The organism is Deinococcus sp. LM3 (genome assembly GCF_002017875.1).
Taxonomy (GTDB): Bacteria; Deinococcota; Deinococci; order Deinococcales; family Deinococcaceae; genus Deinococcus.
This window is the reverse complement of record NZ_MUFV01000001.1, coordinates 2,431,508-2,542,128: the sequence shown is the minus strand read 5'-3', so window position 1 is coordinate 2,542,128 and position 110,621 is coordinate 2,431,508. Positions and strand designations below refer to the sequence as shown.

Annotated in this window: 113 protein-coding genes and 1 tRNA gene (2 of these 114 running past the window's edge); 51 read left to right on the top strand and 63 right to left on the bottom strand. The window is 69.6% G+C overall.

Features of this window, described 5'->3' with window-relative positions; all coding sequences use genetic code 11:
* From BXU09_RS11980 to BXU09_RS11945, 8 genes are all read right to left on the bottom strand, one after another.
* Positions 1-236 carry the 5' end (the start) of a polymorphic toxin-type HINT domain-containing protein gene (locus BXU09_RS11980; RefSeq protein ID WP_240501203.1) on the bottom strand. It extends 262 nt beyond the left edge of the window, so 236 of the gene's 498 nt are visible here — the first part of the coding sequence; its start codon is at positions 234-236; the stop codon falls past the left edge of the window.
* A 237-nt stretch (positions 237-473) separates the two neighbouring features.
* A complete protein-coding gene (locus tag BXU09_RS11975) occupies positions 474-3,401 on the bottom strand; it encodes a transglutaminaseTgpA domain-containing protein (RefSeq protein WP_078303090.1) in 2,928 nt (975 codons plus the stop codon).
* A gap of 1 nt (position 3,402) precedes the next feature.
* Positions 3,403-4,353 (bottom strand): AAA family ATPase, encoded by a 951-nt coding sequence (locus BXU09_RS11970; RefSeq protein WP_078303086.1) that lies wholly within the window; start codon positions 4,351-4,353, stop codon positions 3,403-3,405.
* A gap of 68 nt (positions 4,354-4,421) precedes the next feature.
* Positions 4,422-4,808, bottom strand: coding sequence for a VanZ family protein (locus BXU09_RS11965; RefSeq protein WP_078303082.1), 387 nt, complete (start codon positions 4,806-4,808; stop codon positions 4,422-4,424).
* Positions 4,809-4,941: 133 nt separating this feature from the next.
* On the bottom strand, positions 4,942-5,391 hold the full coding sequence (mce, locus tag BXU09_RS11960) for a methylmalonyl-CoA epimerase (protein WP_078303079.1): 450 nt from the start codon (positions 5,389-5,391) through the stop codon (positions 4,942-4,944).
* A gap of 121 nt (positions 5,392-5,512) precedes the next feature.
* The gene (locus BXU09_RS11955) at positions 5,513-5,998 is read right to left on the bottom strand and encodes a DUF4442 domain-containing protein (protein WP_078303075.1); all 486 of its coding nucleotides are present in this window, start codon (positions 5,996-5,998) and stop codon (positions 5,513-5,515) included.
* Between the two features lie 184 nt (positions 5,999-6,182).
* Positions 6,183-6,758 carry a phosphoribosylglycinamide formyltransferase gene (locus tag BXU09_RS11950; protein WP_078303070.1) on the bottom strand — a complete coding sequence of 192 codons (576 nt, stop codon included), beginning with the start codon at positions 6,756-6,758 and terminating at the stop codon, positions 6,183-6,185.
* A complete protein-coding gene (locus BXU09_RS11945; protein WP_078303066.1) occupies positions 6,755-8,134 on the bottom strand; it encodes a dipeptidase in 1,380 nt (459 codons plus the stop codon). Before BXU09_RS11945 ends, BXU09_RS11950 begins: the two co-directional genes overlap by 4 nt.
* Before the next feature lie 154 nt (positions 8,135-8,288).
* On the opposite strand from BXU09_RS11945, the gene BXU09_RS11940 reads away from it, so the two are divergent.
* From BXU09_RS11940 to BXU09_RS11920, 5 genes are all read left to right on the top strand, one after another.
* Positions 8,289-9,002, top strand: a complete 714-nt coding sequence (locus tag BXU09_RS11940; protein WP_078303063.1) for a helix-turn-helix transcriptional regulator — start codon at positions 8,289-8,291, stop codon at positions 9,000-9,002.
* 163 nt (positions 9,003-9,165) lie between these two features.
* Positions 9,166-10,005, top strand: coding sequence for a metallophosphoesterase (locus tag BXU09_RS11935; protein WP_055363759.1), 840 nt, complete (start codon positions 9,166-9,168; stop codon positions 10,003-10,005).
* Between the two features lie 382 nt (positions 10,006-10,387).
* Positions 10,388-11,884: an ABC transporter ATP-binding protein gene (locus BXU09_RS11930; protein ID WP_078303059.1), complete on the top strand. Its 1,497-nt coding sequence runs from the start codon at positions 10,388-10,390 to the stop codon at positions 11,882-11,884.
* Positions 11,881-12,936: an ABC transporter permease gene (locus BXU09_RS11925; protein WP_078303055.1), complete on the top strand. Its 1,056-nt coding sequence runs from the start codon at positions 11,881-11,883 to the stop codon at positions 12,934-12,936. Before BXU09_RS11930 ends, BXU09_RS11925 begins: the two co-directional genes overlap by 4 nt.
* A gap of 60 nt (positions 12,937-12,996) precedes the next feature.
* Entirely contained in the window at positions 12,997-13,890 is an 894-nt protein-coding gene (locus BXU09_RS11920) for an ABC transporter permease (RefSeq protein ID WP_078303051.1), read from the top strand.
* A gap of 85 nt (positions 13,891-13,975) precedes the next feature.
* On the opposite strand, the gene BXU09_RS11915 is transcribed toward BXU09_RS11920, so the two are convergent.
* From BXU09_RS11915 to msrP, 4 genes are all read right to left on the bottom strand, one after another.
* A complete protein-coding gene (locus BXU09_RS11915) occupies positions 13,976-14,356 on the bottom strand; it encodes a hypothetical protein (protein WP_078303046.1) in 381 nt (126 codons plus the stop codon).
* Between the two features lie 154 nt (positions 14,357-14,510).
* On the bottom strand, positions 14,511-15,074 hold the full coding sequence (locus BXU09_RS11910; RefSeq protein WP_078303044.1) for a redoxin family protein: 564 nt from the start codon (positions 15,072-15,074) through the stop codon (positions 14,511-14,513).
* Between the two features lie 101 nt (positions 15,075-15,175).
* Positions 15,176-15,784, bottom strand: coding sequence for a protein-methionine-sulfoxide reductase heme-binding subunit MsrQ (locus BXU09_RS11905; protein WP_240501346.1), 609 nt, complete (start codon positions 15,782-15,784; stop codon positions 15,176-15,178).
* Between the two features lie 53 nt (positions 15,785-15,837).
* On the bottom strand, positions 15,838-16,857 hold the full coding sequence (gene msrP / locus BXU09_RS11900; protein WP_078303035.1) for a protein-methionine-sulfoxide reductase catalytic subunit MsrP: 1,020 nt from the start codon (positions 16,855-16,857) through the stop codon (positions 15,838-15,840).
* 225 nt (positions 16,858-17,082) lie between these two features.
* On the opposite strand from msrP, the gene BXU09_RS11895 reads away from it, so the two are divergent.
* Positions 17,083-18,252, top strand: a complete 1,170-nt coding sequence (locus BXU09_RS11895; RefSeq protein WP_078303018.1) for a BMP family ABC transporter substrate-binding protein — start codon at positions 17,083-17,085, stop codon at positions 18,250-18,252.
* Positions 18,253-18,324: 72 nt separating this feature from the next.
* On the opposite strand, the gene BXU09_RS11890 is transcribed toward BXU09_RS11895, so the two are convergent.
* Positions 18,325-18,969, bottom strand: coding sequence for an MBL fold metallo-hydrolase (locus BXU09_RS11890; protein WP_346417567.1), 645 nt, complete (start codon positions 18,967-18,969; stop codon positions 18,325-18,327).
* Between the two features lie 53 nt (positions 18,970-19,022).
* On the opposite strand from BXU09_RS11890, the gene BXU09_RS11885 reads away from it, so the two are divergent.
* Positions 19,023-19,586 (top strand): peroxidase-related enzyme, encoded by a 564-nt coding sequence (locus BXU09_RS11885; protein ID WP_078303007.1) that lies wholly within the window; start codon positions 19,023-19,025, stop codon positions 19,584-19,586.
* Positions 19,587-19,760: 174 nt separating this feature from the next.
* On the opposite strand, the gene BXU09_RS11880 is transcribed toward BXU09_RS11885, so the two are convergent.
* From BXU09_RS11880 to BXU09_RS11855, 6 genes are all read right to left on the bottom strand, one after another.
* The gene (locus BXU09_RS11880; protein WP_078303003.1) at positions 19,761-20,606 is read right to left on the bottom strand and encodes a hypothetical protein; all 846 of its coding nucleotides are present in this window, start codon (positions 20,604-20,606) and stop codon (positions 19,761-19,763) included.
* A 154-nt stretch (positions 20,607-20,760) separates the two neighbouring features.
* Positions 20,761-21,597, bottom strand: a complete 837-nt coding sequence (locus BXU09_RS11875) for a 3-hydroxybutyryl-CoA dehydrogenase (protein WP_078302999.1) — start codon at positions 21,595-21,597, stop codon at positions 20,761-20,763.
* Positions 21,594-21,893 (bottom strand): hypothetical protein, encoded by a 300-nt coding sequence (locus BXU09_RS11870; protein WP_078302994.1) that lies wholly within the window; start codon positions 21,891-21,893, stop codon positions 21,594-21,596. The genes BXU09_RS11875 and BXU09_RS11870 overlap by 4 nt, the downstream gene beginning before the upstream one ends.
* On the bottom strand, positions 21,893-22,201 hold the full coding sequence (locus tag BXU09_RS11865; RefSeq protein WP_144012093.1) for a YciI family protein: 309 nt from the start codon (positions 22,199-22,201) through the stop codon (positions 21,893-21,895). Before BXU09_RS11865 ends, BXU09_RS11870 begins: the two co-directional genes overlap by 1 nt.
* Positions 22,202-22,206: 5 nt before the next feature.
* A complete protein-coding gene (locus tag BXU09_RS11860) occupies positions 22,207-23,388 on the bottom strand; it encodes an acetyl-CoA C-acetyltransferase (protein WP_078302989.1) in 1,182 nt (393 codons plus the stop codon).
* Between the two features lie 33 nt (positions 23,389-23,421).
* The gene (locus BXU09_RS11855) at positions 23,422-23,703 is read right to left on the bottom strand and encodes a nucleoside triphosphate pyrophosphohydrolase (RefSeq protein WP_078302984.1); all 282 of its coding nucleotides are present in this window, start codon (positions 23,701-23,703) and stop codon (positions 23,422-23,424) included.
* An 80-nt stretch (positions 23,704-23,783) separates the two neighbouring features.
* Between BXU09_RS11855 and ffh the strand changes: the two genes are divergently transcribed.
* Both ffh and BXU09_RS11845 read left to right on the top strand, forming a co-directional pair.
* Positions 23,784-25,124: a signal recognition particle protein gene (gene ffh / locus BXU09_RS11850; RefSeq protein ID WP_078302979.1), complete on the top strand. Its 1,341-nt coding sequence runs from the start codon at positions 23,784-23,786 to the stop codon at positions 25,122-25,124.
* Between the two features lie 172 nt (positions 25,125-25,296).
* Positions 25,297-25,372: transfer RNA gene (locus BXU09_RS11845), tRNA-Lys, on the top strand.
* Between the two features lie 546 nt (positions 25,373-25,918).
* On the opposite strand, the gene BXU09_RS11840 is transcribed toward BXU09_RS11845, so the two are convergent.
* The 3 genes from BXU09_RS11840 to BXU09_RS20950 all read right to left on the bottom strand — a co-directional run bounded on the left by BXU09_RS11840 (position 25,919) and on the right by BXU09_RS20950 (position 27,905).
* On the bottom strand, positions 25,919-27,286 hold the full coding sequence (locus BXU09_RS11840; protein ID WP_078302975.1) for a site-specific integrase: 1,368 nt from the start codon (positions 27,284-27,286) through the stop codon (positions 25,919-25,921).
* 275 nt (positions 27,287-27,561) lie between these two features.
* Positions 27,562-27,771 (bottom strand): hypothetical protein, encoded by a 210-nt coding sequence (locus BXU09_RS11835; protein WP_078302969.1) that lies wholly within the window; start codon positions 27,769-27,771, stop codon positions 27,562-27,564.
* A complete protein-coding gene (locus BXU09_RS20950) occupies positions 27,768-27,905 on the bottom strand; it encodes a hypothetical protein (protein WP_168174590.1) in 138 nt (45 codons plus the stop codon). Before BXU09_RS20950 ends, BXU09_RS11835 begins: the two co-directional genes overlap by 4 nt.
* Positions 27,906-28,290: 385 nt before the next feature.
* On the opposite strand from BXU09_RS20950, the gene BXU09_RS11830 reads away from it, so the two are divergent.
* From BXU09_RS11830 to BXU09_RS11810, 6 genes are all read left to right on the top strand, one after another.
* Entirely contained in the window at positions 28,291-28,716 is a 426-nt protein-coding gene (locus BXU09_RS11830; RefSeq protein WP_078302965.1) for a hypothetical protein, read from the top strand.
* Positions 28,717-28,875: 159 nt separating this feature from the next.
* Positions 28,876-29,034, top strand: a complete 159-nt coding sequence (locus BXU09_RS20945) for a hypothetical protein (protein WP_168174589.1) — start codon at positions 28,876-28,878, stop codon at positions 29,032-29,034.
* Positions 29,031-29,234, top strand: coding sequence for a hypothetical protein (locus BXU09_RS11825; protein ID WP_078302959.1), 204 nt, complete (start codon positions 29,031-29,033; stop codon positions 29,232-29,234). The genes BXU09_RS20945 and BXU09_RS11825 overlap by 4 nt, the downstream gene beginning before the upstream one ends.
* Positions 29,231-29,896: a hypothetical protein gene (locus BXU09_RS11820; protein ID WP_078302955.1), complete on the top strand. Its 666-nt coding sequence runs from the start codon at positions 29,231-29,233 to the stop codon at positions 29,894-29,896. Before BXU09_RS11825 ends, BXU09_RS11820 begins: the two co-directional genes overlap by 4 nt.
* Positions 29,893-30,339, top strand: a complete 447-nt coding sequence (locus tag BXU09_RS11815; RefSeq protein ID WP_144012092.1) for a hypothetical protein — start codon at positions 29,893-29,895, stop codon at positions 30,337-30,339. The genes BXU09_RS11820 and BXU09_RS11815 overlap by 4 nt, the downstream gene beginning before the upstream one ends.
* 1,451 nt (positions 30,340-31,790) lie before the next feature.
* Positions 31,791-32,051 (top strand): hypothetical protein, encoded by a 261-nt coding sequence (locus tag BXU09_RS11810; protein WP_078302948.1) that lies wholly within the window; start codon positions 31,791-31,793, stop codon positions 32,049-32,051.
* 690 nt (positions 32,052-32,741) lie between these two features.
* Here the strand turns inward: BXU09_RS11810 and BXU09_RS20280 are convergent.
* The 15 genes from BXU09_RS20280 to BXU09_RS11745 form a co-directional block, all read right to left on the bottom strand.
* Positions 32,742-32,942, bottom strand: coding sequence for a hypothetical protein (locus tag BXU09_RS20280; RefSeq protein WP_144012091.1), 201 nt, complete (start codon positions 32,940-32,942; stop codon positions 32,742-32,744).
* A 64-nt stretch (positions 32,943-33,006) separates the two neighbouring features.
* Positions 33,007-33,351, bottom strand: coding sequence for a helix-turn-helix transcriptional regulator (locus tag BXU09_RS11805; RefSeq protein ID WP_078302944.1), 345 nt, complete (start codon positions 33,349-33,351; stop codon positions 33,007-33,009).
* Positions 33,348-33,755, bottom strand: coding sequence for a hypothetical protein (locus BXU09_RS11800; protein WP_078302939.1), 408 nt, complete (start codon positions 33,753-33,755; stop codon positions 33,348-33,350). Before BXU09_RS11800 ends, BXU09_RS11805 begins: the two co-directional genes overlap by 4 nt.
* Positions 33,752-34,261 (bottom strand): hypothetical protein, encoded by a 510-nt coding sequence (locus BXU09_RS11795; protein WP_078302935.1) that lies wholly within the window; start codon positions 34,259-34,261, stop codon positions 33,752-33,754. The genes BXU09_RS11800 and BXU09_RS11795 overlap by 4 nt, the downstream gene beginning before the upstream one ends.
* The gene (locus tag BXU09_RS11790) at positions 34,258-34,470 is read right to left on the bottom strand and encodes a hypothetical protein (protein WP_078302931.1); all 213 of its coding nucleotides are present in this window, start codon (positions 34,468-34,470) and stop codon (positions 34,258-34,260) included. Before BXU09_RS11790 ends, BXU09_RS11795 begins: the two co-directional genes overlap by 4 nt.
* Positions 34,467-34,775 carry a hypothetical protein gene (locus BXU09_RS11785; protein ID WP_144012090.1) on the bottom strand — a complete coding sequence of 103 codons (309 nt, stop codon included), beginning with the start codon at positions 34,773-34,775 and terminating at the stop codon, positions 34,467-34,469. The genes BXU09_RS11790 and BXU09_RS11785 overlap by 4 nt, the downstream gene beginning before the upstream one ends.
* Before the next feature lie 292 nt (positions 34,776-35,067).
* Entirely contained in the window at positions 35,068-35,313 is a 246-nt protein-coding gene (locus BXU09_RS20275) for a hypothetical protein (RefSeq protein WP_144012089.1), read from the bottom strand.
* Complete coding sequence (locus BXU09_RS11775; RefSeq protein ID WP_144012088.1) at positions 35,310-35,951, bottom strand: hypothetical protein; 642 nt, start codon at positions 35,949-35,951, stop codon at positions 35,310-35,312. Before BXU09_RS11775 ends, BXU09_RS20275 begins: the two co-directional genes overlap by 4 nt.
* The gene (locus tag BXU09_RS11770) at positions 35,948-39,367 is read right to left on the bottom strand and encodes a toprim domain-containing protein (RefSeq protein WP_078302915.1); all 3,420 of its coding nucleotides are present in this window, start codon (positions 39,365-39,367) and stop codon (positions 35,948-35,950) included. The genes BXU09_RS11775 and BXU09_RS11770 overlap by 4 nt, the downstream gene beginning before the upstream one ends.
* A 103-nt stretch (positions 39,368-39,470) precedes the next feature.
* The gene (locus BXU09_RS11765) at positions 39,471-39,698 is read right to left on the bottom strand and encodes a hypothetical protein (protein WP_230284468.1); all 228 of its coding nucleotides are present in this window, start codon (positions 39,696-39,698) and stop codon (positions 39,471-39,473) included.
* Between the two features lie 1,106 nt (positions 39,699-40,804).
* The gene (locus BXU09_RS20940) at positions 40,805-40,969 is read right to left on the bottom strand and encodes a hypothetical protein (protein WP_168174588.1); all 165 of its coding nucleotides are present in this window, start codon (positions 40,967-40,969) and stop codon (positions 40,805-40,807) included.
* A 208-nt stretch (positions 40,970-41,177) separates the two neighbouring features.
* Positions 41,178-41,576 carry a barstar family protein gene (locus tag BXU09_RS11760; RefSeq protein WP_078302911.1) on the bottom strand — a complete coding sequence of 133 codons (399 nt, stop codon included), beginning with the start codon at positions 41,574-41,576 and terminating at the stop codon, positions 41,178-41,180.
* Positions 41,573-42,025: a ribonuclease domain-containing protein gene (locus tag BXU09_RS11755; protein WP_078302904.1), complete on the bottom strand. Its 453-nt coding sequence runs from the start codon at positions 42,023-42,025 to the stop codon at positions 41,573-41,575. Before BXU09_RS11755 ends, BXU09_RS11760 begins: the two co-directional genes overlap by 4 nt.
* Complete coding sequence (locus tag BXU09_RS11750; protein WP_078302900.1) at positions 42,022-43,029, bottom strand: heme-dependent oxidative N-demethylase subunit alpha family protein; 1,008 nt, start codon at positions 43,027-43,029, stop codon at positions 42,022-42,024. Before BXU09_RS11750 ends, BXU09_RS11755 begins: the two co-directional genes overlap by 4 nt.
* Positions 43,030-43,125: 96 nt before the next feature.
* Complete coding sequence (locus BXU09_RS11745) at positions 43,126-43,953, bottom strand: undecaprenyl-diphosphate phosphatase (RefSeq protein WP_055363946.1); 828 nt, start codon at positions 43,951-43,953, stop codon at positions 43,126-43,128.
* A gap of 64 nt (positions 43,954-44,017) precedes the next feature.
* Between BXU09_RS11745 and BXU09_RS11740 the strand changes: the two genes are divergently transcribed.
* The 8 genes from BXU09_RS11740 to BXU09_RS11705 all read left to right on the top strand — a co-directional run bounded on the left by BXU09_RS11740 (position 44,018) and on the right by BXU09_RS11705 (position 51,761).
* The gene (locus tag BXU09_RS11740; protein WP_078302896.1) at positions 44,018-44,812 is read left to right on the top strand and encodes an aminoglycoside phosphotransferase family protein; all 795 of its coding nucleotides are present in this window, start codon (positions 44,018-44,020) and stop codon (positions 44,810-44,812) included.
* Positions 44,813-45,034: 222 nt separating this feature from the next.
* Positions 45,035-45,787, top strand: coding sequence for a 30S ribosomal protein S2 (gene rpsB / locus BXU09_RS11735; protein ID WP_055363947.1), 753 nt, complete (start codon positions 45,035-45,037; stop codon positions 45,785-45,787).
* Positions 45,788-45,922: 135 nt separating this feature from the next.
* Positions 45,923-46,720, top strand: a complete 798-nt coding sequence (tsf, locus tag BXU09_RS11730; protein ID WP_078302892.1) for a translation elongation factor Ts — start codon at positions 45,923-45,925, stop codon at positions 46,718-46,720.
* A gap of 188 nt (positions 46,721-46,908) precedes the next feature.
* Positions 46,909-47,619, top strand: a complete 711-nt coding sequence (pyrH, locus tag BXU09_RS11725; protein WP_078302888.1) for a UMP kinase — start codon at positions 46,909-46,911, stop codon at positions 47,617-47,619.
* A 139-nt stretch (positions 47,620-47,758) separates the two neighbouring features.
* Positions 47,759-48,310: a ribosome recycling factor gene (frr, locus tag BXU09_RS11720; protein WP_078302885.1), complete on the top strand. Its 552-nt coding sequence runs from the start codon at positions 47,759-47,761 to the stop codon at positions 48,308-48,310.
* A gap of 109 nt (positions 48,311-48,419) precedes the next feature.
* Positions 48,420-49,250, top strand: coding sequence for a phosphatidate cytidylyltransferase (locus BXU09_RS11715; protein WP_055363951.1), 831 nt, complete (start codon positions 48,420-48,422; stop codon positions 49,248-49,250).
* A gap of 106 nt (positions 49,251-49,356) precedes the next feature.
* Positions 49,357-50,646 (top strand): 1-deoxy-D-xylulose-5-phosphate reductoisomerase, encoded by a 1,290-nt coding sequence (gene dxr, locus BXU09_RS11710; RefSeq protein WP_078302881.1) that lies wholly within the window; start codon positions 49,357-49,359, stop codon positions 50,644-50,646.
* A complete protein-coding gene (locus BXU09_RS11705; RefSeq protein ID WP_078304988.1) occupies positions 50,643-51,761 on the top strand; it encodes a M50 family metallopeptidase in 1,119 nt (372 codons plus the stop codon). The genes dxr and BXU09_RS11705 overlap by 4 nt, the downstream gene beginning before the upstream one ends.
* Before the next feature lie 178 nt (positions 51,762-51,939).
* Here BXU09_RS11705 and alr read toward each other — a convergent pair whose 3' ends face one another.
* Positions 51,940-53,025, bottom strand: coding sequence for an alanine racemase (gene alr, locus BXU09_RS11700; RefSeq protein ID WP_078302878.1), 1,086 nt, complete (start codon positions 53,023-53,025; stop codon positions 51,940-51,942).
* Positions 53,026-53,108: 83 nt separating this feature from the next.
* On the opposite strand from alr, the gene BXU09_RS11695 reads away from it, so the two are divergent.
* Together BXU09_RS11695 and BXU09_RS11690 are read left to right on the top strand one after the other, a co-directional pair.
* Entirely contained in the window at positions 53,109-55,067 is a 1,959-nt protein-coding gene (locus BXU09_RS11695) for a hypothetical protein (protein ID WP_078302874.1), read from the top strand.
* Between the two features lie 100 nt (positions 55,068-55,167).
* Positions 55,168-55,638, top strand: coding sequence for a hypothetical protein (locus BXU09_RS11690; protein ID WP_078302871.1), 471 nt, complete (start codon positions 55,168-55,170; stop codon positions 55,636-55,638).
* Between the two features lie 237 nt (positions 55,639-55,875).
* Here BXU09_RS11690 and BXU09_RS11685 read toward each other — a convergent pair whose 3' ends face one another.
* Both BXU09_RS11685 and BXU09_RS11680 read right to left on the bottom strand, forming a co-directional pair.
* Positions 55,876-56,592: an ABC transporter ATP-binding protein gene (locus tag BXU09_RS11685; protein ID WP_078302867.1), complete on the bottom strand. Its 717-nt coding sequence runs from the start codon at positions 56,590-56,592 to the stop codon at positions 55,876-55,878.
* Position 56,593: 1 nt separating this feature from the next.
* Complete coding sequence (locus BXU09_RS11680; protein ID WP_078302863.1) at positions 56,594-57,769, bottom strand: ABC transporter permease; 1,176 nt, start codon at positions 57,767-57,769, stop codon at positions 56,594-56,596.
* Between the two features lie 130 nt (positions 57,770-57,899).
* On the opposite strand from BXU09_RS11680, the gene BXU09_RS11675 reads away from it, so the two are divergent.
* Positions 57,900-59,198 carry a DUF4127 family protein gene (locus BXU09_RS11675; protein WP_078302859.1) on the top strand — a complete coding sequence of 433 codons (1,299 nt, stop codon included), beginning with the start codon at positions 57,900-57,902 and terminating at the stop codon, positions 59,196-59,198.
* Between the two features lie 61 nt (positions 59,199-59,259).
* On the opposite strand, the gene BXU09_RS11670 is transcribed toward BXU09_RS11675, so the two are convergent.
* Both BXU09_RS11670 and BXU09_RS11665 read right to left on the bottom strand, forming a co-directional pair.
* A complete protein-coding gene (locus tag BXU09_RS11670) occupies positions 59,260-60,480 on the bottom strand; it encodes a cysteine desulfurase-like protein (RefSeq protein ID WP_078304987.1) in 1,221 nt (406 codons plus the stop codon).
* Positions 60,481-60,551: 71 nt separating this feature from the next.
* A complete protein-coding gene (locus BXU09_RS11665; RefSeq protein WP_078302856.1) occupies positions 60,552-62,402 on the bottom strand; it encodes a glycoside hydrolase family 3 protein in 1,851 nt (616 codons plus the stop codon).
* Between the two features lie 231 nt (positions 62,403-62,633).
* Between BXU09_RS11665 and BXU09_RS11660 the strand changes: the two genes are divergently transcribed.
* From BXU09_RS11660 to BXU09_RS11640, 5 genes are all read left to right on the top strand, one after another.
* On the top strand, positions 62,634-63,317 hold the full coding sequence (locus BXU09_RS11660) for a peptidoglycan-binding domain-containing protein (RefSeq protein WP_078302853.1): 684 nt from the start codon (positions 62,634-62,636) through the stop codon (positions 63,315-63,317).
* Between the two features lie 297 nt (positions 63,318-63,614).
* Positions 63,615-63,899 (top strand): hypothetical protein, encoded by a 285-nt coding sequence (locus tag BXU09_RS11655; RefSeq protein ID WP_078302849.1) that lies wholly within the window; start codon positions 63,615-63,617, stop codon positions 63,897-63,899.
* 31 nt (positions 63,900-63,930) lie between these two features.
* On the top strand, positions 63,931-66,072 hold the full coding sequence (locus BXU09_RS11650; protein WP_240501202.1) for a transglycosylase domain-containing protein: 2,142 nt from the start codon (positions 63,931-63,933) through the stop codon (positions 66,070-66,072).
* Positions 66,073-66,154: 82 nt separating this feature from the next.
* Entirely contained in the window at positions 66,155-66,868 is a 714-nt protein-coding gene (locus tag BXU09_RS11645; RefSeq protein ID WP_078302846.1) for a VWA domain-containing protein, read from the top strand.
* Positions 66,865-68,436: a hypothetical protein gene (locus tag BXU09_RS11640; protein ID WP_240501200.1), complete on the top strand. Its 1,572-nt coding sequence runs from the start codon at positions 66,865-66,867 to the stop codon at positions 68,434-68,436. Before BXU09_RS11645 ends, BXU09_RS11640 begins: the two co-directional genes overlap by 4 nt.
* Positions 68,437-68,591: 155 nt before the next feature.
* Here BXU09_RS11640 and BXU09_RS11635 read toward each other — a convergent pair whose 3' ends face one another.
* The 4 genes from BXU09_RS11635 to BXU09_RS11620 all read right to left on the bottom strand — a co-directional run bounded on the left by BXU09_RS11635 (position 68,592) and on the right by BXU09_RS11620 (position 71,306).
* Entirely contained in the window at positions 68,592-69,017 is a 426-nt protein-coding gene (locus BXU09_RS11635; protein ID WP_078302843.1) for a hypothetical protein, read from the bottom strand.
* 80 nt (positions 69,018-69,097) lie between these two features.
* Positions 69,098-69,463 carry a hypothetical protein gene (locus BXU09_RS11630; RefSeq protein WP_055362274.1) on the bottom strand — a complete coding sequence of 122 codons (366 nt, stop codon included), beginning with the start codon at positions 69,461-69,463 and terminating at the stop codon, positions 69,098-69,100.
* On the bottom strand, positions 69,427-71,022 hold the full coding sequence (locus tag BXU09_RS11625; protein ID WP_240501198.1) for a PLP-dependent aminotransferase family protein: 1,596 nt from the start codon (positions 71,020-71,022) through the stop codon (positions 69,427-69,429). Before BXU09_RS11625 ends, BXU09_RS11630 begins: the two co-directional genes overlap by 37 nt.
* Positions 70,998-71,306, bottom strand: coding sequence for a hypothetical protein (locus BXU09_RS11620; protein WP_078302839.1), 309 nt, complete (start codon positions 71,304-71,306; stop codon positions 70,998-71,000). Before BXU09_RS11620 ends, BXU09_RS11625 begins: the two co-directional genes overlap by 25 nt.
* Positions 71,307-71,398: 92 nt before the next feature.
* Here BXU09_RS11620 and BXU09_RS11615 point away from each other — a divergent pair, with 92 nt between their 5' ends.
* Positions 71,399-71,575: a lipopolysaccharide assembly protein LapA domain-containing protein gene (locus BXU09_RS11615; RefSeq protein ID WP_078302836.1), complete on the top strand. Its 177-nt coding sequence runs from the start codon at positions 71,399-71,401 to the stop codon at positions 71,573-71,575.
* A gap of 84 nt (positions 71,576-71,659) precedes the next feature.
* On the opposite strand, the gene leuB is transcribed toward BXU09_RS11615, so the two are convergent.
* The 5 genes from leuB to BXU09_RS11590 form a co-directional block, all read right to left on the bottom strand.
* On the bottom strand, positions 71,660-72,718 hold the full coding sequence (gene leuB, locus BXU09_RS11610) for a 3-isopropylmalate dehydrogenase (RefSeq protein WP_078302833.1): 1,059 nt from the start codon (positions 72,716-72,718) through the stop codon (positions 71,660-71,662).
* Positions 72,711-73,277 (bottom strand): 3-isopropylmalate dehydratase small subunit, encoded by a 567-nt coding sequence (locus BXU09_RS11605; RefSeq protein WP_078302829.1) that lies wholly within the window; start codon positions 73,275-73,277, stop codon positions 72,711-72,713. Before BXU09_RS11605 ends, leuB begins: the two co-directional genes overlap by 8 nt.
* Before the next feature lie 84 nt (positions 73,278-73,361).
* Positions 73,362-74,612 carry a hypothetical protein gene (locus tag BXU09_RS11600; RefSeq protein WP_078302819.1) on the bottom strand — a complete coding sequence of 417 codons (1,251 nt, stop codon included), beginning with the start codon at positions 74,610-74,612 and terminating at the stop codon, positions 73,362-73,364.
* A gap of 70 nt (positions 74,613-74,682) precedes the next feature.
* On the bottom strand, positions 74,683-75,303 hold the full coding sequence (locus BXU09_RS11595) for a LysE family transporter (RefSeq protein ID WP_240501196.1): 621 nt from the start codon (positions 75,301-75,303) through the stop codon (positions 74,683-74,685).
* Positions 75,304-75,342: 39 nt separating this feature from the next.
* On the bottom strand, positions 75,343-76,629 hold the full coding sequence (locus BXU09_RS11590; protein WP_078302812.1) for a homoaconitate hydratase family protein: 1,287 nt from the start codon (positions 76,627-76,629) through the stop codon (positions 75,343-75,345).
* 335 nt (positions 76,630-76,964) lie between these two features.
* On the opposite strand from BXU09_RS11590, the gene BXU09_RS11585 reads away from it, so the two are divergent.
* Positions 76,965-79,505 carry a hypothetical protein gene (locus BXU09_RS11585; protein ID WP_078302800.1) on the top strand — a complete coding sequence of 847 codons (2,541 nt, stop codon included), beginning with the start codon at positions 76,965-76,967 and terminating at the stop codon, positions 79,503-79,505.
* A 79-nt stretch (positions 79,506-79,584) separates the two neighbouring features.
* Here BXU09_RS11585 and BXU09_RS21195 read toward each other — a convergent pair whose 3' ends face one another.
* Positions 79,585-79,950: a hypothetical protein gene (locus BXU09_RS21195; protein WP_205684144.1), complete on the bottom strand. Its 366-nt coding sequence runs from the start codon at positions 79,948-79,950 to the stop codon at positions 79,585-79,587.
* Positions 79,951-80,183: 233 nt separating this feature from the next.
* Here BXU09_RS21195 and sdhC point away from each other — a divergent pair, with 233 nt between their 5' ends.
* From sdhC to BXU09_RS11555, 5 genes are all read left to right on the top strand, one after another.
* Entirely contained in the window at positions 80,184-80,540 is a 357-nt protein-coding gene (sdhC, locus tag BXU09_RS11575; protein ID WP_055363019.1) for a succinate dehydrogenase, cytochrome b556 subunit, read from the top strand.
* Positions 80,540-80,917 carry a succinate dehydrogenase hydrophobic membrane anchor subunit gene (locus BXU09_RS11570; RefSeq protein ID WP_055363020.1) on the top strand — a complete coding sequence of 126 codons (378 nt, stop codon included), beginning with the start codon at positions 80,540-80,542 and terminating at the stop codon, positions 80,915-80,917. Before sdhC ends, BXU09_RS11570 begins: the two co-directional genes overlap by 1 nt.
* Positions 80,918-80,951: 34 nt before the next feature.
* The gene (gene sdhA, locus BXU09_RS11565; protein WP_055363021.1) at positions 80,952-82,703 is read left to right on the top strand and encodes a succinate dehydrogenase flavoprotein subunit; all 1,752 of its coding nucleotides are present in this window, start codon (positions 80,952-80,954) and stop codon (positions 82,701-82,703) included.
* 58 nt (positions 82,704-82,761) lie between these two features.
* A complete protein-coding gene (locus tag BXU09_RS11560) occupies positions 82,762-83,526 on the top strand; it encodes a succinate dehydrogenase iron-sulfur subunit (RefSeq protein ID WP_055363022.1) in 765 nt (254 codons plus the stop codon).
* Positions 83,527-83,615: 89 nt separating this feature from the next.
* On the top strand, positions 83,616-84,995 hold the full coding sequence (locus tag BXU09_RS11555) for a cytochrome P450 (RefSeq protein ID WP_078302787.1): 1,380 nt from the start codon (positions 83,616-83,618) through the stop codon (positions 84,993-84,995).
* Positions 84,996-84,999: 4 nt separating this feature from the next.
* Here BXU09_RS11555 and BXU09_RS11550 read toward each other — a convergent pair whose 3' ends face one another.
* The 8 genes from BXU09_RS11550 to BXU09_RS11515 all read right to left on the bottom strand — a co-directional run bounded on the left by BXU09_RS11550 (position 85,000) and on the right by BXU09_RS11515 (position 88,989).
* Positions 85,000-85,350 (bottom strand): hypothetical protein, encoded by a 351-nt coding sequence (locus BXU09_RS11550; RefSeq protein ID WP_240501195.1) that lies wholly within the window; start codon positions 85,348-85,350, stop codon positions 85,000-85,002.
* Positions 85,347-85,841, bottom strand: coding sequence for a hypothetical protein (locus tag BXU09_RS11545; protein ID WP_078302778.1), 495 nt, complete (start codon positions 85,839-85,841; stop codon positions 85,347-85,349). The genes BXU09_RS11550 and BXU09_RS11545 overlap by 4 nt, the downstream gene beginning before the upstream one ends.
* Positions 85,842-86,029: 188 nt before the next feature.
* On the bottom strand, positions 86,030-86,332 hold the full coding sequence (locus BXU09_RS11540; protein WP_078302776.1) for an antibiotic biosynthesis monooxygenase: 303 nt from the start codon (positions 86,330-86,332) through the stop codon (positions 86,030-86,032).
* A 17-nt stretch (positions 86,333-86,349) separates the two neighbouring features.
* On the bottom strand, positions 86,350-86,889 hold the full coding sequence (locus BXU09_RS11535; protein WP_078302773.1) for a cyclin-dependent kinase inhibitor 3 family protein: 540 nt from the start codon (positions 86,887-86,889) through the stop codon (positions 86,350-86,352).
* The gene (gene hemB / locus BXU09_RS11530) at positions 86,886-87,890 is read right to left on the bottom strand and encodes a porphobilinogen synthase (protein ID WP_078302770.1); all 1,005 of its coding nucleotides are present in this window, start codon (positions 87,888-87,890) and stop codon (positions 86,886-86,888) included. Before hemB ends, BXU09_RS11535 begins: the two co-directional genes overlap by 4 nt.
* A gap of 93 nt (positions 87,891-87,983) precedes the next feature.
* A complete protein-coding gene (locus BXU09_RS11525; RefSeq protein WP_078302767.1) occupies positions 87,984-88,304 on the bottom strand; it encodes a roadblock/LC7 domain-containing protein in 321 nt (106 codons plus the stop codon).
* Complete coding sequence (locus BXU09_RS11520) at positions 88,301-88,642, bottom strand: roadblock/LC7 domain-containing protein (RefSeq protein WP_078302764.1); 342 nt, start codon at positions 88,640-88,642, stop codon at positions 88,301-88,303. The genes BXU09_RS11525 and BXU09_RS11520 overlap by 4 nt, the downstream gene beginning before the upstream one ends.
* The gene (locus BXU09_RS11515) at positions 88,639-88,989 is read right to left on the bottom strand and encodes a roadblock/LC7 domain-containing protein (protein WP_078302762.1); all 351 of its coding nucleotides are present in this window, start codon (positions 88,987-88,989) and stop codon (positions 88,639-88,641) included. Before BXU09_RS11515 ends, BXU09_RS11520 begins: the two co-directional genes overlap by 4 nt.
* A gap of 601 nt (positions 88,990-89,590) precedes the next feature.
* On the opposite strand from BXU09_RS11515, the gene gyrA reads away from it, so the two are divergent.
* The 4 genes from gyrA (at position 89,591) to BXU09_RS11495 (ending at position 95,653) form a co-directional block, all read left to right on the top strand.
* Entirely contained in the window at positions 89,591-92,026 is a 2,436-nt protein-coding gene (gene gyrA, locus BXU09_RS11510; protein WP_078302759.1) for a DNA gyrase subunit A, read from the top strand.
* 441 nt (positions 92,027-92,467) lie between these two features.
* Positions 92,468-93,076: a helix-turn-helix domain-containing protein gene (locus BXU09_RS11505; RefSeq protein ID WP_055362815.1), complete on the top strand. Its 609-nt coding sequence runs from the start codon at positions 92,468-92,470 to the stop codon at positions 93,074-93,076.
* 165 nt (positions 93,077-93,241) lie between these two features.
* On the top strand, positions 93,242-94,600 hold the full coding sequence (locus tag BXU09_RS11500) for an FAD-dependent oxidoreductase (protein WP_078302756.1): 1,359 nt from the start codon (positions 93,242-93,244) through the stop codon (positions 94,598-94,600).
* A gap of 48 nt (positions 94,601-94,648) precedes the next feature.
* Positions 94,649-95,653, top strand: a complete 1,005-nt coding sequence (locus tag BXU09_RS11495) for an NAD(P)/FAD-dependent oxidoreductase (RefSeq protein WP_078302753.1) — start codon at positions 94,649-94,651, stop codon at positions 95,651-95,653.
* Positions 95,654-95,703: 50 nt separating this feature from the next.
* Here the strand turns inward: BXU09_RS11495 and BXU09_RS11490 are convergent, their stop codons facing one another.
* Positions 95,704-96,516 (bottom strand): AAC(3) family N-acetyltransferase, encoded by an 813-nt coding sequence (locus BXU09_RS11490; protein ID WP_078302751.1) that lies wholly within the window; start codon positions 96,514-96,516, stop codon positions 95,704-95,706.
* Between the two features lie 328 nt (positions 96,517-96,844).
* Positions 96,845-99,001, bottom strand: a complete 2,157-nt coding sequence (locus BXU09_RS11485) for a glutamine synthetase III (RefSeq protein WP_078302748.1) — start codon at positions 98,999-99,001, stop codon at positions 96,845-96,847.
* Between the two features lie 426 nt (positions 99,002-99,427).
* On the opposite strand from BXU09_RS11485, the gene glnA reads away from it, so the two are divergent.
* The 6 genes from glnA to BXU09_RS11455 all read left to right on the top strand — a co-directional run bounded on the left by glnA (position 99,428) and on the right by BXU09_RS11455 (position 106,945).
* Positions 99,428-100,837: a type I glutamate--ammonia ligase gene (gene glnA, locus BXU09_RS11480; RefSeq protein WP_078302746.1), complete on the top strand. Its 1,410-nt coding sequence runs from the start codon at positions 99,428-99,430 to the stop codon at positions 100,835-100,837.
* A gap of 432 nt (positions 100,838-101,269) precedes the next feature.
* A complete protein-coding gene (locus tag BXU09_RS11475; protein WP_078302744.1) occupies positions 101,270-102,427 on the top strand; it encodes a branched-chain amino acid ABC transporter substrate-binding protein in 1,158 nt (385 codons plus the stop codon).
* Positions 102,428-102,764: 337 nt separating this feature from the next.
* A complete protein-coding gene (locus tag BXU09_RS11470; protein ID WP_078302740.1) occupies positions 102,765-103,778 on the top strand; it encodes a branched-chain amino acid ABC transporter permease in 1,014 nt (337 codons plus the stop codon).
* The gene (locus BXU09_RS11465) at positions 103,775-105,418 is read left to right on the top strand and encodes a branched-chain amino acid ABC transporter permease (RefSeq protein ID WP_078302738.1); all 1,644 of its coding nucleotides are present in this window, start codon (positions 103,775-103,777) and stop codon (positions 105,416-105,418) included. Before BXU09_RS11470 ends, BXU09_RS11465 begins: the two co-directional genes overlap by 4 nt.
* Complete coding sequence (locus BXU09_RS11460; RefSeq protein WP_099748900.1) at positions 105,415-106,224, top strand: ABC transporter ATP-binding protein; 810 nt, start codon at positions 105,415-105,417, stop codon at positions 106,222-106,224. The genes BXU09_RS11465 and BXU09_RS11460 overlap by 4 nt, the downstream gene beginning before the upstream one ends.
* The gene (locus BXU09_RS11455; RefSeq protein ID WP_144012087.1) at positions 106,217-106,945 is read left to right on the top strand and encodes an ABC transporter ATP-binding protein; all 729 of its coding nucleotides are present in this window, start codon (positions 106,217-106,219) and stop codon (positions 106,943-106,945) included. The genes BXU09_RS11460 and BXU09_RS11455 overlap by 8 nt, the downstream gene beginning before the upstream one ends.
* A 330-nt stretch (positions 106,946-107,275) precedes the next feature.
* On the opposite strand, the gene BXU09_RS21930 is transcribed toward BXU09_RS11455, so the two are convergent.
* Positions 107,276-107,455, bottom strand: coding sequence for a hypothetical protein (locus BXU09_RS21930; protein ID WP_276205839.1), 180 nt, complete (start codon positions 107,453-107,455; stop codon positions 107,276-107,278).
* A gap of 160 nt (positions 107,456-107,615) precedes the next feature.
* Here BXU09_RS21930 and BXU09_RS21925 point away from each other — a divergent pair, with 160 nt between their 5' ends.
* The 3 genes from BXU09_RS21925 to clpB form a co-directional block, all read left to right on the top strand.
* The gene (locus BXU09_RS21925; protein ID WP_078302726.1) at positions 107,616-108,218 is read left to right on the top strand and encodes a lipocalin family protein; all 603 of its coding nucleotides are present in this window, start codon (positions 107,616-107,618) and stop codon (positions 108,216-108,218) included.
* Positions 108,219-108,431: 213 nt separating this feature from the next.
* On the top strand, positions 108,432-109,850 hold the full coding sequence (locus tag BXU09_RS11435; protein ID WP_144012086.1) for a hypothetical protein: 1,419 nt from the start codon (positions 108,432-108,434) through the stop codon (positions 109,848-109,850).
* A 526-nt stretch (positions 109,851-110,376) separates the two neighbouring features.
* Positions 110,377-110,621, top strand: partial view of an ATP-dependent chaperone ClpB gene (gene clpB, locus BXU09_RS11430; RefSeq protein WP_078302714.1) — the beginning only. The gene runs 2,314 nt beyond the window's last position; only the first 245 of its 2,559 coding nucleotides appear in the window; it begins with the start codon at positions 110,377-110,379; its stop codon lies beyond the right edge, outside the window.

Genomic DNA, 110,621 nt, shown 5'->3' with positions numbered 1-110,621 from the left:
TGGTTGGAATAAGGCTGCAGACCGTCGAGAGTCTTCGTAACCAAGCTTCCACAGGCCTGCTCGTTGTCATTATGTACCAACCACCCGTCCTGCCCGACGTAGTAGGTGTGGGCTTCACTGACGGTGAGGTTGAACATCTCGCGTGTCTGCTGCACGGTGGTGACGTTGGCGACCAATCCGGTGGTGCCGTCGGCCTGCTTGATCGTATCCCCGATCTTCAGGTGCCCCGCGCCCACCCAGTTCCGGCTCAGGTCGCTGTGGGCTTCCGGCGCGGGCCTGGGCTGGGCATCGGCGGGCTGCGCGACGAAGAAGGGATGCTCCGGGGTGGTCTCGACGAACTCCAGCTTGTTATCCGGGCTCTGACCTGACTGGTGGGCACGATGGACTGCCGTCTATTGCCGCTCGGGGGAACAACGGGATGTTCCTGCCGTTCCCGGTCGTCCGTGTCGGGTGGCGGGAGCCTCTCGTTCCGGTCAGCGGCGGACGTTGCGCACGGCGCGGCGCAGGCGGGTCAGGGTGTCCGGGGTGGGGTGCGGGGCGTAGCGGGCGGCGTGGTAGGCGTTCAGGACGTCCTGAAGGGCGGCGTGCAGGTGCGGGTGTTGCGTGGCGGCGCGGGTCATGTAGGCGGTGGGGGTTTCGCCGGGGGCGCGGGGCAGGTGCAGGCGCACGCTCAGGTCGTGTAGGGCGCGGCTGGCGGGGTCGGTGGGGCGGGCGCGGCGGCGGGCGAGCAGCAGGGCGGGGAGCAGGGTGAGGGCGATCAGGGTGGGGAGCAGCAGCAGGTACGGGGTGCTGCCCACGCCGCCCAGTCCGGCGCGGGTCAGCAGGTCGCTCTGGCGGCCTCCGTCGTAGTCAACGACGAGGTCGTTCCAGCGGTTCTGGATGGCGTCCAGGCGCAGTTGCAGGCGTTTGAGGGTGCCGGGTGGGGTGGGGGCGGCGGCCTGTGGGCGGGTCAGGGCGGTGCTCAGGCCGGCGCTGACGCGGGCGGGCGCGACGACGGCGGTGGGGTCCACGCGGACCCAGCCCTGGCCGGGTAGCCAGATTTCCGTCCAGGCGTGGGCGTCCTGCTGGCGCACGATCAGGTATGAGCCGTTCTGCTCGCCGCCCTGGTAGCCGCCGACCACGCGGGCGCTGAGGCCGGCGGCGCGCATCAGGACCGCGAAGGCGCTGGCGTAGTGTTCGCAGAAGCCCTGGCGGGAGCTGAACAGGAAGGCGTCCACGCGGTCCTGTTCGGGCAGCAGTGGCGGCGAGAGGGTGTACGTGAAGCCCCCGGTGCGCAGCAGGTTCAGGCCCGCCTGCACGCGCGCCTGGGGGTTCAGGCTGCGCCAGCTGGTGGCCAGGGCGACCGCGCGGGGGTTCTGCCCGGCGGGGAGTTGCAGGTCGAAGGCCAGTCGGTCTGCGTCCTCCTGCACGCCCAGTCGCGCGGCGCGGCTCTGGAGTTCCACGCGGCGGCGGGTGGTGACGGGTCGGGGGGTGACGGCCTGGAAGGCGTTGGTCAGGAACGCACCGTCCGGGACGGTCAGTGGCACGTCCAGCGCCAGCAGCCAGGGGTTGCCGCTGGGTTCCAGGGTCAGGGTGTAGTTCAGGGGTGGGCCGGTCACGTCCACGCTGGGCGTCCGGCCGGGCGAGCGGACCTGCCGCCAGGTGCGGCCGTCGTACGCCTCGTAGACGGGGCCGCGCCAGTAACGCTGGTCGGGGGTGGGCAGCGCGCCCTGGAAGTCGGCGCGGAAGGCGACGGCGCTGTTCTGCGCGAGGTTCGAGTACTCGCCGGCGGTGATCTCGTTGCTCAGGCCGGTGGTGGCCTGCCCCTGCACCGGCAGCTGCCACAGCGGCCCGGCCGGGCGGGGGAACAGCACGAACAGCACCAGTGCCAGCGGGGCCGCCAGGGCCAGCAGGCGGCCCGCGCCCAGCAGAGAGTCCCGCAGGTGTGCGCGCCTCCCTTCCGCGCCGGGGGCAGCCGGGGTGGAGGCCGGGCCGGAGGCGACCGGGGCGATCCAGGCGGGCGCGGCGGCCAGCAGGAACGCAGCGCTGATCAGGGTGTGCAGCGCCGCGAGCGGCCCCTGACTGTAGAAGTAATGCGTGCTGGTCATGAACAGGCCCAGCAGGATCAGGATGCGTCCGTCGCGGGACGAGCGGCTCTCGGCGGTTTTCAGGGCGATCAGCAGGCCCAGGAAGGCCGTGCCGGCGTCGCGGCCCAGCAGGGTGCCCTGCGTGGCGATCAGCGCGGCAGCCCCGCCCACGGCCAGCAGCGCCAGCAGCCACACGGGCAGCGGGTCCAGCGTCCGGCCGGGGCGCGGCAGCACGCGGGCCAGGGCGTGCGCCAGCAGCAGGATGATCAGCAGCGTGATCCACACGGGGTGCCGCAGCGCGCCGGGCGCCAGCGTGACCGCCAGGGCCAGCAGGGTGGGTGGCGTGGCCTGCGTGACTAGCGTGGCGGCGTGCGAGACCAGCCGCGCCGCGCCGCGTTGCGGGCCGGGCGCGGTGGGCAGGGGGTCCACGGTCGCCAGGGCGTTCAGCGCAGCGTGCAGGTGCGCCTCGCCCGTAGCGGCCTTCAGGTGCGTGGTGGGCAGCGTCAGCGCGAACGGCGTGCCCAGCGCCGACAGGTGCTGCGCCCAGGCGCTCAGGCGGGAGGCGCGGGCCTCGGGGTCGCCCGGCGCGTCCTGCCAGTGCAGGTCGGTGGCGTGCCCGCGCGCGGCGTCGGTCTCGCGGGTCAGGAGTTGCCCGGTGCGGGCCACGTGCCGCCACGACACCTGCCGGGGCGAGTCGCCCGGCTGGTAGGGACGCAGGCCCGCGAACTCCTCGTCACCGGGGCCGCGCAGGCCCTCGCCGCTCACGCCGGGAGCCGCGCGGACCGGGACCGGCGGGACCGGGCTTTCCGGGGCGGGCCACACCAGCAGTGTCAACGGGGCGGGCTGGGCGGGCAGCACCACGCGCCACAGGCCCAGGCGGTCCTGCGCGTGGGCGCGCACCCGGATGCTCAGCGGGCCGCGCACCGTGGTCGGGAACGCAGCCGTCAGCGCCGCCCCCTCTGGTGGGACGTGCAGCGCCGCACGCAGCTCGCGGCCCTGGGCGTGCAGGCGGACTTCCAGCGCGCCGCCGCTGCCGCCCGCCTGGGCCTGCACGGTCAGCGGGGCGTCCTGCCCGGCGTGAACGGAGCCGGACGGACGGACCGTCAGGGTCAGGCTGCGCGCCGAACGCAACGCCTGCGCCGCCGTGATCACCCACACGCCGCCCAGCAGGAACGTCAGGCCGTACCCGAGGCTCAGCCCGTAGTTCACGCAGCCGATCAGGGTCAGCAGGATCAGGATCAGGAACGCCAGCCCGAACCCCGTGGGCCGCAGGTGCAGCGCGGGGCTCACGCGGTCGGCGCGGGGCGCGGGGGCGGTGGTCGTGGAGCGGGTCATCTCAGGGAATGGGCGTGTCGGCCAGCAGCGCCGTGAGGAGCGCGCCCACATTCACGGACGGGTCGCGGGGCGGCAGGCGGTGCGCGGCCAGCGCCGGGAACACGGCCTGCACGTCCTCGGGCAGCACCATGGGCCGCCCGTGCAGGTACGCCCAGGCGCGCGCGGCGGCCAGCAGCGCCAGCAGTGCGCGTGGGCTCAGGCCCGCCGCCAGTGCGGGGTGTTCGCGGGTGGCGCGGGCCAGCAGTTGCAGGTAATCCAGCAGCGGCGCGGCGGCGTGCACGCGGTCCACCTCGGCCTGCATGGCCAGCAGGGCCGGGGCGCTCAGGACGGCCCCCAGATCCCGGACGCTCTGGCTGCGGCCCCCCGTTTCCAGCAGTTGCCGCTCGGCGCGCACGTCCGGGTACCCCAGCGTGACGGTCATCAGGAAGCGGTCCAGCTGCGCTTCCGGCAGGGGGCTGGTGCCCACGAACGCCGCCGGGTTCTGCGTGGCGATCACGAAGAACGGCTGCGGCAGCGGGCGGGTCACGCCACCTTCCGAGACCTGCCGTTCCTCCATGGCTTCCAGCAGCGCTCCCTGCGTGCGGGGCGTAGCGCGGTTGATCTCGTCGGCCAGCAGCATCTCGCTGAACACCGGCCCCGGCACGAAGCGGAACGCGGCGGCCGGGGCGTCCCAGACGCTCACGCCCGTCAGGTCGGCGGGCAGCAGGTCCGCCGTGAACTGCACGCGCCGGAATTCCAGGCCGCAGGTGCGGGCCAGCGCCTGCGCCAGCGTGGTCTTCCCCACGCCCGGCTGGTCCTCGATCAGCAGGTGCCCGCGCGCCAGCAGGCAGGTCAGCGCCAGCCGCACCTGCCCGCCCTTGCCCAGGATGACGCTGTCCAGCTGCGTCAGGGCCGCCTGAAGGGCCGCCACGTGCCCGTCGGAAGTGGAAACGGAACTCAGGGCGGTCGTCATGCCCGGCAGCGTAGCGGCCCGACTCTGACAGAACTGCAACGGGGGCAGAGATTCACCCCGCCCGGCCCTCAGCTCACTGGACCCGCCGCCCGCTCCGGGGAACCGTCCGGCCGGGCCGACGGGCGGGCCGCGCCGCGTAGCGCCAGCCATGAACCCAGCCACGCGCCCGCCACGTCGAACAGCCAGTCCTGCACGCCCGCCTCACGCGGCGGCACGAACGCCTGATGCACCTCGTCCAGCGCCCCGAACCACGCCGCGATCACCAGCGCCGCGCCGCGCCGCCCGGTCGCGCGGGCCAGCGTGAACGCCAGCGCGAAGTACGCCAGGAAGTGCGCGATCCAGTCCTTCGGGTGCTCCAGCGACGGCCCCGGCGTCTGCGGCGCGCTGCTCAGCGACCAGATGGCCCCCATGATCAGCAGCGCCGGCACCCACCACAGCGGCCTGGGACGCCTCATAAGGACTCCGATTGAATGGGCTGCAAAGCCCATTCAATCCGAGCGGATGTGAGCAGGAGAGAAACGGGTTCCGGACGTGGAGCTGGCAATCCGGTGAAGTTCCGGATTGTCGGCGAAACAAACGGAATCCGTATCAACCGTGCCCACCAGCCGGATGCCCACCAGCCGGATGCCCACCAGCTGGATGCTCGACCAGCTCGATCAGCGTGCCAGCCCCCCACTTCGGATGCAGGAACGCCACGCGCGACCCGGCCCGGCCCGACGTGGGCTCCTCGTTCAGGAAGCGCGCCCCGTCCGCGCGCAGGCGGGTCATCTCGGCGTTCAGGTCCGCCACGCGGTACGCCGTGTGATGCAGCCCCGGCCCCTTGCGCGCCAGGAAAGCCGCGATCGGGCTGTCGTCCCGCGTGGGCATCAGGAGTTCGATCAGGGTCTCCCCCACCTGGAACGCCCGCACCCGCACGCCCTGCGACGCGACCTCCTCGTCCGGCCCTTCCGGGTGCAGGCCCAGTGCCACGTACGGCGCCGAACCCGCCTCCAGGTCCGGGGTGGCGATCGCCACGTGATCCAGCAGCAACACAGTCATGCACGCAGGGTAAAGCAAGGGAGCGGGAAGCGGGAGGCCGGGCGCGGCGCAAACGGCGTGGGCCGATGATCGTTCTGCGCCGACAGCAGCCGACCCACTGCCTACCCCCCACTTCCCCCCGTTACTTCGCCTGGGGGCGGGCGCGCAGGTACCAGTGGGCGACGGCGCGCATCACGTCCTTGCCCTCGCCGTCCTGCACGGTCACGTTCACGATCAGGCGGGCCTTGCCGTCCGCCGCGAACTCGGCGTGGGCCACCGCGATCCCCGCCGGGTCGGCCGCCTCGGCCCGCGCGGTCAGGTCGCCCACGGCGCGGTTCACGTAGTGCGTCTCCAGTTTCTCGATCAGGGGCACGGCGCCCGCCAGTTGCGCTGCGAACGCGCCCGCGAACGCCGCGCCACTCACGGCCTCGGCCAGCAGGAACTGCACGCCCGCGTGAATGGTGCCCAGGTGATTACGGAACGGAGCGGTGTCCGGCGCCTGCCCGGTCGCCCAGCCGACGCCCACGTCGGTGATCTGCACGCCGACCGTGGCGTTCATGGGAATGTCGTGCAGGGCCTTCTTGACGGCCTGGGCAGCGAAAGCGGGCAGGGTGGCAGCTTGAGTCATGGGTGGAACCTCCAGGATCGAACACAGAATTTGAACTGAGTTCAAGTATAAGCGGAGAGCCGGCAGCGGATCACCCCGACACCCCACGCCCCAGCACGAACGCCCGGCAAGCGTTCAGCCGACCGGTTCCCACCCGTGATGGGCGGAATCCGGTCGGCTGAGACGGACGCAGTGAGAGTGAGGATTACCCGCCCAGACTGCGAACAGCCCGCAGCATCAGCTCACCCTCGGTGGCCTGCACGCGGGCCTTGAGGCTGGCGAGGTCGTCGCCGGGCAGGACGGGCACGCGGGCCTGCGCCAGCACGGGTCCCTCGTCGATGCCGGCGGTGACGAGGTGCACGGTCGCGCCGCTCTCGGGGTCGCCGCTGGCCAGGACGGCTTCGTGCACGCGGTCGCCGTACATGCCGCGTCCGCCGTGGCGGGGCAGGAGGCTGGGGTGGATGTTCACGAGGCGGCCCGCGAAGTGCGTCAGGACGCGCGGGCCGATCTCGCGCATGTACCCGCTGAGGACCAGGGTGTCCGCGCCCGCGCCGACCAGCACGTCCAGAATGGCGGCGTCCAGGGCGTCCGGGTCGGGGTACTTCGCGCTGCTGAGGTGCGCGACAGTCAGGCCCGCCTCCTGAGCCCAGGCGAGGGCCGGGGAGCGGCTGTTGTTGCTGACCAGCGCGACCGGGGTGGCGTTCAGCTCACCTGCGCGGCAGGCCTCGACGAGGTGCCGCGCGGCGCTGCCGCCGTGCGAGGCGAGAAAGCCGAGTTTCATTCGGCGGTGTTGGGCGCGCCGAGTTCCTGCAGCAGGTAGGCGCTCGTCAGGATGCCGTTGTGGTAGTCGCTGACGGCGAAGCTCTCGTTGGGGCTGTGGGGGGCGTCCTCGTTCAGGCCGAGGTCCACGAACAGGACCGGGGCGTGCAGCAGGTCGTTGAATGCGGCGACGATGGGGATGCTCCCGCCGGTGCGGGCGAACACGGCTTCACGGCCGAAGACGCGCTTGAGGGCGCGGTTCGCGGCGAGGTTGTAGGGGCTGTTCAGGTCGAATTTGAAGGGACGGCCGCCGTGGTGCGGGTGGACGGTGGCGGTGGTGCCTGCGGGGGCGAGTGTGGGCACGTACTCGGTGATGAGCTGCGTGATGCGGTCGGGGTCCTGTCCGGGCACGAGGCGCATGCTGACCTTCGCTCCGGCCTTGGCGGCGATGACGGTCTTGCTGCCTTCGCCCTGGTAGCCGCCCCAGATGCCGTTCACGTCGAGCGTGGGGCGGCCCCACAGGCGTTCCAGGGTGCTGTATCCGGCCTCGCCGGGCAGGGCGGGCACGCCGATGCTGGCGGCGAATTCGTCGTCGCTGTGGGGCAGATCGGCCCACATCTGGCGTTCCTCGGGGGTCAGTTCGTCGATGCCGTCGTAGAAGCCGGGGATGGTCACGCGGCCCTGGTCGTCCTTGAGGCGCGTGATGATCTCGGCCAGCGCATTGATGGGGTTGGGGGCGGCGCCGCCGTAGCTGCCGCTGTGCAGGTCGCGGTTGGCACCCTGCACGTGAATCTCGACGTAGCTGAGGCCGCGCACGCCGTACGTGATGGTGGGAATCTCGGGCGCGAAGCGGCTGCCGTCGCTGATCACGATCACGTCGGCCTTCAGTTCTTCGGCGTGGTCGCGCAGGTACGGTTCGAGGTTCGGGCTGCCGATCTCCTCCTCGCCCTCCAGCAGGAATTTCACGTTGACGGGCAGTTCGCCCTGCGCGAGCAGCAGTTCCACGCCCTTCACGTGAGCGTAGGCCTGCCCCTTGTCGTCGGTGCTGCCGCGCGCGTAGATGCGCCCGTCGCGGATGGTGGGCTCGAAGGGCGGCGTGACCCACTCTTCCAGGGGCGCCTCGGGCTGCACGTCGTAGTGGCCGTAGATCAGCACGGTGGGTTTACCGGGGGCGTTCAGGCGCTCGGCGTACACGACGGGGTGCCCGGCGGTCGGGTCGATGCGGGCCGTGAATCCCAGCCCACTCAGTTTGGCGCGCAGGAATTCGGCGGTGGCGGCCATGTCGGCCGTGCGGGTCGGGTCGGCGCTGACCGAGGGGAGGCGCAGCAGCGCGAACAGTTCCTCGTTCGCCTGCTCACGGTTCAGGGCGGCACTCAGGTCCGGAGTCTGATGGGTCATACCGGGGATGATACGGGCTGACCCGCGCCGGGCGTCCAGGATCGGGGGGCAGTGGGGTGTGGGCCGCCCCAGATCCACTCCCCGCTGCCTACACCCCACTGCCTGCTGCCTCCCGGTTGCAGAAACAGTGACGCGGGTATACTCAACGGAAGTTATGCCCTCTGACTCCAGACATCGGCCCGTGTACGTCATCTCCGTGGCGGCGGAACTGGTGGACATGCACCCCCAGACGCTGCGGCTGTACGAACGCAAGGGTCTGATCCGCCCCGGTCGCAGCAGCGGCAAGACCCGCCTGTACAGCGAACGGGACATCGAGCACCTGCGCGAGATCCGCCGCCTGACGCAGGAACTCGGCGTGAACCTCGCCGGGGTCGAGGAGGTCATGCGGCTTCAGCATGAACTGGACGACATTCAGGGCGAATTCGAGGCGGAAATCGAGCGCATCGAGGACGAGTTGCGGGCGCAGGCGCAACCGCGCGAACTGCCGGGCGCAGACGGCAAGGTGGACCCGAAGGACCGGCCCGTGTACGTGATCAGCATCGCGGCGGAACTGGTGGACATGCACCCCCAGACCCTGCGGCTGTACGAGCGCAAGCAGCTGATCCGTCCGGGGCGCAGCAGCGGTAAGACCCGCCTGTACAGCGAGCGGGACATCGAGCATCTGCGCGAGATCCGCCGCCTGACGCAGGAACTCGGCGTGAACCTCGCCGGGGTCGAGGAGATCATGCGGCTGCGCCACCAGCTGGATTCCACGCGCGCCGGGCTGGAAAGCAACGTGCGGCGCATTCAGGACGACATCACGGACCGCATGACCAAGTGGCGCACCCTGCCCGAAGGGGACGGCGCGGGCACCGACGACGACGGGTGACAGTGGGCAGCGGGACGCAGCAGAGGGTCGGCGCGGGCCGCTGCGGGGGCGCTACACTTCGGGGCGTGAATTGCGGCCTTCCTGAACACTGCCCCTCCCCTCCGGCCGGAGTCCACCTGTCCTGCCTCCCCTGCCCCGCCGGCCCGCTGTGGGGGGCCCGCGCATGAGGCCGCTGTGGGTGATCGGGGATATTCACGGCGCGTACGACAAGCTGCGCGCCATTCTGCTGCGCGCCGGCCTGATCGACTTCGACGGCAGCTGGACGGCCGGGGACGCGCACGTGGTGTTCCTGGGTGACTACGTGGACCGCGGCCCGAACGGCGTGGGCGTGATCCGCCTGATCCGCAGCCTGGAAGTGCAGGCGCAGGAGGTGGGCGGGCAGGTGACGGCGCTGCTGGGCAACCACGAGGTGATGTTCCTGGCGGCGCTGGTGTTCCGGCACAGCGACCCGCAGGACCGCTACGGGTACCGGGAGTACTGGCTGGAGAACGGCGGTCAGGTGCGGGACGCGGACCTGCTGGAACCCAGCGACCTGGCGTGGCTGTCCGAGCGGCCGGCCATGGCGGCCTCGCACGACTGGCTGCTGGTGCACGCCGACAGCCTGATGTACCTGAAGCTGGGCAGCAGCGTCGAGGGCGTGAACGCCGCCGTGCTGGAACTGATGACGAACCCCGACCCGGACGACTGGGGCGCGTTCCTGAACACCTTCACGGACCGGTTCGCGTTCGTGCTGGGCGCCGGGGACGAGAAGGCCCGGCAGATGCTGAGCACCTTCGGCGGGCAGCGCATCGCGCACGGGCACACGCCGGTGTACGTGCTGCTCGACGAGCACCTGCACGGCCCGACCGTGGGGGCCGGGGCGCCCATTCCGTACGCGGGGCGGCTGTGCGTGGCGATGGACAGCGGCATGGCGTACCGCGAGGACGCCGGGTTCATCGCCCGCCTGAACCGCCACGGCATCGCGGAAGTCGTGACGTTCCCCAGCGGCGGCGACTTCTACTGAACGGACTCCGATTGAATGGCTTGCAAAGCCGTTCAATCCGAGCGGATGCGAGTGGGAGAGAAGCGGGTTCCGGGCGTGGAGTTGGCAACCCGGTGCGTTTCCGGGTTGAGGGCGAAACAGACGGAATCCGTATGAGGGCTGACAGCCCTGGCCCGTACGGCCCGGCGCTGGCTGGGCAGGGGCGGCGGCCCGCGCGGCCGTTTGTCCTAGTCTGTGCGGGTTGTCCCGGTCTGTGCGGGCACATTCGAGGGCAGGCGCGGCGGGCCGCGACTCCAAAGGACTCTTCTGCGTGACACATTCTTCTGATCTTTCCGGTTCGCCCTCCGCTGCGGGGGCGCCGCCTGCGCTGCGGCTGCGCGGCATCACCAAACGGTTTCCTGGCGTGGTCGCCAACGACGCGGTGGACCTGACCGTCCACGCAGGCGAGGTGCTGGCCCTGCTGGGCGAGAACGGCGCGGGGAAAAGTACCCTGATCTCGATCCTGTACGGCCTGTACCAGCCGGACGAGGGCGCGGTGGAACTGGACGGCCGGGCGGTGCGGATCGGCAGTCCGGCGCAGGCGCTGCGGCTCGGGGTGGGGCTGGTGCCGCAGCATCCGCTGCTGGTGTCGCGGCATTCGGTGGCCGAGAATCTGGCGCTGGGCGGCGCGGGCGGCCTGTTCCCGGCGCGGCGCGTGGCGGGCCGGGTGCGGGAACTCTCGGCGCGGTACGGGCTGGAGGTGAACCCGGACTCGCGCGTGTCGGACCTGTCGCCGGGCGAGAAGCAGCGCGTGGAGATCGTGCGGGCGCTGCTGGGCGGCGCGCGGGTCCTGATTCTGGACGAGCCGACGAGCGTGCTGACCCCCCAGGAGGCCGACGGGCTGTTCCGCGTGATGCGCGAGCTGAAGGCGGACGGGCGCAGCCTGATCTTCATCTCTCACAAGCTCGATGAGGTGCTGGCGGTGGCGGACCGCGTGACGGTGCTGCGGCGCGGGAAGGTCGTGGGCGGCGTGCCGACCCTGGGCGCGACCCGTGAGAGCCTCGCGGAGCTGATGGTGGGGCGCAGCGTGGACTTCACCCGCAAACGCGCGGACGGCCCTGGCCCGGAGGCGGGCGCCCTGCTGAGCGTGCAGGACCTGAGTGCGCAGGGATCGCGCGGCCTGCCGGCCCTGCGCGGCGTGAGCTTCGAGCTGCGCCGGGGCGAGGTGCTGGGCGTGGCCGGGATCGCCGGGAACGGGCAGAGCGAACTGGTCGAGGTTCTGGCGGGCCTGCACGAGGCGACGGGCACGGTCACGCTGGACGGTCAGCCGCTGTCCGGGGACGCTGCCGGGCGCTTCCGTTCGGGCGTGGCGCACATTCCCGAGGACCGCATTCACAGCGGCACGGTGCCGACGATGACGGTCGCGGAGAACCTCGCGCTGCGGGACTTCGGGCGGCCGCCGCTGGCGCGCGGGCTGGCGCGGGACCTGGGCGCCACCGACGACCGCGCCCGGCGCGAGGTGGAGGCGTACGCGGTCGCCACGCCGGGCATTCACACGCCCACGCGGCTGCTGTCGGGCGGGAACATCCAGAAGCTGATCCTGGCGCGCGAACTGGCCGGGCAGCCGAAGCTGATCCTGGCGGTGCATCCCACGTACGGGCTGGATATCGGCGCGACCGATCAGGTGCACCGGGTGCTGCTGGACCGCACGGCGCAGGGCGCGGGCGTGCTGCTGGTCAGCGAGGACCTGGACGAGCTGCTGAGTCTGTCGGACCGCGTGGCGGTCATGGTGGGCGGCTCGCTGCTGGGGCCGTTCCCGGCAGGCGAAGTCACGCGTGAGTCGCTGGGGCTGCTGATGGGCGGCGCGCACCCGCACAGCATTCCCGGCGCGGATCAGGGTTCAGCGGGGGTGGGCGCGTGAGGTTCGTGGCCCTGAACGCTCCGTCGGCGGCCCGCGCGGCGCTGGTCACGCTGGCGGCGCTGGTGACGGCCCTGCTGATCTGCGCGCTGATCTTCACGCTGGCCGGGCAGTCCCCGGCCGAGGTGTACGGCACCATGCTGCGCGGCACGCTGGGCGACTCCACCGGCCTGGGCGAGGTGGGGCGGCGCACCATTCCGCTGCTGCTGATCGGGGCGGGGCTGGCCCTGGCGTTCCGCGCGCAGTTCTTCAACATCGGCGCCGAGGGGCAACTGCTGCTGGGCGCGGTGTTCGCGGCCGGGACGGCGCTGTTCGTGCCGCTGCCGGGGCCGCTGCTGCTGCCGGCCGTGTTCGTCGCGGGCTTCGTCGGCGGGGGCCTGTGGGCGCTGATCGCGGCGGCCCTGCGGCGCGTGAACGTGAACGAGATCCTGTCCACGCTGATGCTCAATTACATCGCGGTGGCGCTCGTCACGTACCTGATCGCCGGGCCGTGGAAGGGCAAGGACGTGCGCGGGTACATCTACACCGACACCTTCCCGGCCAGCACGTACCTGCCCACCCTGCCGGGCTCGCAGGTGCACTGGCCCACGCTGCTGCTGGGCGTGGCCGTCGCGCTGGGGTTGCAGTGGGTGCTGTCGCGCTCCACGTTCGGATACGCGCTGCGCGTGGTCGGCGAGAACCCCGGCGCGGCGCGCTACGCGGGCCTCAGCAGTGGCCGCGTGGCGCTGCTGGTCGCGCTGATCACCGGGGGCGCGGCCGGACTGGCCGGCGCGGGCGAGGTCGCCGGGATTCACCACCGCCTGCTGGAGGCGGGGCAGATCAGCCTCGGGTACGGGTTCACGGCCGTGATCGTCGCGTGGCTGGCGCGCGGGAACCCGGCGCTGTGCCTGATCACCGCGCCCGTCATGGGCATCATCCTGGCGGGCGGCGACATCCTGAAGATCGACCTGAACCTGCCGTTCCGTGTGGTGGATATCTTCAGCGGCGTGATCCTGCTGTGCCTGATCGCCAGCGAGGTCTTCGTCCGCCACCGCGTGCAGTGGGGCCGCGCGTGACGGGCCGCCTCTCCCCCACTGCGGCCCGCCGCCCGCGCCCCGCGCACCCCGAGGTCCTTCATGGATAACGTACTCACCGAGGCGCTCGTGCGCGCCCTGGCGGTCGGAACGCCGCTGCTGCTCGCCTGCCTGGGCGCCATCCTGAACGAACGCGCCGGGGTCGTGAACCTGGGAGTCGAGGGCCTGATGGCCGTGGGCGCCCTGGCCGCCTTCGCGGTCGCGGCAGGCAGCCCGGACGCAAACCTGTGGCTGGCGGTCGGCGCGGCCATGCTGGCGGGCGCCGCGCTGGCCCTGCTGCACGCCATAGCGACCGTCACGCTGCGCGCCAACCAGTTCGTGAGTGGACTGGCGCTCGCCCTGATCGGCACGGGCGCCGCCGGTCTGCTCGGCAAGCGCTTCGAGGGCCTGCCGCTGTTCAACAAGGTCGCCGACTGGAACCTGGGCGGCTTCACGATCAGTCCGTTCACGGTCGCGGCCCTGCTGCTGGCGGGCGCGATGGCCTTCTGGCTGGGCGCCACCCGCTCGGGCCTGACCCTGCGCTCGGTCGGCGAGAACCCGGCGGCGGCCGACGTGCTGGGCGTGAACGTCGGCCTGACCCGCGTGCTGGCCGTGCTGGGCGGCGGCGCGCTCGCCGGGATGGCCGGGGCGTTCCTGACGCTGTCGTACCGGTCCTCCTGGGCGGACAACATGACCGCCGGGCTGGGCTGGATCGCCGTGGCCCTGGTGATCTTCGTCGGCTGGCGGCCGCTGCGCGCCATTGCCGGGGCGCTGTTCTTCGGGTTCCTGTACTACCTGCAGTTCCGCCTTCAGGGCAACAGTCCCGTCCCCACCGAGGTCTTCAGCGCCATGCCGTTCGTGCTGGTCCTGGTCGTGCTGGCCCTGGCGGGCATGCGCGGTCAGGCCGGGAACGCGCCCGCCGCGCTGGGCCGCGCGTACGTGCGCGGCGAACGCTGAGAACGGGCAGCAGACAGTAGGCAGCAGGAAGTGGGAGAGGCCCGGCGTACGAATACGCCGGGCCTCTTCCCTGTCCGCCTCAGCGTCACCTTTCGGCTGGCAGGTGAAGCACCACGGGCACGGTCGTTCCGGCCTTCAGGGTCACGCGGCGGGTGTGTTCCTGCACGGTGCAGACGCCGCTGACGCGGTCGCACAGGAACAGGCGGGCGTGCAGGGTCACGGGGCCGCGCACGCGGGCGGGCAGGCGCACGCTCAGGGGCCGCACGGCGCGGAAGGCGTCCGGGTACGTGGGGTCGGGCACGCCGGTCAGCGGGAACTCGCGGCGGTACGTTCCGGCCTGAACGGTGATCAGCGACGGGCCGCGCACATTGAATCCCACGCCGGGCGGCGGGCGCACGCTGACCGTCAGGGCCGGGACAGATGGCGCCGCGCCGAGGGTGGCGGCCAGCAGCAGGGCCGGGATCATATGGACTCCGATTGAATGGTTTGCAATAACCATTCAATCCGAGCGGACGCGACTCGTAGAGCTGCCCCGCAGAGTGGGAGCGGAACGGGTTCCGGGCGTGGAGCTGGCAACCCGGCGATGTTCCGGGTTGTCAGCGAAACAGACGGAATCCGTATCACTTCTCGGCCAGCAGCGCCCGGAGGCGGGCGTCCAGCAGCGGAATGGCCTGCGGGAAGCGGGAGCTGATCTCGCCCCGGTGCGTGTACCGGACCCGGCCATGCCGGTCGATCAGCAGGAACGTCGGCCACGCCCGGATGCCCCAGGCGCGCCAGTTGGTGCGGGCGTTGTCCTGCACGACCGGCCAGGTCACGCCGTCCTCTTTCAGAGCGGCCTGCACGCTGGCGGTGGGTCTGTCGGACTCGAATTCCGGGGTGTGCACGCCGATGATTTCCAGGCCCTGCGTGCGGTACTTCCCGTACCAGCCTTTCAGGGTGGGCAGGCTGTTATGGCAGTTGATGCACGAGTACACCCAGAAGTTCACGAGCACCACCTTGCCTTTCAGTCCGGCCAGGGTGAGCGGGGCGGGGGCGTTCAGCCAGGGGCCGCCGGTCAGTTCGGGCGGGGTCTGCCCGGTCGCCACGGAGGTCACCGTGACGGCCCGCGCAGTCATGGACGGCCCGGTGGCCGACGATGCGGGAGCAGCGAGGATCAGGAGGCTGGCGGCGATCAGTCGGTTCATGGGTCCTCCGGCGGCGTGCAGGGGCGCGCGTCTCCCTGGGTACGCACGGAACGCGCCGGAGGTTCGATGCCCGCCCCCGGGTCGGAGGCGGGCGCGGGGGGTCAGGGCTTCGCGGGGCGGCTTCCGGCCTGACGGCCGGGGCGGGCCGGGCGGCGTTTCAGGAATCGGATCAGGAACAGTGTGGCGATCACGGCGGCGTAGATCAGGGGCGGGGTGTGGTCCTGCTTCACGCCCCAGTAGTAGTGCAGCGCGCCCAGGCTGACGGCCACGTACGAGAGCTGGTGCAGGCGCGTCCAACGCTGGAATCCCAGGCGTTTCACGGCGCGTGGCGTGCTCGTCAGGGCTAGCGGCACCAGCAGCAGCAGCGCGGTGAATCCGGCCGTGATGAACGGGCGTTTCAGGACGTCCTCGGTCATCAGGGCCAGGTCGAAGCCGTGGTCGAACAGGTAGATCAGGAAGTGCAGGGCCGCGTACCCGAAGGCCAGCAGGCCCAGCGTCTTGCGGATGCGGGCGGGCCAGGTCCAGCCGGTCAGGAGGCGCAGGGGCGTGCAGGCCAGCGACAGGATCAGCAGCACCAGCGTCAGCAGGCCGGTCTGTAACGTGGCGCGCTGGATGGGGTTGGCGCCCAGCGCGCCGCTCAGGGCGTCGAGGATCAGCACGGCGACCGGGAGCAGGCCGCCGACCGTGACGGCCGGGACCAGCCACCCCAGGCGGGCGGGGGGACGTCGGGCCGGCCGGGCAGCGGGAACGGGGCGGGTCACGTTCAGAAGTTCTTCCGCAGGTCCATGCCCCGGTATAGCGAGGCGACCTCGTCGGCGTACCCGTTGAACGGCAGGGTCTTGCGGCGGCCCAGTTCACCGATGCGCCGCTCGGTCGCCTGACTCCAGCGGGGGTGCGGGACGGCCGGGTTCACGTTCGCGTAGAAGCCGTACTCCTGCGGGGCGGCCAGCGCCCAGGTCGTCTGGGGTTGCTTCTCGGTCAAGGTGATCCGCACGATGCTCTTGATGTTCTTGAAGCCGTACTTCCAGGGCACGACCAGCCGCAGCGGCGCGCCGTTCTGGCCGGGCAGGGCGCGCCCGTGCAGGCCGACCGCCATGAATGACAGGGGGTGCAACGCCTCGTCCAGGCGCAGGCCTTCCACGTACGGCCATTTCAGCACCGGTTGCCGCTGACCGGGGAACTGCTTGGGGTCCAGCAGCGCCGTGAACTGCACGTACTTGGCCTTGCTGGTGGGCTCCAGACGGCGGATCAGGCCGGCCAGCGGGAACCCCAGCCACGGCATGACCATGCTCCAGCCCTCCACGCAGCGCATGCGGTAGACGCGGTCCTCGAGCGGGAACCAGGACTGCAGGGTGTCGATGTCGACGGTCTGCGGTTTGCGGACCTCGCCGTCAATACGGACCGTCCAGGGGCGGGTTTTGAGGCTGCGGGCGAGGCGGGCCGGGTCGCTCTTGTCGGTGCCGAACTCGTAGAAGTTGTTGTACGTGGTGGCCTGCTGGTACGGCGTGACCTTCTCGTCGGTGTCGTACGGCCCGAGCGGACGGTCGGCGCGGCTGAAGGGATCGGCGGCCTGCGCCTCGGCGCTACCGGCACCGGGGCGGCGGGTCAGGACTTCCAGGCCGCCGCCCAGCGCGGCGACCGTGCCGGTGAACAGCGCGGCGCTGCGCAGGAATTCACGGCGGGGGTTCAGGTCACTGCCGGGTGTCAGGATGCGGCGCTGCCCGTCCGGCGTCTGAAGTTCGCTCGGCTGGGTCTGATCCTCGGGGGTGCGTGGGTCGGTCATGGTGGCCCTCCTGTACAGCTATACGCATTCTGGGCGTAATCGGTTCAGCTGCCGGGTGCGGGGTCACAGTGCCGGCGTTTTTCGGAACAGATTGCAAACCATTGGGGCCGCGCCCGGATGACTCCGTGCCATTCTGGTCAGGCTGTCCCTTTTCTTGAGGACAGAATGAAGGCACAATGAACAGCAGTGGCGGCGCGTCGGCTCCGGCCGCCCGGAGGTCTTTCCATGAAGAAAACAATTCTCGCTGCTCTGCCCGTCACCCTGGCCCTGCTCGGCACGGCCACCAGCCCCGCCGCGCAGGCCCAGCAGACCGCCAAACTGAAAGCCTGCTTCATCTACGTCGGCCCGGTCGGCGACATCGGCTGGAGCTACGCGCACGACGAGGCCCGCAAGAAGACCGAGAAGGCCCTCCCGTGGCTGGAAACCAAGTACGTGGAAAGCGTTCCCGAGGGTCAGGCGACGCCCGTCATCGACCGGCTGGTCAAGGACAACTGCAAGGTCATCTTCACGACCAGCTTCGGCTTCATGGACCAGACCCTCGACGCCGCCAAGAAGTACCCGAACGTGATCTTCGCGCACGCCAGCGGCTTCAAACGCGCCCCGAACATGGCGACGTACATGGCGGACTTCTACCAGATCTACTACCTGAACGGCATGATGGCCGCCGCCGTCAGCAAGACCGACAAGCTCGGGTACGTCGCGGCGTTCCCCGTCCCGGAACTCAAGCGGCACATCAGCGCCTTCGCGCTGGGCGCCCGCGCCGTGAACCCCAAGGCGACCGTCAGCGTCAAGTGGATCAACGCGTGGTTCGACCCGAACAAGGCCCGCGAGGCCGCCGAGAGCCTGATCAGCGAGGGCGCCGGCGCTCTGGCCTTCACCGAGGACACCGCCACCGTCGTGCAGACCGCCGCCGCCCGCAAGATCCCGTCCTTCGCGCACTACTCGCCCATGTACAAGTTCGCGCCCGACTACGTCGTCAGCGGCCAGATCGTCCACTGGGAGAAGATCTACATCGACTTCCTGACCAAGATCCGCACCGGCACGTACAACACCAAGAACCTCCAGAAAGTCGACTACTGGAACCTGCTGCGCGGCGGCAGCGTCGAACTCGGCGCGCAGGACGGCATGGCCATCAACCCCAAATGGGTCCCGGCCCTGAAAGCCAAGAGCATGACCGTGAACGGCAAGAAAACCACCGTGTACGACCGCGTCATGGCCCTGAAAACCGACATGGAGAAGGGCGGCAAGTTCGACCCCTTCACCGGCCCCATCAAGGACCGCAACGGCATCCTGCGCGTCCCCGCCGGCAAGGTCGCCACCGTCGCCGAACTGAACAACATGGCCTGGGTGGTCCCCGGCGTCACCGGCCAGATCGCCGACGAACCCAAGAAGTAAGACACGGTTGAAAGTGAACGGTTGATGGTTGATGGAGGGGGCGCCCTTCCGTCAACCATCAACTTTCATCCATCAACCCTCGTCCCGCGCCGCGCGGGCCTGCACCTGCGCGGGGGTCAGAGGACCGCCGTGGCCGGGCCAGATCTCGCGGAGGTCCATGCCCGCCACAGTCTTCAGGGTGGCCAGCGCCTGCGCGTGGTCGTGGTTGTACGCCGCGCGGGGCAGGTGCGCGCCGTCCACGCTGCCCACCACGGCGTCCGCCGCGATCAGCACGCCCCCGCGCCGCACGCCGATCTGCCCGGCGGTGTGGCCCGGCAGGTGAACGACCTCCCAGCCCAGCAGCTCCTGACCGGGCAGTGCCGCCCGCAACGCCGACCCTGGCACCTTCGGGTGCGCGCGTGAGACCAGTCGCCCCACGCCCGGCCGGCCCGCCGGGTACGGCAGGTCATGCACCTGACCCAGCAGCGCCGGGTGCTCCAGTGGGTGCGCCAGCACGTTCAGGCCCGCCCGCGCCGCCAGGAACGCGCCCCCCGCGTGATCCGGGTGGGCGTGCGTGACCAGCAGCGCGTCCGGCCGGAACGACCGCAGCAGACCCATGAAGCGCGGCGCGTGCACCACCGTGCCGGTATCGACCAGCAGCCGCCCCTGCGGGGTGGTCAGCAGGAACACATTGGCGTACATCGGAACGCTGACCAGCTCGGCACGGAACGCAGGCACCCGCCGATGATGCCACGCACCCGGCCCCCCCGGTGCTCTACCCTGGACGGACCATGAACCGGATCTCCTGGCTGGCCGTTCCCGACGACACCGACGCCCCCGAAGGCGTGCAGAAACTCTGGGCGAAAGCCGAGGCGAACCTGGGCTTCGTTCCGAACGTGTTCCGCGCGCAGGCCCTGAACGGCGAGCAGTTCCTGGCGTGGTGGAACGCCTTCAACACGCTCGTCAACCGCGACGGTCACCTGACCCACACGGAACGCGAACTGCTGGCCGTGGTGGTCAGCAGCGTCAACCGCTGCGTGTACTGCGCCGTCTCGCACGGAGCGGCCCTGCGCGAGTACAGCGGCGACCCCGCCTGGGCCGACACGGTCGCCGTCAACTGGCGGCACGCGACCCTGACCGGGCGGCAGGCGGCGCTGTGCGCCTTCGCGGAGAAACTGACGCGCACGCCCGCCGACATGACCGAACACGATCTGACCCCGCTGCGCGCGGCTGGCCTGAATGACCACGACATTCTCGAGGCCACCCAGGTGATCGGGATGTTCAACATGACCAACCGCGTCAGCAGCGCGCTGGGCTTCATGCCCAACGCCGGGTACCACCAGCGGGCCCGCTGACCCCGGCGCTGAAGGCCGTGCGGGCCTGAACGCCGGGGTCATACGGATTCCGTTTGTTTCGCTGACAATCCGGAACTTCACCGGATTGCCGGCTCCACGTCCGGAACCCGCCCCGCTCCCACTCGCATCCGCTCGGATTGAACGGCCTTGTAAGCCGTTCAATCGGAGTCCGTATCAGTCGTTGCGGGTGTAACCGGTGGCCGCCCAGCCGCACCCGGAGCGCACGAGGTTGATCGTGCCACCGTACGTGCCGCTGACCTGCTGACCGTTGCTGTTCTGCGTGCCGGACAGGGTCACGCTGCCCGAAACCTGGGCGCGGTTCCCGCCGACGCTGGCCTCGCCGGCACTGACGGAGAAGCTCACGTTGGAGTACACCGCCGAGTAGGCACCCAGCGCCGCCGAGATGGACTCGTTGGCGGCACTGATCGCCGCGCTTCTGGCGTTAGCCCGGTCCGACTCGGGCGTCAGTTCACAGGCGGCCGGCGCGGCGTCCTGGGTGCTGCTGGCACTTCCCTCCGAAGGGATGGGGAAGCTGCCCTGCAGGTTCTCGACGTTCACGCGGTAATTGACCCCCAGCGCCACGCGGGGACCGATGATGGCCTGCAACGGGGTGTTGATGCGCTGCACGCCCGCCTCGAAGTACGCCTCGACCGGGACCAGGGCCAGTCCGTAGCGTGCGCCCACACCGCCCTGGAACGCGACGTTGTTCCGGATGGTGTCCAGGCCGGCCAGGGCGTACGTCGTGAAATTCCCGGTGCGGAACAGATCCACCGAGACGCCCAGACCGAAGGACGCCGTGCCGGACTGCCCCTGGATGTTGCTGGAGCAGAAGGAACCCTGCCCGTACAGACCGATGCGGTCCGAGCGGAGGCCAGCGCGCACGCCCGCCACCTGGCAGCCCAGCCCCAGGCTGCTGTTCAGACCCAGGGTGACGTCGGCGGCGCTGGCGGTGCTGGGCAGAGTGATGGCGGTCAGGGACAGGGCGGCGGCGGTGAGGGTCAACCAGTTGCGTTTGAACATGCGGACTCCAGGGGTCAGGGGTGCAGCGGGACTGGGAACGGCGGGGAACGCCGTGGCGGGGCGCGGTCAGGGGGTGGGACCTGATCAAGTTAACATTCTGGCCGCGCGGGTGGCCTGCGTCCCCTGCTGGCCTGAGGCTCCATTCAGTGGGTCGTCAGTACGTGTAGAAGCCCTGTCCGCTCTTGCGGCCCAGCAGGCCGGCCTGCACCATCTTGCGCAGCAGCGGGCTGGAGCGGTACTTGTCGTCGCCCAGCCCCTTGTGCAGCACTTCCATGATGGCGAGGCAGGTGTCCAGCCCGATGAAGTCCGCCAGCGTCAGGGGGCCCATGGGGTGATTCATGCCGAGTTTCATGATCCCGTCAATCGCCTCGGGTTCGGCGACGCCTTCCATGACGCACTGGATGGCCTCGTTCAGCATGGGCATCAGGATGCGGTTGCTCACGAAGCCGGGGAAGTCGTTGCAGGCGAGTGGGGTCTTCCCCATCCGCTCGGCGGTCTGCGTGACGAACTGTGCCGTTTCATCGCTGGTGCTGTAGCCACGGATGACCTCCACCAGTTGCATGAGCGGCACCGGGTTCATGAAGTGCATCCCGATGAACCGCTCGGGGCGGCCCGACGCACTCGCGAGCGCCGTGATCGGAATGGAGCTGGTGTTGCTCGCCAGCACCCCATGCGGCTTCACGATCTGCCCCAGCTGCCGGAACAGGTCGGCCTTCACCTGTTCGTTCTCCACGATGGCCTCCACGACCAGATCGCAGTCCGCGAAGGCGTTCAGGTCCGTCGTGAACTCCATGCGGCCCAGGATCACGTCCGGCGCGTCCGTCAGGCGGCCCTTCTCGTGCAGTTTCGCCAGCGATTTCTCGATCACGGCGCGGCCCCGGTCCAGGAACTCCTGCTTCACGTCCTGCACGACCACGGTAAATCCACTCTGCGCGGCGACCTGCGCGATGCCGCCGCCCATCTGTCCAGCTCCGATCACTCCGAATTTCATAGATTTACTCCCTGCGTCAGGATGAATTCCTTGACGCGTGTCAGCTGCTCCAGTAGTTCTGGCGCGGCTCCCTCCGTCTCGGCCTTCCCCAGAAGACGCGTCACCCCAGCAGCAACGGCCACAAGCTGCTCGGAGGTTAACGTGTCGAGTTCCAGCAGATATGACAACTGCGCCTCTTCCAGAATGAAATTGAGGGCAGCGTCCTCGCCGTGTGCCACCACCTCGTCGCGGAGACTCTCGAAAACGATGTTGGCGATGGAGATGTCATTACTCTCCGTCGAAATAAAAACTGCCACTACTCGACGAGGGGGACACCCTCGATCTGTACAGCCCGGCCGCGTTTGACAGGGTTGAAGGCGGTGTACTTGTAGCGTGAGCAGCCTGCCTGGACGAAGGGGTCGTAGTCGAACAGGTCCACGAGTTCCTGCAGGGTGTCGGCCTGTGCGACGATCACGCCGCCGGTGTTGTCGACCTTGCGGCCACTGGTGAGGAACACGCCGCTGCGGTAGTGCTGGTCGAGCCATTCGCGGTGGGCGGGCGTGACCCTGGCGATCTCGTCGGTGGGTTTGAGGTAGGTGCTCTCGATGATCCACAGAGTCGTCATGGTGCTCAGCCTACCCGCTTGACGGCCAGGGCGAGGCCGTTGCCGCCGCCCATGCACAGGGTGGCGATGCCCGTTTCCTTGTTCTGCTGCTTCAGGGCGTGCAGGAGGGTCACGAGGATGCGGGCGCCGGAGGCGCCGATGGGGTGGCCGAGGGCGACGGCGCCGCCGTTCACGTTGACGCGGGCGGGGTCCAGGCCGAGTTCGCGGGCGACGGCGAGGCTCTGGACGCTGAACGCCTCGTTCAGTTCCCAGACGTCCACGTCACTGGCGCTCATGCCGAGTTTGCCCAGGAGTTTCTGCGTGGCGGGGACGGGCGTCATCATAACCCATTCGGGGGCGAGGCCGCCGGTGGCGTAGTCGATGATCTCGGCGAGGGGGGTCAGGCCGTGCGCCTGGGCGAAGTCGGCGCTGACGACCATCAGGCTGGCGGCGCCGTCGTTCAGGCCGGGGGCGTTCCCGGCGGTCACCGAGCCGTCCTTCTTGAAGGCGGGTTTCAGGCGGCCCAGGGTTTCCTCGCTGGTGTCGGCGCGGGGGCCTTCATCGGTGTCCACGACGGTGTCGCCCTTGCGGCCTTTCACCGTGACGGGGACGATCTCGTCGGTGAAGCGGCCCTCCTGCTGCGCGGCGATGGCGCGGCGGTGGCTCTGGGTGGCGTAGGCGTCCTGTTCCTCGCGGGTGATGGCGTACTTCTCGGCGACTCGTTCGCCGGTCAGGCCCATGCCCTCGTCGCCTATCGAGCACCACAGGCCGTCGTGGGTGTTCGCGTCGAGCACCTGCGCGTGGCCCAGGCGGTAGCCTTTGCGCGCGCCGGGCAGCAGGTGCGGGGCGTTGCTCATGGATTCCATGCCCCCGGCGAGGACGGCGTGCTGATCCCCGGCGCGGATGCTCTGCGCGGCCAGGATGACGGCTTTCAGGCCACTGCCGCACACCTTGTTGATGGTGAGTGCCCCGACCTCGTTCGTCAGTCCGGCTTTCAGGGCGGCCTGCCGGGCGGGGTTCTGCCCGCTGCCGGCCTGCACGACCTGTCCCATGATGACTTCCTCGATCAGGGCGGCGTCCAGGCCGCTGCGGCGCAGGGTTTCGCGCAGGGTGGTGGCGCCCAGGTCCACGGCGCTGACGCTCTCCAGGCTGCCCAGGAACTTCCCGGTGGGTGTGCGGCTGGCCGCGACGATCACTGCTTTTTGCATGGGCGCAGCATAGCGCGCCCTCCCTAACGGGCGTTAGGCTGGTGTCCACCAGATCCGGCCCGCAAGGCCGCCCCGCGCGTCCGCTTTCGCGCGGCGCAGGACCTCCAGATCCTCGGGGGTCAGGCCGTGCAGGGCGGCCAGGGCGCGCACAACCTCCAGCACATCGGCCAGTTCCTCGGGGTCGCCGGAGTCGAGGTACTCCGCGACCTCCTCCTCCAGCTTGGCGCGCAGCGCGGCGCGGTACTCGCCCTCCGTCAGGAGGCGGGTCTGGCCGCCGAACAGTTCCGGGATGCGGTCACGCACGAGTTTGCCCATGCTGGGCAGCGTAGCAGTCGGCACTCACGGTCGGCATTCACGGCACAGACGCCCTCTGGCGTGCGTGGTAGCGTGGCAGCATGTTTGAGTCCCTTGGGAATAAGTTGCAGGACATCCTCGACCGGGTGGGCAAGGAGCGCCAGCTGACCGAGGCGCAGGTCAAGGCGGCCATGCGCGAGATCCGCATGGCGCTGCTGGAAGCCGACGTGAACTTCGGCGTCGCGAAGGACTTCGTGGCAAAAGTCAGCGAGAAGGCCGTGGGGCAGTCCGTGGAAGGCAGCCTGAACGCCGGGCAGACCGTCGTGAAACTCGTGCACGACGAACTGATCGAGACGCTCGGCGGCAAGGCCGCGCAACCCGAACTGAAGACCGAGGGGAACGTGTGGTTCATGGTCGGCCTCCAGGGCGCCGGGAAAACAACCAGCACCGGCAAACTCGCCGCGCACTACAAGAGCAAGGGCCGCCGCGTCCTGCTGGTCGCGGCCGACACGCAGCGCCCCGCCGCGCGCGACCAGCTCGAAGTCCTCGCGAAACAGGTGGGCGTGCCCGTCCTGAAAGTCGCGGACGGCGAGAGCCCCGCCGAGACGAAACGCCGCGTGGACGAGCACCTGAAAACCGACTTCCGTGACCTCGTGATCGTGGACACCGCCGGCCGCCTCCAGATCGACGAGGCACTCATGGATCAGCTGGCCGACCTGCAGGCCGCCATGCAGCCCACCGAGAGCCTGCTCGTCGTGGACGCCATGACCGGCCAGGAAGCCCTGAACGTCGCGCAGACCTTCGACCAGCGCGTGAACGTCACAGGCCTGATCGTCACCAAGATGGACGGCGACGCGCGCGGCGGCGCGGCCCTCTCGGCACGCACCGTGACCGGCAAACCCATCTACTTCGCGGGCGTCAGCGAGAAGATCGCGGGCCTCGAACCCTTCTACCCCGACCGGGTCGCCGGACGCATCCTCGGCATGGGCGACGTGCTCGGCCTGATCGAACGCGCGCAGCAGGCCGACCTGAAAGCCATGGAAGTCAAGAAACCCGGCGACTTCGACCTCGAAGACCTGCTCGTGCAACTGCGGCAGATCCGCAAGATGGGACCCCTGGGCGACCTGCTGAAACTCATCCCCGGCATGAGCCGCGCCCTGCCCGAAGGCTTCAACATCGACGAGAAGCAGTTGCAGCGCATCGACGCCATGATCAGCTCCATGACCGTCAAGGAACGCCGCAACCCCAAGATCATCGACGGACGCCGCCGCAAACGCATCGCCGCCGGCAGCGGCCACACCGTGCAGGACATCAACAAACTCCTGAAAATGCACGAGCAGATGAAAGACATGATGAAGATGCTCCAGCGCATGAGCGGCCCCGGCGCCAAGGGCATGAAACCGCCCCGCATGCCCAACGTGCCCCCAGGCCTCAAGCGCTGAACCACCCGCCCACCCCGGAACGCCCACACGGCGCCGGGGTGGCCCCATTCACACCGCCCAGCACGCCCTTCCCCACCACCCCGGCGCACCTGTTGACAAGCGCACGCACCCCACATATACTCATCCCCGCTGAGAACGCGCCCACACGGCACGCGCAAGGCAAACACAAGCTGGGTCGTTAGCTCAATCGGTAGAGCAGCTGACTTTTAATCAGCGGGTTGTAGGTTCAAGTCCTACACGACCCACCAAGAAAACCCCGTCCTAGACGGGGTTTCTTACTTTGCTTCCACCCGCTGACGTGGCCCACCGTGCCCCGCGTGGCCCAAACGTGGCCCACCGTGTTTCAGGGGGTCACCCTGGCCCACTGTGCCCGGTCCCGCTCGAAGACCCCCCCCACCCTGGCCCCGGCCTGCACCGTCAGCGACCGCCGCCGGGCCAGGATGACCCGCCCCCCTGGCCCGGTCCTCTTTGCAGAAAAAACACGCCCGAAAGATTCCAGCTCTTATACCTCGAAAAATCTGGGGACATTGGGGACTCAAGCCGTTTCACGCCGTCTGACACGAAGAAAAACCCGGTCCCCACGAAAAACGGGGGTGGGGACTCACTGCCAGAAAATACCGTGCAGGACGGCGTTTCTCCGTGTCCCCACTTTTGGGACTTTGCGTCCCCACTCTGGGGACTCAGGCCGTTCAGGGGTGGGGACCGGCGCAGGAACCGGCGAAGAGGGACGATCAGACCGCCCCCCCGCACCCCCCCGCCTTTCCAGCGTGCCGACCGCACGCCCTGGCCCTGGCCTATGCCTTCCGGCGCGGCCCGCCCTTCCTGACCGCCCCACGGCGCACCGGGGACACGCCCGCCCGCGTCTTCCCTTCGCCGGTCCCGCCTTCCACCTCGAGCAGCCCCCCGTCCGGCACTGTGGGCGCTTCCAGGCCTGCAGGCGCCGCCCGCCCCTGGCCCCGCCCCCGAAGGTCTGACAGCTCATACCCCAGGCCGCGCAGCTTGCCGGGCAGGGCGTGCGCGTAAATGTTCAGGGTGGTACTCACCTGCGCGTGTCCGAGCATGGCCGCGACACTCACCGGGTCTTCCCCCCTTGAGATCAGGAACGTTCCCGTACTGTGGCGCAGCGCGTGCGGGGACAGGACCGGCACGCCCGCCGCCTCGCACGTCCGGCGCATCACGGCGCGCAGCGAGTCCTGACGCATGGGCCGGCCGTCCACTGACGGGAACACCGGGGCCGTGTCTTCCACACCCGCGCCCTGGTACTTGATTCCCCGCGCCTCGACTGCCACGCGCGCCCGCATGTCTTCCACGATCCCCAGGGCGTCCCCGGACAGGTACACGCGCCGCACGCCGGCCGAAGTCTTCGGCCCGCCCGCGTAGTACTTCCCCTCAAACTCACTGCGGGTCTTCGAGACACTGACGTAAGGCGCGCCCGTGTCATCCCGCCGCACGTCCCCCCACGTCAGGGCCAGCGCTTCCCCGATCCGAAGGCCGGTGTACGCCAGGAAGGCCAGGGGCAGGGCGAAACGGTCCCCCAGGGCCACGGTCACGAAGCGCGCCAGGTCTTCCGGCTCGAAGTGCTTGACCTTCGCCTCTTTCACCGCGCCGCCCTTTGAGGGGGACAGGGGCCGCGCGTACTGCGCCGGGTTATCCCTCAGCAGGCCGTCAGCGATAGCGTGGGCATAGGCGCCGTGCAAGAGGACGTGAACCTGTCTCTGACCGCTGTACCCCAGGGGGGGCCGTATCGTTCCCTCTTCGCCGGGCCGCGCCACGCTCAGCAGCTCGAAGTACTCACGCAACCGGCGGGCATCCACCCCGGCCGCTTTCAGGGGGGCCAGATGGGGCGCTATGTGCCGGGTGTACAGCGCTTCGTTATTCCAGGCCGTGCGGTCTGCCCACGTGGCCCGCTTCGAGCGCATGTACTCCGTGACCATCTCGCCGACCGTCAGGGTCCGGGACGCGGGCCGCTTCCCTTCGCCCGCTTCCTGCAGGGCGCGCGCTATCGCTTCGTGCCCTTCCCTCTTCGTGTTCACCGTGCCGCTAGGCCGCGCCGTTGTCCCGTCCGGGTACGTCACCCGGACCCGCCACCGCCACCGCCCGGACGGCAGTTGCGTAACGTCCCCCTGCCGGTCACTGGCCTTGCCCTTCCGCTTCCCCGTCATACGCCACAGGGTAAACCCGGCCTACTCCCCTGGCCCCCGGACAACCCCGGAAGACAGCGGGGCCGCGCCCTGGCCCCTCGAGCGGCCCGCCCCCCTTTTACTCAGGCATGAGTAAAACCCCCTGACGCCCTCAGCCGGGCTTAGACCGTGGGGGCCGGATCATGTGCCCGGCGTCAGGAAGATGATCCGGGCGCCGCTCGAGCGGGCCAGGGGCACACGGCGAAGGGGAAGCCCAGGCACGCGCCCACGCTTCCCCTTCGCCGGTCTTCCAGGTGCTACGCCATGCCCGCCCACAGGACGCCCGCCACGATCAGGGCCAGCACGGCCGCGCCGGTCAGCGCCCAGCGCACCCAGGCCACCCGGCGAAAGAGGAACGCCAGGAACAGCAGCGCGCACGCCAGGGCGAAGACCTGCCACGGGAAGGCCGGGCCGTAGGACAGGATCAGGTCTGTACTCTCGCTCGTCTCAGGGGGCGGGCCGCTCACCGCTTGCCCCGCAGCATGGCCCGGACCCGCAGCGCGGCCCGCACGATCACCCGCACCGGCCACGGCAAGGGCGGGCCGGTGAACCTGTCCCCGAAGGTCACGCGCACCTCATCCCCGCGCACCGTCCGGCGCACGGCCTACTTCCCCCCTTCGCCGGTCCCCTGGCCCTGGCCCGGTTCCACCGTCAGGCGCAGGTCTAGGGCTTCGAGGATTGCGGCCCACACAGGGGGCGGGCTTCCGCTGTCTTTCCCCCCGTTCAGGGCGCGGGTTATCGCCTGTGGCAGCTTGCCGGTAGCACGGGCCAGATCAGCGCGGCTCATTCCCTTGTCTCTCAGGCGGGCTTCGACTGCCGCCCTAATTTCATCGTTCATGACAGCAGCTTAACACTTACCGATTCCAAACAGCTACCATTGACAGAATGAACGGTAACTGTTACCATTACCTCAGCAGAAAGAGACGCTTCTACCGCCAAGTTTCCGCGTCCCTGACTGACTCCCCCCTAGTACCGAAGGAAGCGACATGAACGATACCACCGCCCCCCGCACCCTGTCCCGCACGTGGGAAACGGTCACCCTTGACCGCATGGACGGCGCCGTAGTGCAGACCCGCGCGCACACGGTCACCCTGACCCGCACGCCCGCCGGAATCGAAGCCCAGGTGAACGGCGAAGCGTGCGAGCTGGCCCGCGCCGTGAGCATCCTTCAGGGTGCCGACCGCGTGACCGTGACCGCTCAGACCCTCGAGGCGCCCACCATCGGAAAGACCCGCGCCGCCCGCCTTCACCGCCTCATGGCCCGCGCCGGGGTGCCCAGCGGTGAACATTACGGCTTCGCCGGGGCCGCGCTTGACCGCCCCGTGTTCAGCCTCGCAGCGCTGACCGAAGGGGACGCCCGCGCCGTGTGGGCCTTCCTGTGCGAAGCGTTCCCCCAGGTGCGCGCCGCCTGACCCGCACGGGGGGCCACGCCCGGCCCCCACCCCTGCGCCCTCGAAGCCCTACCCGCATGGATCCATCCCCGGCGAAGTGGAAGACGCCCCGGCCCGACCGGCACGCCGCGCCCACCCGCCCGCTTCGAGGAACCGCACCCCACACAAGGAAGTGACGCCGTGGCCCGCATCTTCGCCGCCCTGTACTTCGTTTGCCTGCACCTGAGCGCCGCCCCCGGCCCTGACGCCTACCGCTTCGCCGCGCCCGGCATCCTGTGCGGCTTCCTGGCCCTGGCCTTCGCCCTTCGCCGCCTGACCAAAGAGGACGTGACCGCATGACGCACCCCCACCCGCTCGAAGACACCCGCACCCCCGCGCAGCTCACGGCAGACTGCACCGCCGCGCCCCTGACCGCCCCGGAACGCCTCGAAGCCCTGCGAAACATCACGTTGCGCCGGGAAGTCCTGACCCGCGAACTGGCCCAGCTCGAGGCCATCGAAGCCGGGCACCGCGCCGCGCTCGAAGGCGGGCGCGCATGACCCGCGCCGCGTCCCCCGCGTGGGGTGTCTGCGAAGACTGCGGGGACGCCTACGGGCTGCCCATGCCGACCGCCGCCGGGAAGACCGGCGCCGCCCTGTGCATCCCCTGCCACACGGCGCACCTGAACCGGCACGCTGCAGAATCCCAGCTCGAAGCCCTCGCCGCCCCGATTGTGGGCGCGTGGGCGGCGCACTGGACCCGCGCCGGGCTTCCCTTCGCCGATCTTCTGGCGATGGTGGACAGCCTGACCGGCGCTGACATGGCAGACGATTACGGCGCCACGTACCGCGCCCGCGCCCTGCGCTTCCTGGCCCGCGCGCACCCCGCCCCGGCTGACCTGCCCGAAGACACCGCCCCGGCCCGCGTGACCCTTGACCTCGAAGCCCTGCCCACCCTGACCGCGTGCCGACCGGCAGACCCCGCGCACGGCATCCGCCGCCCGTACTTCATCAGCAGTGACGGGGAAGCCCGCACCATCTGGCCCGAGCCGGACACCCTGACCATTCCCCAGCCGGACGGCGTGCGGGCGCTGATCTTCACCGGGCACCGCGGCCGCACCGCGTTCTGTGACCGCATGAACGGCGCGCCCGGTTACCGCGTCCCCGCGCACCTGTGGCCCCACGTGGAAGCCGCACTGACCGGCGAAGGTGAATGGGCATGACCCACCGGAAGCGCAAGCCCACGCGGCCCACGAAGGCCCGCCCGCCCCGCCCCCTCTTCCCCTTCGCCGTCACCCTGCGCGCGTGCGCCCTGATCTTCGAGGGCAACGGAAGCCCCGCCCTGTACGTCTGCGCCGACGATCACGGGGGCATTCCCCGCCTCTCCCGCGTCCCGGACGGCGCGCAGGTCACCGTGAACGCCCCCCGCCCATCCCCCGAAGACCGGGGCCGCGTGTTCCTGCCGGCCGGCAGTACCGTGACCTTCCAGGCGCCGGACGGCCGCACTTCCACACTGGCCCTTCACACCGTCCGGCTGTACCGCGAAGTCCTGGAAGCGCTCGAGGGTCACGCACAGGCCACCCGGTCAGCGCAGGAAGCCCGCGCCGCCTTCGAAGGCACACCCGGCGAAGAGGGAACGCCCGCGCAGGGCCAGGGGGCCGCGTGACCGGCCGCGCCCCCAGGAAGCCGCACCGGCCCCGCGCTGACGCCCGCCCCGCACCCCGCCCACACCCCACGCCCCGCACCCACTGACACCCCGCCCCGTGGCCCGGCTTCCCTCTTCGCCGGGCCTTCCCTTGATCCGCCGGAACGCCCCGCGCTTTGCTCCCCGGAAGTGGGGGGCAATCCCGCCCCCGCTTTGCCCGCCGGAAGTGGCGAGCAATCCGCACCCCCTGACCCGATCCCAGCTCCGGCCCATGCCCCCGCGCGTGGGCCGCTGTCCTGTCCCGCCCGTGAGGGAACAGTGATAAACCCCGCCCGCTCGAGGTTCCCGCCCATCCCGGCGAAAACCCCACCCGCACCCCCAGGCATACCGGACAGCGGCCCCGGCCATACCGGACAACCCCGGCGGGCATACCCGGCAGACCCCATGCCGACCCTCACCACCCGGCAAACTCCATACAGAATCCACCGGACGGGGAACCCCTTGCAGAATCCCCGCAGCGGGCACCCCATGAACGGTACACACCCCGGCAGACCCCATGAACGGTACACGCACCGGCAGACCCATGACCGCCCGCGTTTGGAACGCGACCGCGCCCGCTCGAAGTTTTCCCCCATTCCGGGGAATACCCAGCCGCGCCCCGGATGGATCCACCTTCCCCCTTCGCCGATCACCTGCCCCCACTTTCAGCCCAAATGAAAGTGCGTACCACACGCGCCGCACGGCCCGCGCCCACTGCCGTTTCAAACGGCAGTGCGTTCCAGACGCGCCCGCGCCGCGCGCCACCATCTTCGACCCGCCCCGAAGATGCCCGCCGCGCCGTCCCTCACGCTATTTCGTGACCGCACGAAGATGCCCGGCGCCGCCCGGACTGCTAGACAAAACTCAGGCCACGCGCACAGGGCCAGGGGCAACTATCAACATAGGTTGACGGTTGCCAGGGGGCCGGACTGATAGAGAATCCTCAGGTCACGCCCGCGCGGGTCATCATTTTGCCGACCTCGGCAAATCGTTCCCCAGGTCATGCAGGCAGGGCCAGGGGGCAACCTTCCCCCATATCGTGACGGTTGCCCCTGCCCGCCCACCGGGCCGCTTCCAGGGCGCACCGCCCGGCCCCACCTGCCCAAGTTCCGAGCAACTATCACCATAGGGTGACGGTTGCCGCTGGCCCCCCCGGTCCCCCCAGCTCGAGCGGCGCGGCGCGTGCTTCCACCCATGCCCCACGGTGCAGGGGCCAGGGCATCAGCAGCGGGTGTTCCAAGTCTTCCCCTTCGCCGATCGTGGCCCGCCAGTACTGAAAAATACTCAGCACAGCGGGCCGCACTGTTAAGAACCGACAACATCCCCCGCGCAACTCGAGGGGCCAGGGACCGCCCGCGCCGCCCGGCAGACTTTCCCGGTTTGGAACCGGAAAAAAGCGCGCCCGGACTGCCCGTCCGGCTTACAATTCCCGCATGTCAGACAACCTGCAGGTCAATGCCCAGGCACTTCTAGAAGTGTGGGAAACAATCGAGCGCGACAGCGGCGGGGACACAGAGAAAGCAGCAATCAGAGTTGCCGCCGACCTTATCCGGTTGCTGACGCAGGGGGACACAAAGGCTCTCGGCTTCACGTTTAGCCTTCTCTCCGGGGAACAGCTGAAAGAGAGGGGCTTAGAACGCCGCCGCGAAGGCGGGAACGTAACAGCCCTTGAAATCGTGATACAGCACGATTGACCCGCCACCAACCGGAAAAATGCCCACGGGGACGGTATTCCGGGCGCATGGTAGGCGCTAGTGCCTCCTCACGAAACCTAACACTTCCTGACACCTGCGCCGCACGGCCCGGCCCCCCTCGAGCGGCCCGCATCCCGAAGACCCGCCCGCCCCTGGAAGTCCCCCGCGTGGGTCAGTCCCGACCGGGCGAAAGATGGTTGAACCTGGCTAAGATGCACGCGCACAGGGACAGCGAAGAGGGAACCGAAAAACGCCCACGGGGACGGCGTTCCGGACACATGGTAGGCGTTTGTTCATGTTGAGAATTGATGACATTTTTCAGCGCTTCACGGCCCCACTGCCCCCCGGCTCGACGATCACCCCGGCCCCCGCCTTCGAGCGGCGCGGGAACGCGCACGGGAAGCGCCCGCCCCTGCCCATGCGCGCGGGACAGGTGCGGGCCAGGGTAGGGGCGGGAAAACACCGGGAATCCGGCCCCACTCATTCCCCTTCGCCGGTCCCCTCGAAGGCCATGGCCGCGCGGCAACCGGGACGGCAAACGCCCACCCGCTGCCCCCTGCGCGGGAACGGCATTCAGAGCATGGGGTGGGCGTCTGCCGACCTGAAAAAACCTGAGACGTCCGGCCCTAGCCTTCGAGCTGCGCGGGAGGCGTTACAGGAAGCGCCCGCTCCTCTTTCATAAATTCACACCTAAAGAGGACTACCCATAGCAAGCCAGACAGAGAAAACGATAACAGCGACAATGACAAAGTAGATCAGCCAAGTAACGAACTTATCCACGCCGCTGCCTAGTTTCTTGCCGCCATTCCTGGCCAGAAAGTAGCTAATGGCCAGTGAAATTATCAGGCTTATCCCGAGTGGAACACCAAATTCTGTCAGCAGGCCTGTCATTTGGCGCCACGATACCGCAGAGGATACTGACCCTCTTCGCCTCACACCGGGAACCCGCCCCCCTTCATTCCTCTTCGCCGATCACCTCGAGGGTCAGCAGGTCAGCGACCGTCACCACTTCGCCGCTCAGGGTGTGCAGGATGCCCGCCACGGTTGCCAGGGTGTGCAGGTCAATGCGGGACGTGTCCCCACGGGCCAGCCGGTACACCGTGCCGGAATCTACGGTGCCCTGCGCCTGCCCGCTCATGGCAACCTGATACACCGTCAGGCCGCGCGCCTCGCACGCTTCCCGGACGGTCAGGCGGGCCGCGTAGGGCGCCGGGCCGGGCGTGCGGAAGCCCAGGTGAATCAGGGGCCGCCCGTTGCTGTAATGCCCGCGCAGGGCTTCGGGTTGCGCCCGCCCGGTCACACGGTCCCCTCTTCGAGCAACACGGCCGCGAGCGCTGCGAGCATGGCCCACGCGGCGCGGGCGTGCCGGGCGGGCGGGTCTTCCAGGCCTTCGAGGCGGGCCGCTTCCACCTGGAAGACGCCAGCGGCCCCGGCGGGCGGGCGTGTCCACACGTCTTCGAGGCGCGCCCACGTCTGCGCGCTGGCCCACTGCCACGCGGCCCGCTCCGGGTCACTCAGGCCGGGGCGCAGGTCTTCCCACGGGTGAACGGGTAGGCCGGTCCCGCCCGCTACGCTCACGGCGTCTTCCAGGTCCCGCAGGTGCGCGTCACTCAGGCGGCGCAGGGCCAGGGGCACGCGGCCCCGATTCTGACCGGTGCGGGTCTGCGCTTCCAGGTGGGCCACCCGCGCGGCGCGGCCCTTCATGCCCGGCCCCCGTTCAGGGTGCGGCACAGCGCCGCCTCGAAGCGCCACAGGGACGCGCCCCACCGGGCCAGCCGGTGAACGTCCGGCGAAAGAGGAACGCGCCGGGCTTCCCGGTCACACCACGCGCCGCACGCCTCGAAGTACCCCACGAAGTCAGCGGCCCGCGTGGGGTCCGGTGCGGTCAGGGGCGCGCCGTCCGGGCCGTTCAGGGCCAGCTCTGCCCAGGCTTCCGCGTCTTCCTCCGCCGGGTGTTCCACCGGCACGCCGTCCCCCAGGTGCGCGCACGCTACCTGCAGGCGGGCCAGGATGCCCCCCGCGTCCCTTTCCTCTTCGAGTGCCCCCACCGCGTCCCGGTAGGCGCGCACGTCAGCCGGCGCGAGCTGCGCGCGGGCCGCTTCCAGGTGCGCCCAGTTCCCGGCCTGCACCGCTTCCCGCCGGGCCGCTTCCCGACCCTCGAGCGCTTCCAGGCGCGCCACCGTTCCCCGCGTCTTTCGTTTCGCCGTCACGCTTCCCCCCCTTCCGGGACGCACAGGAACGCCCACAGGCTCACGGCCCGCACGTCCCCGCGCAGACCTTCCGGCGCTTCCTGCGCGGCCCGCTCGAGCGCTTCGGGCGTCACGTCCCCGCGCAGGTGTTCCGGCAGGGCTTCCCACAGCGTCACCGCCCGGCCCCGCTGCGCCTCGAGCTTCGAGAGCCGACCGCGCCGCCCCGTCACGCGGCCCCCCTGCGAAGGCGCGGGCCAGTGGGCGCCGGGTCTTCACCTTCGCCGCCCTGGCCTTCGAGGGCCGCTATGCGCGCCTCGAGTTCCCCCACTTCCACGATCCGGGCGTAAGCCGCGGCGCCCTGACTGACGGCGTGAACAGCTTTCAGGGCGTGCGCGGGGTCTTCCACTTCCAGCAGCTCCCCCGCACGTTCCAGGGCGCGCCACAGCAGCGCGCGGGCCTCTTCGAGCGTGCCGGGTTTTCCTCTTCGCCGGGCGCGTTTCGCCTTCCGGGCTTCCACAGGGTTAGGGTTTGCCATGATCTGACCTCCCGGCCCCGGTCTTCGAGGGGCCGCGTATAGAGCGGGGGGGGGACAGCGCCGCCCCCCAGGGCTTGCAGGGCCACCCGGACGCCCGCCGGGGTGAGCTGACCGGCCCGGACGTGCCCGGCGGCGCGGGCATCTTGCAGGGCGCGGCGCAGGTCTTCGGGGTGCCCTTCGTGACGGCGAAGGAAGGCCAGCCACGCGGCCCGGACGCTCAGGGGCGCGGCATGTTCGCAGTGGCAGAGCATCAGGGCCAGGGCGTGCGCGTGGGCGGGCAGGGCGTCCCCCTTCATAGTTCCCTCTTCGCCGGGATGCCCAGCCGGGACAGGTACACCCGCGCGGCCGACCGGCCCCACTCAGTGACCCGCCCGGCTTCCACCATGCCGGACTGCCGGGCCACCTCGAGCGCCACCCGCTGCGCCGCCGGGGCGGGCGTACCCGCCGCCGTCGCCTCTTCGAGCGCACACCGGGCCGCGCTGCCCGTGGGCAGGGTGCGCGCGTAGGCCGTCAGGACCGCCCACTGTAGGCCGGTCACGCCGCGCCCCCTTCCAGGCCGGGCAGGTCATCCCAGCCCGCCGGACGGGCCGCGCGCAGGGTGCCCCGCGTGGGCCGCGCCGCCGCCCTGGCCTTCCAGCCCCGGCCCACGTCTTCGCCGTCCGTGAGGTACGCACCGCACCGGCAGGCGGGGTGCAGGGCCAGCGGGGGCGGCACGGGCTTCCACGCCGCCGGGGGACAGGCGCACGTCACCATGCCCGGCCCCCACTCCGGGGCAGGGACGGCACGCGCACAGCTTCCGCAGTGACCGGGCAGGGTTGCCGCGTGGGCGTTCCGGGCGCGGGCCTCTTCGAGCGGGACGCCACGGGCCACCGGGGGCAGGTTGTCGCACCCGCCGACAACCTCCCCAGGGGCGGGCACGGGGTCCGGCGAAGAGGGAACGGTCAGGGGGGCCGGGTCTTCGGGGGGGCAGAGGTTGTTAATTCGTGTAACAACCTCTGCCCCGGCATCCGGCGCGGTCAGCCACGCCAGCACTTCCGCCTTCCGGTCCCGGACTTCGTTCAGCAGGTCAGCCGGGGGGCGCTTGCCGGTCAGGATCAGCGCGCCGCCCTGCACTTCCAGGCGCGCCCCCTTCGCCTCTAGGCGGGACAGCAGGGCGGGCACAGCGGCCCCCGTCACAGGGTCACCACGCCGGGCAGGTCTTCGCCTTCGCCGTACCCTTCCAGGTCTTCGAGCGTCAGGGCGCGGGGGGTGGGGGCAGGGGTGACCGGCGAAGAGGAAAACGCCTCTTCCTTACCTAGAGTCCCCAAAGTCCCCAATTCATAAGAGAAATAATTTAAGTTGGGGACACAGTTAAATGCCGTGGTAGTCGCGCTTTCTTCGCCCTGTGTCCCCAGAGTCCCCAGAGTCCCCACAGATTCATAAGAGTCACCCAGGGGAAGGCGAAGCATCAGCAGGTGCTTACGCTGACTGTCCGGTGTTTTCCTCTTCGCCGTGGCCCGCACCCGCCCCCCGGCTTCCGCCTCGCAGCGCATCAGGCCCGCGCTGTGCAGGCGGTCCCGCATGTTCCCCCACAGCTTCCCGGCGTCCGGCAGGGCCGCGCCCGCCTGACCCTGCGCCGCCCGTTGCAGGGCTTCGTGCGTGCCGTCCGGCAGGAAGCACGCCCAATCGTGCCCGCCTTCGTGAACGTGGTAGCCGACCATGACCGCGCCGGGCTTCGTGGTGAATGTTTCCTCTTCGCCGTGCATTCCCTGGAACGCGCGCCGCTGCCACCCGCACAGGGGGGCCGCGTCAGCGTCAGGCGCGCCGCCCCGGCGCAGGTCTTCGAGGTACACGCGGCCCTGTGCGAGTAGGCCGGACAGCAGGGCCAGGGCGCGGGCCACCGGGTCAGCTTCCCGCAGGTGTTCCCCCTGATCCCGCGCCGTGGCCCGCAGGGCTTCCCCCACCCGTTCCCACAGGGCCAGGGCTTCCGCCTCACCGACCGCGCCCACCTGGAGGGCGAAGGAAAGAAACACTTCCCAGCCGTAGGCCAGTTCTGCATTGTTGTCCCCCGTGCGCCCGTGCGCGCCCTGGAAGTGTGCCGACAGGGCACGTACCCGCGCGCCGTGCGCCGCGCCGCCCGCCCGCACCGCATCCCAGGAAGCGGCCGCACCCTGAATGAAGCCAGCCAGGGCCAGGGCGTACACGCCGTTTACCCCGTTCTCTTCGCCGCGGTAGTACGCCTTCGACTTCGGATCAGAGTCAATCAGGGGGCGCAGGACTTCCACCATCACCAACCGCGCCCGGTCACTGTGAACGCGGGGCAGGTCTTCGGCCGAAGACGCGATCAGACCGCGCGGGTACAGCGCCACCCGCGTTTTCCGGTCAGCGGTCAGCGTGGCCCGCCCTGCCCCGTCTGCCTGACCCGAGATGATGCGGCGCGCCGTGCCGTCCATCTTCGCCCGGTCCCCGGCACTGCCGGACGGCTTGAAGTCATCAATCACGAACAGCGCATCCTTCACCCGGAAGGCGTTACTTTCCAGGGCGTTCGCCGACGAGTTCCACCCATCAGGAAGGAACTTCCGGCCCCACCGCGCCCCGTAGTGGGCCATGACCAGACCCATGAACGCGGTCTTATGCCTTCCCGTCTCGCCGACCGTCCACACCACGAAGTCAGCCTGACCCAGCGCCGCCCGGTACGCCGCCCCGAGCAGCGGGACGCCCACCGTATCCGGGGCCAGCTCGAGCAGGGCCAGGGACGCCCGCACGGCCGCGCGCAGGTCTTCCGCCGGGCGGGGCGTGCCGTCTTCCAGGCGCACGGGGTCAGGCAGGGCGTAAGCCGACAGCCGCCCCGTGAGTTCCACGCTGACGCCCGGCACGCCGCCCCGCGCGCCGATCACGGCGCCGGCACTCAGGTACACCGGCCCATGCTCCGGGTGTTGGATCCATCCCGTGTGCTGGTACACCGTCCGGCGCGGGTAGCCGCGTGCGTTGCTCAGGACTTGAACGGCGTCCCGTGCTTTGTCTTTCTTGCCGTTCCCGGCGGGCAACCGGGCTTCCCCGCCCCACTTCGCCACGGGCCACGCCATGCCGGAAAACTCGGCAGTGGTGACCGTCACCGTGGGCGGGAAGAGGGGCGCGCCGTCCGGCCTGTGGCCTTCGATCTGGAAGACGCGCCGCGCGTCCCCGCTGCCGTCCTCTTCGATCACTTCCGCTGTGATGAATGCCGTGAAGTCTGCGAGCGTTTCAGGGCTGACCCACTCTTCGCCGTCCTCTTTCTTGAGGGTCAGCGCTGCGAGCTTCCCACCGCGCACCCCGTAGGCCATGCGGGGGCCGGTGGGCACGTCCCCAGGTTCACACCATGCGGGCCGGTCTTCGCCCGTCACCTGCGCCGCGTCTTCCTGCGCCGGTTCCGGCTTCCAGGGCCGCGCCGCTTCCACCGCCTCGAGCAACCGCGCGCCCACGTGGGCCGCGTGCCCTTCGGGGTCTGCGCCCTGGCCCACGGTGCCCAGGGCGTCACAGGCGTCAGCATCCGCCTTCCCTTCCACGGCGAAGGGGGAAACGTCCCCGCCCACCTGGAAGACCTGGCACCCCCGCGCGGTCAGCAGCTCCGCCCATTTCGTGCGGGCCGCTTCGCCCTCTTCGTCAGGGTCTGCGTACACGTACACCTGTGCGCCGGCCGGAAGGTGGGCCACGTGGGGCAGGGCTGACGCTGACGCCACGCCCTGCACAGCCCAGCCGCGCGCCGCCTCGAGCGGGGCCACGGCCCCCAGCATCAGCAGGCACGCGACCGCGTTCAGTTCCCCTTCCACGATCAGGAACCGGGCCGCGCCTTCCTGACCGGGGCCGCACATGGCCGGGGTGGACTGGCCCCGCCCCACGTACACATACCGCTGCGTATTCGCCGCCTTGATTGCCGCCTTATCTCCGGGGTTCCGGGCCTTCACCGCCCAGGGCGTCCCGTCCGGTCCCGTGACCTCGAAGGCCACCGCGCCGGGCAGGATGTGCCGGGACAGGGGGCGGGCCTTCCCGCCCTGTACCTTCCCTGTCCAGCGGTACGCGGTCAGCAGACCGGACGCCAGGGCCGGGGTCAGGCCGCGCCGGGCCAGCTCGAGCGCTTCGGGGTGCGTGTCCCCGGCTTGCAGGCGTTCCCAGCCGCGCAGGGCCGCGCCGTGATTCCCGGCTTCGAGCGGGCGCAGTTTCGACAGGGCCGCGTCAGCCTTCGCCAGCCGCGCCGCCTTCGGGTCCACAGGTGCAGGCCTCGAGCTGGGGACCGTTCCCCTTTCGCCGGGTTCATCTTTCACGCCCGCCCACTCGAAGATCAGGCGCTTTGCTTCCTCGCGCGGTATCCCGGCAGATTCCAGGAACGCCAGCGTGCCGCCCTTGCGTTCGTCACTGCCGAAGCCGTCACCGCCGAACCTGTGGAAGATCGGCCCCCCATTCCCTGCCTTGTAGGACAGGGACGGGTTTTCCTCTTCCTGACCGGGCCGGAAGTCGCACACTTCGCCCCGCGCTTCACTGTGCAGGTGCGGGGCACTCTTGCCCAGGTACGCGGCCAAGTTCCGAAGCACTGCGCCGGGCGTCAGCGCCTCGAGGGCACGGGTCAGGGCGCTCACCAGACACCCCCGGCGAAGGTGCGCCGCGCGGGCCGCACGCGGGCGTTATGATGCACTCGAAGCCCGCCCGCTTCCCCCTGACGCCCGGCCTGCACGCCGGGCTTCACTTTTGCACCGTCACGCGCAGAGTCTCACGCCACGTCAGGAAGTCAGCCCAGCGCACGTAATACCGGGGCCGGGACTGCCGACCGGCGTTGTATGCGGTCAGCTCCCCACTCTTCAGAGCGGTGTAAACGAAGTCACGGGGAAGGCGGGACCGCTTAAGCAGCTGCGCGGGGGTGTACAGGGCTTCGCCGTCTTCGTGCGGCACGTTCAATGCGGATTGGGTCATGTGTTCCCCTGCCCTGCCCCACAGGGGGCAAGGTTCAATGTCTGAGGGGCCGCGCCTTCCAGGAAGGAAGGGGGCGCACGTCAGGCAGGGCCGGGCCTACCGCTTACCGCTTCGCCACACTCGAAGCGGCCCGGCGTTCAGGCCACAGGGGGGGCAAGAGGACAGGATGGGGGCCGGGGCCAAACATACAGCGGAGGCTTAACAATCTGTTCTGACTGTTTCCACATGACAGCTTCCACTTGCCCCAAATTGTCATCAACCGCAGGTGCGTAGCTGAGCCGAGTGATTCTGCGCGCGGCTCGATTCTTCTCATTGCGCTGGATTGCTACCCATCGGTACAAGATGTACAGGGTTTTCTGGATTCCCCTACGGCCAGCAGGGAAGGTAGTCCTCTTGCGCCCGATTGCGATATTCCACAGCTTTTTGGCAACTACCCTACTGACTTTCCCGCCCAGAGCTTCCAAATCCCTGCACAGTCCTTGCAGGGCCTTGTAGAATCTACGCTTTGCGCTTTGCAGCCTTTCCGAACTGCGCCACTTGCGGGACGGTCCAAGTTTTGACCTAGAAGGCGCAACTATGTTTTCTAGCGCCGCTTCTGATTTTGCGGCGTCAAAGCAAAGGCCACTTCCGCCTGAAAATAAATCAAAGCAGGCAATAGGGCGAAGTACCTTCATGCTGAAAGTAGCTGCCGCCGTGTCGTACCGCAGCTCCTGCCACGCGACGGCCCGCACCACATATGCCAGATACGGCGCGCGTATCTCGTTCAGTGGGGCGAGCGGCTTCATGCGTATACGGTAGCAGATTCCCGGACGATTACGCATGAATGACCAATTGTCAGCGTGTACACCATGCTTCCCGCGTCCGGCCCCGTGGCCCAAACGTGACCCATACGGCCCCGAATAACGCCGATCTACCCCGATCTATCCCGGCGAAGCGAAGAGGCTTAAACGCCGTTCAGGACGTACAATCCCGGACACTCTCGCATGATCTCCGAACACCCCAGGAAGGCCGCACGCTGACTTTTAATCAGCGGGTTGTAGGTTCAAGTCCTACACGACCCACCAGGAAAACCCCCGCCCCGCGCGGGGGTTCTTGCTTTTAGGCCGTCAGCTCATGCCGGCCCACAGGACGCCCGCCACGATCAGGGCCAGCACGCCTGCGCCGGTCAGCGCCCAGCGTGCCCAGGGAACGCGGCGAAAGAGGAACGCCAGGAACAGCAGCGCGCACGCCAGGGCGAAGACCTCCCACGGTGCGCCCCGGTCAGCGTTCACGATCACCACCGGCACCGTCCGGCTTCCAGGCGCGCCGCTCACGGCTTGCCCCGCAGCATGACCCGGACGCGCAGCGCGGCCCGCACGATCACTCGCACAGGCCACGGCGCGGGCGGGCCGGTGAGGGTGGGGCTGAAGGTGGCGGTGGCTGGGGTCACTCTTGGTTTCGGGCGCACGTTCGTTTCACCTCTGTTCAGGAAGACCGGTGTTACCAGTGGCGGGTGTCGTGGTCGGGTTCCTCGCTGAGGAGCCACAGGGCGCGGCCCACGCGGGCACTTTCGGCCTGCGCGTCCAGCAGGACGCGTTCGAGGTCGGCGTTCAGGTGCGGGTGGCGGCGGCGGAAGTGGGCGTGGTCGCACAGCAGCAGGGCGAGGCGGGCGGGGCGCTGGTCGGGATCGGTCAGGACGTCGTAGAGGGCGTCCCAGTTCTGGCCGAAGGTGCTGCGCAGGCCCAGGCCGTTCAGGAAGGCGAGCATGAGGGTGGTCTTGTCCTGGGCGCCGCCGAGGTTGATCTCGCGGACGCTGACCTGGTGCCCGGCGGCCAGGATGCGGGGTTCGTGCGGGGCGGTCTGGATGCCCTGGGGGGCGGTGTCGAAGACCTGCATCATGGTTGGACTCTCCGGAAGCTGTCGTAGTGGTCGGCGGTGTAGTAGCAGTCGGCGGTGCTGGTGCGGGGCTGGCCGCCGCAGACGAGGCGACGCGCGCCGCGGTCGTTCTCGCCGGGGGTGGGGACCGTGTACTCGCGGTAGTAGCCGCTGTTCTGGCGGGGCAGCAGGCGTTCGCGGTTGCCGAAGGTGCTGCCGTCCTTGCTGTAGCGGAAGGGGCCGCCCTGGCTGATCTGCCGGAGGACGGTCTGTCCTTCGCGGGGCAGGTCGCGCCCGGCGATCCAGCGCAGGCCGCTGTGCGGGTCGCGGGCAGAGGTGGGCGCAGGCTGGGCAGGAGAGGTCTGGGTGGGGGGCGTCTGGGTCGGTTGCGTGCGGGTGTCCTGCGGGAGGTCGCAGGCGGCCAGCAGCGCCCCGAGCAGCAGGGCGGTGAGGGTGGGGGCGGCGCGGTTCACGCGTTCGAGTGTAGGGCCTGGGTGTCCATCCAGTTCAGGAGGTCGTCCCGCAGGTGCGTTAATCCTTTGTAGGCGGTCTGCGCGGGGGTCATGGAGCGGATGGCGGCCGCCAGCGCGCGGGCATGGGCGGGCTCCTGCGCGGCCTGCGTGAGGGGGTGGGTGTAGGGGCGGATGGTGAACAGCGCGCCGTGCGCGTGCGGGAAGCCGGTCAGGGTCTGGCGTTCCACCCGCAGGTACGTGCCGTGCGGGTCGAAGCGGGTGCGGGGGTCGCGGTCGGCGTCGGGCGGCGCGGCGGGGTGGTGGTCGAGGCGGTCGGTGGTGCTCAGTCCCCAGGCGAAACGCACGAAGGGGCCGCGGTGGATCACGGCGTCCAGCAATCGGGGGGCGCTGGCGTTCATGGGGCCGCTGCCGGGAATGGGAGCGTGCACCTGCGTGAAGTCGCGCCCCAGCTTGTCGCGGGGGTCCCAGTGCTGGGGGTTCAGGACGTGCGTGGCGGCCAGCCAGTCACGGCCGCTGCGGGGGTCGCGGGCCACGATGGTCAGGTCCTCGCTGGCGTTCAGGCCCAGGAAATCCAGGGCGCTCACGGGCCGGGTATCCGCGACCAGGGCGGCGTGCGGGCCGGAAAAGCGCCGCAGGTTCTCCAGGGCGTTCCAGCGGGGGTGCAGGTCGGCCTGCCAGCCCAGCAGGGAATTGTGCAGGGTGCGGCCGTCCCAGCTGACCTCTCCCCCGCTGTCGGCGGCCAGTTGCCGGGCCGCGAAGGTCAGGGCAGCCTCGCGCAGCTCGGGGGTCAGGGCAGTCTCGCCGGCGTACTCGTGCAGGGCGCGGACGTGCGCGGCGGCCTTGCTGGCGATCAGGCGCGGGTACTCGGCGTCCAGCGTGAAGGTATGCCGTTCGGGCGCCGGGTCGTCCAGCCACGGCACGGGCTGCGCGCCCAGGCGGTACAGGCCCGCCGAGACGCTGTAGATGCCGCTCAGGAACGGGCGGTAGAGGGTGGGGGGAACCACGCCCCGATTCTGGCAGGCCTGCCGCCCGTCTGCACGGGGCGAGGCTGCATGGTGAACGCGCCGCCCCCGTGTTCAGGAGCGGCGCGTTCTTTACGTTCAGGCGAGGCTGCCGTTGCTCATGACGCCCGTGGCGAGCAGGATCAGGATCAGGATGCCCACGATGACGCGGTACACGGCGAAGCCCTTGAAGGTGTTCGTGGAGACGAACTTCAGCAGCCACCCGATGGCCAGGTACGCGGTGACGAAGCTGACGCCCGCGCCGATCACGACGTTCAGCAGACCGATCTCACCGAAGATCAGTTCGCGTTCCTGAATGAGGTTCAGCAGCGCCGCGCCGCCCAGGGTGGGAACGCCCAGGTAGAAGCTGAACTTGGTGGCGGTAGCGCGGTCCAGGCCCAGCGCCATGCCGCCCAGAATCGAACTCGCGGAGCGGGAGAAGCCGGGCCACAGCAGCGCGAGGCACTGCAACGCGCCGATCAGGAACGAGCGGCGCACGCCGATGCTCTCGATGGCGCTGACGCTGGGCGTGACACGGCGGCTCTCGATCAGCCACATCAGCACGCCGCCCACGATCAGCGCCCAGGCGACCACGCTGGGCCGGAACAGGTTCGCCTTGATGGCGTCCCCGAACAGCAGGCCCAGGATCACGGCCGGAATGCACGCGACGAGCACGCCCAGCCACAGCGTGCGCTGCTGCGGGTCGGTGTTCACGTGCCGGATCTTCAGGAAATCGCGCCAGTAGAACACCAGCACGCTGAGGATCGCGCCGCCCTGAATGACGACCTCGAAGGCGTCCTTGACTTCCTTGCTCCACGGGACGCCCATCAGGTTCCCGGTGAGGATCAGGTGGCCGGTCGAGCTGATCGGCAGGAACTCCGTGATGCCCTCGACGATGCCGTAGATGAGTGCGTAGAACCAGTCCATAGTTGCCGAGTGTAAGCCCTGTTACCGGGAACGGGGCGTCCCTCTTTGGGTGCAGAGTGGGAGCGTGAGTGTAGACAGCTACCTGCGGCGCTGGAACCTGACCCCGGACGGCGAGGCGATCTGCACGCCGGGCAGCGACCTTCTGCCCGTCGTGTGGCAGGGCCGCCCCGCGATGCTGAAGGTCGCCCGCAGCGCTGAGGAGCAGCGGGGCAACGACCTGATGGTGTGGCTGGAGGGCGAGGGCGCCGCGCGGGTCTACCGGCATGAGGGCGCGGCGCTGCTGCTGGAGAGGCTGGAGTCCGCGCCGGATCTGGCAGCCCTGGCGCTGGGCGGACAGGACGACGCGGCCACCCGGATCCTGTGCGGTGCGGGGGCGGGCGTACACCGGGAGCGGCCCGGACGGCCGCCGGACCTGCCGGACCTGCACCGCTGGTTCCGGTCACTGGAGGCCGCCAAGGCGCAGGGTGAGACGTTCACGCAGGCCTGGGGGACCGCGCAGCGACTGCTGGCCGACCCGCAGGACGTGCGCCCACTGCACGGCGACCTGCATCACGGGAACGTGCTGCGCAACCCGGAGCGCGGCTGGCTGGTGATCGACCCGAAAGGGCTGATCGGCGAGCGGACCTTCGATTTTGCGAATCTGCTGTGCAATCCCACGCCAGAACACGCGCTGACGCCGGGGCGGCTGGAGCGGCAGTCGGCTCTGATCGCGCAGGAGGCCGGACTGGACCGGGCGCGGCTGCTGGCGTGGGTGGAGGCGTACGCGGCCCTGTCGGCAGCGTGGCATCTGGAAGACGCCCAGATGGAGCAGGCCCGGCAGTCGCTGGCAGTCTCGGCGCTGGCCCACAGCCTCTGCTGAGCCATCCGCCATCTGCTATCAGCCTTCCGCCATCAGCTGTCCGCCCGGCGTCCCCCCTCCCACCCGTGCGTCCGATGTCGTATAATTTCCGTTTGGGTGCCCCCGTGACCCGCTGTGCGCGCTGGAGCGTCGCGTACGGCCTGGCCCACCTTCGGCGTTCATGACGCTGGGCTGGCACGAGAACGGCAAACTTGTCCCACATTTCAACGCTCAGGAGTTCACATGTCGTACATCTCCATGAAGCAACTGCTGGAAGCCGGAGTTCACTTCGGTCACGAAACCAAGCGCTGGAACCCCAAGTTCAAGCGCTTCATCTTCGCCGAGCGTAACGGCATCTTCATCATCGACCTGCAGAAGACCCTCAAGCAGGTGGACCGTTCCTTCGACTTCATCAAGGAACTGTCTGAGCGCGGCGGCGTCATCCTGTTCGTCGGCACCAAGAAGCAGGCCCAGGAAATCGTGGAACTCGAAGCGCGCCGCACCGGCATGCCGTTTGTCACCAGCCGCTGGCTCGGCGGGATGCTCACGAACTTCAAGACCATGCGCACCCGCATCGACCGCCTGAACGAACTCGACGAGATGTTCGAGTCCGGCCGCGTCAACGACCGCCTGAAGGCCGAGCGCATCAAGCTGGCCGCCGAGCGCGAGCGCCTGCAGCGCTTCGTGGGTGGCATCCGCAAGATGAACCGCCTGCCCGACGCGATCTTCGTGGTGGACCCCACCAAGGAAGTCATCGCCGTGCAGGAAGCCAACAAGCTGGGGATTCCCGTCATCGCGCTGGCCGACACGGACAGCGACCCGGATGTCATCGACTACATTGTTCCCGGTAACGACGACGCGATCCGTTCCATCCAGCTGATCACGCACCGCATCGGCGACCTGCTCGTCGAGGCGCGCGGCGGTGGCGAGGACGTCGGCGCGGCCGAGGGCGAGACCGCCACGGAAGCGACCGAAACCGAGCAGACCGAAAGCTAAGCCCGCACCGGGACCGGAAAGGAGGGTGGTGTCCGGCGAGTACGCTCTTCGGACCACCCTTTTTTCTGCCCCACGCGGCCCGCACCGAACACCACTCCACACCACTGAAGTTCAAGCCGACACAGGAGGCATGACATGCTGGAATCAATCAAGAAACTCCGTGAACTGACGGGCGCAGGCATGATGGACGTCAAGAAGGCCCTCGCCGACGCCGGGAACGACGAAGAAAAAGCGGTGGCACTGCTGCGCGAGCGCGGCATCGTGAAGGCCGCCAAGAAAGCCGACCGTGAAGCCAAGGAAGGCCTCGTGCGTTTCGTGGTGGACGGCAGCAAGGCCGCCATCGTCGAGGTGAACAGCGAGACGGACTTCGTGGCCCGCAACAGCGACTTCCAGGCGCTGGTGGCCGAACTGGCCCAGGCGGCCCTGAGCGCCGGTACCAACGACGTGGAAGAGTTCCGCTCCTTCACGCTGCCCAGCGGTGAGACCGTGGCGACCACCGTCGCGGCCGCCGCCGGCAAGATCGGCGAGAACCTGGTCCTGAACCGCGTGGCCTTCGTCGAGGGCAGCACCGTGGCCGGGTACGTGCACAGCAACGGCAAGATCGGCGTGCTGGTCGACATCGAAGGCGGCACCGAGGCGCAGGCCAAGGACGTGGCCCTGCACGTCGCCGCCGAGCGCCCGCAGTTCCTGAGCCGTGACGAGGTGAACAGCTCCGACATCGAGAAGGAGCGCGAGATCCTCACGAACAAGGCGCTGAACGAGGGCAAGCCCCAGCAGATCGTCGAGAAGATCGTCGAGGGCCAGATCGGCAAGTTCTACTCCGAGAAGGTTCTGCCCGAGCAGAACTTCGTCAAGGACAACAGCGTCACCGTCGGGAAGTACCTGGGCGGCGCGACCATCAAGCGCTTCGTGCGCTTCGAGATCGGCGCGTAAATCCCCTGACCTCCGGCCCTTCCCCGTCAGCGGGGCGGGCCGGGCGCAGGCCGGATTCATCGTTGCGCGCGACACAGTCCTCCCGGCAGCCGCCCGCGCGTCTGCCGGGAGTATTGTGTTGCCGTTCAGTCACGTTCACCCTTTTTTTCCGGCGCGCTGTGGCGCGGCCGACCCCAAGCGAGGTATGCATGTTCAAGCGCGTTCTGCTCAAGCTTTCTGGTGAGTTCCTGGCCGGTGAGTCGGGCTTCGGGATCAGTCCCGACACCACCGCCCAGCTGGCCCGGCTGATCACCGGCGCCCTGGACGGCACCGACGTGGAACTCGCGGTCGTGATCGGCGGCGGGAACCTGTGGCGCGGCGCCCGCAACGGGGCCGGCATGGACCCCGCCACCGCCGATTACATCGGGATGCTGGGCACCGTCATGAACGCCATGGCGTTGCAGGACGCCATGGAGAGTGCCGGGCGGCCCACCCGCGTCATGAGCGCCATCCAGATGTCGGCCGTGGCCGAGCCGTACATCCGCCGCCGCGCCATGCGTCACCTGGAAAAGGGCCGCGTGGTGATCTTCGGCGGCGGGAACGGCGCGCCGTTCTTCACGACCGACACGACCAGCACCCTGCGCGCCCTGGAAATCGGGGCAGACGTGGTCCTGATGGCCAAAAACCGCGTGGACGGCGTGTACGACAGCGACCCCCGCAAGAACGCGGACGCGAAGTTCATCGCGCAGGCCACGCACCGCGAGGTGGTCGAGCAGCGCCTGGAAGTCATGGACGCCACCGCCCTGACGCTGTGCATGGACAAGGGCCTGCCGATCGTGGTGTTCGACCTGTTCCAGGACGGCAACCTGCGCCGCCTGCTGGAAGGGCAGCGGGTCGGTACGCTGATCAGCACGCCCTGACACGCCTGCGCGGCCCCGGCCGCCCTGACACGTGCGCCCGGCCCGCAGCTGACCGGCCGCCCCGGAAGGCCGGAGCGCGCTGCGCTACAATCCCCGCGAGCGACGTCTGTTCATTCTCACTCCCCAGGAGGCCCTGACCATGGCTGACATGAAAGCAATCCAGGCTGATACCCGCGAGAAGATGGGCAAGGCCATCGAGTCCCTCGAGAACAACCTGTCGGTGCTGCGCACCGGCCGCGCCAACCCCGGCATCCTGAAAAAGATCGTCGTGGACTACTACGGCAGCTCCGTGCCGATCGATCAGGTGGCGAGCATCAGCACGCCGGACGCCCGCACGCTGGTCATCACGCCGTGGGACCGGGGCGCGCTGAACCCCATCGAGAAGGCCATCCGCGACAGCGACCTGGGCCTGAACCCGAACAACAAGGGCGACACGATCTTCATCAGCCTGCCCATGCTGACCGAGGAGCGCCGCCGTGACCTCGTCAAGAACGCCAAGAACTATGCCGAGGACGCCCGGATCGCCATCCGCAACATCCGCAAGCACGGTCTGGACGAGGTCAAGAAGGTCGAGGGCATCGGTGACGACGAGATCAAGCGCGGCGAGGCCGACGTGCAGAAGATCACCGACGAGTTCATCGCGAAGGTCGAGAGTACCTTCCAGAAGAAGGAGCAGGAAATCCTCGGGTGAGGACGCCTGAAGCAGGATGTGGGCTGTGGGTCGTGGGGTGTGGTGCCGTCCCCACCGCCCGCAGCCCACAGCCTATGCCCCCTGCAACCCTGACCCGTCCGGAGGCCGCGTGGAATCGCTGAGCAGCCGAATGCTGACCAGCGTGGTGGGGTTCGCGATCATCAGCGCGGTCGTGTGGATCGGCTGGTGGGCGATGCTGCCTGCGCTGCTGTTCGTGTCGGTCATGGGGCTGTACGAGTACATCCGCATGCTCGACCGCAACGACATCGACGTGCGCCGCGTGAGCCTGGGTGTGTTCGCGGCCGCGCTGATCCTGGCGAGCCTGCCCATGTGGCCGCAGGCGCCCTGGCCCGGCGGGTCGTGGCGCGAGGCGGTCATGACGGTCGCCGTGGCGTACCTGCTGGTGATCGAGGTCATCCGGCCCGGCGAGCGGCCGCTGGAACGGGTCGTGTACTCGGTGTTCGGGCTGCTGTACATTCCGTGGCTGCTGGGGTACTTCCTGATGCTGCGCTACAGCCCGGACGCCGAGCGGGGGCTGCTGTACTTCGCGTTGCCACTGCTGGCGACGTTCGCAGCGGATATCGGGGCGTACTTCACGGGGCATTTCTTCGGGCGGCGCAAGCTGGCGCCGGAGGTCAGTCCCGGCAAGACCGTCGAGGGCGCGGTCGGGGGACTGCTGGCCAGTTTCGTGATCGTGCTGACCCTGACGACCCTGACCGGCATCTGGTCGCCGCTGGAGGCGCTGCTGTACTCGATTCTGGTCGCGACCGCCAGTCAGCTGGGCGACCTGAGCGAGAGCCTGATCAAACGCGCGCTGCGCACCAAGGACAGCGGCAACAGCCTGCCGGGCCACGGCGGGTTCCTGGACCGCATCGACAGTCTGCTGTTCGCGGTGCCGGCCACGTACCTGTTCCTTCACATCAGCCTGTTTTCCCAGTAGTGGCCGGCAGGAGTGGTCGGCGGCCGGTTTCCCCCTGGCCGCTGACGTGGCCGCTCAGGCGGGGCGCGCACAGACTTCTGCGGCGGATGCTCTAGCATGCGGGGTGATGAAGCGAGAGCAGGCAGAGAGCGGCGCGGCGCAGTCCGGGCAGGCGCCATCCGGTCAGGTGCAGGCCAGTGCGGCGCAGGCCATCGCCGTGCTGGGCAGCACCGGCAGTATCGGCACCCAGGCGCTGGACGTGGCGCGGGAGCGCGGCTGGCAGGTCACGGCCCTGGCGGCCGGGCGGAACCTGGACCTGCTGGAAACGCAGGTGCGGGAATTCCGGCCCGGACTGGTCAGCGTGGAGGAAGGCGTGCTGGGCGAGGCCCGCGCGCGCCTGTCTGGGCTGGGCGCGCAGGTGATCGCGGACCCGTCCGAGGTGGCCGCGCGGCGTACGGACGTGGTCGTGAACGCCATGAGCGGCCTGATCGGGCTGGCCCCGACCCGCGCGGCGCTGGAGGCCGGGCAGGCCGTGGCGCTGGCGACCAAGGAGGCGATGGTCACGGCAGCGCACCTGATGTGGCAGGCGGCGGCCGTGGGCGGCGGGCGGGTCGTGCCGGTGGACAGCGAGCACACGGGCATGTTCCAGTGCCTGACCGGCGAGGACATGGCGGACGTGGCCGAGTTGATCCTGACGGCGTCCGGCGGGCCGTTCCGGCTGGGGCCCGACGACCTGAGCGGCGTGACGCCCGAGCAGGCGCTGCGCCACCCGTCCTGGAGCATGGGGCCGAAAGTCACGCTGGACAGCGCCACGCTGCTGAACAAGGGCCTGGAGGTCATGGAGTGCGCCAGCCTGTACGGCCTGCCGCTGTCGCAGGTGGGCGTGGTGGTGCACCCGCAGAGCATCGTTCACGCGGCCGTGCGCTTCCGGGACGGGAGCCTGAAGGCGCAGTTCGGGCCGACGGACATGCGGCTGCCGATCGCTTACGCCATCGACGCCGCGCCGACCGGGATGCAGCGTCCGGGGGACGTGCGGGGCGCGCGCCGTGGGCCGGAGGTCGCCTCGCACGGGTCGTGGCCGCTGCTGGGCGACTGGGAGTTCCGCGCGCCGGACCTGCGGCGCTTTCCGTGCCTGGAACTGGCGTACCGCGCCGGGAACGCCGGGGGACTGGCGCCGGTGGTGCTGAACGCCGCCGACGAGATCGCCGTGGACGCCTTCCTGGCCGGGCAGATCGGGTTCATGGACATTCCGCGCCTGATCGAGCGCCTGCTGGACGAGACGCCGGGCGGTGACCTGACCTGGGACTCGCTGAACGAGGCGGACGCCTGGGCGCGGGTGCGGGCGCGCGAACTGTGCGCGGGCGGCCTGGGCAGCAGCGCAGTCAGCGCCAGCACGGGTGTCGGGGGGCGGGCGTGAACGTGTTGCAGGGCATCGCGGCGGCCCTGACCCCGCTGGGCCTGCTGTGGACGGTGCTGATCATCGGCGTGGCGACCTTCCTGCACGAACTGGCGCACTACGCGCTGGCCCGCTGGCAGGGCGTGGCGGTGCAGTCGTTCAGCGTGGGCATGGGGCCGGTGCTGCTGCGGCGGCAGTGGCGCGGCACCGAGTGGCGGCTGAGCCTGCTGCCCATCGGCGGGTACGTGGAGATCGACGGCATGGCCCCCGAGGAGGACGGGCAGGGCGGCTATCGGCAACCCACGCGCGGCTTCGCGGGCCTGCCCGCCTGGGGGAAGGTGGCGATCCTGCTGGCCGGGCCGCTCACGAACCTGCTGCTGGCCATCGCCCTGATGACCGTCACGTTCACGGCGCAGGGCGTGCCCGCCCCGGACCGCGCCCGCATCGAGGAGGTCGTGGCCGGGTCCACCGCGCAGAGCCTTGGCCTGCGGACCGGGGACGTGATCACCGCCATCGACGGGCAGGACATCCCGGACACCACCCGCGTGGGCGGGCGCGAGGTGGCCGGCTGGGAGGGCGTACGGGACGTGCTGACCCGGCCCGGGCCGCACACCTTCACGGTCGTGAGCGGCGGGCAGACCCGCGACGTGCGTTTCGACTGGACGCCCACCGTGAACGGCGAGCGGCAGCTGCTGGGCATCCGCTACGGCCCGGACGTGCAGGCCACCACCGCGCCCGCCGCGTTCATCCGGGCGTGGCAGGTGACGGGCGAGGCGGTCCCGCAGGTCATCCGGAGTTTCGGGGAGCTGTTCGCGCGGTTCCTGACCCTGAACCTGTCACGGGACGAGAACGTCAGCGGCCCCATTGGCACGGCCGAGATCGTCTCGCGGGCCGCGACGGTCAGCCCCTGGGCGCTCGTGCAGGTCGCCATCCTGCTGAACCTGTCGCTGGCGTTCTTCAACCTGCTGCCCATTCCGGGCCTGGACGGCGGGCGCATCCTGCTGGTGCTGGTCGGGTCGCTGCGCGGCCGTCCACTGACGTTCAGTCAGGAGCAGGCCATCAACCTCGCGGGCTTCGCGTTCGTGATGATGCTGATGCTGTTCGTGGTCGTGCGGGACGTGAGCCGCTTCTTCTAAGCACACTGCGTTTATCTTGTAGATAAACCGCGCGGAGCGCGGAGCAGAAGAAAGTACGTTGAAGCGGGAATGGAGAGGTTCCGGCGCTTTCCCGGAATCTCGCAATGTTAGCTTCAACGTACTGAGGCGGGCGAGAGAGGTGGGCCGCAGGAGCAATCTTCCACGGCCCACCTTCCTGTCACGGGGTCTCCCCCATCTGGCGTTCCACGCGGTCGCCCACGCCGGTCAGGACCTCGTATTCCACGGTGCTTCCCCAGGCGGCCACGTCGGTGACGGTCAGCTCACGCTGGGTCCAGAGGGTGACGGGATCGCCGGGCTGCACGTTCAGGCCGGTCACGTCGATCATGAGTTGATCCATGCAGATGCGGCCCAGGACCGGGCGGCGCTGCCCGGCGACGAGCACCTCGGCGCGGCCGGTGGCGTTCCGGGGGTAGCCGTCGGCGTACCCGATGCCGACGGTGGCGACCGGCGTGTCGCGCGCGGCCCGCCACAGGCCGCCGTAACTGACGGTCTCTCCGGCCGGGACGGTGTGCAGGTGTGTGACGCTGGCCTGCACGGTCATGACCGGGGTGAGCGGGGCCTGGGCGCGCAGGTGCGCCGGAGCGAAGCCGTACGCGGCCAGTCCGGGCCGGGCGAGCGCCATGCCCGGCAGGTGGCCCAGGCTGAGGACGGCGCCGCCGTTCGCGGCGTGCGCCAGCAGCGGCCGGGGCGTGGGGGGCAGGGCGTCCAGCACCGCCTGGAAGCGGCGCAGCTGCTCATGGGCGAACGTCAGGTCGGGTTCGTCGGCGCTGGCGAAGTGGGTGTACGCGCCTTCCAGCAGGCCCCGGCGGGCCAGTTCGCGGCCCACGGCGACGGCCTCGTCGGGGCGGGCGCCCAGGCGGTTCATGCCGGTGTCGACCTTCAGGTGCGCGCGGGCGTGGGCGGGCAGCGCGGCCGCCTCGGCCAGGGACGCGACGGGCAGGCGCACGCCCAGGTCCGCCAGGACCGGCACCTCGGCGGGCGTGGGCGGCGTGAGCAGCAGCACGGGCCGGCCGGTGTTCAGGGCGGCGGCGGCCTGCGCCTCGCGGGGCGTGGCGACCGCCAGTCCCCACACGTCCGGGTGTGCGGCGGCCAGGGTCGCGATCAGGCTCAGGCCGTGCCCGTAGGCGTTCGCCTTGACCGGCAGGATCAGGGGCGTGCCGCTGCGGGCCGCCAGGGCGCTCAGGTTGCCGCGCAGGGCGTCGGGGTCGATCAGCGCGCGGGCGCGGGGGGCGAGGACGGACATCTGGGCCGCATGCTACCCCCGGCGGGCGGAACAGGCGGGCGCGGCGGCCAGACGTGCGGGCGCGTGTATGATTTTTCGCAGTCATGCCCACGTTCACGCCCGTCCGATCTGTCCGTCTCCGCCCCGCCCTGCTGACCCTGGGGCTGCTCACGCTGGGGGCCGCGCCCGCCGCCGCGCAGACCGGCGGGATCCTGCCGCTGGTGTCCGTGGGTGAAAAGTGGCCGCAGGCGCAGGAATCGTACGTGATCCGCGTGTCGGCCGCCGACGCCGGCAAACCCCTGGGGCTGGAGGTGTACTCGCCGACCTTCAACCTCGCGGATTACGTGGACGGCCGCCGGGGCGACGGGTACTTCGGGGACGAGCTGTACAAGAAGAATGAACCCTTCGAATCGACCTTCACGCTGACCGGCCCGGCCGGCACGGTCGTCGAGCGGCGCTACGGACTGAACCGCGAGCACACCTGGGACAGCCTGTTCGCGGGTGGTCTCGCCGCCGGCACGTACACCCTGAAGGTCAGCAGCCGGGGCGACGGGAAGAACTCGTTCGCGCTGCGGGTCGCCGCGCCCTTCGCGCTGGAAACCAGCGATTTCAGCGTGAACGCCCGCAGCACCGACGCCTCTCCCCTGCTGGCCGCGCGCGTGAACGTGACGGGCGACTGGGTCGGGAAGACGCTGGGCCTGCTGAACTACGACGTGGACGGCGCCCCGGAAGCGGAACTGTGGGCCGTGCAGCCCGGCGGGGCGCGCGTGAACCTGACCGCCAGCGAGAACGGCCGGACCGCCACCGACCCGTTCCGCATCACGCCGGAACTGGTGGGCGAGTGGCAGCTGTTCATCCGGGTGCTGCCCACCACCCGGCAGTACAGCAACGCCATCCGTTACTCGTTCCGGCTGGACGACAAGCCCATCACGGCCCGCGTGGGCGGCTTCACGCTGCCGGACACCGTGAAGATCGCCAACCAGCTGCTCGTGGACGTGGTGGACCCGCAGGGCCGCCCGATTCCCGGCGCGTCGTACGCGCTGGTGGGCGACGCGGTCGTGCGGCCGCAGCTGCCGCCCGGTTACGTTCCGGTCAGCGGCACGCTGCTGCAGGGCACCGGGAACGTCGTGTCGCCCACCGAGGTCCGGTACCAGCCGGGCTTCAACAAGATCCGCTTCGTGGCCCGCCCGCCCGAAGGTCAGCTGGCCGTGGACGCCGTCGCGCTGTACGGTGATCAGCGCATCCCGCTGACCGGCGTGCCCTTCGAGGTGGCGGGCCGCACCCTGACCACGCCCGCGACCGTGCCGCTCGCGCCCGGTGATTACCCGGTCACGCCGACCACCATTCCCGGCAGCACCTTCACGCGCCCCCTGCCGGGCCGGGTCGCGGACGGCGGCACCAACCGCGTCACCATCGAGTACCGCGTACGGACCGAGGTGACGCTGGTCACCGCGCCGGACATCCTGAACGCCTGCGACGTGACGCAACTCACCGCGACCGCCAGGACCGAGTTCCCGTACCGCCTGCCGGCCCGCCTGAAACTGAACCTCCCGACCGGCTGGACAAGCGACTACCCGCTGGAAGTGCCGGGCGAGTTCAGCCAGGGTCAGCCGCTGCGCCTGAAAGTCCCGGTCCGGGTGTGCCGCAGCGACACCGCCGAGGCGGTGCTGGACCCCACCGACCTGCGCACCACCGGGCAGGCCCGCGTGCGCAATCCGGGCGGCGCGAACGTGACCCGCAACGTCGAGGGCGGCGCGCGCGCCAGCCTGCAAAAAAGCGTGGAGGCCACCGCGCAGGGCTACCTCGTGACCCTGATCCTGAACGTGGACAGCACCCTGGAGAACCTGCGCCTGTTCGACGCCCTGCCCGCTGGGGGCGCGCAGCCGGCCGTGCGCGGTCCCATCCAGGTGCAGGGACCCAGCCTCGCGAACGTGAACCCGCGCGTGGAAGGCGACAGCCTGCTGCTGGGCCGCGTGATTCCCGGCACGTACACCCTGACCTACACGCTGTTCACGGACCAGCCGGCCGACCGGATCGTCACGGCCCCCGACCTGAGCTGGTGAGCGCCCGCGGCCACCCGCAGCGGCCCGGTCGGGGCGGCCCGGATCACCCCTGCAACTTTGGTCGGCTGCGCATCCGGCCCTCATGGGCTAGGCTGGAGGCATGAAGAAGTTCTGGCTGTCCGCCCTGGCCTGCGCGCTGGTGGCCTGCGGCGCGGCCGGCGGAACGCCGGACCCGCAGGCGAGCGACCTGCTGAGCGCCCCCACCACCCTGAACCGGCAGGGGCACGTCCTGAGCGCGCGGTCGACCGTCACGCTGTACGGCGGCGGGCTGGGCGTGCGCGTGCAGGTCGGCGCGACCGCGCCGGGCCGCGCGGGGGCCGCCGCGTCCCTGAGCGGCCTGACCCTGGACGGCGTGTTCGTCGTCACGGGGACCGGCGTGTGGAAGGCGCCGCTGCGCACCTCGCCTGCGGGCCAGACGTCGCTGGGAACCCTGAACGCCGCCGCCTGGAGTGGCAGCGGCGACCTGCGGCCCGGTTCGGGCGTGCAGGTCGTGGTGCGCCTGAAAGACCGCCTGGGCCACGCCTACTGGCTGCGCGACACCACCCGCGCCAGCGGCAGCCCGGTCCCCTGAACTGATCCGGACTCCGGGTCCTGCCAGACGGGGGCGCTCAGGGGCGCCGCAGTTTATCTACAGGATAGACGCAGTGTTCCGATGCGGGTTCCGTTTGTTCCGCTGACAATCCGGAACTTCACCGGATTGCCAGCTCCACGTCCGGAGGGGCGTTTCTCTCCCACTCTGCGGGGCAGCTCTACGAGTCGCATCTGCTCGGACCCAGCGGCTTTACAGGCCATTCAATCGGAGTCCGTATCAGTCCACGGGGCTGACCTCGCCGTCTTTCACGCTCAGGTGATGGTCGGCCTGGGCGGCCACGTCGCGGTCGTGGGTGATCAGGATGACGGTGCGGCCGGTCGCGGCGGCGCATTGCAGCAGGCCCAGGACCCGCTCGCCTGTGCGGCTGTCGAGGTTGCCGGTGGGTTCGTCGGCCAGCAGGATGGCCGGGTCGTGCGCCAGCGCGCGGGCGACCGCGACGCGCTGCGCCTCGCCGCCCGAGAGCTGGTTGGGCAGGTGGCCGGCGCGGCCCTCCAGGCCGACGAGGGCCAGGAGTTCGCGGGCGCGGTCCTGCCGCTCACGGTGCGGCACGCCGGCCAGCGTCAGGGGGAACTCGACGTTCTCCTGCGCGCTGAGGATGCTGACGAGGTTGTGGTTCTGGAACACGAACCCGTAGTGGCGCAGCCGGAAGTCCGCGCGGTCCGCCTCGCTCAGGCTGGTCAGGGCGGTGTCGCCGACGACGACGCGGCCGGTGGTGGGTTCGTCGAAGCCGGCCAGCAGGTTCAGCAGGGTGCTCTTGCCGCTGCCGGATGGGCCGACCACGGCGGTCAGGCCGGGCGGGAAGGTGTGCGTGAACGGCGCGAGGGCCAGCACCTGTCCGTCGCCGCTGGGGTAGGTGCGCGAGAGGGTCTCGGTGCGCAGGGCGGGCAGGGCGGGCGCGGCCTGGATGCCGGGTCGGGCGGGGTGGGTGGTCATGTCAGAGTCTCCCGAGGGCGCCCACGATGCTCATGCGCCCGGCGTTGCGGGCCGGCAGCAGGCCCGAGAGCAGGCCCAGCAGCAGGCTGATGGCCAGCGCCAGCAGCACCAGCCGGGGCGTCAGGGCGGCCGCGTCGATCCCGGCGAGCTGCTGGGTGTACAGGTTCACGCCGGCGATCCCGGCGAGGCCGAGCAGCACGCCGCCCACGCCGCCCACCAGCGACAGCAGCAGCGATTCGGTCAGGACCAGGGACCGCACGAACGATGGGCGCGCCCCGATGGCGCGCAGCGTGCCGAACTCGCGGGTGCGTTCAAACACACCCATCATGACGGTGTTCGCCACGGCCAGCCCGCCCACGATCAGGGCAATCAGCGAGATGCCGAAGCGCACGGCGTCACTGATGATCAGGGCGCGGTCGATGAAACTCAGGAAGTCGCTCTGGGTGCCGGCCTCCAGGTCCAGCCGCTCGGACAGGACGTCGGCCACGCGCCGGGCGTCGCGGGGGTTGTCGAGTTTCACGGCGACCAGCGACACGCGGCCCGCCGCGCCCTCGCTGCGTTGCAGGGTGCCCAGCGGAATGAAGATGAAGTTGTCCACCAGCCCACTTTCCGGGGCGAGCACGCCGATCACCTTCACCTGGTTGCGGCGGTTGAGGTTGAGGGTGCTGCCGACCTTCAGCCGCAGGTTCTGCGCGGCTTTCGCCCCGGCGACCGCCACGGCCGCGCCCTCGTCGGCGGGAGTCAGGGCGCGGCCCTGAGCGGCGGTGGTGGTGGGGAACACGGCCGCGATGCCCTGCGCGGCGGGCAGGCCGTACAGGACGACGCTCTGCGTGACTTCCAGGCCGCCGCGCACGGCCATGATGACCGGCGTGACCGTCTGGATGCCGAGTTCCGGCGCGAGTGCCTGGATGTCGTCGGCGGTCTTCTGCGGCAGGTTCGGTTGCAGCGCCAGTCCCTGCGAGAGCGGCGTGAGGCTGACCTGCACGTCCGGGCCGATCCCGCCGAGCTGCGAGACGAACACCTTGCGGATGCCCTCGCCGAGCGACAGGAAGATCACCATGCTGGCGACCGCGACCGTGATGCCCAGCGTGGTCAGCAGCGTGCGGACGCGGCGGCGGGTCAGGCCCCTCCAGGCGAGTTTCCAGATGTCCGTCCATCGTAGTCCTGGCGACTTCATGAGACGCAGGCTACGCCGCGCGGGCCGCCCGCGTGGGGACGCATGACTACAGTGACGCGGCGGGGTCCAGGCCCCCCGTCCAGAGCTTCCTCTGCGGGAAGGCTCACGCCGCGCCCGTACGCTCGGGGGTATGAAGTTCTCCCGTCCGGTCCTGCTGAGCACGCTGTCCTCCCTGACCCTCGCCCTGGGTGGGGCGCTCGGGGGCGCGCAGGCGCAGACGCTGCTGCCCCTGGATTCCCGCCCGGCCACGCGGGTCCTGCCGGCCCTGATCGCGGACCTGCGCGGCGGCGCGGCGCACGTCCCGCCCGCCTCGCTGCTGGGCAACGCGCAGATGGGCGCGGACCCGGCCGCCCTGACCGCGTGGCTGGAGGCGCAACCCAAGGACGGCCCGCTGATCGCCGCGCTGGACGCCCTGGCCTACGGCGGGCTGGTGCAGTCCCGCACGAGCCCCCTGAGCGCCGCAGAGGCGCTGGCGCGGCTGGAACCCCTGCGCACCTGGACGGCCCGCACCGGGCAGCCCGTGTACGCGTTCATCACGCTGCCGCGCGAACCGGACGCCACGAACCGTGGGCGCAACCTCGCCGTGACCCGCACCCTGCTGGACTGGGCGCGCGCCGGGAGTTTCGCGCAGTTGCACGTCAGCTGGGACGACGCCCTGCCCGGCAGTCCCGCTCCCGCCGAGGGCGCCGCGCTGGCCAAGGACGCCCTGGCGAACGTGCTGGTCTACCCCGGCGCGGACGAGGTGCTGTCCATGCTGACTGCCCGCGCCCTGGCCCCGCAGCCCGCCACCGTGACCTTCGAGTACAGCGATCCGGCCGCCGCGCGGCAGGTCATCCGCTACGAGGGCATTCCCCTGACGCAGAGTGCCGTGAACCACGCGCAGGCCAGCGGTTTCACCGTGCAGGAGGCCGGCCGGCCGGCGGACCTGACGGTGTTCGTATTCAACGGGGGCGACCCCCGCCGCGCCGCCGTGCGCGTCAGCCGCCTGCTGGCGGCCGGGCCGGTCGCGGTGGCCGACGTGGAGAAGGTGAACCTGGGCAACCCGCGCCTGTGGACGGACCTTCAGACGCTGCGCCGCACCGCGAACCTCAAGGCGCTGGCCGCGTGGGGCACGCCCGGCAACAACCTGGGCGCGGCCCTCGCACACGCCAAGGTGGCCCTCGCGCCGGGCACGGACCCCGTCCGGCAGGACGCCCTGCTGGCCCGCGAGTACGCCAACGACGTGATCTACAGCGCCGACCTGCGCGCCGCCCTGAGAAAGGCCATCCCGGAAGCGCAACTGACCGCCCCCGGCACGCGCGACACCCTGCTGAACCTCGCCCGCGACGCCTTCCCGCTGCGCCTGGGCGGCACGTACACCCTCCGGGACGCCACGCTGCCGTGGGGCCGCTCGTTCGAGTGGGACTTCACGCTGACGCCGCAGCCGTAAACCGGGAGTGGGGTGCGGGCGCCACTCCAACACCCACTCCCCACTCTTCCCCCCCCTGACTTCAGCCCAGTTCGGCCAGAAGGCGGTCGATGTCCTCGGTGGTGGTGTAGTGGGCGATGCTGGCGCGCACGACGCCCTGCGGGTACAGGCCCAGGTCCCGCAGGGGTTGCGCGGCGTAGAAGTGTCCGGCGGCGACGTCCACCCCGGCGCGGCTGAGGCGGTCTGCGGTCTGCTCCGGGGCCTCGCCGCTCACGCGGAAGGCGACGGTGCCCACACGGCCCCGCGTGCCCTGCGGACCGTACACGGTGACGAGGTCGTGGTCGAGCAGGCCGGTCACGAGGCGCTCCATGACCGGCTGTTCCAGCTCGTGAATGCGCCCCGAGGCGGCGGCCAGGGCGGCGCGGGTCAGGTCCGCGTGCCCGGCGAGGTCACGTAGGTAATCCAGGGTGCCGAGCCACCCGGCCAGCAACTCGAACTGCGGGGTGCCGTGCTCGATGCCCGTGATGTCGCCCACCGGGATGAATTCCAGGCGGGGCCAGGGGAGCGTGGCGCGCAGGTCCGGGCGGATCCACAGGGCGCCCAGGTGCGGCGCCCAGACCTTGTACGGGCTGAAGGTCAGGAAGTCCGCACCCCAGGTCTGCACGTCCGGGAAGGTGTGCGGCGCGGCGTGCACGGCGTCCACGATGGTCCACGCTCCGGCGGCGCGGACCTGCGCGGTGATGGCAGGAATGTCCGGCGTGACGCCCAGCGCGTTGCTGGCGGCCGTCACGGCGACCAGCCGCGTGCGGGGCGTGAGCAGCGCGGCGAGGTCGTCGGGATGCAGGGTCATGTCGGGCTGGCGGGCGTGCCAGACCTTCACCGTGACGCCCACGCGTTCCAGTTCCCGCCAGGGGCTGGCGTTGCTCTCGTGTTCCAGGCCGCTCAGGATGACCTCGTCGCCGGGACCCCACAGGCGCGCGAACGCCCCGGCGAGGCGGAAGGTCAGGGCGGTGGCGCTCTGCGCGAGGGCCACGTCTTCCGGCGCGGCGTTCAGGAACAGGGCGGTGCCCTCGCGGGCGCGGTGTTTGAGGGCCAGGATCTCGCGGCCCGGCTGGTGGCCCGGCATCGCGTTCGTGGCGCCGTAGGTCATCAGGTGCCCGGTGACAGCCTCAATGGCACGCAGGGGGAGCAGGCCCCCGGCGGCGTTGTCGAGGTACGCGCGGCCCTGCGCGAGCGGCGGGAACTGGGCGCGCAGGTCGTCGCGGGTGGGCAGCGTGTCGCGGGCCGGTGCGGGTCGGGTCATGCCCCCGAGTGTAGCGGCGGGGGTCTGCGGGGCGTCCCGCCCGCCCGACTGCACCGCCTGCCAGTGCGAGCCTACGGCCGGGTGGTCAGGCCGAATCCGGCGGGGAACAGCGGGTCGTACGGGCGGGTGTCGGCGTTCAGGGGCAGCTGATCGTCACGGCGCGGCCAGCTGACCGGGAGCCGCCCGGTGAAGGGCGCGCGGCCGTACAGCACGTCGGCCACGCCCGCGCCCTCGCTGCCGGGCAGCCACGCGGCCACCAGGGCGTTCATGGGTGTGCCGGGCAGGATCAGCGGGCGGCCCGAGACGGTCACGACCACGCACGGCCCGTCGGCGCACACCGTGCGGATGTTCGCGGTGTCCTCGGCGTTCAGGGCCAGCGAGGCGCGGTCGCCCTTGCCCTCGGCGTAGGGGGTCTCTCCGACCACGACGAGGCCCACGTCGGCGTCGCGGGCCTGTCCGGGCTGCGCGGCCCGCGCGTACGTGACCGCCCCGCCGCCCTCCTCGCTCAGCTGGCGCAGGCCGGCGAGCAGGCTGGTCCCGCCGGGTACCGGGCCGTTCTGCCCCTGCCACGTGAGGGTCCACCCGCCGGACTGACGGCCCACGTCGTCGGCGCTCTGCCCGGCCACGAACACCCGCGCGCCCGGCCGGAGCGGCAGCACACCGTCGTTACGCAGCAGGACCAGGGATTTCTGCACGGCCTCGCGGGCCAGGGCGCGGTGCCCGGCGCTGCCGAAGGTCCGCTGGAAGCTGGGGTCGGTCATGGGACGCTCGAACAGACCCAGCCGGAACTTCTGCCGCAGGATGCGCGCCACGGCGTCGTCGATACGGCTCATGGGGACGCGCCCGGCGCGCACCTCGGCGCTCAGGGTGTCCACGAAGCGCACGTAGTCGTTGGGCACCATGACCATGTCGATCCCCGCGTTGATGGCCGCGCGCACGGCGACCGGGTACCCGCCGGGAATCTGGTCCACGCCCGCCCAGTCGCTCACCACGAACCCCGTGAAGCCCAGTTCCTTTTTCAGCACGTCAGTGAGCAGGGAGCGGTGGGCGTGCAGTTTCGTGCCGTTCCAGCCGGAGAAGCTGACCATCACGCTGCCCACGTTGCGCGCCACGGCCGCCCGGAACGGCGGGAGGTGCACGCGCCGCAGTTCCGCCTCGCTCAGGCGGGTGTCCCCCTGATCCAGCAGGTACCCCTCGGTGGCGCTGCTGCCGAAAGCCGTGCCGCCGTCGCCCAGGTAGTGCTTGGCGGTCGCCAGGACCGCACCGGGCTGAGCGAGGCCGCCCGCGCCCTGGTACCCGTCGATGATGGTGCTCAGGGCCGTGGGGAGGGCCGGAGTCTCACCGAAGCTCTCATAGGTGCGGCCCCAGCGCACGTCACGCACCACGCACAGGCACGGGCTGAAATTCCAGCGGACGCCGGTGCCGGCCATCTCCTCGGCAGTGGCCCGCCCGACGCGCCGCGCGAGGTCCGGGTCGCCCGCCGCGCCCAGCCCGATGTTGTGCGGGAACAGGGTCGCGCCCGGCACGTTGTTGTGCCCATGCACGGCGTCCGTGCCGTACAGCATGGGAATGCCCAGCCGGCTGCGCAGGGCCGCCGCCTGAAAGGCGTCCACCATCGCCGCCCAGCCCTGCGGGGTGTTGTCGGCCGGGCCGCTCCCCCCACCCGACAGCACGCTTCCGATGCCGAACAAGGCCATGTCGTTCAGGTCGCGGACAGCGGCGCGTTCCGCCTGGGTCATCTGCCCGATCTTCTCGTCCAGGGTCATGTGCAGCAGCAGGTCGTTCACGCGCGCGTCGACCGGCAGGGCCGCGTTGCGGTACGGGGCGTTCGCGGCGGGCGCGCCGGTCGTGAAGGGCGTGGCAGCCAGCGCGGTACTCAGCAGCAGGGCGGCCGTTGGCAGCAGGACAGACTTTCGGATCATGCGGAACCTCCAGAAGTGGGCCGGAACAGGCAGGCGCAGATTGTGAAAAGGGTTTCAGGAAAACACTAGCAGCTTCCGCTTCCCACCGCGACCCAGATGTCTTTCCCAGCGCGCCTTCATCCGCCCAGGCCGACCTCCACGCCGCACGACCATTCTGAAAGCCCTGTCAGGGCGTGGGGTGCACGCTGACTTTCGGGTGTGCGACCTGTCCAGTCGTGCTACATGTAACCTATGAGCCGCTTCCTCCTGCCCGTGTGTGCCTTGCTGTGGGGCGGTGTGCTGGCGGCCACCTCACCCGCCGATGTTGACCGGGCAGCCAATGCCGTTGCCGTGAATCTCAACGGCGTCATCCGCCCGTGTCCTTCTCCGTTCCAGTTGCTGGGCACGGCCAACCGCCGCTGCGTGGCTGCTGACGGAAGTTCAACCCTGACCCGTCAACTGCTGAGCGTCAGCGGGTTGAACCTGTACGGTGGCTGGCGCAGCGACGACGACCCTGCCTACGTCTACAACTGGATTCAGATGCCCAGCGGGTACGTCAAAGTCATGGTCGCGCCGTTTCCCAACCGTCCGGGGTCAACCCTCGTGTTTTTGGATGTGACGGCCAGCAGCGCAGTGACCGCGCCTGCGTTCCGGCGCACACTGCGCCTCTCGACTCCTCGAATGAATGGAGCTGATGTCGTAGCGCTGCAGAATCGACTTATGGACGTATCGAAAGTAGCGCGGGGCGCGGGCGGTGACGGTTGGTTTGGACCAGTGACTGAAGCCAACGTCATTGCTTTCCAGAGTACCAACGGGTTGGCGCCGTCCGGTGTGGTAGACCGGGCGACGTGGACGAAACTGTTTTCCAGCACGGCTCGGTTCTTTGATCCCAAACTGGCCAAAGCGATTGCCGAACGCAACAAGGTTGCCAAGTAAGATCCAGCGATCTGGGGACCAACGGGATTCCCCCGAAAATGCGTTTTCAGATCACCCGGCCTCTGAAGACCAACTGGCTGGAAACAGGAATTCGGGCGCAGGATCAGAGGGATTTTCACAGGAAGTCTGAGGTATTTCTCAATCCACCCCTGAATGTCCTGATCTCTAGTCCGAGTGAACATCCTGAAAGCCCTGTCACACTGCTGGGCCGGAGCGGTGCAGGCGAGTGGCGTTAACGTCCGTTTGATCGTCCTTTGGTGGGATGTGTCCCTCATGCCTGCCCCGTATGCTCTGTCCATGAGTTTCGTGCGTAAGCCCCGGCCGTACTCGTCGGGCCTGCCTGGAACGCCTCCCCTGCCGTCCGCGGCGCCCGCTCCGGCGCGGCGGGTCCGGCCCGCCCGGCCTCCCCGCGCGCCGCGCCCGCCGCTTCCGCGTGCGGGCTGGCCGGGTGCGGTCACGGCGCTGGCGGCGCTGGGGGCGGTGCTGGTGCTGCTGGTGGGCCTGTCGGGTCTGTGGAACAGCGTGGCGCGTGACTGGCAGTTCCGGTCGGCGGCGGCCGGCGTGACGGACGTGGTCCGCTGAGCGTTCTGCGCCGGGAACACGGGGCGTGGGCATGCTGAGGGTCTGGGAGCGGTGGCGCAACCCGTGGCCGCGCTCGCCGTTCCTGCGGCGGCCCGCGCCGTGGACGCTGCGGCGCGTGCTGCGGGCGGCGCTGGCGTGGGTGGGCGCGGCGACTGTGGGCATGATCGCGCTGGGCGTGGCGGGCGCGGTGGGGACCGGGGCGCTGGGGCGGGTGTGGAATCTGCGGGCGGAACTGCGGCCCGTCGAGGTCGTGGACCGTCGCGGCGAGCCGTTGGGCGTGATCGACCACTGCCGCGCGGGGAACGCCGTGAACGCCGTTCCGTGCCGCGAGTCCCTGAGCGTGCCGCTGACCGGGGTGAGCGAGGCGTTCCTGCTGGCGTACGTGGCCAAGGAGGACGTGCGGTTCTTCTCGCACGTGGGCGTGGACCTGGGCCGCCTTCCCCGTGCCCTGCTGAGCGGCGCGGGTGGCAGCACCATCACCATGCAATTGCTGAAGAACAACGTGCTGGCCGGGCATTTCGATTACGACACGGACCGGCGCGGGCCGCTGCTGACGCTGACCCGCAAGGCCACGGAGTTCGTGCTGGCGCCGGTCGTCACGTGGCGGTACGGGCGGCGCGAGGTGCTGGCCATGAGCGTGAACAGCCTCCCGTGGATCGGGATCGGGCAGCGTAAGGGCGTGTACGACGCAGCCCGCGCGGTGTTCGGGGTGGAACCGGCGGACCTGACGCTGGCGCAGAGCGCGTTCCTGGTGGGCCTGCTGCCCGCGCCGGGCCGTTATCTAGTGACGGACACCACGCCGCCCGAGACGGCCACCGCCCGCTTCCGCTGGATGCGCAGGCAGCAGCTGGTTACGCTGGAGATCCTGCGGTCGCGTGGGCTGATCGGTCAGGGCGAGTACCTGGAGGCGGTCAGTACGCCGCTGCAACCCCGGTTGTGGCGGGCCGAGTACGCCGGGAGCGGCACGGACCTGCGCGTGGTGCAGGCCGCCCGCAATCCCGCCTACACGAACGAACCGGAGCCCGTGTGGGCCATGCAGGAACTCGTGCGGCGCGAACTGCGCGCGGCGGGCCTGGACCCGAAACGGGTGGGGCGGGTCGTGCTGACCGTCGACGCGGCCACGCAGGCCGCCCTGACGCGCCGCGTGACCGGCGAGGGTGCCACCGGCCCCCGCCCGACCGGCGTGGCCACCGGCCCCCGCCCGACCGGCGTGGCCGAGGGGGCCGCCATCGTGGACGTGCGGGGCGGTGGGATCGTGGCGCTCGCCAGTTCCACCGGCGGCAACCAGAGCAGCGACGCGGGGCGGCAGTGGGCGGTCAGTGCGCTGCGTCCGGTGGCGAGTACCGTCAAGCCGCTGCTGTACGCCGCCGCGTTCGGGGACGGCGTGACGCAGCTGAGTGCCTTCACGGATCAGGCGACCCGTTACGGTTCGCAGGCCGTGCGGAACAGCACCGGCACGTTCCTGGGACGGGCGGTCACGGTGCGCGAGGCGAACGCCCGGAGCCTGAACACCGTGGCCGTGCAGGTCGGCACGCCGCGCGAGAAGGCGCTGCGTACCGTGCTGGACGCCGCCGGGTATCAGGAGGACCGCAGCAACCGCTCCAGTCCGTCGCTGGGCACGTACCGGGCCGCGCCGCTGGACGTGGCGGCCGCGTACGCCAGTTTCGCCGGCGGGGGCCTGCTGTGCCGCCCGCACCTGCTGGCCGAGGTCACGGACACGGCCGGGCGGCCACTGCCGCTGCCCCGCCCGGACTGCCAGCCGCTCTGGGACGAGGTCGTCGCGTACGAGACCTTCGACCTGCTGACCGCCGCCGTCAGCACCGACGCCAGCCACGTGCCGTTCCTGCGGCCCACTCTGTTCCAGCGCGTGCAGGGGCGGGCCATGCCGCTGGGCGCGAAGTCCGGCACGACCGACGACGTGAACGACACCTGGTGCGCGGCCGTCACCCCGCAGTACGCCATGGCCGTGTGGATCGGCGACCCGGACGGCCGTCAGAGCGTGCCGGTCACGCTGTACCGCGAGCAGACCGCCTGCCGCGAGGTGGCCCTGCTGCGCGAGTTGCCGCACGACCGCCGCAGCCTGGAGGCGCCGCCCGGCATCACGCGCGTGGCCGGGGCGGCCGTGCCGCTACCGGGCCTGAACCCCCGCAATCCGGCCCCGGTGGCTCCATGAACGCGCGCCTCTTGCGCTGTGCCCTGTCTCCTTCTGCCCCTGTTTCCCCGGCGGCGCCGCCCGCCTGCCCCCTGGAGTGCCCATGCCCGTAACCCCTGCCCTGCTGTCCGCCCTGCTCCTGCTGTCCACCCTGTCCCTGCCGGTTCCGGCCATGAGTGCCTCGACGCTGCTGGGGCTGTCCACGCCGCCGCTGCACCTGACGGTCGCGGTGGACATGACCGGCAGCAGCAAGAACCCCGCCTTCCGGTACGCGGATCAGGCGCGGCTGCTGGCGCAGAGCGTGATGCTCAACCAGCTGCGCAGCGGCGACACCCTGACCCTGCTGCGCGTGTGCGAAGGCGTGCAGACCGTCGCGGACTTCACGTTCAGCTCGAAGAACGGGGCGCGCATGGCCCGGGCCGACATCCTGCGCTACACGACCGCGCTCACCAGACCCTGCACCGGGCGCGGCAGCGCCATCACGGCCGGACTGACCCAGGCCTCGAAACGCGCCGCGCAGACCGCGAAGGTGAACGACGTGGTGGTGCTGTTCACGGACGGCGCGCTGCTCGACGACCCCGGCCGCGCCGGACTGGGCACCGTGACCCGCAAGCTGCTGGGCGCCAGGACCACCCGGACGCTGTTCGTGGCAGGCCTCAGCCCGGAAGCCGGGGCGGGCGGCGTGTCGGTCCGCGACTCGTTCGTGAAGGCGCTGGGAGCCTCGGCCAGTGACCGGCGCGTGCTGCTGGCCGGCGCGTACGACCTGTCGAACGTGTACCCGACCTTCGCGTCGGCCGTGAAGGCGGCCCGCCGGTGACCCGCCCAGGCGACCCCACCCGACCGGACGACACCAGCCCCCCGACCCGGCCCCTGTCGCGCGTGACGCTCAGCGGGCCGGACCTGGGCACCGTGGACCTGGAATTCGAGGGGGACACTCCCCCGGACGGCGCGACGACGGCCCGCACCGAGGTAGCCAGCGCCGAGGTAGCCCGCGCCGACCTGAGCAGCACCGACGGTGGCAACACCGATGCGGGCAGCACCGACGTGCCGGACTTCGACCCGCGCCTGTACGAGGCGGCGCTGCCCCGCCCGGACCCGCTGAGTGCCGAGGCGTTCCTGCCGGTCCTGGCACCGGCGCAGTTCGCGGCGCTGCTGGACGACCTGCGCGGCGAGCTGAGCCTGGTGCCGGACGAGGCGACCCGCGCGGCCCTGCACAGCCGCGCCCGGCTGCTGGCGCTGAACGTCGAGGGGTACCGCGTGAACCACGAGCAGGCGCGCTCGGCCCTGACCCGCGTGCTGGCCGAGACGGGCGTGGGCGTGCGCAGCAGCTGGGAGCGGCAGCAGGAGCACCTGAACTTCATGAACGCCGCCAGCGGGGGCGTGGAACGCGACTACGAGGCCGCGACCGCCGCCATCGAGCAGGCGCGCGCCCACCGGTTCGAGGCGCTGGTGAGCGTGGGCGCCCGCCCGGACACGACCGGCGCCGAGGACCTGTACACCCAGCAGGCCGTCATGACCCTGGCCCGCGAGGGGCACGCCATCCGCCCCCCCGAGCAGAAGAGCGGCAGCAAACGGGTCTTCAATGCGTTCGCGGTGTTCAGCAAGTTCTTCGTGGGGATCATCAGCGGGGTCAGCATCAACCTGCTGTTCAACCCGGAGTCCCGCCTGTACCTGACCCTGATCGCCCTGACGGCCGGGGTGATGTTCAGCGTGCTGCTGCTGTGGCTGGTGGATGAACTCGCGTACCGCGCCAAACTCGCGCCCGGCACGCCCGGCATGGCCCACCCGCGCGCGTACACGGCGGGCATCCTGGCCGTCACGGCGCTGTACCTGGGCGTGGAGGGCTTCCTGAACTGGGACGGCATCCTGCGCGTCACGGCCGAGATCGCCGCGAACGCCGCGCAGCAGGGCCAGCTGACCGACCTGAGTGCCCTGCCCGAGACGGACACCGCGCCGCCGCACTGGTCGCTGCTGACCTTCACGCTGGCGCTGGTGGGCATGGCCGCCGCCGCCGCCCTGGTGCAGGGCCGCGAGCGTGCCCGCGCCGTACTGGAACGCGAACGGCTCGCGGCGCGCGTGGCGGAACTCAAGGCGCAGGGCACCCTGGAAAGCGCGGCCCGCGCGGCCGACCACGTCACGTACCTCGAACGGGCCCGTGACCGCCTCGCCCCGCCGCGCGACGTGACCAGCCCCGACCACGCCCGCCTGAACGAGCGCGTCCTGAACCACTGGGAGCAGGAACGCGACTCGCAGGTGCAGGGCATCAGCGCCCGCCTGCTGGCCGAGGCGCAGGGGCTGCAGGCCACCCTGGAAGAGTTCGCGGCGCAGGTGCAGGCCGCCCGCTTTCCCCGGCCGCGCCGGGGCCTGCGCGCCCTGCTGGGCTGAGCGGCGCGTGGCCCGGCGGGCTCCTACGGATTCCGTCTGTTTCGCTGACAGATCGGAACACCACCGATCTGCCAGCTCCACGTCCGGAACCCGTTTTCTCCTGCTCGCTCCGCTCGGATTGAACGGCTTTGCAAGCCATTCAATCGGAATCCGTATCAGCCGAGGCGGCCCAGCAGATCGTTCATGTCTGGCGGCCCGTTCGTGTCCGGCCGGTCGTCCATCCCGGCGGCCGCTGGCGGGGGCAGTTCCCGGTCAGTGGGGCGCTGCGCCGCCTGAGTGCCGACCTGCGTGAGGGTCAGCATGCGAGCCATGACGGCCCCCTCGTCCGGGCGGATGCCGTCCAGGTGGCGGCGGGTCACGGCGTACAGGTGCACGCTGACGCTCATCTGGTCGCGCGGCTGCGGCGCGAAGTGCCCGTGCGGGTCCAGCAGCACGTCCGACGCCGGGTAGAAGGTCGCCCAGCGGCGCGCGCGGGCCAGCACGGACGGGCTGAAGGTGACAGTCACCCCCTCCAGTACGGCGGCGACAGGCTGGTCGTCCGGTGAGACGGGCAGCAGGTCGGCGACGGGGGCGGCGGTCATGAAGCCCCCAGGCTAGCGAGACCCGGACAGGGCGTCTATGAGAAAATCGTGAAAGGCGGGGCGGCGGGTCTGTCTGGCGGTTACTCGCGCGCCTCTTTCAGGTCCATCGTCCCGGTGAACTTCGAGAACTCGACGATCAGCTGGTACCTGCCTTCCGGGCCGGTGGTCATGACGTTCAGCCCCCAGGTCCCTTGCGGGCAGGCCTGACCGGCCACCTGAACACCTCTGGGGTCCAGCAGGCGCACGGTGGCCGTGCCGGAACGCACGTCGCAGGAGCCGCGCACGCCGATCATCTTGCGGTCCTCGAAGACGTTCAGGCCGTAGCGGTTCTCGCCGCTGGCGTTCAGGAGGTAGGTGGGCGTCAGGGTGACATACCCGAAACGCAGGCCGAACGTGAAGTACATCAACGTCAGGACCAGGGCCAGGGCGGCGAGCAGCAGTCGCATTGCGCGCAGTCTACCGCGCAGGCCGGGGGAATGCGCGCCGGGTTGCCGCTCATGCCCCCGGCCGGGGGGCGGGCCAGCCGGTCAACGCGGATCACGCAGGGCCGCCCCGAGTCGCCGCGCGCCGTCCCGCAGCTGCTCGGGGGCAGGCCCGCGAAGGCCAGCAGCACGGCCGGTGCGTGCCCGCCCGCCGCGAGGGGCGAGACGGGACTGAGGGCCACGCCCTGCGCGGCGGCGCGCTGCAGGACCTGTTCCTCGGTCCAGGGGGGCGGCAGCGGCAGGTACAGGTGCAGGCCCGAGGCGACCGGCGTGACCGTCCAGCCGCTCAGGGCGCGGCGCAGTTCCGTGACCAGCGTCTCCTGCCGGTGCGCGACGGTGCCGCGCGCGCGGCGCAGGTGGCGGGCGTACGCGCCGGAACCCAGCACGTCGGCCAGGGCCAGGGCGTCCAGACGGCCCGGCAGGCGGTCGGTCAGGGGGCGGGTGCCGGTCAGGACGCGCAGCACGCCGGGCGGCGCGACCAGAAATCCGCTGCGGGTCACGGGGGCGAGGCTCTTGCTGAACGAGCCGAGCAGGATCACGCGGTCCGGCGCGAGCCCCTGCAGCACGGGCGGTGGCCGCGAGGTCAGGTGCAGGTCGGCGGCGTAATCGTCTTCGAGGATGAAGGCGCCGGCGGCGGCGGCCCAGGTGATCAGGGCCTGCCGGCGCGCGGCGCTCAGGCTGACGGCGGTGGGGTACTGGCAGCCGGGCGTGACGTACACCAGGGTTGCGCGGCGGGGCAGGTCGTCCGTGCGCAGGCCCCCGGCGTCGACCGGGACGCCTGTCACGTCCGCGCCGGTCGCGGCGAGCGCGGCGCGCGCCCCGGCGTAGGTGGGGTCCTCGGCGGCGGCCAGCCGGCCCGGTTCCAGGAACACGCGGGCCAGGGCGTCCAGCGCGGACTGCGTGCCGCCGGTCAGCATGACCATGTCCGGCGTGACGCGCGCGCCCCGCTCGGCACTCAGGTACGCGGCCAGCGCGCGGCGCGTCTCGAGCGGCCCCAGCGGATCGTGCGGGTGGGCGTGCGTGACCTGTGCGGCGCGGCGGGCCAGTGCCTGCGTCCACGCGGCTTCCGGGTACAGGTCCGGGACGGGCTGCCCCACCCGGAAATCCACGGCGAAGGTGTCCCCGCCGGCCTCCGGCACCTGCCCCTGCAACGCGCGGACCGCCCAGGCGCTCAGCGGCAGGGCCGGGGCAGTCACGCGGTTCGGGCCGGGCAGCGCCGGGACGCTGATCACGGTGCCGCTGCGGCCGCGCGGGCGCACGTAGCCCTCGGCGTGCAGCTGGGTCAGGGCGTCCACCAGCGTGTTGCGGGACACGCCCAGGCGCTGCGCGAGGCGGCGGTGGCCGGGCAGGCGCGTTCCCTCGGGCAGGCGGCCGTCCAGCACGGCCTCACGCAGGGTGCGGGCGGCCAGGGCGTGCCGCGTCTCGCCCGGACGGGCCGGCGCGAGCGTCAGGTCGGGCGTGACCTCCTCCGTGTCTAGAGTGGCCGTCTCCGGCGGGGTCAGCGGAACTCGCGCTCCAACCACGCGCGCTGCCCACCTTCGGCCGTCAGGGCCTGTCCGGCCAGTTCCAGGAACCGGTCGCGGGCCGCCCCGGCGTCGTCGGCGCTCAGGCCGTGCGCGGCCGGGTCGGCCAGCAGGGCGCGCAGCAGCGGGAAGACCGGCGTGTCCGGGTGCAGGGTGCCGCGGACGGTCACGTCCGCCCGCCACCGCAGCAGGTAGTCCAGCGCGTACGGGCCGGGTTCCAGCACGCACCCACCGGGGTACGGAATGCGGGCCGGGGCGGGAAAGGTCACGGCGGGGTCGCTCATGCCCCCAGCATGCGCTGCGTGAAGCGTTCCTGAACAGGGGCCGTGTGGCAATTGAGGCAACGCCCGCCCGGCGGGGCTCCTAAGCTGCGGGTATGCCTGCACTGGGACTCCCCGAACTGCTGTTCGCCCTGACCGTCCTGAGTGTCACCCTGGGCGTGGGCGCACTCGTCTACTTTCTGATCGGTCAGCTGGGCCGGGCGGGTCGCCGCGCCCGCCTGCGGGAACTGGAGCGGCGCATCCAGCAACTGGAACGCGAACGCCTGCACTGACCGGGGCAGCGGCAGGGGGCAGTCGGAAGGGGGCAGGAGGTCCAGTCTCCCCTGCCCCCTTCCGGCCGCGTGGTCCTGGCGCGGTTACCCGACGGCGGGCGAGCTTTCCAGAGCGTTCAGGACGGCGCGGGTGAAGGTCTGCGTGTCGGCCGTGCCGCCCAGGTCGCGGGTGGGCTGGGCGCGCAGGGCCAGCGCCACGGCCCGGTCGATCTGGTTGGCGGCGTCCGGGCGTTTCAGGCCGTGCCGGAGCAGCATACCGGCGCTCATGATGGCGGCGGCGGGGTTGGCCACACCCTTCCCGGCGATGTCGGGGGCGCTGCCGTGAATGGGTTCGAACAGGCCCGCGCCGTCGCCCAGGCTGGCGCTGGGCATCAGGCCCAGGCTGCCGGGAATGACGGCAGCGAGGTCGCTGAGGATGTCCCCGAACAGGTTCTCGGTGACGATCACGTCGTAGCGGCTGGGGTCCGAGACGATCAGCATGGCGACGCTGTCCACGTACTCGTGGTTCAGGTGAATGCCGCGGTAGTCGCGGTCACGCAGGGCGGTCACGTCACGGCGCCACAGTTCGCTGACTTCCAGCACGTTGGCCTTGTCCACGCTGGTGACGCGGCCCCGGCGTTGCTCGGCGGCCCAGAAGGCGACCTTCGCGACCCGCTCGACCTCGGCGGTGGTGTAGCGCATGGTGTTGTAGGCGGTGTCGCCGTCAATCTTGCGGTCGCCGTCGAAGTACACGCCGCCCAGCAGTTCGCGCACGATCAGGATGTCCACGCCGCGCGCCAGTTCGGGCTTCAGCGGAGACAGGTGTTCCAGGCCGGGCTGCACGCGCACCGGGCGCAGGTTGGCGTAGCAGCCGAGCGCCTTGCGCAGCGCCAGCAGGCCGCTCTCCGGGCGCAGGTGGCGGGGCAGCAGGTTCCAGGCGCTGTCCTGCGCGCCGCCGACCGTGCCCAGCAGCACCGCGTCGGCGTCTTTCAGGGCCTCGCGGGTGGGCTGCGGGAACGGGTCGCCGTGCGTGTCGAAGGCCACGCCGCCGATCAGGTGTTCCTCGATGGTCACGTCGGGCGCGACCTCGCGCAGCACCTGCACGGCCGCCGCCGTGACCTCCGGGCCGATGCCGTCGCCGGGCAGGGAAACGATCTTAGGCATGCTGCTCCTCCTGGCCGGGGTGGCCGTGACCGGCCTGCGTGGAGTGGGCGTCCAGGGTTTCGGCCTCCAGCGCCGCCTGGTCGTGCTCTTTCATGTATTCCAGCCAGCCGCCGGCCTTCTGCACGTCCAGCGCGAACTGCGGGACCGGCACGAAGGTCAGGCTCTGCCCGGTGCGGGTGTTGGTGATGGTGCCCGCCGTGAGGTTCAGGTCGGCGGGGTCGCCGTCCTGGAAGGCCTGCACGATGCCGTCGCATTCCAGCGCCAGGAAGCCGTTGTTGATGGAGTTGCGGTAGTAGATGCGCGCGAAGTTCGGGGCGATCACGGCCGCCACGCCCGCGCCGCGCAGCGCCCACACGGCGTGCTCGCGGCTGGAACCGCAGCCGAAGTCCGCGCCGGCCACGATGATGTCGCCCGGCTGCACCCGTTTCACGAAGTTCTTGTCGTAGTCCTCCATGGCGAACTTGGCGAGTTCGCTTTCCACGTCGGTGGTCAGGTGCCGGGCGGGGATGATCTCGTCGGTGTTGATGTGGTCACGGCCAAACACGTGCACGGTGGTCATGGGTGCTCCTTGCGGTCGGGACGCGGCGTGCGGCCCCGACGCGGGTTCGAATTCAGGTCTCGGTACGGTCAGCTGCTGGCACCGTCAGTTGTCGTCCAGGAAGGGGCGGAGTTCCTCCGGGAGAACCTCGTCGTACAGGTCGCGCCAGTTGGTGCCGTCGAAGGTGATGGCCGACTCGATGAACGACTGCGCCAGCGGGTCCGGGTCGTCCAGGGCGTCCAGGGGAATGTCCAGCAGCACCGCGACGGGCACGGGCAGCTCGGCGTCTTCCGGGACGACCAGTTCGTGTTCGAAGGTCTGCGTGATCAGTTCGCGGGTCCACTGCGCCCACTCGGCCGGGTTCCCGGCCCCGGTCTCGAGCAGCAGGTCGGCGCGCAGGCGCTCGCCGTGCTCGGCGGGCACGTCCTCATCCACCCATTCCACCCGGCCGTCGGCGAACACCTGAACGGGCACGGTCTCCACGTCCAGGAAGTCCGGGAGGTCCAGGGCGTCCTCGCGGGCCTCGCCGTCCGGGTCGGCATACGAGATCCAGGCTTCGCCGTCGAGGCTGTAGCTGCTGGCCTCGCGGTTCACGGTGACTTCCACGTTGCCCAGCGTGGCGAACGCCATGTTCAGCGGGGATTGCAGCGGCGCGGGCTGCCGCAGTTCGAAGGCCACGCGGCGCGCGACCGGCACGGGGTCGGTGTCGTCGCCGTCGGTGGCGTCCAGGTGGGTGTCCTGCCAGCCCTGCCCGGTGTCGCCGTGCCACTCGCGAGCCAGCGATTCGAGCATGTCCAGCAGTTCGGCCGGGGGTTCCGGGTCGATGTCCAGGCGACCCTCACGCCACTGCTCGGCCACGTAGGTCGCGACGACCTCGCCGCCCAGCGTGGCGGCCGGGTGTTGCAGCAGGAACTCCATGGCGCGGCGGGGGTCCATGTTCACGGGGAACGCGTCCCATTTCACGCCGTCGGCGGAGTGCTGCACCTCGCGCAGGCGGACCGCGCCGCCCTCGACCGGCAGGAACCGGCCGGTGGTCTCGCTGCCCTCGCCGACGCGGCCCAGCGCCAGTTCACCGCTCAGGCGGCGCAGCGCCGGCACGGGAATGGACTGCACGTCCTCGGCGGTTTCCAGAAAGCGGTCCACGCGGCCGTGCATGACATGCAGCGTGCGGTACTGACTGTCCCACGCGGCCCCGTACGGCTGCGAGAACCGCAGCGCGCCCGCGATCAGCTCGCGCAGCGCGGCGTCCTCGGGGGCGCGCGTGAAGGTCAGCGTGCCGTCCGCGTCCATGGTCGCGTCGAAGGGGTGCACGGTGGGCATCAGGCCCAGTTGTTTACGTCGTTTTGCTTCGCCCATAAGTTCACCCAGCTTACTCGCGCGCAGCGGGCGCACGTGAGGTCCGCGCCCCGGTCCGGGCGCCGGCGGTCTACTCGCGCGAGGCGAGCAGCAGCGTCCCGAAGCCCAGCATCAGGCTGCCTGCCACGCGGTCCACGCCCCGGCGGGCACGCAGGTACGCGCCCTGCATGGACGCGGTGGACATGCCCAGCGCGACCAGCGCGAACCAGCCCAGGCTGAGGCCCACGATGATCCCGAACGCCGCGAGTTTCACGCCGCTTCCCGCGTCGGTGCCGAGCACGCCGCTGAACACGCTGCCGAAGAACACGGCGGCCTTCGGGTTGGCGATGTTCGTCAGGAACCCGGCGCGCAGGGCGGCCAGATCACTCAGGGGCGCCTGGACGGGCGCGGCCTGCGTGTCTGTCCGGGCACTGCTGCGCCACAGGCTGTAGCCCATCCACAGCAGGTACAGGCCGCCCGCCACGCGGATCACGCCGTGCACCCACGGGAACGCCTCGAACAGCAGCCCGATGCCCAGCAGCGCCAGCGACGCCCACACGCTGATGCCCAGCACCACGCCCAGACCCGCCAGCAGCGCCGCGCGCCGCGTGCGGGCCAGCGCCGTCTGACTGACCAGCAGCACGTCCGGTCCCGGCACGATCAGCACCACGGCGTGCAGCGCCGCCACCACCAGCAGAATGTTCAGGTCCACGTTTCTCCCCTCCCCCTCACGGCCCCCGGCGACCGGCGTTCAGTCGGCGGCGTTGATGGTGTCGTTGTACTCGCGCGGATCGCTGATGAAGCCCGACACGGCGCTCGCCGCGACGGTCGCTGGGCTGGCGAGGTAGATCTGCGCGCTCGGGTCACCCATGCGGCCCACGAAGTTCCGGTTGCTGGAGCTGATGCACACGTCGTCCGGCCCCAGCACGCCCGAGTGCATGCCCAGGCACGCGCCGCAACTGGGGTAACTGACGCTCGCGCCGGCCTCCACGAAGATCTCCAGCAGACCCTCCTGCGCCGCCTGCTTCCAGATCAGCTGCGTGGCGGGCACGACGATCATCTGCACGCCGTCGGCGACCCGGCGGCCCTTCAGGATGCGGGCCACGTCCCGCAGGTCCGTGATGCGGCCGTTCGTGCAGCTGCCCACGTACGCGTGCGTCACGGCGATCCGGTCGCTGCCCGCCACGCGCCCGTTGCTGGGAATGTGCGGGTACGCCACGGTCGGCTCGACCGCCGAGGCGTCCACCTCGATGACCACCTTGAAGCGCGCGTCGGCGTCGGACTGGTACTCGGTGTACTGCCCGGGCGTCACGCCGCGCGCCGCCATGTACGCCCGCGTGGTGTCGTCGACCGCGACGATACCGGTCTTGCCGCCCGCCTCGATCGCCATGTTCGTCAGCGTGAAACGGCCCTCCATGTCCAGGTTGTCGATGTACTCGCCGACCCACTCCATGACCATGTAGTTCGCGCCGTCCGCACCGATGCGCTTGATGACCTCCAGCACGATGTCCTTGGGCGTCACGCCCGGCTGCGTCTGGCCCGTCACGCGGATCAGCATGGTCTCGGGCACCTTGAACCACACCTTCCCGGCGTAGATGGCGCCCGCGAGGTCCGTGCTGCCCACCCCGGTCGCGAAGGCCCCCAGCGCACCCGCGTTGCAGGTGTGGCTGTCGCCGCTGACCAGCGTCTGCCCCGGCTTCATCAGGCCCGTGTTCTCCAGCACCACGTGCGCGATCCCGCCCCGGCCCACGTCGTAGAAGTGCTTGATGCCCTTCTCCTGCACCCAGCTCTTGAGCTTCTGGTACATCTTCGCGGCCTTGATGTTCATGGCCGGCACGCTGTGATCCGGCACCGCCACGATCTGATCCGGGTTGAACACCCGGTCCATGCCGCGCTCCTCCAGCATCCGCAGGGCCGCCGGAGTCGTGATCTCATGACACAGCACCCAGTCGGTCGCGCACTCGATCAGCTGACCCGGCACCACCGCGTCATGCCCACTGTGAGCCGCCAGGATCTTCTCTGCAATCGTCATTCCCATACCACTGCCTCCTCAAGAAACGCGCCCCCGGCCGCTGCGAGAGCTACCGGGGGCGAACACTGAACGCTGGGCCGCGCTCAACGCCCCACACGAAGAAGAAGCCCCACCAGGGACGCTCCGACCCGCACAGAACCGCTGAACATGCCCCGAGCATACGCCACCCCCCACACGCAACGGACAGGTGGTGTAGATAGGCGCCGGACAGCCCGCTGGGACGAGCCGGCCACCCCAGGGTGCCACCGAATCTGACGAGGTCTTCATCAAGCGGGGGTGCCGTGACAGAAGCGCAAAAACCCAGCGAAACCCCGCCATCACCATTAGAATCCTGAGTGCACATGAAGACCCTGAAACTCCCCGCCGCGATGATCAGCCTGACCGCCCTGCTCACCGCCTGCCCCTCTACTACAGACACCGGCGGCGTGACACCGCCCTCACCCGGCAGCGCCGTGCAGGCCACGCGCATGACCGGCACCGTCACGGACGCCCCCGCGGCCGCGACCCGCGCCGTTCTGGTGAGCGGTGGCGATTACGACTTCGCCAACACCGGCACCGTCAAGGGTGGGGTGCTGGACCTGCCGCTGACGGCGGCTCCGGACAAGAGGAACATGTTCAACCTGACCTCGGGCGGGGGCTGCACCTTCACGGGTTCGCAGACCAGCAACCCGTCCGTGGCTCTGTTCACGGACGTGGAACTGTTGAGCGAGAAGATCGATTCCCTCGCGTTCGCCACCGAGCAGATCGTGTCGGGCGGCACCGTACCCGGCAGTCTGGTTGCCCGTCTGTACAGCGCTGCGGCCGCCACCGTGAAGGGCAACCTCCTGTGCGCTTACCCGGACGGCACAAAGATCACCGTGTCGCTCGACGTGGTCCTGAACTCCGGCTGGAACGCCCTCGAGTACGCCGGGACCAACTCCACGCTCACCCTGCGCAGTCTCGGCAGTGGCGTGCGCTCTACCCTTAAGGCCACGGCATACACGCCGTCCGTGCTCGTCAGCCTGGGCAGCGACGTGAAGATCACGTCGGACGCCGGGGTGTCGGTGCCTGCACGGCTGTACCAGGAAGGCGGGTACACCGGGCAGGTCAGCCTCAGCACCGACGTGCCCGGCCTGACCATCGAGCCGTCCACCGTGAACCTGACCGCCACGACGCTTCAGAGCGTGCAGGCCCAGGCCACCGCCGCCTACCTGAAGAACCTGGGAGTCAGCCCGCAGCGCCTGGATACGGATCTGACCTTCAAGTACAGCGGCCAGGATAACTACTCGGGTTCATTCCGAGTGATCGTCAAGGACACCACCGGCAAACAGGTGGGCGGCGGCTCGGGCAGCCTGGAAATCCGCAAGCCCGGCCTGACGATCGGCACCTGCGGAAGCAGCTACCTGGAGCTGTACCCCAGCAAGACCGCTTCCCTGAACGTGTGCGGTTACAGCGTCGGGAACTTCAGCGGGCCGGTCACGTACTCTGCCACGGGCTTGCCGGCGGGGGTGACCGTCACGCCCGTCACGCAGACCCTGAACGGCTCCTCGTACCTCAGCCTGGCCTTCAAGAGTGACGCGACCCTGAAGCCCGGCACGTACCCGATCACCCTGACCGCCGACGGGGGCACCGTGAAAGCGTCCGCCTCCGCGGAATTGAGGGTGCCTGCACCGACCGTGAACATTGCCGTTTCCAGCTCGACCTACTACGGCCAGCAGATCTACCAGGGCGGCACCGCCCAGCTGAACGTGGACGTGAGCACCCAGAACGGCTTCAACGGCCAGACGACCCTGACCGTCACGGGCCTCCCGGCCGGTGTGACGGCCGCCCCGAAAACCGTGACGGTCACGCCGGGTAGCACCACGACCACCGCCATTACCCTGACCGCCACGGCCGACGCCGCACTGGGCAACAGCACCATCAAGGTCACCAGTCCGGACCAGAGTGCCAACTCCTACGGCGCGGAGACCCAACTCTCGGTGCGTCCCGCACGCGCCGCGCTGGGAACGTCCGTCGAAGGAGCGGTCGCTGCGTCCAGCGGCCTGTGGGCCGTGACGGGCAGTCGTTACGACTCCAGCGTCTCTGCCTACCAGTACGTGGTGACCCGGTTCACGGCCGACGGGAAGGTGGCAGCCACCGGATCCGTCACGTCGCAGAACAGCCTGCGCCTGATTGAAACGGGCGGCGGCGTCATTGCCTACAAGGGATCCGGCGTGGCGCCGTCCCTGATCTCGGACGACGGCACCGTGACCAGCCTGCCTGCGGTGAACTTCTCCCTGTCGGATGGCTTCACCCGCAGAACGGACGGGCAGGGGCGCGTGTGGTTCGTGGAGACTGTCAGCACGGGCATGGGGGGCTCGGCCACTTCCCTGAAGACGTGGGTCCCGGCGACCGGCGTGGTTACCACGGTCGACAGCTCTGCCAACTACGGCTCCAGCTCCTATGACGCTCCGCTGACCATGGGCGCGGACGGGAAGACCCTGATCTACCTGGGTGGTTACTCGGGCGACGCTCTGAAAATCGATACGGCCACTGGCGCCGTCACCAAACTGGATCTGCTCAAGAGTAGCGGCGCGACCTCGGCGGCCGTCGCCGCCGACGGCACCGTCTGGTTCAGTGCGTATGGCCAGCTGGCCCGTCTGAACGCGGACAGCACCGTCACCAAATTCACATCCATCCAGGCGGGCACGCTGACCGGGTTCGACCAGAGTAGCCCGGCCGTGCTGTGGGGCAGCGACACCAGCAACGTGTACCGGATCAATACGGCGGGTACTCCCTCGGCCGTCACCGTCAGCCTGGGAAGCATCCGCAAGACACTCCTGAACGCCCAGGGCGGCGTGCAGGTGGTCACCACTGAGTACAACGGCAACGGCACGAACTACTACCTGTCGCAGCTGAAGTAAGCTCCACTGCTCAGTAAAGGCCGCACCCCAGATTCCGGGTGCGGCCTTCCTGTCTGTATGTACGGAGCGAGGTCGCGCGTTACTGCAGGTCGAAGTCGATGACGGGCGGCGCTTTGGGGGTTTCCCCGGCCGGTTTGTCTTGCGGCTGGTCGCTGGGCGGGGCGGCGCGCTGCACGTTGGGGATGGCGACGGGGGTGGTGCGGTCCATAGGCTGGTGGGGCTGGCCGGGTTTGACCCACTGGGTGCCGGGTGCGGCGGGGCCGGGGGTGCGGCGGGGTGGGGTGGGGTAGGCGGCGTGGCGGGCGGCGCGGATGATGCCGTCGACTTCGGCTTTGCTGAGCAGGCCCTTGTGTTCGAGGGTGCTGAGGATACCGAGGACGAGTTTGCGGGTGAATTCCGCTTCGGCCTGGGGGTCTTTGGGTGGGGTGGGGGTGGGGCCGGTCATGCGGTTCAGGGTAGCGCGGTAAGGTCTGTGCTTGCACCTCACGCGGTGACATCGGGTGTTCCGGTTCTCCGGCCGTGGGGTGGGTGCGCTCTGGCGGGGTGGTGTTAAACTGGGCGCTGTCTGAAAGAGTGGTGTGAATGGTCACCCACACGGCTTACCGTTCGCCCTAGTGTGTGGTGGGGTGGCGGCGCCTTGAGAACAGAAGGGTTTAGACGTCGAGGAGGACTGGGAGAATGTACCGAGGAAGAGAGGGGCAGTGGGCGTTCCTGCTTCACCGCCTGTCCGGGCTGGCAATTCTGGCTTATCTGATGCTGCATGTGTTCAGCATCGGGTCGTTCATTTTTGGTGAGCGGTTTTACATGGTGATTCACGAGACGTACGATCTGTGGCCGTTCCGGATCGGGTTGCTGTTCGTGACGGCGGGCGTGGTGTACCACGCGTTCAACGGGCTGCGGATCATCGTGATGGACTTCACGGGCTTCGGCGTGGCGTACCAGCGGCAGATGTGGTACGGGGTCCTGCTGATCAGCGTGGCGGCCTTCGTGTACGCCGCGTGGACGCTGTACCCGCGTCTGATGGGAGGCTACTGATGATTCGTGCCCGGACGTTCACGGACGCGCGGCAGCAGTCGCACAGCAACGCGGAGCTGAACTGGTGGATTTTCATGCGGATCAGCGGGTTGATCCTGGTGTTCCTGATTCTGGGTCACATCTACATGACGTTCATTCAGGTCAGCGAGTCGGACGCGACCTTCGACGCGGTGGTCGCGAAGCTGGCGAACCCGGCCTGGAAGTTCTATGACTGGCTGATCCTGGCACTGTCGCTGATGCACGGCGCGAACGGCGCGCGGTATTCCATCGAGGATTACGTGCGGTCCCGTCCGAACCGGGCGTGGGTGAAGGGTCTGTTCTATACCGTGGTGGCGCTGGTGTTTGCGTTCGGCACGGTGGGTCTGTTCTCGATCTGATCCTGCCTTTGCGGGCAGGTGGTAAAGGATAAATATGCATCATCGTTATGACGTGCTGGTGGTGGGAGCGGGGGGCGCTGGCCTGATGGCCGCGCTGTACGCTGCCAAGGGGAACGTGTCTGTGGCCTGCATCAGCAAGCTGTACCCGACGCGGTCGCATACGGGCGCGGCGCAGGGCGGGATTGGCGCGGCGCTGGGGAACGTGCAGGAAGACCACTGGGAATGGCACATGTTCGATACCGTCAAGGGCGGCGATTACCTGACCGATCAGGACGCCGCCGAGGTGTTCTCCAAGGACATCATCGACGCGGTGTACGAGCTGGAGCACATGGGTCTGCCGTTCTCGCGCACGCCGGACGGGAAGATCGCGCAGCGTAAGTTCGGTGGTCACACCCGTGATTTCGGGAAGGCGGCCGTGGAGCGAAGCTGCTACGCGAAGGACCGCACGGGTCACATGATCCTGCAGACGCTGTACCAACAGAACGTCAAGGAAGGCACGACGTTCTTCAACGAGTTCCACGTGACGGACCTGCTGATCGAGGATGGCCGTTGCCGTGGCGTGGTGGCGTACGAGCTATCGACCGGGGAACTGCACACCTTCCACGCGAAGGCCGTGATTCTGGCAGCCGGCGGGTACGGGCGCGTGTTCAAGATCACCAGTAACGCCCTGACCCTGACGGGCGACCTGATGAGCATCTACTACCGCAAGGGCCTGCCCCTGGAGGACATGGAGTTCTACCAGTTCCACCCGACGGGTCTGGCGAAGCTGGGCATCCTGGTCACGGAAGGCATCCGTGGCGAGGGCGGCATCCTGCGGAACGACAGTGGCGAGCGGTTCATGGAGCGGTACGCGCCGACCATCAAGGATCTCGCGCCGCGTGACATCGTGTCGCGCTCGATCATCACCGAGATCCGTGAGGGCCGTGGCGTGGGCCGCGACAAGGACGCCGTGAACATCGACCTGACGCACCTGCCGCGCGAGGTGATCGAGGGCAAACTGGCCGAGATCACCGACCTGGCGCGCACGTACCTGGGCATGGACCCGGTCAAGGACCTCGTGCCGATCCAGCCGACGGCGCACTACGCGATGGGCGGCATTCCCACCGACCTGAACGGCCTGTGCCTGAGTGACGGGAACGGCGGCAGCGTGGAGGGCCTGTACGCGGCCGGTGAGCAGGCCTGCGTGTCGCTGCACGGCGCGAACCGCCTGGGCACGAACAGCCTCGGGGACCTCGTGGTGTTCGGTCGCCGCGCCGGGATCTACGCCGCGCAGTACGCGCGTCAGGTGGAATTCCCGGACATGCCCGAGAACCCCCAGCGTGAGAGCGTGGACCTGTTCGACCGTCTGCGCAACAGCAGCGGCAAGGACAACGCCGCCGCGATCCGCAAGGAACTGCAGGAATCCATGATGAACAACGTCGGGATCTTCCGGAATGGCCCCGACATGGAAAAGCAGGTCGGGATCGTGCAGGAACTCAAGGCGCGTTACGCGAACGTGGGGGTCAGCGACCCCAGCCGCCGCTACAACAGCGAACTGATCGAGGCGATGGAACTGGGCTTCATGCTCGACTGCGCCGAGGCCATGACCGCCAGTGCGCTCAACCGCACCGAGTCGCGCGGCGCGCACGACCGCGAGGACTTCACGACCCGCGACGACGAGAACTGGCTGAAGCACACCATGGCGTACAAGGACCTGAACCGCGAGGGTCAGGTGCAGATCGGGTACAAGCCCGTGTCGCTCAAGGGCTTCACGCGCGCGTTCGAACCCAAGCCCCGCGTGTACTGACCCGCACCCTCACCCACTCGGGCGGCGTGCAGGACAGCGCCGCCCGGAAGGAATCTCAATGACCCAGACCCACGCACCGACCAGCGCCGCGCCCGTCTCTGCGAGCGTGCCGATGATGCAACTGAAAGTCAAGGTCCTGCGCTTCGACCCCGAAAAGGACAAGAAGGCGCACTGGACCACCTACGACGTGGAAGCCCAGGCGAGCGACCGCGTGCTGGACGTCATCAACCACATCAAGTGGTACATGGAGCCCAGCCTGACCTTCCGCCGGTCGTGCATGCACGGCATCTGCGGCAGCGACGCCATGCTGATCAACGGCCGCAACCGCCTCGCCTGCAAGACCCTGGTGCGCGACGTCGCCAAGAGCGGCGGGACCATCACGGTAGAACCCATCCGTGGCCTGAAGGTCGAGAAGGACCTGCTGGTGGACATGGAGCCGTTCTTCGACTCGTACAAGGCGATCATGCCGTACTTCATCAACGAGTCCCCGGCCCCCGCCGCCGAGCGCATCCAGTCCGAGGAAGAGGCCGAGCGCATGGCGCACTCCAGCAACTGCATCCTCTGCGCTTGCTGCACGACCTCCTGCCCGATCTTCTGGGTGAACGGTTCGTACCTCGGCCCGGCTGCGATCGTGCAGGCGCACCGCTTCATTTTCGACACCCGTGACGAGGCCACGCAGCAGCGCCTGGGCATCATGAACCAGAACACCGGCGTGTGGCGTTGCCGCACCGCGTACAACTGCACCGAGGCGTGCCCGCGCGACATTCCGATCACGCAGCTGATCGAGGAAGTCAAGCGCGCCGTCATGTACGGTCAGGCCTAAGCCGAGGCCCTCCTTCTGGACTTCAGCCCCGCCCCGCCCGACGGCAGGCGGGGCTTTCTCATGGGCAGCGCAGACGTGTACCGTGGGGCATGACGAACGCCCCGTACCCGACCTCCCCGCGCGTCATTCCCACCGTGTCCGGGCCGCCCGTGATCGGCAGCATCACGCAGCTGTACCCGCACCGGCTGCGCGCCTTCCTGACGGCCGCGTACCGCGAGCACGGCCCGGTGTTCAACGTGACGGGCCTGGGGCAGACGTACACGGTGCTGGCCGGGCCGGAAGCGAACGTGTGGACCGTGAAGGAAGGGCACCGTCACCTGCGTTCCCTGGAGGCGTGGCGGCCGAACGATCAGGCGTTCGGGGTGCAGCGGTCCATGATCAGCGTGGACGGCGACGAGCACCGCACCTTCCGCCGGACCGAGTCGCGCACGTACGCCCGCTCGTACCTGGGCGCGAACCTGCGCCGCGCGCTGTCTGTGACGGCCGAGGACCTCGTGCCGCTGCGCGCCGGGGATGACCTGCAGGTGGCGCACTGGTGCAAGGCGGTGATCACCGAGCAGCTGGCGCGGGTGGTCGTGAATGGCACGGCCCGCCCGTACCTGAACGACCTGCTGAGCTTCGTGCAGAACACCCTGATGGTCCGCGTGACCCGGCAGCGCCCGCCGCTGGTCGAGCAGTTGCCGGGCTTCCGGCGGGCGCGGGCGCGGTCCCTGGGCATGGTGGAAGCGCTGATCGAGGAGCACCGCCGCGTCCCAGCGGAGCAGGCCGGCCGGGCACCGGACCTGATCGATGACCTGCTGGCCGCGCAGGCCGCCGACCCGGCGTTCTGGTCGGACATGGACCTGCGCATGGCGACCATGGGGGCGTTCATCGCGGGGATGGACACCGCCGCGAACACCCTGGCGTTCGTGCTGTACCGCGTCGGGCGGCACCCGGAACTGGTCCCCGCTCTGGTTGCGGAAGCCGACACCGCCTTCCAGGACGGGCCGCCCAGCATGGAGACCCTGGGGGGACTGCCGCACCTGCACCGCTTCGTGATGGAGTGCCTGCGGCTGCACCCGATCGCGCCCGCCATGACCCGCACGGTCACGCAGGACTTCGAATTCGCGGGCGTCACGGTGCCGCAGGGTCGGCGGGTGATCATCGGCACGACCGTCCCGCACGGACTGGACGGGTGCTTCACGGACGCCGACCGCTTCGACCCGGAACGCTTCGCGCCGGGCCGCATGGAGCACCGCCGCCCCGGTGCGTTCGCGCCATACGGGCTGGGCACGCACATCTGCGCGGGCAGCGGCATGGCCGAGGGCCTGATCATGCTGAACCTCGCCGCGATCCTGCGCACCCTGGACCTGCGCGGCAACCCCACCTACGTGCTGCGCGAGGTGGCCCGCCCCACCGCCACGCCCGACGACCGCCTGACCCTGCGCGTGAACGCGGTACGGCACCCGGCGGTCAGTCTGCTCGCCTGACGCGCTACGCGGTCAGCGGTTCGAGGCTCTGGACTGGCTTCCCGGTCTGCCGCGCGTACGCGATCTCCCGGCGGGTAGAGTCACCCACGTACCCGCCGGGGTTGATGACGAGCGCCTCGTCCGCGAGGTCGATCTTGCGCAGGTGCAGCGCTCCGAGGCGGTCCAGCGCGGCCTCCCGCTCGGCGCTGTTCAGGTGTGCCAGGGCGTCCTCGTCCCGCTCTCTGTGGCTCCCGACACTCAGGACGATCCGGCCCGCCAGCGTTTCGGCCAGCGACGCCGCATCGAACTCGGTCAGGAAGCGCACGCTGCCGCACAGGCACACCACGCGCGGCCTCTCCCCCGCCAGTGCGCTCAAAATTGCAGGGCGTATCGGGTACCCGCGCCGTCGAAGCACTCGCCGATGCCGCGTTGCTGCGCGTCCACGGTCAGGGTGCAGGTCAGCAGGGCGGGCGGGTCGCCCTCGGCGCGGGCGATCAGGTTGCCGGTGTGGGCGGGCACCGGGCGGCCTCCCTCGACGCGGGTGCCGCCGCCCGTGACGGTGCTGCCGTCGCTGCCGTTGCTGGCACCGAACGCCACGCTGAAGCCCAGTCCGCCGGGCAGGGCGCCGCCCCCGATCAGGTACGTGCGGCCCGTGTAGGTGCGCCCACCGATGCGGATGGTGGCGTTGTCGGGCGCGAAGGGGTCGCCCACGCGCGGTGTGAGGGTGCCGCGCGTGAAGGTCACGGCGCCTTCCTCGCCCGTGCGGGCGTTCACGATCCGCCCGGTCTGTGGGGCGGTCAGGGCGGGCGCGCACGCGCCCAGGGCAGAGGCGAGCAGGGCCGCGCCAAGCAGAGCATGGAGCTTCATGCGCCCAGTGTAGCCCCGCCTGCGGGACAGGTCATACGGACTCCGATTGAATGGAATGCAAAGACCGTTCAATCCGAGCGGACTCGTAGAGCTGCGCCGCAGAGCGAGTGGGAGAAAAACGGGTTCCGGACGTGGAGCTGGCAATCCGGTGAAGTTCCGGATTGTCAGCGAAACAGACGGAATCCGTATCAGCGGGCGACGACCTCATGGATTTCCAGGACGTTCGGGCCGCTGAAGGCGTCCTTCGGGAGGGTGCCGCTGCGGGCGTGGCCCTGCCGGAAGGCGTCGCTGGTCGTCCAGGCCTCGAAGGCCTCGCGGGACTCCCAGAAGGTCAGGACCACGAAGGGTTCGCCGTCGCGGGTGGGCCGCAGGACGTGGTTGGCGATGAAGCCGGGCATGCCGTCCACCAGTCCGGCGCGGTCGCGGAAGCGTGCCTCGAAAGCGTCGTGGTACTCGGCCTTGACGTGGATGCGGTTGGCGACACTGATCATGGGTGACCTCCGTGCCCTCAGCGGGCGAAATCGTGAATGAACTGCTCCTGCTGCGGCGTTTCGATGGCGTGCGGGCTGCGGGTCTCCCGGACCAGGGCGATGGCGTCTTCGGCGTCCAGGCCCGCCTGCACGAGCAGGCACGCGGCGCTCAGGCCCGCACGGCCCAGGCCGCCCCGGCAGTGCACGACGACGCTGCGGCCGTTCAGGAGGTAGGTCATCAGTTCGTCGATGTACGCGGCGAAGTCACGCGGGTCGTGCGGGGCGTGCCCGTCCGGGATGGAGTACGGCGCGACTTCCAGGCCGAAGGTGTCGGCGGCGCCGTGGTAGTCCTCCAGGCCCAGCATGTGGAACTCGTGGTCTTCCAGCAGCGGCGCGATGACGGTCGCGCCGTCCTGCGCCAGGGTGCGCATGTCGTCGGTCAGGTCGCGGTCGTGCGTGACGCCCGGCTGGTACACGCTGCCGCCCTTCTTGCCCGGCGCGAAGGTCAGGCCCAGGCGGCCGGGCCACAGGCCGGTGGGAATCCAGTCCACGCGGATGGGGTTGGTGGCGCTGGTCACTTGCGGGCGTCCTCGGCGATCCAGCGGGCGGCGTCCATGGCGTGGTACGTGATGATGGCGTCCGCTCCGGCGCGCCTGAAGCCGGTCAGGGTTTCGAGGACGGTGCGGCGTTCGTCCATGAATCCGGCGGCGGCGGCGGCCTTGATCAGCGAGTACTCGCCGCTGACGTTGTACGCCACGACCGGCAGGTCGAACTCGCGTTTCAGGAGGCTCAGGACGTCCAGGTACGCCAGGGCGGGTTTGACCATCAGGGTGTCGGCGCCCTGCTCGGCGTCCAGGCGGGCCTCGCGCAGCGCCTCGCGGTAGCCTCCGGCGGGGTCCATCTGGTAGGTGGCGCGGTTCCCGACGCTGGGGGTGGACCCGGCGGCGTCCCGGAAGGGGCCGTAGTAGGCGCTGGCGTACTTCACGGCGTAACTCATGACCGGGACGTGCGTGAAACCGGCGGCGTCCAGTGCGGCGCGGATGGCGGCGACCTGTCCGTCCATCATGGCGCTGGGGGCCACGACGTCCGCTCCGGCGCGGGCCTGCGAGACGGCGGTGCGGGCCAGCAGGTCCAGGCTGGGGTCGTTGTCGACCGTCCAGGCGTCCGGGCCGCTGTGGCCGGGCACCTCGCACAGCGGGCCGCAGTGGCCGTGGTCGGTGTACTCGCACAGGCAGGTGTCGGTGATGACGCTGATGCCGGGCACGCTGGCCTTGATGGCGCGCGTGGCCCGCTGGATGATGCCTTCCTCGGCGTAGGCCTGGGTGCCCAGGGCGTCCTTGTGGTCGGGAATGCCGAACAGGATCACGCTGGGAATCCCGAGGGCCAGCGCGTCGCGGGCCTGGGTCACGGCACTTTCGATGCTGTGGCGCTGCACGCCGGGCATGGTGGCGATGTCGGTCACGGTGTCGCGCTCATGCACGAAGATCGGGTGGATGAACTGCTCGGGGTGCAGGTGCACTTCGCGGGTCAGGGCGCGCAGGGCGGGCGTGCGGCGCAGGCGGCGGGGACGGTCTTGCATGCGCCTACGCTAGCGCGCGGGCGCCGGGACGAATGCAACGCGCCCCGGCGTGCCCGCCGGGCGGGGGCCGGGGCGCGCGGGCCGTGGGCGCGGTCAGGCCGTGCCGAGCAGGCGGCGCACTGCGAACCGCACGCGGCCCAGGCTGGCGACCTCGTCGAAGGCGGTCAGGAGGATCTGGTCGCCGTGCGGCGTGAACAGCACGGGGCCGCCGTCGAGGTCCAGCAGCAGTTCCTGCCAGTCGCCGGTCTGCAGGTTCGCCTGCAGGCTGCCGATCACGGCGCGGCTGGCGGCGACCAGCGTGAGTTCCGCGTTCAGCTGCTCCTCGCTCAGGCCGGCGCGGGCCACGACGCGGCCGTCGCTGGCGACCAGGGCGGTGTGGCGCACGCCGCGCACGTCCATCAGGGCCTCGATCATGGGGTCTCCGGGCGGGGCAGGTGCCCGAGTTCCAGGGCCAGGCGGGCCAGGGTCTGCTGGGCGGTGCGGGTGTCGGTGCCGCGCGCCATGGCGGCGCCCAGCACGAAGTCCCCGCTGGACACGGCCACGACCTCGATGCGTTCGCTGGTGAAGGCGATGCGCGTGACCTCTCCAGCGCCCAGGCGGCGGCCGGTGCGGTCCAGGCTGGCGCGCAGGGCGCTCAGTTCGGCGGCCATGGCGTCTCCCCCGTCGCCGTGCGTTTCGATGGGCAGGCCGTCCGGGCCGACCAGGGCAGCGGCGATCACGCCGGGCAGGGTGCGCAGGGGGTCGATGATCACAGGATGGCCTCCAGTTTGCGGGCGGTGTCACGGCCGTACAGGCGGGCCTGTCCGAGGTTGCTGCGCGCGTCGACGGCCAGCAGCAGGAAGTACTCGGTCTTGATGGGATGCAGGTACACGCTCAGGCGTTCGCCGCGCAGGTACATCTCACGGGTCTGGCCGCCGTTCAGGGTCGTGGAGTAGGCGGTGCTGGCCGAGCGGTACAGGCCGGCATGCTCGGCGATCAGCAGGCTGAGGTCGGTGGCGGCAGTGGAGTGTCCCTCGATGAGCAGGCCGTCCAGGCCCCCGATGGCGGCGGCCCAGGCGCCATCCACGTCCCTGACGAGTTGCGTGAGTTGATCAAGCATGTGAAGTCATCATAAAGGCTTGGCGCGGCCGGCGGGGGGTGGTGTCTGGCAGGCCGGTGGGGGTGGGGGGCGGTCAGGCCGGCGGGACGGGCGTGTGGGGGCCAGGGGCGCGAGTTCCGCTCACCCTCCGGGTGTGTCGCGGGCCTGCATCCCGGCGCGGGAGGCCGTGCGTGGTGGGCCGCTCCACTTCCAGCTCTTTCCGGCGGCTCTTTCCGGAGGCTCTTTCCGGCTACTCGCGCTGCGCGTTTCGGGGATGCCGGGAGCCCCTCTCCGCAGGCCCGAAAACCGCTGTGGGGTAACGGCTGCGGGTCCGGCCGGGGAGGCAGGAGGGGTGGCTGGGTGCGCCGTCCGGGGCGGGTGGGGTCCGGGGTGTCGTGGAGGGCTGATTTTGCTGGTGCTGGGCGGGTTCCGGTGGTGGTCAGGGTCGCGGTGTGCGGGGGTGTTTTCAGGTACAATGGGCAGCATAGAAGGACCCGGTTCTATTACGCCCTGAGCATAATCGTGCTAGAATCGTCCCATCCCTGGCCCCGCGCCGGGACCTCCCCATCTCACCTCTGCGGCGCGGCCCCGGCCACGCCCGGACCTGCACCACTGGAGCAACATGACCGGAATTCTTCCCGTTGACATCACCAGCGAAGTCAAGACCAACTTCATCAACTACGCCATGAACGTGATCGTGGACCGCGCGCTGCCCGACGTGCGCGACGGTCTCAAGCCCGTGCAGCGCCGGATCATGTACGCCATGATGCTCGAAGGCCTTTACGCCAACCAGAAACACGCCAAGTCGGCCTCTGTGGTCGGCGAGGTCATGAAGAAGTACCACCCGCACGGCGACAGCTCCATCTACGACGCCATGGTCCGCCTGGGCCAGTGGTGGAACATGCGCTACCCCATGGTCCACCCGCAGGGGAACTTCGGCTCCATCGACGGCGACCCGCCCGCCGCGATGCGTTACACCGAAGCCCGCATGACCAAGGTCGCTGAGGAAGTCCTGGCCGACCTGGAAAAAGAAACCGTCGATCTGAAACCCAACTACGACGAGACCACCGTCGAACCCAGCGTGCTGCCCTCGGCCGTGCCGAACCTGCTGATCAACGGGGCGTCGGGCATCGCGGTGGGCATGGCGACGAACATCCCGCCGCACAACCTGACCGAGATCTGCAACGGCCTGCTGGCCCTGATCGATAACCCGCACATCGACCTCGACGGCATGATGCAGCACGTGACCGGCCCGGACTTCCCGACCGGCGGGCGCATCAGCAAGCAGGGCATCCGTGACGCGTACGCCACCGGCCACTCCGGCCTGAAGGTGCGCGGCAAGGCCCGCATCGAGGAGAAGAACGGCCGCAACCAGATCATCATCAGCGAGATCCCGTATCAGGTGAACAAGACCAACCTGATCCAGACGATCAGCGCCATGTACAAGGCCGGGAAGATCCCCGACATCAGCGCCCTGCGCGACGAGTCCGACCGCAAGGACCCGGTGCGCATCGTGGTGGAACTCAAGCGCGGCGCGATTCCCACGCTGGTCCTGAACCAGCTCTACAAGTACACGCAGCTGCAGGGCACCTTCACGGTCATCAACCTCAGCATCGTGAACGGCGAGCCGCGCGTGCTGCCGCTGATCGACACCATGCGCTACTTCCTGGAACACCGCCGGGACGTGGTCACGCGCCGCACGCAGTACGAGCTGAAGAAGGCCGAGGAACGCGCCCACATCCTCGAGGGGCTGATCCGCGCGCTCGACCACATCGACGAGGTCATCAGCCTGATCCGTTCGAGCAACACGGGCGCCGAGGCGCGCGACTCGCTGATGGCCCGCTTCGGCCTGAGCGAGGTGCAGTCGCAGGCGATCCTGGACATGCGCCTGCAGCGTCTGGTGGGCCTGGAACGCGAGAAGCTGATGGCCGAGTTCGACGAACTCCAGAAGACGATCGCGTTCCTGCGCTCGATCCTGGGCGACGAGGGCCTGCTCTGGAAGGAGATCAAGAAGGAGATCCGCGCAGTGCGCGACAACTACGGCGACGAGCGCCGCAGCACCATCACGCTGCTGGAAGAGGACATCAGCAAGGAGGACCTGATCGCCGTCGAGGACATGGTCATCACCATGACCCGCGCCGGGTACCTCAAGCGCACGAAGCTCGACGCCTACCGCGCGCAGGGCCGTGGCGGGCGCGGCGCGTCGGGCGGCAAACTGCGTGACGAGGACGTGAACACCCGCGTGTTCGTGGGAAGCACGCACGACTTCCTGCTGTTCTTCACCGACAAGGGCCGCGTGTTCCACGAGAAGATCTACGACCTGCCGGAAGCGGGCCGTGACGCCAAGGGCACGCACATCCGCAACCTGCTGCCCGGCCTGCGCGACGACGAGAACATCGCGTCCGTCCTGAGCGTCAAGGGCTTCGAGGAAGAGGGCTGCTTCATCTTCGCCACCCGCAACGGCGTGGTCAAGAAGACCCTGATCACCGATTACGGCAACATCACCTCGGCGGGCCTGATCGCCATCAACCTGCAGCAGGGCGACGAGCTGATCAGCGTGGGCATCGTGCAGGACAGCGATCACGTGATCCTGGCGACCCGCAACGGCAAGGCCATGCGCTTCCAGAGCGGCGAGGTGCGCGACACCGGCCGCGCCACGCAGGGCGTGATCGGTATCCGCCTGCGTGAAGGCGAACAGGACGCCGTGGTCAGCATGGCCCTGGTGCCCGGCGGTGACGAGGACAGCGAACTGCTGGCCGTCAGCGAGTGCGGACTGGGCAAACGCACCCCGGTCGGCGAGTACCCCGCCAAGGGGCGCGGCGGGATGGGCGTCATCACGCTGGACGTGACCGAGAAGACCGGCAAGCTGGTCACCCTGGCCCGCGTGGCCGGTGACGAGGAACTGATGGTCCTGACCGAGAAGGGCACCGTGATCCGCACCCGCGTCGAGGAGGTCCGCGTGACGGGCCGCAACGCGCAGGGCGTGAAGGTCATCAACGTGTCCGACAAGGACTCCGTGATCAGCGCCTTCCCGATCCGCCGCGAGGACGAACTCTGACCGGCTGCATCCTGACCCGCTGAGGACGGCGGGAACGGGTGGGCGGCGGGGTGAAGGCCTCGCCGCCCACTGCCGTTGCGGCCGGGTGGAAGCGCCCCTGGCCGGGCCGCGAAAGATCCGACCGAACCGATTGAATCGCTGGCCCGTACCGGGGATGAGGGGAGCGTGCGCGTCCCTCCTGTAAGGGGATCATGGACGCACCGGTCGGGGCCAGCGGTGAGCATCGGGTGAGGCGGCTCGGGCGGGGCCCAGGGACGGAAATGCTGTCCTACCGGTGGCCGGGGCGTGCCGGTCTGACCGGGTGATCTGTAACCTCAATGCTGATTAAAGAAACAAAAGTGTTTACAAAAAAGTGATGTTGGGTTACACTGTGAGCACGTCGGGAATAAGCCCCCGACACCCCGTTTCCCCCCTCTCACACCGCCCAAGGAGGCGCACACAATGACCCTTACCACCAACACCCGGACCTTCGTGGACACCGTCACCTACCGCCCCGGCGCCGTCATCCTCTACCCCGGCAAGAGCGACATGCTCTACCGCGTCGCGGCCGGTCTGGTGCGCGTACACACCATGGACGACGACGGCAACGGCCTGACCCTGCGCTACGTCAAGCCCGGCGAGTACTTCGGCGAGGAAGCCCTGGCCGGCGTGAACCGCGCCTACTTCGCCGAGGCCGTCACCGACTCCAGCATCGACGTGATCAACCCCGCCCTCATGAGCGCCGAGGACAACCTCGTGGTCACCACCCACCTGGTCCGCACGCTGGAACGCGCCTACGAGAGCATCTACCGTCTGGTGGGCAAACGCCTGCGTGCCCGCATCGCCGGGGAACTGCTGGAACTCAAGGACACCGCCCTGGCCACCCAGCTCGACAGCGGCGAGACCATGATCTACGCCACGCACGACGAACTGGCCGCCGCCGTGGGCAGCGTGCGCGAGACCGTCACCAAGGTCGTGGGCGAACTGTCCCGCGAGGGCGTGATCAGCGCCGGCTACGGCAAGATCACCCTGAAGAACGAACAGGCCCTGAGCGTCATCGCCGCCGCCTGATCCACCCACACCACTCCTCTTCCAGCAGCGCTGCCCGGTCCTCACGACGGGCAGCGTTTTCGTGTGGGACCTGCCCCGTGTTTCCGTCCACGTGACACCATCCGGGCTGGACAGCGGGCCGCGTTGCCATTCCCCCCCAAGCAGTTGACCTTTAGACTCAACCACATGAGCCTGACAGTCACCCCCGAACGTCCGTTGCGCGTCGCCGTGATCGGCAGCGGCCCCAGTGGCATCTACGCCGCCGAAGCCCTGCTGAAAAGCGACCTGAACGTCGACATCGACGTGTTCGACCGCCTGCCCACCCCCTACGGTCTGGTGCGCTACGGCGTGGCGCCCGACCACCTGACCATCAAGAGCGTCACGCGCGGCTTCGAGAAGACCCTCGGCGACCCGCGCGTGCGCTTCCTGGGCAACGTGGAATTCGGCACAGACCTGACCCACCAGGACGCCCTGACCCACTACGACGCCATTCTGTACACGGTCGGCGCCAGCAGCGACCGCCGCCTGGGCATTCCCGGCGAGGACCTGACCGGCTCCATGAGCGCCACCGAGTTCGTCGCGTGGTACAACGGCCACCCAGACGCCGCCGCCCGCGAGATGGTCCTTAGCGCCGGTGGCGTGGCCGTGGTCGGCGTGGGGAACGTGGCGCTCGACGTGAGCCGCATCCTCGCCAAGACCACGCAGGAACTGCGCAGTAGCGACATCGCCCCCCACGCCCTGGACGCCCTGGAACACAGCGCCGTGAAGGACGTGTGGATCCTGGGTCGGCGTGGCCCGGCGCAGGCGGCCTTCACGACCAAGGAACTGCGTGAATTCGGCGAACTGCACGAATCCGAACCCGTCGTGGACCCCGCCGAGATCGCCCTGACCGAGGCGGAGGAAGCCGCTGTGACCGACAACGTGAAGAAGAAGAACATCGAGGTGCTGCGCGACTTCGCCGCCCGTGAACGCGAGGGCAAACCCCGCCGCGTGCACCTGCGCTTCCTGGTCTCCCCCACCGAGATCATCGACGACGGCACCGGCCACGTGGGCGGCCTGAAAGTGGAACGCAACCGCCTGGACGAAAGCGGCAACGCGGTCGGCACCGGCGAGTACGAGGTGCTGCCCGTGCAGATGGTGCTGCGCTCGGTCGGGTACCGGGGCGTGGCGCTGCCCGGCGTTCCCTTCGACGAGCGGCGCGGCGTGATTCCCAACGAGGAAGGCCGCGTGGAGGGCCGCGTGGGCGAGTACACCGCCGGGTGGATCAAGCGCGGCCCGAGCGGCGTGGTCGGCACCAACCGCAAGGACGCCACCGACACCGTCGCGCAACTGCTGGCCGATGTGCACGGCGGGAAACTGCCCGGCGCGGCCCACCCCACCCGCGAGGCCGTGGACGCCCTGCTGGCCGGTCGGAACGTCCCCGTGTACTCCTTCGCGGACTGGCAGGCACTGGACGCGCACGAAGTGGCGACCGGGCAGGCCGAGGGCCGCCCCCGCCGCAAGATCGTGCACCGCGAGATGATGCTCGGCCACCGCCAGGGCTGATCACCCCGCGCATGCGGGGGCGGGGGGGCGTTCTGGCATACTCGCCGCATGAACGCCCCCGCACCCGCCCTTCCCGCCGAACGTGACGCCGACGTGCTGGTCATTGGTGCCGGCCCCGCCGGACTGCACGCCGCCTTCTACGCCGCGTGGCGCGGCCTGAACGTGACCGTGCTGGACGCCCGGCACGAACCCGGCGGGCAGCTGACCGCGCTGTACCCGGACCGCCGGGTGTACGACGTGCCGGGCCTGCCCGCCACGCCCGCCGCCGACGTGATCGCCGGACTGGTCCGGCAACTGGACGGCCTGCCCGTGCAGCTGCGGCCCGGCACCCTGGCCCGCACGCTGGAACCCGACGGTGACGGCTGGCGCGTCGGCACGACCGGCGCGGATGGCCCGCGAACCTTTCGGACGGGCGCCGTGATCCTGGCGGCCGGACTGGGCGCGCTGCTGCCCCGCGAGGCCCGCGTGCCCGGCACGCACCCGGACGTACGGACGGACGTGCCGGACCCGGCCAGGCTCGCGGGCCGCCGCGTGTTGATCGTGGGCGGCGTGCCGCAGGCCACCCGCGCCGCGCTGGAACTCGCGCAGGCGGGCGCGCAGGTGACCCTCACGCACCGCCGCGCCGGCTTCCGGGGCAGTCCCGCCGAACTGGACGCCCTGAATGAGGCGGGGCGCAGCGGTCAGCTGACGGTCCTGGCCCCGGCCGTGCTGCTGAACGTCACACCGACCGGCGCGGCCCTCACGGTGGACGGCCAGCCCCGCGACGTGCCGGCCGACACGGTCCTGATCCTGAACGGGTACCTGCCGGACCTGAGCCCGCTCCAGAGCTGGCCGCTGCAATGGCAGGGCGAGTACGTCCCCGACGGCCCCGATGGTCGCACCGCGCTGCCGGGCGTGTTCGTGGTGGGCGACCTCGCGGCGTCCGGGCAGGACTTCAAGCTGATCTCGGTGGGGCTGGCGCAGGCCGCCGTAGCAGCCAATCACGCCGCGCATCACGTCCGCCCGGACCTGCGCGTGCGCCCCGGTCACTCCAGCGAGAAACGCCTCAGCTGACCGGGCCCGTGAAGATACACCTCAGCTGACCGGGCCTGTGAGGACGCCCTTCAACTGATCAGGCCCGTATGCGCGCGCGGCGTCAGGCCCTGCGCGCGCACCAGTGTCCGCACTTCCTGGCAGCGGCAGCCCCGGTACGTGCACAGCAGCGCCTCCGGGTCGCGGTTCAGCAGGCGCACCGTGGCGTCCACGAGGTCCCGCACGCGGTACAGGCGCAGGGTGCACGATCCCACCTGCGCGCTACGCAGTCCCAGGTGCACCTCGGGCGCCAGATGATCGAAGTCCGCCGAGCAGTTCGGGAAGGCGGTGGGCAGCACCTGCCCGTCCAGCGGCACGTAACGCGTCAGCAGCGGCATCCCCGCGAGGTGCTCACCGTAATGCACGCTGGTGTTGCTGCCGAAATCCACCCCCATCAGCAGCGCGTACCCATTCAGGTCGTACAGCGCCCCGACCGGCTGGTACGGACTGCTCAGGGACTGCGCCTGCGTGATGCGCCCGGCCTCGCTGCCCAGCGCGATGAAACTCAGGGTCGGGTGGAAGGACCGCAGCGCGGCGGCGCGGTCCACGATCTCCTGCGACACCCGCCCGATGTCGCGGCTGACGCGGCTGTCCCGGTGAAAGCGGGCGTGCGTGGTCGAGGTCGGCCGGGACAGCAGCGTCGAGTACGTGAACGCCGGAGCCACCAGGGTCGCCGTGCGCGCGGCCAGGGCGTCCACGACCGTCCGGGCGCCGCCGTCCAGCGTTCCGAAGGACTTCAGGCTGGCGTGCACGATCACGTGCTGCGACCCGTCCAGTCCCAGCGCCCGCAGCCCCTCGTCCAGTTCGGCGGGGGTGACGGCGGGGCGGCGAAGCAGATTCAACACGCCCGCAGTTTACTCCGCGTGGCGGGGACAGGACTGAAACTGGGAAACGCAGAGTGCCCAGCAAGGAGTGACCCGCCTGCGCAGAAGCAGGACGGGTCACTGGGGTTCGCCGGGTGGTGTATCCGGGGCGGAGGGGGAAGTGGGCAGTGAGGCACTTCCTCCCCATTTCCTACTGCCTCCCCTGGCGGGACTTGTACGAACTGCCGTCTGTTTCGCTGACAGATCGGAACACCACCGATCTGCCAGCTGCACGCCCGGAGCCCGTTTTTCTCCTACTCGCTTCGCTCGGATTGAACGGGCTTTGCAGCCCATTCAATCGGAGTCCGTATTACTTGACGAAGAGCATCTGGCGGTAGGTGGGCAGCGGCCAGAGCTTGCTGCTGACGACCTTCTCGAGCTTGTCGGCGGCGGCGCGCACGTCGTTCATGGCGGGCAGGACGTGGTCGCGCATGTGGTGGGCTTTCTCGTGGACTTCCTCACCGCCGAGCGCCTCGTTCTGGGCGCGCAGGGCCTGAATGGCGTCGAACAGGTCGTCGGCGGCGGCGCTGACCTCGGTGGTCACGCCCTGGGCGGCCCGGCTGCTGCCGACCTTGCCGAGGTCCGCGAGGTAGTTCAGGGCGGCGGGCAGGATCTGCGTCTGGGCCATGTACTCGGTGGTTTCACCCTCGATGTTCACGGTCTTGAAGTAGATGTCGTACATGATTTCCTGACGGGCGGCGAGTTCGCGTTCGTTCAGGATGCCCAGCCTGCCGAACAGCCCCACGTTCTTCTCGTTGCTGAGGTGCTCGATGGCGTCGAGGGTGGTGCGCAGGTTCAGCAGGCCGCGTTCCTTCTCGGCTTCCACGTGCCAGGCGTCGCTGTAGCCGTCGCCGTTGAAGACGATGCGCTGGTACTTCTGGTAGGTGCTCTTGACGACTTCCGTGACGGCCTCGTCGAGGCTCAGGCCGGCGTCCAGTCTGGCTTTCAGGTCGGCGGTGAGTTCCGAGACGCTGTCGGCGACGATGGCGTTCAGGACCGTGATGGGGAAGCTGATGCTCTGCGAGGAGCCGACCGCGCGGAACTCGAACTTGTTGCCGGTGAAGGCGAACGGGCTGGTGCGGTTGCGGTCCCCGGCGTGCACGGGAATCTCGGGCAGGACCGAGCTGCCCAGGCCCATCAGGCCGGCGGACTTGCCGCTGCCGCCCTGGCCGCTGACGATGCGCTCGAAGATGTCGGTCAGTTCGCTGCCCAGGAAGATGGAGATGATGGCGGGCGGGGCCTCGTTCGCGCCGAGGCGGTGGTCGTTGCTGGCGCTGGCGACGCAGGCGCGCAGCAGGTCCTGGTGCGTATCGACGGCTTTCAGGACGGCGGTGCAGAAGAACAGGAACTGCATGTTCTCGTGGGGGGTGTCGCCGGGTTCCAGCAGGTTCTCGCCGGCGTTGGTGGCCATGCTCCAGTTGCAGTGCTTGCCGCTGCCGTTGACGCCCGCGAAGGGTTTCTCGTGCATCAGGCAGACCAGGCCGTACTTGCGGGCGGTGGTGCGCAGGACCTGCATGATCAGCTGCTGGTGGTCGGCGGCGATGTTGGAGTGCTCGAAGATCGGGGCGATCTCGAACTGGCCGGGCGCGACCTCGTTGTGGCGGGTCTTGACCGGGATGCCCAGGGCGTACAGCTGCATCTCGGCGTCGGTCATGAAGCTCAGGACCCGGTCGGGAATGGCGCCGAAGTAGTGGTCCTCGAGTTCCTGGCCGCGCGGGGGTTTGGCGCCGAACAGGGTGCGGCCGGTCATGACCAGGTCGGGGCGGCGGTAGTAGTACTCCTCGGCGATCAGGAAGTACTCCTGCTCGGCGCCCAGGCTGCTGCCGACGCGGGTGCCGGCGCTGGCGCCGAACAGTTCCAGGGCGGGCGTGACGGCGCTGTTCAGGGCCTCGATGGAGCGCAGCAGCGGGGTCTTGAGGTCCAGGGCCTCGCCGGTCCAGGAGGCGAACACGCTGGGGATGCACAGGGTCGCGCCGTTGGCGTGCCGGACGATGAACGCCGGGGACGAGGGGTCCCAGGCGGTGTAGCCGCGCGCCTCGAAGGTGGCGCGCAGGCCGCCGGACGGGAAGGAGCTGGCGTCGGGCTCGGCCTGGATGAGCTCCTTGCCGGAGAAGGACATGATGGCCACGCCGTCACCGGCGGGGTTCAGGAAGGAGTCGTGTTTCTCGGCGGTGGAGCCGGTCAGCGGCTGGAACCAGTGGGTGTAGTGGGTGGCGCCCTTTTCCATGGCCCAGGTCTTCATGGCCAGCGCGACGGTGTCGGCGATGCTGGCGTCGAGTTGCGCGCCGCGTTCCACGGTGCCCTGCAGGCTCTTGTAGGCGCTCTTGCTGAGGCGGGCCTTGAGCTGTTCGAGGGTCAGCACGTCACTGGCGAACAGGTCGTTCACGACTTCCAGCGGGGAGGCGGAGGGGGTGGTTTCCACGCGCCAGTTGCGTGCGGCCGAGTTGACGTCGAAGTCCTGGTTCATGTCGCTCCCTGGTGCGGGCCTGGGCCGTTGGTGCGGGCGTGGGGGCATCCCGTGATCTCACGCCGCGCCGGTCCGTATGACCCGCTCACTGCCCGCGAGTATAGGAGGGTCTTTTCATGCGGTCAACGTATTCTTCTGAACAAGATGCCGCCGCGCCCCGTTTTTATGGGGGTTTGGCGGGTCGATCCTGCAGATTGTCAGGCCAGATTCGCACGGTCACGCAGATCGAACGGAACAATCTGTGGGCAGCAGTCAGGGCCGGCCGACGCGCGGGGTGACGGACGGCTGGGAAGGTCGTACCATTTCGGGACGACCGGGTGGTGTGCCGGCAGGCGGCGCGTCTGCCGCTGAACAGGCACGGCCCGCGCTCCAACCTGTTTCCGCTGCCGTACCGCTGCATTCACTTCTTCCGGAGGTCCGTTTCAGATGCCCACCCGCTCCAGCCGCCCCGCCACACCGGTCCCTTCCGAGACACCGGACCGTTCCGCCCAGCCTGACGGCCCCACGCGCGAGAGCATCCTGGCCCGCCTGCAGGAAGCCGAGGTCAAGTTCCTGCGGCTGCAGTTCACCGATATCCTGGGAGCCACCAAGAACGTCGAGGTCCCCAAGTCGCAGTTCCAGAAGGCCCTGAACGGCGACGTGACCTTCGACGGCAGCGCCGTGGAGGGCTTCACGCGCGTCGAGGAGTCCGACATGCTGCTGCGCCCGGACCTGCGGACCTTCCTGATCTACCCGCAGTTCTCCCGTGAGGAAGGCGAGCGCGGCCGGGTCGCCCGCCTGATCTGCGACGTGGCGCTGCCGGACGGCACGCCCTTCGAGGGCGACCCCCGGCAGGTGCTCAAGCGGCAGATCGCGCGGGCTCAGGCGCTGGGCTTCGAGATGTTCGTGGGCACCGAGCCGGAATTCTTCCTGTTCGAGCGCACACCCGCCGGGCTGGGCAGCACCGTCACGCACGACCGCGCCGGGTACTTCGATCTGGCACCCATCGACAAGGGCGAGCGCATCCGCCGCGAGATCACCAACAAACTCGTCGAGATGGGTTTCGAGATCGAGGCCGCGCACCACGAGGTCGCGCCGGGCCAGCACGAGATCGACTTCCGCTACGCCCCGGCGCTGGAGACCGCCGACCGCATCGCGACGTTCAAGTTCGTGGTCAAGCGCGTGGCGCTGGAGTACGGGCTGCTGGCGTCGTTCCTGCCCAAACCGATTCCCGGCGTGAACGGCAGCGGCATGCACTGCCACCTGAGCCTGTTCCGGGACGGCGTGAACGCCTTCGCGGACCCGGCCGGCGAGTACGGCCTGTCGCGCACGGCCGAACAGTTCATCGCGGGTCTGCTGGACCACGCGGGCGGCATGACGGCCATCACCAACCCGCTGGTCAACAGTTACAAGCGGCTGGTGCCGGGGTTCGAGGCGCCGGTGAACGTGGCCTGGAGTACCAGCAACCGCTCGGCCCTGATCCGCATTCCGGCCAAGCGCGGCAACTCCACGCGCGCCGAGCTGCGCATGCCCGACCCGAGCTGCAACCCCTACCTGGCGCTGGCCGTGATGCTGGCCGCCGGGCTGGACGGCATGGAGCAGAACCTGGAGCCCGCGCCGGCCATCCAGCGCAACATCTTCAAGATGACGGTCCGCGAGAAACGCCACCACCGTGTCAAGGAGCTGCCCACCGACCTGCGCGAGGCGGTCGAGGAACTGGAGAAGGACGAGATCATGCGCCGCGCGCTGGGCGAGCACGTCATGGATCACTTCGTGGCCGCCAAACGCGCCGAGTGGCGCGAGTACAGCGCCGCCGTGCACCAGTGGGAACTGGACCGCTACCTCGACCTGATCTGAAGCGGGCGCACCGGCCGAGCGCCGCCGGGCGGGGAGAACGGCATGGGACTGCGAACGCCCGTGCCGTTCTCCCCGCTCTGTTCTGAACCGGGGGCCGGTCGCCGGATGGTGGCGGTCCCTGCGTTGTGTCTGCGGGGTCAGCTGCCTTCATCGAATGGGGGTGGAGCCCTGAGCTGGACAGGTGCATCTTGCGTTCCACTTCATAGAATCAACCTTTCCGAATTCAGTACCGCCACACAGCGCAACACAGTTGCCATTTAGTGCCGCCGTAGAGCAATCTGCGTGTGGTATCAGGGTGGTCTTGTCAGAATCATTTCAATGGTCCTCATGAGTGACGCATTGACATGACCTAAAGCGGTCCATAGAATCTCGGCATCACTACACCGCACCCGGGCTATTCAGGCCCGACGTGTACCCATATCTGGAGGACCCATGAAGAAAACCGCCCTGAGCCTCACCGTCCTGACAGCCCTCGCCCTCGGCAGCGCGTCCGCCCAGACCACCATCAAGATCGCCAGCCTCAGCCCGCTGTCCGGCGGCCAGAGCGACCTGGGCACCCAGATCCGCAACGGCACCCAGCTGGCCGTCAACGAGTACAAGGCCCAGTTCAAGAAACTCGGCTTCGACCTCGTCCTCGTGCCCTACGACGACCAGGCCGACCCCGCCACCGGCACCGCCGCCGCCCGCAAGATCGCCGCCGACCGCCAGATCCTGGCCGTGGTCGGCACCCTGAACTCCGGCGTGGCGATCCCCGCCAGCCAGGCGCTGGTCTCCAGCAAGGTCGCCATGGTCTCCCCTGCCAACACCGCCAACGGCGTGACCGACCGCGGCCTGAGCAACATGAACCGCATCGTCGCCCGTGACGACTCGCAGGGCCCCGCCGGCGCGAACTTCATCAGCGGCACCCTGAAGGCCAAGAAGGTCTACATCCTGAACGACAAGACCGCCTACGGCGAGGGTCTGGCCAAGGAAGTCGAGAAGGCCCTGAAAGCCAAGGCCGTGACGGTCAGCGCCAACGAAGGCACCGAGGAGAAGAGCGACTTCTCCAGCATCATCGCCAAGATCAAGCTGCAGAAACCCGACGCCATCTACTTCGGCGGCATCTACAACCAGGTGGGCGTGTTCATCAAGCAGCTGCGTGAAAGCGGCGTCGCGACCCCCGTGGTCGGCGGCGACGGCCTCGACAGCGGCGAACTGCCCGTGATCGTCGGCGCGGCCAACGCGAACAACATCTACTTCACGACCGTCGCCGCGCCCATCGACGCGCTGCCCGCCGCGAAGGTGTTCGCCGCCAACTACAAGAAGACCTTCAACGACGACGCCCAGGGCTTCGGCGCCTTCGGCTACGACGCGGCCAAGGTCGTGCTGCAGGGCGTGCTGAACGCGACCCGCGCCAACGGCAACAAGGTCCCCAGCCGCGCGCAGGTGGAAAGCGCCATCCGCAAGGGCAGCTTCACGGGCCTGCTGTCCGGCAACGTGGCCTTCAACTCGGTCGGCGACCGCAAGGCCGGCACGCTGTACGTGATGAACGTCACGGCCGGCAAGTTCAAGCTCAGCACCAGCATCCCCGTCAAACCCGTCAAGCAGTAAGGCGGCTGTTCCGGGCCGCGTCTATACACGCGACCTCCTGTATGACAGTTCCCCGTACCATCCTGGGGCCGGGCCTATGTGCTCGGCCCCGCCTGCGTTCCCACTGTTGACCCGGCGCGCAGGTAGGGACGGACACGTCAGGCAAGGACCCTGTCCAGCAGAGGACGGTCACCGCCGACCGGGGAAAGCCAGGTGAAACGTGGAGTTTCCCGCTGTGCCCCGGTCGCTTCTCCCTTCGTTTCACCGCCGGCCTGCGCGGAACTGCCACCCCGGCAGGCCCGCAGACGGCGGCCCCGGACCCCAGGTCCGGATACCTGAGTTAAAGGAGTTGGTTGTTTTGGATTTTGCGACGTTGTTGACCTTCCTGGTCGGCGTGATCACAGGCGGGCTGGTGCTCGGCTTCGTGTACGCCATCATCGCGCTGGGGTACACCATGGTGTACGGCGTGCTGCAGCTCATCAATTTCGCGCACTCGGAGGTGTTCGTCACGGGCGCCGTGGTGGGCTTCGAGGTCTTCCGCGTTCTGGCCCCGGTCGAGATGAACGGCTACCTGAAGCTGGTGATCGCGCTGGTCGCGGCCATGACCATCTCGGGCCTGCTGAACGTAGTGATCGAGCGCCTCGCGTACCGGCCGCTGCGGAACTCGCCGCGCCTCGTGCCGCTGATCACCGCCATCGGCGTGTCGCTGATCCTTCAGGACGTGCTGCGGGTCATTGAGGGCTTCCAGGGCCGCTTCGACCTGACGTACACCCTGCCGAACGGGTTCTCCGCGCCGTTCTGCGGCGCCGAGAGCACCTGCGCGCCCGTCGGGAAGTTCCTGACCGGCATCGGCGTGAGCCTGCAACTCAAGGACGTGATCCTGGTCGTGGTGTCGCTGCTGAGCCTCGCGGTCCTGAACTACATCGTGAACCGCACCCGCCTGGGCAAGGCCATCCGCGCCGTCGCGCAGGACCGCGTGACCGCCGGCCTGATGGGCATCGACGCCAACCGCATGATCAGCGCCACCTTCCTGATCGGCGGGGCGCTCGGCGGCATCAGCGGCGTGCTGTTCGGCATGAAGTTCGGCACCATCAACGCCTACAGCGGCTTCATTCCCGGCGTGACCGCCTTCACGGCCGCCGTGCTGGGCGGCATCGGCTCGATTCCCGGCGCGGTGCTGGGCGGGCTGCTGCTGGGCGTGCTGGAAAAACTGATCGGCGTGACGAACGTGTTCGGTGAGGTGCTGGGCATCGCGAACCTGGGCGTCATCGACGACTCGTACAGCAAACTGGGTGCCTTCATCGCGCTGGTGCTGATCCTGATCTTCAAACCCACCGGCCTGCTCGGCAAGAGCAACGTGGAGAAAGTATGACCGCCCCCACGTCCACACCCAACCCCTTCAAGAATCTCCCGCGCAACGGTCAGCCGGACCGCACCCTGCTGCTGATGGTGTTCTTCATCATCACCAGCGGCATCCTGCTGGCCTCGCACAACGCCCCGCTGATGGAATCCATGGGCTCCCTGGGCGGCTTCCTGAAAAACCCCATCGTGGAAGCCCTGTTCGTCAGCCTGTTCCTGGCGAACGTGCTGTTCGCGTACCTGTGGAACGCCGCCCCGTGGGCGCGGGCGCTGGTGGGCGTCGGCAGTCTGCTGTTCGTGCTGCCGCTCGCCGGCCGCGAGGACACCAGCCTGCTGGACCTGAGCATCCAGATCATGATCTTCGCGGCGCTGGCCCTGGGCCTGAACATCGTGGTGGGTCTGGCGGGCCTGCTGGACCTGGGGTACATCGCGTTCTTCGCGGTGGGCGCCTACCTGTGGGGCATCTTCGCCAGCCCGCGCTTCGCGGAGGTGCTGCGCTACTACGGTGAGAATCCGGGCGCCACGAACGCCGGGACGCTCGCCATCGGGCTGTTCCTGCTGGTCGTGACGATCGCCAGTCTGGTGTACATCTCGCGCCTGACCGCCCGCACCGCCCCGACCGCCACAACCACCTGGAGTTTCCGACTGGCGAGCCTGGGCGCGGTCGCCGGCCTGACCCTGACCCTGCGCGCCATGATGGTCCTGCTGTCCGGCAGCGCCGACTCGCTGGAGGCCGGGATCAACCCCGGGTTCTTCTGGCTGTTCCTGGCCCTGAGCATCATGGCAGCCGCCATCGTGGGCGTCCTGATCGGCCTGCCGGTCCTGAAACTCAAGGGCGACTACCTGGCGATCATCACGCTGGGCCTGGGTGAAGTGATCCGCGTGCTGGCGAACAACCTGGACCTGTACTCGGCCGGGTCGCAGGGCATCACGCCCATCGGGACCGCGTCGGTTCCGTGGTTCAACGCGGCGGCGGGCGCCCTGGGCTTCGCGGAGGATCAGCACTACCTGCTGTTCCTGTACGCGCTGGTGCTGGTCGTGATCGGGGTGGTGCTGCTCGTGAACGTGCGCCTGGACCGCAGCCGCATCGGACGCGCCTGGATCGCCATCCGTGACGACGAGGTCGCCGCGCAGGCCATGGGCGTGCCGCTCATGCAGACCAAACTGATCGCCTTCGCGACCGGCGCGAGCTTCGCGGGGGTCATGGGCATGATCTTCGCCGCGAAACAGACCTTCATCAGCCCCGAGAGCTTCGTGCTGAACCAGAGCATCATGGTGCTGGCCATGGTCATCCTGGGCGGCATGGGATCGTTCCCCGGCGTGATCCTGGGCGCGGCCGTCGTGACGCTGCTGAACCTGCGCATCCTGCCGGGCCTGGGCGAGGCGACCGCCAACCTGGGCATCCCGCAGGAAGTGAACCCCGGCCAGCTGCAGCGCCTGATCTTCGGCGCGATCCTGGTCGCCATGATGCTGCTGCGCCCCGAGGGCCTGCTGCCCAACCGGAGGCGGCAACTGGAACTGCACCACGAGGACCATCAGGAAGACGACAGTGCCCAGGGCAACGCCGGCGCGCTCGGCAAGGGCGGCGGCGACGTGTACAGCGCCGGGTACGCCCCGGCCAAGGAAGACGACAAGGCAGGGGGCAGCAGGTGAGCGGCAACATCCTCGAAGTGACGGGCGTCACGAAAGTCTTCGGTGGTCTGACCGCCGTGAACGACGTGACCATGAACATCCCCGAACGCAGCATCATCAGCGTGATCGGCCCGAACGGCGCGGGCAAGACCACCTTCTTCAACATGATCACCGGCATCTACGAACCCACCAGCGGCTCCATCCGACTGGCCGGGCGTGAACTGGTGGGCCTGCGCCCGGATCAGGTGACGGAAGCCGGGATTGCCCGGACCTTCCAGAACATCCGGCTGTTCTCCAGCATGACCAGCGAGGAGAACATCATGGTGGGCCGCCACTCCCGCCTGAAAAGCACCTTCGTGGACGCCATGCTGCGCACGAAGAGATTCCATCAGTCCGAGCAGGAAGCGCGGGACGCGGCGCGCATCATGCTGGACTTCGTGGGGCTGGGCCGGTGGCGCAACGAACTCGCCACGAACCTCCCGTACGGTGACCAGCGCAAACTGGAAATCGCGCGCGCCCTGGCGACCACCCCGAAACTGATCCTGCTGGACGAACCGGCCGCCGGGATGAACCCCCGCGAGACCGAGGACCTCAAGGCCCTGATCCGCCGCATCCGCGACGAGCTGGGCGTCACCGTGTGCCTGATCGAGCACGACATGCGCCTCGTGATGACCCTGTCCGAGAGCATCACCGTGCTGGACTACGGCTCGAAGATCAGCGAGGGCCTGCCGCATCAGGTCCGCAACGACCCCCGCGTGATGGAAGCGTACCTGGGCCGCGGCGCCGCCGCCGGCGAGTACGGGAAGGAAGAGCGTCCCCATGTCTAAGGCCAAACCCATGCTGGAACTGCAGGATATCCACACGTACTACGACCACATTCACGCCCTCAAGGGCGTCTCCATGACCGTGAACGAGGGCGAGATCGTCGCCCTGATCGGCGGGAACGGCGCGGGCAAGACCACCAGCCTGCGCACCATCAGCGGCATGATGAAACCCCGCAGCGGCAGCCTGACCTTCGAGGGACAGAACATCGCCGGGATTCCCGCGCATCACATCCTGAACAAGGGCATCAGCCACGTGCCGGAGGGACGGCGGATCTTCAAGGACATGACCGTCCGCGAGAACCTCGATGTGGGTGCGTACAGCGTCACCGACCGCGCCCTGATCGAGAGCCGCATTCAGGAGGGCTTCGGGTTCTTCCCGCGCCTGAAGGAACGCGAGGGTCAGCTGGGCGGCACCATGTCCGGCGGCGAGCAGCAGATGCTGGCCATCGCCCGCGCCCTGATGGTCAACCCGCGCCTGCTGCTGCTGGACGAGCCCAGCATGGGCCTGTCGCCGCTGTTCGTGGAAGCGATCTTCGACATCATCGTGAAACTGAACCAGGAACGCGGCACGACCGTGCTGCTGGTCGAGCAGAACGCGAACATGGCCCTGCAGATCGCGCACCGCGCGTACGTGTTGCAGACCGGCGAGATCAAACTCTCCGGCAACGCGGCCGACATCGCGCAGGACGAGAGCGTCCGCAAGGCATACCTCGGCGACGAGTAACGTTCAGGCGCGACTGGGCCGACCCTCCGGGAGACTGGGGGGTCGGTTCTTGTGTGGAGAGGCGGGAGGCAGTGGGGAGTGGAGAGTGGTGCCATCCGCCATCCGCCACCCGCCATCTGCAGCCACAGGCGAACGGCCGGTCGGTTACGCTTGATGCCGATGCGTCTGAACCTGATTCCAGTGCTGGCGGCCCTTCTCCTGAGCGGGTGCGCGCCCGTGCAGACGACCGTGAATCCGGCGGTCCTGCCGGCGGCGACGGACTTCGGTGCGCACGAGAACCCGATGGAATGGTGGTACGTGAGTTCCTACCTGCCCGGCGAGGGGCTGGCGCTACACTGGGCGCAGTTCCGGGTGCGTGACCCGCGCGTGCCGTTCCCGGTGTTCATCTCGCACGTGGCGGTCACGGACCTGCGCTCGGGGCAGGTGACGTTCCTGGAGCAGTCGCCGGACACGGGCGAGGTGGCGTTCCCGCCCCTGCGCATCCGTCAGGGCGCGTGGACGCTGACTCATACGGATTCCGTTTGTTTCGTTAACAGATCGGAACACCACCGATCTGCCAACTCCACGTCCGGAACCCGTTTCTCTCCTTCTCGCTTCGCTCGGATTGAACGGTCTTTGCAGCCCATTCAATCGGAGTCCGTATCAGGCGGGGCCGCAGCCGACCGCGCCCATGACCCTGAAGGCCGGGCCGCTGGACCTGACGCTGACGCCCGTGAAGGGGCCGGTGCTGCACCCGCCGGGCTTCAGCGGCAGCGCAGACACCGGGGTGCTGTTCTACCAGGGAATCACGCGCCTGACCCTGACCGGGTCCGTGAACGGCCGGGCCGTGCAGGGCGAGGCGTGGCTGGATCATCAGTGGGGCAACCAGATTCCGGGGCAGACGGCGCTGTGGGACTGGTTCAGCGTGCAGTTGGACGGCGGGCGGGACCTGATGGTGTACCGGGTGCGGCGGCTGGACGGAACGGTCGCGCAGCTGATCGGGAGCGTGGTGGAGCCGGACGGGAGCGTGAGGGCCGTCAGAGGTCTGCGGGCCGTTCCGGGCGAGGAGTGGATCAGTCCGCAGGGCCGGAAGTACACGCTGGGCTGGCAGCTGGTCTCGGACGAGTTCGACCTGACCGTGCGGGCCGTGCGGCGCGAGCAGGAACTCCTGAGCCGCAGTACCCGCATCGCGTACTGGGAAGGGCCGATCGAGGTGTCGGGCGTGTGGGCCGGAGAGCAGGCCAGGGGAACCGGCATGATGGAGCTGGTCAGCGGAACGTGGACGCCCCGGTAGGCGGGCGGCGCCTGTAATCGCTGGACCGCACCACGTCAAGTGCAGGTGCGGCGGCGGCGGTGCGTACCACACCGTATACTCCGGCCTGACCTGAAGTCAGGTAAGAGACGGCGCATCCGGGCTGCCGTTCGACGTTCTGCTGGACACGTTCATTCCCTGAACGCGCCCTGGCCCCTGCCGTGTGGCAGGGTCGCCCACCCCTGGAGGTTGTCCATGAAGCCACTTCTGACGCTGACCATTGCACTTTCCGCCCTCTCGCTGGCCCCCGCTTCGGCCCTTCCCAGCGTGAACTGCACCCAGTCGCCCACCGACGCCCGCTGCGTGCCGGTCTCCATGCCGGCAGGAGCCGGAACGATCGGCAACGGCCCGACCTTCTACCAGGGAGGGTACGAGCAGTTGCGGGGCGGCTTCGTCACACCGGACGGCAAGTCCCTGATCGTGGCGGTCGAGACGCTGCGCAACACCGATCCGTTCGGGGCCGTGATGTCCGTGGACCTGAACACCGGCGACCGGCGCGTGGTCAGCGGTTACCTGAACACGGTCGAGCGGGTGGGCAACGGCGTCAAGGTTCAGGGGGACCGTGATCAGCTGGACCTGTACCACCTGGGGGACATTTTTGACGTCAAACCCCTGCCGGACGGCTCGCTCGTGGCGAACAACGGGCAGGTCATCCGGATCGACCCGGCCACCGGGAACCGCACCCTGCTGTGGACGCCGGTGACCAGCAGCGACACCCGCGTGCGGGACAGCGTGGAAGTTAAATTCGCCGATCCGCGCGCCGCCACTCCGGCCGCGAACCTGCCGGCCGCTCCGGCGATTCCGAACATCAAGACGCCCGTCGGGAACCTCGGCGGTCTGCTGGGGGGTCTGCTGGGCGGATCGGCACCAGCCCCCGCAGCCGCTCAGGCGAGCAGCGGACCGAACACGTCGTTCGGTAACGGGTACTTCTGCCGGCAGAACGACGCGGCGGCGGCCCGTCCGGCCGTGCCGATCAAGTACATGCACGTTGACAGTGCCGGCAGTATCTACATGTTCGGGAACAACAACCCTCTGGGGGCCGGTTTCGCCCTGTTCAAGCTGGACGCCAAGAACGATTACCGCTGCACTTCGGTGTCGCGCTTCGCCAACAACGGTGAGAACATCCAGGGCAGCGGGATTCCCTGGACGAGCAGCGAGATGGGCAGCGGCCCGCTGTTCGGGGCGTTCGCGGCGAACGGCACCACCCTGTATGCCAGCGGCGGCCCCAACCCCAACTACGTGGTCGTGAGCGTGGATACCCAGACGGGCGAGCGCCGCCTCGTTTCCGGTCAGACGCACGAGGGGGGCGCACAGGCGTTCAAGAAAGGGCAGGGGGACGCGCATATCGGCAGCATGCTCGTGTACAGCGGCGGTTCGCTGTACACCACCCAGGAGCAGGTGCTCGACGCGCCGTTCTCGCTGGTCAAGATCGACCCGGCCACCGGGAACAGGAGTGTCATCCAGGCGATGAAGGGAACGCCGCTGGAGCGTGGGCAGGCGCGCAACACCATGCTGTACGCCGTGCCGGGCAGCACCCAGTTGCTCGTGTGGTTCAACGGCGCACTGCACGTACTCGATCCCGCTACGGGCAAGAACTTCATCCTGTCGCGCTGAACTCCTCCGAATTCTGTTATCGCAGCGGTTTTCAGTGCCATTGAGGGGCGTGTTCCTGGCTCCGGGGTGGCACTGAACACCGCTGTCGCAGGCCCGGTTCCCGCCGATTACTGTCCGGCAGGGACCGGGCCTCTGCGTGCTACGGGTGTAGACGCAGATTCCGATTGATGGATTCCGTTTGTTTCGCTGACAGATCGGAACACCACCGATCTGCCAGCTCCACGTCCGGAACCCATTGTTCTCCTACTCGCTCTGCGGCACAGCTCTACGAGTCCGCTCGGATTGAATGGGCTTTGCAGCCCGTTCAATCGGAGTCCGTATGAGTGGCTTATAAACCCATCAATCCGAAACGAGACCGGTGGCTGGTCATGTGTGGTGGGTGCATCCGGGGGCTGGCAGGGGCTCGGGCAGCAGTCACCTGGGTCACCATTAATCATCCGCAATAAACTTGACACAACCCGACTCAAGTTTCAGAATGAAGGCAGTTGACCGAGCAGCCATTCCCCCACTCCCGGAGGTTCCCGACTTGAATCCCGACCGTTTCACCGAGGCCACTACCCAGGCCGTGCAGCAGGCGCAGACGCTCGCGCAGCAGAGCGGCCACCAGAACCTGACGCCCACCCATGTCCTGCGTACCCTGACCGACAACGACACCGCCGCGCGCGCCCTGACGCTGGCCGGGGGCAACCTGACGCAGATCCGCGCCGCGCTGGACGCCGAACTCTCGAAGCTTCCGCGCGTGCAGGGCGGCGGCGACAACCTGTACCTCGA

What these genes read in the sequence shown, in the direction of transcription:
- BXU09_RS11975 (WP_078303090.1), bottom strand. Translation starts at nt 3,401, where the DNA reads ATGACCCGCTCCACGACCACCGCCCCCGCGCCCCGCGCCGACCGCGTG.
- BXU09_RS11970 (WP_078303086.1), bottom strand. Translation starts at nt 4,353, where the DNA reads ATGACGACCGCCCTGAGTTCCGTTTCCACTTCCGACGGGCACGTGGCG.
- BXU09_RS11965 (WP_078303082.1), bottom strand. Translation starts at nt 4,808, where the DNA reads ATGAGGCGTCCCAGGCCGCTGTGGTGGGTGCCGGCGCTGCTGATCATG.
- mce (WP_078303079.1), bottom strand. Translation starts at nt 5,391, where the DNA reads ATGACTGTGTTGCTGCTGGATCACGTGGCGATCGCCACCCCGGACCTG.
- BXU09_RS11955 (WP_078303075.1), bottom strand. Translation starts at nt 5,998, where the DNA reads ATGACTCAAGCTGCCACCCTGCCCGCTTTCGCTGCCCAGGCCGTCAAG.
- BXU09_RS11950 (WP_078303070.1), bottom strand. Translation starts at nt 6,758, where the DNA reads ATGAAACTCGGCTTTCTCGCCTCGCACGGCGGCAGCGCCGCGCGGCAC.
- BXU09_RS11945 (WP_078303066.1), bottom strand. Translation starts at nt 8,134, where the DNA reads ATGACCCATCAGACTCCGGACCTGAGTGCCGCCCTGAACCGTGAGCAG.
- BXU09_RS11940 (WP_078303063.1), top strand. Translation starts at nt 8,289, where the DNA reads ATGCCCTCTGACTCCAGACATCGGCCCGTGTACGTCATCTCCGTGGCG.
- BXU09_RS11935 (WP_055363759.1), top strand. Translation starts at nt 9,166, where the DNA reads ATGAGGCCGCTGTGGGTGATCGGGGATATTCACGGCGCGTACGACAAG.
- BXU09_RS11920 (WP_078303051.1), top strand. Translation starts at nt 12,997, where the DNA reads ATGGATAACGTACTCACCGAGGCGCTCGTGCGCGCCCTGGCGGTCGGA.
- BXU09_RS11915 (WP_078303046.1), bottom strand. Translation starts at nt 14,356, where the DNA reads ATGATCCCGGCCCTGCTGCTGGCCGCCACCCTCGGCGCGGCGCCATCT.
- BXU09_RS11910 (WP_078303044.1), bottom strand. Translation starts at nt 15,074, where the DNA reads ATGAACCGACTGATCGCCGCCAGCCTCCTGATCCTCGCTGCTCCCGCA.
- msrP (WP_078303035.1), bottom strand. Translation starts at nt 16,857, where the DNA reads ATGACCGACCCACGCACCCCCGAGGATCAGACCCAGCCGAGCGAACTT.
- BXU09_RS11895 (WP_078303018.1), top strand. Translation starts at nt 17,083, where the DNA reads ATGAAGAAAACAATTCTCGCTGCTCTGCCCGTCACCCTGGCCCTGCTC.
- BXU09_RS11885 (WP_078303007.1), top strand. Translation starts at nt 19,023, where the DNA reads ATGAACCGGATCTCCTGGCTGGCCGTTCCCGACGACACCGACGCCCCC.
- BXU09_RS11880 (WP_078303003.1), bottom strand. Translation starts at nt 20,606, where the DNA reads ATGTTCAAACGCAACTGGTTGACCCTCACCGCCGCCGCCCTGTCCCTG.
- BXU09_RS11875 (WP_078302999.1), bottom strand. Translation starts at nt 21,597, where the DNA reads ATGAAATTCGGAGTGATCGGAGCTGGACAGATGGGCGGCGGCATCGCG.
- BXU09_RS11865 (WP_144012093.1), bottom strand. Translation starts at nt 22,201, where the DNA reads ATGACGACTCTGTGGATCATCGAGAGCACCTACCTCAAACCCACCGAC.
- BXU09_RS11860 (WP_078302989.1), bottom strand. Translation starts at nt 23,388, where the DNA reads ATGCAAAAAGCAGTGATCGTCGCGGCCAGCCGCACACCCACCGGGAAG.
- BXU09_RS11855 (WP_078302984.1), bottom strand. Translation starts at nt 23,703, where the DNA reads ATGGGCAAACTCGTGCGTGACCGCATCCCGGAACTGTTCGGCGGCCAG.
- ffh (WP_078302979.1), top strand. Translation starts at nt 23,784, where the DNA reads ATGTTTGAGTCCCTTGGGAATAAGTTGCAGGACATCCTCGACCGGGTG.
- BXU09_RS11840 (WP_078302975.1), bottom strand. Translation starts at nt 27,286, where the DNA reads ATGACGGGGAAGCGGAAGGGCAAGGCCAGTGACCGGCAGGGGGACGTT.
- BXU09_RS11830 (WP_078302965.1), top strand. Translation starts at nt 28,291, where the DNA reads ATGAACGATACCACCGCCCCCCGCACCCTGTCCCGCACGTGGGAAACG.
- BXU09_RS11825 (WP_078302959.1), top strand. Translation starts at nt 29,031, where the DNA reads ATGACGCACCCCCACCCGCTCGAAGACACCCGCACCCCCGCGCAGCTC.
- BXU09_RS11820 (WP_078302955.1), top strand. Translation starts at nt 29,231, where the DNA reads ATGACCCGCGCCGCGTCCCCCGCGTGGGGTGTCTGCGAAGACTGCGGG.
- BXU09_RS11815 (WP_144012092.1), top strand. Translation starts at nt 29,893, where the DNA reads ATGACCCACCGGAAGCGCAAGCCCACGCGGCCCACGAAGGCCCGCCCG.
- BXU09_RS11810 (WP_078302948.1), top strand. Translation starts at nt 31,791, where the DNA reads ATGTCAGACAACCTGCAGGTCAATGCCCAGGCACTTCTAGAAGTGTGG.
- BXU09_RS20280 (WP_144012091.1), bottom strand. Translation starts at nt 32,942, where the DNA reads ATGACAGGCCTGCTGACAGAATTTGGTGTTCCACTCGGGATAAGCCTG.
- BXU09_RS11800 (WP_078302939.1), bottom strand. Translation starts at nt 33,755, where the DNA reads ATGAAGGGCCGCGCCGCGCGGGTGGCCCACCTGGAAGCGCAGACCCGC.
- BXU09_RS11785 (WP_144012090.1), bottom strand. Translation starts at nt 34,775, where the DNA reads ATGGCAAACCCTAACCCTGTGGAAGCCCGGAAGGCGAAACGCGCCCGG.
- BXU09_RS11765 (WP_230284468.1), bottom strand. Translation starts at nt 39,698, where the DNA reads ATGACCCAATCCGCATTGAACGTGCCGCACGAAGACGGCGAAGCCCTG.
- BXU09_RS11760 (WP_078302911.1), bottom strand. Translation starts at nt 41,576, where the DNA reads ATGATGCAGGTCTTCGACACCGCCCCCCAGGGCATCCAGACCGCCCCG.
- BXU09_RS11745 (WP_055363946.1), bottom strand. Translation starts at nt 43,953, where the DNA reads ATGGACTGGTTCTACGCACTCATCTACGGCATCGTCGAGGGCATCACG.
- rpsB (WP_055363947.1), top strand. Translation starts at nt 45,035, where the DNA reads ATGTCGTACATCTCCATGAAGCAACTGCTGGAAGCCGGAGTTCACTTC.
- tsf (WP_078302892.1), top strand. Translation starts at nt 45,923, where the DNA reads ATGCTGGAATCAATCAAGAAACTCCGTGAACTGACGGGCGCAGGCATG.
- pyrH (WP_078302888.1), top strand. Translation starts at nt 46,909, where the DNA reads ATGTTCAAGCGCGTTCTGCTCAAGCTTTCTGGTGAGTTCCTGGCCGGT.
- frr (WP_078302885.1), top strand. Translation starts at nt 47,759, where the DNA reads ATGGCTGACATGAAAGCAATCCAGGCTGATACCCGCGAGAAGATGGGC.
- dxr (WP_078302881.1), top strand. Translation starts at nt 49,357, where the DNA reads ATGAAGCGAGAGCAGGCAGAGAGCGGCGCGGCGCAGTCCGGGCAGGCG.
- alr (WP_078302878.1), bottom strand. Translation starts at nt 53,025, where the DNA reads ATGTCCGTCCTCGCCCCCCGCGCCCGCGCGCTGATCGACCCCGACGCC.
- BXU09_RS11695 (WP_078302874.1), top strand. Translation starts at nt 53,109, where the DNA reads ATGCCCACGTTCACGCCCGTCCGATCTGTCCGTCTCCGCCCCGCCCTG.
- BXU09_RS11690 (WP_078302871.1), top strand. Translation starts at nt 55,168, where the DNA reads ATGAAGAAGTTCTGGCTGTCCGCCCTGGCCTGCGCGCTGGTGGCCTGC.
- BXU09_RS11685 (WP_078302867.1), bottom strand. Translation starts at nt 56,592, where the DNA reads ATGACCACCCACCCCGCCCGACCCGGCATCCAGGCCGCGCCCGCCCTG.
- BXU09_RS11680 (WP_078302863.1), bottom strand. Translation starts at nt 57,769, where the DNA reads ATGAAGTCGCCAGGACTACGATGGACGGACATCTGGAAACTCGCCTGG.
- BXU09_RS11675 (WP_078302859.1), top strand. Translation starts at nt 57,900, where the DNA reads ATGAAGTTCTCCCGTCCGGTCCTGCTGAGCACGCTGTCCTCCCTGACC.
- BXU09_RS11670 (WP_078304987.1), bottom strand. Translation starts at nt 60,480, where the DNA reads ATGACCCGACCCGCACCGGCCCGCGACACGCTGCCCACCCGCGACGAC.
- BXU09_RS11665 (WP_078302856.1), bottom strand. Translation starts at nt 62,402, where the DNA reads ATGATCCGAAAGTCTGTCCTGCTGCCAACGGCCGCCCTGCTGCTGAGT.
- BXU09_RS11660 (WP_078302853.1), top strand. Translation starts at nt 62,634, where the DNA reads ATGAGCCGCTTCCTCCTGCCCGTGTGTGCCTTGCTGTGGGGCGGTGTG.
- BXU09_RS11655 (WP_078302849.1), top strand. Translation starts at nt 63,615, where the DNA reads ATGAGTTTCGTGCGTAAGCCCCGGCCGTACTCGTCGGGCCTGCCTGGA.
- BXU09_RS11650 (WP_240501202.1), top strand. Translation starts at nt 63,931, where the DNA reads ATGCTGAGGGTCTGGGAGCGGTGGCGCAACCCGTGGCCGCGCTCGCCG.
- BXU09_RS11645 (WP_078302846.1), top strand. Translation starts at nt 66,155, where the DNA reads ATGCCCGTAACCCCTGCCCTGCTGTCCGCCCTGCTCCTGCTGTCCACC.
- BXU09_RS11635 (WP_078302843.1), bottom strand. Translation starts at nt 69,017, where the DNA reads ATGACCGCCGCCCCCGTCGCCGACCTGCTGCCCGTCTCACCGGACGAC.
- BXU09_RS11630 (WP_055362274.1), bottom strand. Translation starts at nt 69,463, where the DNA reads ATGCGACTGCTGCTCGCCGCCCTGGCCCTGGTCCTGACGTTGATGTAC.
- BXU09_RS11620 (WP_078302839.1), bottom strand. Translation starts at nt 71,306, where the DNA reads ATGAGCGACCCCGCCGTGACCTTTCCCGCCCCGGCCCGCATTCCGTAC.
- BXU09_RS11615 (WP_078302836.1), top strand. Translation starts at nt 71,399, where the DNA reads ATGCCTGCACTGGGACTCCCCGAACTGCTGTTCGCCCTGACCGTCCTG.
- leuB (WP_078302833.1), bottom strand. Translation starts at nt 72,718, where the DNA reads ATGCCTAAGATCGTTTCCCTGCCCGGCGACGGCATCGGCCCGGAGGTC.
- BXU09_RS11605 (WP_078302829.1), bottom strand. Translation starts at nt 73,277, where the DNA reads ATGACCACCGTGCACGTGTTTGGCCGTGACCACATCAACACCGACGAG.
- BXU09_RS11600 (WP_078302819.1), bottom strand. Translation starts at nt 74,612, where the DNA reads ATGGGCGAAGCAAAACGACGTAAACAACTGGGCCTGATGCCCACCGTG.
- BXU09_RS11590 (WP_078302812.1), bottom strand. Translation starts at nt 76,629, where the DNA reads ATGGGAATGACGATTGCAGAGAAGATCCTGGCGGCTCACAGTGGGCAT.
- BXU09_RS11585 (WP_078302800.1), top strand. Translation starts at nt 76,965, where the DNA reads ATGAAGACCCTGAAACTCCCCGCCGCGATGATCAGCCTGACCGCCCTG.
- BXU09_RS21195 (WP_205684144.1), bottom strand. Translation starts at nt 79,950, where the DNA reads ATGACCGGCCCCACCCCCACCCCACCCAAAGACCCCCAGGCCGAAGCG.
- sdhC (WP_055363019.1), top strand. Translation starts at nt 80,184, where the DNA reads ATGTACCGAGGAAGAGAGGGGCAGTGGGCGTTCCTGCTTCACCGCCTG.
- BXU09_RS11570 (WP_055363020.1), top strand. Translation starts at nt 80,540, where the DNA reads ATGATTCGTGCCCGGACGTTCACGGACGCGCGGCAGCAGTCGCACAGC.
- sdhA (WP_055363021.1), top strand. Translation starts at nt 80,952, where the DNA reads ATGCATCATCGTTATGACGTGCTGGTGGTGGGAGCGGGGGGCGCTGGC.
- BXU09_RS11560 (WP_055363022.1), top strand. Translation starts at nt 82,762, where the DNA reads ATGACCCAGACCCACGCACCGACCAGCGCCGCGCCCGTCTCTGCGAGC.
- BXU09_RS11555 (WP_078302787.1), top strand. Translation starts at nt 83,616, where the DNA reads ATGACGAACGCCCCGTACCCGACCTCCCCGCGCGTCATTCCCACCGTG.
- BXU09_RS11545 (WP_078302778.1), bottom strand. Translation starts at nt 85,841, where the DNA reads ATGAAGCTCCATGCTCTGCTTGGCGCGGCCCTGCTCGCCTCTGCCCTG.
- BXU09_RS11540 (WP_078302776.1), bottom strand. Translation starts at nt 86,332, where the DNA reads ATGATCAGTGTCGCCAACCGCATCCACGTCAAGGCCGAGTACCACGAC.
- hemB (WP_078302770.1), bottom strand. Translation starts at nt 87,890, where the DNA reads ATGCAAGACCGTCCCCGCCGCCTGCGCCGCACGCCCGCCCTGCGCGCC.
- BXU09_RS11525 (WP_078302767.1), bottom strand. Translation starts at nt 88,304, where the DNA reads ATGATCGAGGCCCTGATGGACGTGCGCGGCGTGCGCCACACCGCCCTG.
- BXU09_RS11515 (WP_078302762.1), bottom strand. Translation starts at nt 88,989, where the DNA reads ATGCTTGATCAACTCACGCAACTCGTCAGGGACGTGGATGGCGCCTGG.
- gyrA (WP_078302759.1), top strand. Translation starts at nt 89,591, where the DNA reads ATGACCGGAATTCTTCCCGTTGACATCACCAGCGAAGTCAAGACCAAC.
- BXU09_RS11505 (WP_055362815.1), top strand. Translation starts at nt 92,468, where the DNA reads ATGACCCTTACCACCAACACCCGGACCTTCGTGGACACCGTCACCTAC.
- BXU09_RS11500 (WP_078302756.1), top strand. Translation starts at nt 93,242, where the DNA reads ATGAGCCTGACAGTCACCCCCGAACGTCCGTTGCGCGTCGCCGTGATC.
- BXU09_RS11495 (WP_078302753.1), top strand. Translation starts at nt 94,649, where the DNA reads ATGAACGCCCCCGCACCCGCCCTTCCCGCCGAACGTGACGCCGACGTG.
- BXU09_RS11485 (WP_078302748.1), bottom strand. Translation starts at nt 99,001, where the DNA reads ATGAACCAGGACTTCGACGTCAACTCGGCCGCACGCAACTGGCGCGTG.
- glnA (WP_078302746.1), top strand. Translation starts at nt 99,428, where the DNA reads ATGCCCACCCGCTCCAGCCGCCCCGCCACACCGGTCCCTTCCGAGACA.
- BXU09_RS11475 (WP_078302744.1), top strand. Translation starts at nt 101,270, where the DNA reads ATGAAGAAAACCGCCCTGAGCCTCACCGTCCTGACAGCCCTCGCCCTC.
- BXU09_RS11465 (WP_078302738.1), top strand. Translation starts at nt 103,775, where the DNA reads ATGACCGCCCCCACGTCCACACCCAACCCCTTCAAGAATCTCCCGCGC.
- BXU09_RS11455 (WP_144012087.1), top strand. Translation starts at nt 106,217, where the DNA reads ATGTCTAAGGCCAAACCCATGCTGGAACTGCAGGATATCCACACGTAC.
- BXU09_RS21930 (WP_276205839.1), bottom strand. Translation starts at nt 107,455, where the DNA reads ATGAGTCAGCGTCCACGCGCCCTGACGGATGCGCAGGGGCGGGAACGC.
- BXU09_RS21925 (WP_078302726.1), top strand. Translation starts at nt 107,616, where the DNA reads ATGACCCTGAAGGCCGGGCCGCTGGACCTGACGCTGACGCCCGTGAAG.
- BXU09_RS11435 (WP_144012086.1), top strand. Translation starts at nt 108,432, where the DNA reads ATGAAGCCACTTCTGACGCTGACCATTGCACTTTCCGCCCTCTCGCTG.